This is a genomic window from Mesorhizobium sp. L-2-11 (assembly GCF_016756595.1).
Taxonomy (GTDB): Bacteria; Pseudomonadota; Alphaproteobacteria; order Rhizobiales; family Rhizobiaceae; genus Mesorhizobium.
The window spans coordinates 5,610,550-5,725,038 of the sequence record NZ_AP023257.1 but is presented as its reverse complement, the minus strand read 5'-3'; the positions used below and the strand labels follow the sequence as shown (position 1 = coordinate 5,725,038).

Genomic DNA, 114,489 nt, shown 5'->3' with positions numbered 1-114,489 from the left:
GCGCGTGTCGCGTTCGACCACCAGCCATTGGCGGCAACCGGTCACGTGCTGCCAGAATTCACGGTGCAGGCCGGCCTGGTTTGTCCTGATGTAAACGTAACGGTACCAGGCCTCCGGATCGGGATCGTGGTGGGCCGGACGCGTGACGGAAGCATCGCCACCGTAGCGGAATTCGTCATGGTCGCGCAGACCGCAGCAGGGGCATTCGATGCGCAGCATTGTCTTGCGCCTCCTATTGCAGCCAGGCTGAGGGGCCGGCGCCAGCCTCATCGAGCGTGTGGCCGGTGCGGAAACGTTCGAGCCCGTAGGCTGCGATCAACGGATGCGGCTTGCCGGTGGCGATCGTGTGGGCGAAGCACCAGCCGGAAGCCGGCGTCGCCTTGAAGCCGCCATAGCACCAGCCGCCGTTGAGATAGAGGCCCTCGATCGGCGTCGGGCAGATGACCGGGCTGGCATCGGGCGTCATGTCCATGACGCCGCCCCAATGGCGCAGCAGACGGACGCGCGAAATGCACGGCATCAGCGCAATCGCCGCCTCCGCCACTTCGCGCACGACGCCGAGGTTGCCGCGCTGGGCGTAGGAATTGTAGCCGTCGAGATTGCCGCCGAAGACCAGCCCGCCCTTGTCCGACTGGCTGACGTAGAAATGGTCGGCGCCATAGGCGACGACTTGGTCTACGAGCGGCTTCAGCGGTTCGGTGACGAAGGCCTGCAGGACGTGGCTTTCGATAGGCAGTTCCAGGCCGGCCTTGGCGCCGAGCACGGATGTATGACCGGCAACTGCGAGGCCGACCTTGGCGGCGCCGATCCGGCCTTTCGTCGTTTCGACGCCGACGATACCGTCGCCGTCGCGGAGGAAGCCTGTCACCTCGCAGTTCTGGATGATGTCGACGCCATGGCCGTCGGCGGCGCGCGCATAGCCCCAGGCGACGGCGTCGTGGCGCGCCGTGCCCGCCCGGCCCTGGAAAATGGCGCCATGGATCGGGAAGCGGGCGGTATCGGAAAAGTCGAGATAGGGCACGAGACGGCGTACCTCGTCGCGGTCGAGAATATCGGCATCGATGCCGTTCAGCCGCATGATGTTGGCGCGGTGGCTGAAGCCGTCGAGCTGATCGGCCGAATGCGCGGTGACCAGCTGGCCGCGTTGCGAGAACATGACGTTGAAGTTCAGCGCCCGCGACATGCCCTCCCAGAGTTTCATCGCGAATTCGTAGAACTGGGTGTTGCCGTCGAGCAGGTAGTTGGAGCGGATGACGGTGGTGTTGCGGCCGACATTGCCGCCGCCGATATAGGCTTTTTCGAGCACCGCGACATTGCGGATGCCGTGGTTCTCGGCGAGGTAGAACGCAGTAGCGAGGCCGTGTCCACCGCCGCCGATGACGATCACGTCGTAGGACGGTTTTGGCTCTGCTGCCCGCCAGGCGCGCTGCCAGTTCTTCTGGCCAGACAGCGCGTTGCGGAAAATTGAAAATGCCGAGTAGCGCGACATGCGTGCGGGCCTATCGAACGATCGGGCCGGCCGGCGTGCGGGTAAGCACTTCGGCGCCCGCGTCGGTCAGGAGCACGGTGTTGGAGACGAAGTCATCGCCGCGGCCGGTGCCCATCAGCCACGACAGGATGTGGAAGCTCATCCCGGTCTCGATCTCGAGGTCGGAATCGTGCCTCAAGCCGGTTACCGAATTGCCGCCGGTCCATGATGGCGGCTGTCCGGCGCCGACGAGGTAGCCGCAGTGATGGCGGCGATAGTGGGAGAGACCGGCATCGTCGGCGACGGCTTGCCAGGCGGCGTAGACGTCGCGCGCCTTGGCGCCGGGCCGCAGCGCCTCGACGACCGCATTGAACGCCCTGGCGGTCACTTCCGCCATCGCGGCGTCTTCGTCGCTGATGTGGCCGATGCGAACGAGCCGGCCGAGCGGCGCGTGATAGCGCGAGATGCAGCCGGACAGTTCGACGAAGACCGGCTCGCCCTTGCGGTAGATCCCGTCGCCCCAGGTCGTGTGCTCCTCACCCAGGCGCGCGGCCGGGCGGATGAAAGGTCCGAAGCCCGGAGCATGACCGCCGGCGCGGATCATCGCCGCAACGCATTGGGCCGCAACCTCCTGTTCGGAAGCGCCGTCCGAGATCGCGGCGATTGCAGCGCCGGCGGCGGCGTCGGTCACCTGTGCCGCCTGACGCATCAGCGCCTGTTCTTCGGCGCTCTTCACCCGCCGCATCTTGTCGACCAGGCCGGAAACATCGCTCCATCTGGCATCGGCCTGCGTCTGGAGTGCGAGGGCAAGCCCATGGCTGAGGCCGGCCGTCCAGTATTCGAGGCCGATCCGCTTGCCGCACAGGCTGAGTTCCGCAAGCACCCGCGCGGCGAGGTCGGCCGCCGTTTCGCTGTCGGAATGGCCGCGGAATTCCGCTGCCGTCACCTGTTTTTCGATCGTCACCTTTTCCATCGAGCGGGTGACCAGAACAGGTTTTCCCTCGAGCGGGACGATCAGCAGGTGAGGGGCGAAATATCCCCAGTGATCGAGCCCGGTGAGGTAGAAGACGTTCTCCGGCGACGCAAACACCGCCGCGTCCAGCTCGCGCTCAGCCAGCGCCGTGCGGACCCTGACAAGGCGGCCGGCGATTTCGGCTTGGGAAAACGGATTACGGTCCATCAGGCGTCCTCATGCTTATTGCCGGCTTCGTTGCCGGCATGATCTTTCGTCGGTGACCGGCTTCCCGTCCGTCATGGTCAGTCGATGACGATGAGTTCGCCTGCCACGTCGCAAAGGCGTTCGCCGCCGTGATCCGTGACGACGAAGGATTCCGAGATGGCGATGCCGAAATCGTCGAGCCAAACGCCGGCCATGAAATGGAAGCACATCCCCGACTGCATCTCGGTGGTGTCGCCGGGACGAAGGCTTGCGGTGCGTTCGCCCCAATCGGGCGGATAGGCGAGCCCGACCGGATAGCCGACGCGGCTTTCCTTCTTCAGCCCGTTCTTCCTCAACACCGCCTGCCAGGCGGCTTCCACCTCTTCGGCGGTGTAGCCGGGGCGCGCCATCTCAAGGCCGGCGTCGACGCCCTCGACGATCGCCTTGGCCATTTCGACGATGGTTTGCGGCGGCTTGCCGAAATGTACGGTCCGCGTCAGCGCCGCATGATAGCGCCGCCGCACCCCGGCGATCTCCAGAATGGCGAGGCCGCTGTCCGGCAGCGGCGCGTCGGACCAGGTCAGGTGCGGCGTGCTGGTGCCCGCGCCGACGGGCATCAGCGGACAGATCGCGGCATAGTCGCCGCCCGCTCCAGGCACGCCCATGATCTGTGCGTGATAGATTTCCGCGATGACATGGTTCTGGGGCACGCCGGGCCGCATTTTTTCGATGGCGCGGTTCATGGCGTGCGTGCAGATCGCACCGGCCTCGCGGATCAGCACCAGCTCGGCTTCGGATTTGACCAGCCGCGCCCAGTTGACGAGATCGTGGTTGTTGGCGAAGTGCGCGTCAGGCAGCCCGCTGACGAGATGGGAATGGCAGCGCGCGGTGTAATAATGCGCGTCCATCTCGACGCCGATGCGAGCCTTTCCCCAGCCACGCGACCGGATCAGCTGGGCGAGTTCGTCATAGGAATGTTCGACGGGCTGCTGCACCAGCCGTTCCGAGAACGGTACGATGTTCTTCTCCGGCAGGCCAGTGGTGAGCCGTGCGCTCCTGGCATCCTGCGCCCTGCCGAACCAGATCGGCCGGTCTTCCCTTAGATGGACGAGCACGCATTGCGGAACGTAGAACGACCATCCGTCATAGCCGGTCAGCCAGCACATATTGGCTGGATCCTGACAGATGATGAGGTCGAAGCCGGCCTTCCCCATGCGTGACTTCACGCCGGCCAGGCGCTGCGCATACTCCGCTTGCGTGCAAGTCCCGAAACCGCTCGCGCTCGCCACCGAAATCCTGCCTACCGGTACGCTGGTTTTTCTCAAATTGTGCACAACTAGGGCAACAATTTGTGGTTTGACCACGAATTATTACCGATTTTCCGTTGTTTTTATATCTTCGCTTGCACAATGTCTAGGGCAGTTGTATACGTCTGAACAAGCAGGTGTCGACCTCGAAGAAGGTCGCGCCCTGGGAATCGTCAGTCAGTTGTTCAATGGGAGAAAAGCATGTTCAAATCATCGATATCGCGCCGGATGGTCGTGAAAGCCGCTGCCTGCCTCGCGCTTGCCGCGACATCATTCACAGCGCTGCCCGCTTATGCGGAAACCACCCTCGAACGGGCCAAGAAGGACGGCTACATCCGCGTCGGCTTTGCCAACGAGGCGCCGTTCGGTTACGCCACGCCTGACGGCAAGCTGACCGGCGAAGCGCCGGAGGTTGCCAAGGCGGTGCTCGCCAAGATGGGCATCGCGCAGGTTGACGGCGTGCTGACCGAATTCGGTTCGCTTATCCCAGGTCTCAAGGCCGGCCGCTTCGATATTATCGCCGCCGGCATGTTCATCAATCCGAAGCGTTGTGCCGAGATCAATTTCTCCGAGCCGTCCTACGGCATCGGTCAGGCCATGCTGGTGGCAAAAGGCAATCCGAAGGGCGTGAAGGACTTTTCCAGCTTAAAGGAAAACCCGGATCTCAAGCTCGCCGTGATGGCTGGCGCCGTCGAGGGCGGCTATGCCAAGGACGCTGGCGTCGCCGAAGGGCAAATCGTTGCCTTGCCCGACCAGTCCAGCCTGGTCGCCGCCGTCCAGTCGGGCCGTGCGGACGCGGCCGCACTGACCGCTCTTTCGATCGCCGACATGGCCAAGAAGGCCGACGGCGTCGAATCGACCAAGCCGTTCGGCGAGGTTGCCGGCAAGTCGGTGAAAGGCCATGGCGGCTTCGGCTTCCGCAAGGAAGACACCGATCTGCTGGAGGCGTTCAACGCCGAGCTGAAGACGTTCCTCGGTTCGCCGGAGCACATCGCGCTGGTCGAGCCGCTCGGCTTCGGCAAGGACTACCTCCCCAACAAGACCACCGCGGAGCTTTGCGCGGGCAAATAGGTTCCCAACTGCTGGCGGCGCGAAAGCGCCGCCCTTTTTTCTAGGGGAATCGCATGGGAATCCGTACGCTCGTTGCCATGCTGGTCGTCGCGCTTGGCGTGATCGGTGCCTTGGCAACACAGGAATCTTACAAAGTGTTTATGCCGGGGCTGCTGCAAGGAGCGGTCCTGACGATCGAGATCGCCATTCTCGGCAGCCTGCTGGCAATTGTCATGGGCGTGCTCGCGGCTCTGGCGCGGATGTATGGCCCGGCGCCGCTCCGATGGCTGGCCACGGTCTATGTCGAGATCTTCCGCGGCACCTCGGCGCTGGTGCAATTGTTCTGGCTGTTTTTCGTGCTGCCGCAATTCGGTGTCACGCTAGACGCGTTCCTGGTTGCTGTCCTGGCGCTCGGCCTGAACGTTGGTGCTTACGGATCGGAGGTCGTGCGCGGCGCGATCCAGTCCGTTGCCCGCGGACAGTGGGAGGCGTGTACTGCATTGAACATGAGCCGTCCCCAGATGTTGCGCCGGATCATCCTGCCGCAGGCTTTCGTCGCCATGATTCCGCCTTGGGGCAATCTGTTCATCGAGCTTTTGAAATCCACAGCGCTGGTCTCGCTGATCACGCTCTCGGACCTCGCCTTCAAGGCGCAGCAAATGAACCAGAACACGTTCAAGACCATTCCGATCTTCACCCTCGTCCTGCTGATGTACCTGGCAATGTCGCTGGTTGTGACCATCGGCATGCGGCTTCTCGAAAGGCGGGCTTCGCTCGGCCTGGCGCGGGGGAAGGCAGCATGATCTGGGACTGGGCATTTGCTTTTGAAATCCTGCCGGTGCTCGCCCGCGCTGCCATCGTTTCCATCGAGGCGACGCTGATCGGGTTTGCGCTTGCCGCCTCGCTTGGCCTGGTGCTGGCGGTCGTCCGCATCGCCGTGCCGTGGACCGGCTGGACGATCTCGGTGCTGGTCGAACTGATCCGGTCGACCCCGCTGCTGATCCAGATATTCTTTCTCTATTTCGTCTTTCCGAAATTTGGCGTCGTGCTCGACGCCTTCACCGCCGGGGTGCTTGCCATCGGCATCCACTACGCAGCCTATTGTTCCGAGGTCTATCGCGCCGGTTTCGACAACATCCATCGTGGCCAGTGGGAAGCCTCGGTCGCACTCAATCTGTCAGCCTGGACGACGTTCCGCGACATCATCATTCCGCAGGCGATCCCGCCGATCGTTCCGGCGCTCGGCAACTATCTGGTTGCCTTGTTCAAGGAGACGCCATTGCTTTCCGCAATCGCCGTGCTGGAGCTGATGCAGACGGCCAAGATCATCGGCTCCGAAACCTTCCGCTACACTGAGCCGATGACGCTGGTCGGCCTGTTCTTCCTTGCTATGAGCCTGGTTTCTGCCGCGCTCATTCGCTCCCTCGAAGGCTTGCTCAACCGGAGGACCATGCGATGACGGAACAACCGATGGTTCGCTTCGACAATGTTTCGAAACGCTACGGCGCGCTGACCGTTCTCGACGGGCTCAATCTGGAAATAGCACGCGGCGAGAAGGTCTCCATCATCGGGCCGTCCGGCTCCGGCAAGACCACGGTGCTGCGTATGCTGATGACGCTGGAGACGATCAATGACGGCGTCATCTGGGTCGAAGGCGAGCCGCTCACCCACATGGAGAGGAACGGCAAGCTTGTTCCCGCCGATCTCGCACACATCCGCAAGATCCGTGCCAAGATCGGCATGGTGTTCCAGTCGTTCAACCTGTTCCCGCACATGACGGCGATGCAGAACTGCATTGAGGCCCCGATAACCGTGCTCGGCATGAAGCGGGCCGATGCCGAGGCGCGTGCGGCCGAACTGCTCAACATGGTCGGCTTGTCGGAGAAGAAGGACCACTATCCCTCGCAGCTTTCCGGCGGCCAGCAGCAGCGTGTCGCCATCGCCCGCGCTTGCGCCATGCGGCCCAAGATCATGCTGTTCGACGAAGTGACCTCGGCACTCGACCCCGAACTCGTCGGTGAAGTGCTTGAAGTCATCCGAAAACTCGGTAGGGAACATGACCTCACCATGCTGATGGTCACCCACCAGATGGGATTTGCCAAGGAATTCTCCGATCGCGTCTGCTTTTTCCATGCCGGCAAGATCTGCGAGCAGGGGCCGCCAAACGAGTTGTTCGGCGCCCCCAAGAACGAGCGGACGCGGCAGTTCCTGCACGCTGTCCTGGAGGCTGGATGACGCTTGAGACGGATGCCACGTCGTTGGCCGCGACCGCCGCGCCGCAGCGTCCGCTCTCGGCGCGGGAGCGGTTCGAGCGTATCTACCGGATACTGCGCGACCGCATCTGCCTGCTCGACTACGCCCCGGGCAGCCATCTCTCCGAGGAAGAACTTGCCCAGGAATTCCAGATCAGCCGCACGCCGGTTCGCCGTGTCCTGGCGCGCCTCGAATTCGAGGGTCTGGTTCAGTCCGTCCATGGCGTCGGCACGATCGTCACTGATGTCGACATCGAGGAATTGCAGCAGGTCTATCACTTGCGCCTGGAACTGGCGCTCCTCGTCGGCAAGCTTTCGCCGATCCCGCGCACGGCGGACGACCTCGACCGGATAAGGGCACTCATCGCGCGCTGCGATTCCGAAATGCTTAATCCCGACCAGCGCGCTTTCCTGCGCCTCAACATGGACTTTTTCTACGAGCTCACCGCGATGACCGGCAACCAGCCGCTGCGCGAGATCAGCGAGCGCCTGTATTTTCAGGTCGCGCGCGTCGTCCTGAAGATGATGCCGCAGTTGGGCCTTGTCGAGGAGTTCACTGCGTTCCGCCGCGAAATGGAGGAGGTGCTTGCCGCCGCCGAGATCGGCGACTGGGAGTCGATCGGGCACATAAGACGAGCTCACATCTCGATGAGCTTTCGCCGCATGATGCGTCATGCAGGCGAGGTCAACATCGCCACGTAGGGCTACGCGAGATCGCGCGCCGGTTGCCGTTTCGATCTGGCGAACGCCGGATCACGACCGGCGGGCAGCGCTTCATCGGCTGCCAACCAGCTTCAGCCAAGGCGCCAAATGGAAGGCGCTCATCAGCAAGTACATCATAACCATTCCGCTGAGCGGTGACGCATCTTGCGCCGCCGAGCAGATCATGTCCGCATCGCCGCTAACGGCCGTCAGCAGCGCCATGATTGCGAAGGTTGGCGCGGCCGCCAGGGATAACCAGTCGGCCGCGCCGCGGGCGGCGACATTGTCGCTCGGGAGACCGGCAGATCCGCTGCCTGCGGGCGGCATCTTCTGCGTGTGGTGCAGTGTCATCGAACGTCAGCCCTGGCCGTACTCGTCGTGGCGGCGCCACCAGACGCCAGCCTCGTTACGCCCTAGAGGCGCGCGGTCGAGCCACTGATACATGCCCCAGAGCCCGTCCAGTCCGCGCGCATAGGTGGAATAGGCGTGGTAGACGACGCCGTCCTCTAGCACGAATGCGCTCATGCCTGGCCTCTCGCGCGTGTAGGTGGCCATGTCCGTTCCGCTCATTGCAGCGAAGGTCTCGGAGCCGTCGGCGGTCGTACGCGAGGGGATCTTGGCGAGAGGCGCCTCGCGGACATAGTTGTATTCGATGCCTTGCTCGCGCTGCTGCTCCTCGGTGAACGAAACGTCGAAGTCGAAATTGAAGTCGCTGCCGTGTGAGGAGGCCCAGGGGAACGTCCATCCCATCCGCCGCTTGTACGCCTGCAGCTTCGCGAGCGGTGCCCGCGATACCGCCGAAAGCGTGACGTCGTGGTTGGCCAGGTGGACGACGAAGCCATCGAATCCATCCGCGATCGCTGAGCAGGCCGGACAGCCCGCCGTATAATCGGGCCCGAACATGAAGTGGTAGACGAGGAGTTGCGAGCGTCCCCTGAAAAGGTCTGCCAGAGAAGCGCTGCCTTCGTCGGTCTCGAATCGGTAATCCTTGTCGATCCGAACCCAAGGCAATTCTTGCCGCCGCCGCGCCACCCTCGTCGCTTTGTCGCGTGAGCTCCTTCTCTGCCTTGAGCAGATCAAGCCGCGCTGCCAGCCACTCCTCTCGTGTTCCGGTCCTGTGTGTCGGCATCGTTCTTCTCCTTTCTCGTTGTTCGCACCGTTTTCGATACGGCGCGTTTCGATACAGCGCGCTGGTTGTTGGTCCTGAGATAGATTAGGACCGGATTTCGAATGGTGAGAGTTACAAGTGTGACGGGATTCCGATGGACTCGCTGATCACCGCTGCGGCGCGCGCCCTCGCAACGGGTGATCCCCTCGGCGCATTGAAGCGGGTCGCCCTGCGTGACGATGCGCCTGCGCTTGCGCTGCGCGGCATCGCCATGGCGCAGCTCGGCGATCTCGTTCGGGCAAAGGCTCTCCTCAAAAGTGCTGCGCGCGCCTTCGGTCCGAGAGAGGCGGTGGCCCGCGCGAGATGCGTCGTCGCCGAAGCCGAGATCGCGCTGGTCTCGCGCGACCTCGGCTGGCCGGCGAAGGCACTCGACGCCGCGCGGGCGACGCTTGAAAAGCACGGCGACCACGTCAATGCCGCGCATGCGCGCAATCTCGAAGCGCGGCGCCTGCTCCTGATCGGACGCCTCGATGAGGCCGAGGGCAGGCTCGCTGGGTTCGACCCGATAACGCTCCCACCCGCGTCGAGGGCCGCCCACGAGCTGGTGGTTGCGGGGATCGCGATTCGCCGCCTCCGGACCGAGGCGGCGCGTGTTGCGCTCGCGCGGGCCGAGCACGCCGCGCGCCAGGCGGACATTCCCGCGCTGACGGCCGAGGTTGAAGGCGCATCCCTGGTGATGAACACGCCCGCGGCGCGCCTGATCGCCCGTGGTGAGGAGCGCCCGCTCCTGCTCGAGGAGGTCGAAGCGCTGCTGGCATCGGGGGCGCTCGTTGTCGATGCCTGCCGCAATGTCGTGCGGGACGCCGGCACGATCGTCTCGCTGGCGACGCGCCCGGTCCTGTTCGCGCTTGCGCGCACACTGGGCGAAGCCTGGCCCGCAGACGTGCCGAGGAGCACGCTCGTCGCCCGCGCCTTCGGCGGCAAGCACGCCGATGAATCACATCGTGCCCGGTTGCGGGTCGAAGTCGGCCGGCTTCGGGTGGAGTTGCGGTTACTGGCGGATGTGAGCGCGACCAAGCGAGGCTTCGCGCTTAAGCCGCGCCGCCCTCGCGATGTCGTGGTGCTGGCGCCGCCTGCTGACGAGCCGCATGCAGCGGTGCTCGCCTTCCTCGCCGACGGCGAGTCGTGGTCGAGCTCGGCGCTCGCAATCGCGCTCGGAACCAGCTCGCGCACCGTGCAGCGCTCGCTCGAGCAGCTTGCGGCAGCAGGCAAGGTGCAGTCGTTCGGCCGCGGGCGAGCGCGCCGATGGATGACCCCGCCGGTGCCGGGATTCCCGACAATCTTGTTACTCCCCGGCTCGCTGTCGGGCTATTAGGATAGAAGCATGAAACGATCTGCAGCCGTAGTCATCCGCGAATATGGACCCTTTCCGGGTGTCGACCAGGTGGCTGGGGTTACGTTCGACGGTCAGCACGTCTGGTTTGCGTCAGGAGACAAACTGAACGCCTTGGATCCTGCGAGCGGCAAGGTGGTGCGCGCGATCGATGTCGCCGCGCACGCTGGTACGGCCTTCGACGGCCAGCACCTGTTCCAGATCGCCGAAGATCGCATCCAGAAGATCGATCCGAAGACCGGCCAAGTGCTGGCCACGATCCCGGCGCCAGGTGGCGGCGGCGACTCCGGACTCGCCTGGGCCGAAGGCTCACTTTGGGTGGGGCAGAATCGTGGTCGCAAAATCCATCAGATCGACCCCCAGACAGGGGCAGTTCTTCGCACAATCGATTCCAACCGTATCGTCACAGGGGTCAGCTGGATCGACGGCGAACTCTGGCACGGCACCTGGGAAGGTGACGAGAGCGACGTCAGGCGGATAGATCCTGAAACCGGAAAGGTTTTGGAGAAGCTCGAGATGCCACCTGGAACAGGCGTGTCGGGGCTAGAGTCCGATGGTGGCGATCAGTTCTTCTGCGGCGGTGGAAACAGCGGCAAGGTGAGGGCTATCCGCCGACCGAGGCGAGGCAGCGAAACCTCGGTCGACTCCACGAGCTAGTAAAGCTGAGCCCACCGTTGCAAACAGTCAACGATGAAGCTGAGATCGTCCCCGCGGCAGCGCACGGGGCGCAACCATGTGGCGCGCCACTCGCGTCATCAATCTGCGCGCCTTAAGCAGGCGATGCGGGCAGTGGCGGGCTCGGTCGCCATCCTTGCGTCGGTCAACGCACCCAAGGCACCCGACATTACGAGGACGATAGAACTGTTGCTGGCTGCGACCGAAAAGCTGTCGCAACTGGCGGGAGCAGCAGTCAAGCAGGCGAAGTAAATTCTTGTTTGAATGCAGAATTTCTCCATGAGATCATTTTGAAACGCCGAGGAGGAGCGCGCCGCCATGATTTTCGATACCCATCTGCACCTGATTGACAAGTCGGCGATGCGCTATCCCTGGCTCTCCGGCGTACCGGCGCTAAACCGCGCTTTTTCCTACGACGAATATGCGATCCAGGCTCGCCGCGCCGGCATAGAGGGCGCATTGCATATGGAAGTCGATGTCGATTCAGCCGACATCGAGACCGAGACCAGTCACGTAAAGGCGCTGTCGCAACAGAAGGACAGTTTACTGCGCGGGGCGATTGCCTCCTGCCGTCCGGAAGAGCCGGGCTTTGCCGCCTATCTCGAGCGCCAGCGCGCCGATCCTTTCGTCAAGGGTTTTCGACGTGTGCTCCACGTCGTGCCGGACGATCTTTCGGAAGGCGCGCTGTTTCGCGAAAACATCAAGCGGCTTGCCGGTACCGGACTGACCTTCGACCTCGTCGTCCTGCCGCATCAGATTCCCAAGGCGATTGCGCTCGTTGACCTTGCCCCGGGTGTGCAGTTCGTGCTCGACCATTGCGGCGTACCCGACATCAAGGGTGGTGGCGAGCACCCTTGGCGCGAGCATATGGCGGAGATCGCGCGCCGCCCGAACGTCGTTGGCAAAATTTCCGGTGTGGTCGCCTATGCGGACGCTGGATCCTGGACTGTCGAAACGCTGCGTTCCTATGTGGAGCACACCATCCAATGCTTTGGCTGGGACCGGGTCGTGTGGGGCAGCGACTGGCCGGTCTGCACGCTTGGCGGCGGGCTTGCGACTTGGATTGCAGCAACGCACGCACTGCTTGGCGGTGCAAGTGCCGATGAACGGGAAAAGCTGCTGTTGAGCAACGCAAAGCGGCTGTGGAGGTTGTAGAGGAGTTAGCGGGCTCTACCTCACCTGCGCAGCGAGCGGATTTTCTGGCCGACGGGCCAGTCTCGTAGAACCGGTTTTCCAGACGGGGAGATCGGCCTGACAGCGAATTGCATGATTAATCCTCCCGAAATCGGCACGCTGATGTGCGTGTGCATTGAAAGCTCGATCTCGTTCCAGCAGCGAGGGCGTGCACGGTCCTGTGATTTCGGCTGAGCCATCAGCGTGGTAGCTTGCAGTCGTTCCGCCGCGGAGTCGTCATGCGTGCAAAGCTGCTAGAAATCACTCTCGCTATGCTGCTGCTGGCTGGCGGCCTTCCGGCCGGCCATGCGCAAGTGGCCGAGCGGCCGTCGCCTTCGGGTGGCGTTCTGTCGCTGCTCCCGCCGCCCCAGGTCTCAGATCATTCGATCGTGATCGCGGAACGCACGCTCAATTATCAGGCAAAGGCCGGCACGCTGTCGTTGCTATCCGGCAAGGGCGACGTCACAGCGGAAATCTTTCATGTCGCCTACACGCTGCGTCCCGAGCCAAGCCGGGAACCTGATCCCCGGCGCCCGATCACTTTCGTATTCAACGGTGGTCCCGGAGCAGCTTCCGCCTATCTGCATCTTGGCGCGCTCGGTCCACGCGTGATGGCGACAGCGGCCGATGGAAGTTTTCTCCCACCGCCGCAGCGGCTTTTGGACAACCCGAACACCTGGCTCGACATGACCGACCTGGTCTTTGTCGATCCTGTCGGAACGGGTTACAGCCGCGAAGCATCCGGCACCGAGGCACGCAGCTTCTGGGGCGTCAACCAGGACGCCGCCGCGATGGGCGCCTTCATCCGGCTCTATCTGGCACAGGCGGGCCGCACAGCGTCGCCGGTGTTTCTTGCCGGCGAAAGCTATGGTGGGTTTCGGGCGGCACTGCTTGCCAAGACGCTTCAGGATGACATCGGCATCAGTCCTCGCGGCATCGTGCTCATCTCGCCGGCGCTCGAATTCACGCTCGTGCGGCCCGACGAGTTCCAGCCGCTTCACTGGGCGCTTGAGCTTCCGTCGCTGGCGGCGGTGCGCCTGCGCAGCGAAAGCGTCACCGGTCCCGAACTGCAGGAGCGGTTGGCCGATGTCGAACGCTATGCGCTTGGCGACTATCTCGCAGCGCTTGCCAGCGGGCTCGAACAGGGCGGGCGTCTGGCGAGCCCGCGCGTTGCCGAAATCACCGGCCTGCCGCTCGAACTCGTCAAACGAAACTTTGCGCGCATTCCCACCTCGCTCTTCGCCAAGGAGTTTGCGCGGGCAAGGGGCAATGTTCTCAGCGTCTATGACGGCACGATCGAAACGGCAGACGTTGCCCCGGAAAGTCCAAGGCCCAGCGGTCCTGATCCGGTCCTCGACCGAAGCGTGCCGGCGCTCACTTCCGCCTTTGTCAGCTATATCAGGGAGGAATTGAAATTCCGCACCGATCTAAGCTATCGGCTTCTCAACCGTGAAATCAGCGGCAATTGGGATTACGGGACGAGCCCGACGCGTCAGGGCTATGCCGGCGTGATGGATGACCTTCAGCAGGCGCGCACATTGAATCCCGGCCTCCGTGTTTTGATCGTCAACGGCTACACCGACCTGGTGACACCCTATCTGGCGTCACGCTACCTTGTCGGCCAGGTGCCTTCGCTTCCCGGCGCAAAGCCTATCCGCGTCGAGCTTCTGGAAGGCGGCCACATGATGTATTTCAGGCCGGAGAGCCGGCGCGCGCTGAGAGAAGCCGCGACCGAGCTTTACCAAGCGCCGAAATGAAGCGGCTGAAGCCGGGTACAAGAGACAAATCCGCCTCGTCGCACGAGCGGCGGATGACGCAATACGAACCGGCGAGACGAGCAAGTCGATGACATCTCAGCATGCAGAACTGACCTGGCTCAACCCGCCACCGCATCATGCTTTCGGCGACAGCACCGTGCATGTGCGGACCGGCAAGGAGACCGATTTCTGGCGCGAGACGTTTTATGGCTTCTGGCGCGACAATGGCCACTTCCTCTACCGGCAGGTCGAGGGCGATTTCAGCGCCGAGGTCACCGTCAAGGGGAATTATAAGGCGCTCTACGACCAGGCCGGTTTGATGGTCCGGCTGAGCGAGACGCACTGGGTCAAGGCCGGCATCGAGTTCACCGACGGGCTCGCCTATTTTTCCGTCGTCGTCACCAATGATGCCTCCGACTGGTCACTGGTCAGCATCCCGGCCGGTCCGGACGGCGTCAGGATCCGGCTGACCCGCCATGCCGAGACCATTCGCGTTCAGTATCTCGATGCCTCCGACCATCACTGGAAGCCGGTGCGGCTCGCCTACTTCCCGCCTTCGAAAAACATCGATATCGGCATGATGTGCTGCTCGCCGCAACGCGAGGGTTTCGAAGTCACATTCAGCGATTTTTCAGTCGGCCCGGCGATCTCGAGGGACCTCCATGACTGATGCGTGCTGTCAGCGGATCTGGGCGCCGCTTTCACAAAAGCAACGTTCCGACGGGCGAATTGCGCGGCCAACATCCAGAGACTGCGCGATGCCGATCTTAGCCGGCTGATCCACAGCATCCGTCAGCCCGGATGCCTGAAAATTTCGCCAAACCAGTTCCGCCACTTGGGCTCGCCCTCGGCGGCGCGCTGCTCGGCGTCGTTGCCATAAAGATACATTGCCATGCTGGCGTTTGCGCTGCCATCGGCAGCATAGGTTCCGATCAGGGCAATGCCGGGAGCAGGCGCAGTCAGGCGCAGCACGATGAAGCGCTGCTTGTCGTTCTGCCGCACGCGTTCGACTATGCCGGATAGTCTCTCCGGCTGCTGCGGGCCATTTCGCTGCTCGCCGACATTAGCGCCGGCCAGACCGAGCGTCTCGGTAAGCCGTCTCCAAATCGAGAGCTGGTCGGCCTTCGTGCTGGCCATGACGCTGAAGCTGGCGGCGTTTTCGCCGGCGAAATGCGACAGATAAACGCGCAGCACCTCGAAAAAGCCGGGCCAGCCGCTCTCGAACCCTTCCAACTGATCGTCCCAATCGTCGGTCGAGGCAAACAGCGAATGGACCATGCGAACAACGCAGCGATCACCCGACCGGCTGGTCACGGTGATCTCCGTTGCGACCGGCGGCGCGCCTTCGCTCCACTCGCGTTCGACATAGCCGAAACGGAACGGCGGCTCCCAAATCGTCACTTCGCCGGTGGAGGCGCCATTGGGACCGAAGTCGAAATGCAGCCTGCCGCCGACATGCTCGTCGATCGTGGTCTTTGTGAACCAGGCAGTGTTGCCGGGACCCGTCGCAATTGCCCGCCACACCTGCTCGGGTGTCCCAGGCGTGATGAACTCCATCTCGACCCAACGCTTTCCGGTTTCGTCTTTCTTGATTGGCATGGGGGGACTCCTTACAGGTTTGGGCGTCGCAGGGTCGGGGCCAGGGCGAACGCCACTAAAGCCGATGCGGCCGCCCGCCAAAGCTCAAGCATACCTCATTTTCGTCTTGACAAAACATTTTGTCAAGATAGCCGTTGATGGCTGGAAAGCGGCTTTGGCGCGTCATGCCGTGTCGTGTGATCTAAGCGTCGCCTGCGCCCGCATCCCGACGTGGCGCGCCGGCACTATGCCGATCTGCTTGAGACGAGGGCGTCACCCGGCTGAAGAGGTCAGAGCAAACAGAACAGGAATTTTCGTCATCCCGCCGGCTTTTGGAATTTTGTTCGTCGCCAACCCGCCCAGACAAGCGCAAACAGGCAACACCGTTCGACGGTTTCCTCCCATTCCGCCGAACGGCGTTCCCCTCTGAAGGTTGAAACCTTCTTTTTGGCCGGGCCGTCTTCGAGCCCGGCCATTTTTTTCGCGCTCCCCTGGCGAAGGCGTGAGGGCCGATTCTTAACCTTAAAGCGCGTCGCGTTCGACCGCCCTTCAGGTGTTGTTTTATGCGTGTCGTTATCGCAAAACCGCTGAACACCCCGGTCCGCGCCCGGGGGCATGCTGTTGCGCGACATGCGTCAGCTTCCCGCCAACGACAATCCGCGGGCGCGTTCGCACAGCAGGGCAAGCAATTCGCTGCGCCGCGCTTCCGGTGTGTCGACTGGCAATACCAAGCAAAGGGTCTTGTTGATGGCGCCGTGGCCATCGCGGATGGGCGCGGCCATACACCACGTGAAGCGGTCGGCGAGGGCGGTGGTCTCGCTGAAACCTTGCTGGCGGGCCAGAGCGACATCGCTGAAGAATTCGGCCGGCGCAATGACGCGGCCGTCTGGAAGCTTGTAGTCGCCAGGCGGGATGAAGTCCTTCACCTCTTCCTCGCTCATATGGCCGAGCAGGAGCCGCCCAGACGCCGTCCATGGGATCGGCACCTCGACCCCGACATCGCTTGAAATCCGGAACGGGCCGGAAGAATCGCGGCAATCGAGAACGATGTATTTGTTCCCGCGCAGGCCGCACAGTTGCACGGTCTCGCCTGTCTCCGCAGCCATCCTGTCCAGCGTCTCTATGATGCGCCGATAGTGGGCGTTGTGATGCGAATAGGCCCAGCCAAACAGATGCATAGCCCGACCGAAATAGACGTAGCCCTCCGTCCCGACGTTTTCGAGCATTTCGGCTTCGAGCAGGCTGTTGACGATCTCGTAGGTGGTCGAACGCGGTGCGCCGATCATCTTGGCGATGTCGCCGACGCGCATCGGAGCGCGGTGCCGCAAAAGCGCTTCCAGCAGCATGATGACCCGGTCGATGCCGCGGCGTCGTTCGCCATGACGGGGCCCGGCGCCGGCTTCCGTTTCGATCAGACCAGTAGCGCCATCGCTCATATCAGCCGCATCCGCGCAAAAAATCATTTCGGCCCTCGTCTCAAGACGCTTGAAAGATGTCAAGGCTCAGTCTAGCATCCCATTTGTCCGATATACAGACATACTGTCCGAAATATCAGACAATAATGAGCCAGGCGCAGACAGTTCTGACGAGAAAACGGGCGGTTTCCGGATGCGGCAACCCTGCGGGTTTTCTCGTCCCGATCCCGCACGTCCGGCATAACCTCAGAAGGGAACAATCATGACGAAATCATCGCTTTTCGCATCCGCCAGTGCCCTTTGCCTCGGTCTCCTGCTGAGCTTCGGCGCCGGTTCGCAGGCCAGTGCGGCCGCCAAATGCATCAAGGGCGACCGCAAGGCGCCATACACGATCGGCTGGGCCAACATCTATTCCGTGCCGACCTGGATGAAGCAGACCCAGGGCACGATCGAAGCCGAAATCGAGACCCTGAAGAAGCAGGGGCTGGTCGACAAGCTTGTCGTGACCGACGCCCAGGGCGACGCCAACGTCCAGATCCAGCAGATCCAGTCGATGATCGATTCCGACGTCGACGCCATCATCCTGATTGCCGGCTCGTCGACCGCTCCGGCGCGTGTGCTGGCGGATGCCTGCGACAAGGGCATCGCCATCATCAACTTCGACAGCCTCGTCGACACCGACCAGGTCACAGCCAAGGTCAACACCGATTCCGCTCAGTGGGGCGATCAGGCGGCCAAGTTCCTGATCGACGCCATCGGCGGCAAGGGCAAGATTCTCGTCCTCAACGGCCCGGCCGGCGTTTCGGTCAGCGACGATCGGCGCAAAGGCGCTGACGCGGCGCTCAAGGCCCATCCCGAGGTGACGGTCATTGCCGAGACCAACACACCCTACAATGTCGCGCCTGCACAGGAGGCTGTCACCAGCCTGCTGTTCGCCAATTCCGAGATCGACGGAATTCTGTCGCTCGGCGGCGCCTTGTCTGCGGGCGCGGTACTCGCCCTAGACAAGCAGGGCCGCGAACAAGTGCCGATCACCGGCGAGAACGCCCGCCAATTCCTCGAGCTCTGGAAGGAAAAGGGCCTCAAGAGCTGGGCGACCATGCAGCCGAACTGGCTCGGCGCCTTTGCCGCCTACACCGCCGTCCAGGCGCTGGAGGGCATTGATGTGCCGGCTTTCGTCAAGATCCCGCTGCCGGTGATCGACAATTCCAACATCGATCAGTACCTCGCCCGGGCGGCCGATTTTCCGGCTGACGGCTACATCTATTCGCCCTACGACGAGGAAATGTTCAAGAAGCTGCTGGCCGAGCAATAAGCCTGAAAGGTCGCAGAAATTGGTGGCCACGGCTCCGCTTCTTGCCGCGCGGGGGGTGTCAAAGTCCTTCTTCGGCAACCCCGTCCTGCGCGACGTTTCCATCGCTCTCCAGCCCGGCCGCGTGCATGCGCTGCTCGGCGAGAACGGTGCCGGAAAGTCGACGCTGATCGACCTTTTGTCCGGTGCCTTGCGCCCGGACGGCGGGGCGATCGAGGTCGATGGGCGCCCGGTGTCGCGCATGACCCCTGCCTATGCGCAACAGGCGGGCATCGCCGTCGTCCAGCAGGAACTCAGCCTGACGGCCAGCCTCTCAATCGCCGAGAACATCGGGCTTGGCGCCTATCCGCGCCGGTTCGGTTTGCTCGACTATCCCGAACTCGCCGTGCGGGCCAGGGCAGCATGCGATCTTGTAGGGCTTCGCGAACCGCTCTCGATGCCGGTCGGACATTTGTCGCTTGGCCGCCGGCAGATGGTGGAGATAGCCAAGGCGCTTTACCGCCGGCCGCGCGTGCTCATTCTCGACGAACCCACTTCGTCGCTTTCGGCAACCGAAACGAAGGTCCTGACGGACCTGTTGGAGCGGCTGCGCGGCGAGGGCATCGCTATTCTCTACATTTCGCACCGGCTGAACGAAGTCATGGCGCTGTGCCAGCATGTCACCGTCCTGAAGGACGGCGCCTGCACGGCGGACCGCAGCCTCGAAGGAACCGATGCCGCCGGGCTGGTACGGCTGATGGTCGGCCGCGACCCCGGCGACCTCTTTCCGCGTTGGCAGCCTTCGGCATCGGCTGCCAACGCCATCTCGGTTCGCAATTTTTCGGCCGGCTTGATGCGCGACGTCGATCTCGACATCAGGACGGGCGAGGTGCTCGGCATCGGAGGCCTGGTCGGGCAAGGGCAGGAAGATCTGCTGCTCGGCCTCTACGGTGCCATTCCGGCCAGGACGGCATCCGCGACCGTCAATGGTGGTTCGGGTTTGCCCAGCGGTGTGCCGAAAGCCAACGCGCTTGGCCTCGCCTATGTCCCGGCCGACCGCAAGCGCGAAGGCCTGCACCTGATCCATTCCATCATCACCAACATGATGCTGCCCGCTTTCGCAAGACTGCCGGCGCTGAAGCTGCGCAGCCGCCGTGCCGAGCGCGAGACGGCAAGAGGTCTCGCTGCCCAGCTTGGCATCAAGGGCGACCTCGACCGGCCGGCGCAGGCCCTCTCGGGCGGTAACCAGCAGAAGGTGGCGCTGGCGAAATGGATGCCGCACCACCCGCTTGCGCTTCTCCTCAACGACCCGACACGCGGAGTCGATGTCGAGACCAAGCGCGAAATCTACATGATGCTTCGCAACTTCGCCGCCGCCGGCAAGGCGGTCGTGCTGCTCAGCTCCGATACACCCGAACTGGTGCACCTTTGCGACCGCGTCGCGGTGGTCCGGGAGGGCCACATCGTTGCCGTGCTCGAGCGCGGCGCATTGAGCGAGGAAGCGATCGTTTCCGCCGCGATGGGCGCCGAACAGCGGAAGGTGACGGCATGAGCACGGTGGCCTCGCCAAGGCAAGGCGGCGCTCTCTACTGGCCGGTCCAACTGCGCCGCAATGTGGGCGTGCGTGGCCTGTTCGCCGTGGTCATGGCGTTCCTCGTCGCCTACGGCTTCCTCTTTCCCGGCCTCTTGACCGCTGCCGGCTTCGCCAAATTCACTCAGAGCTGGTTTCCGCTGGCGCTGGTCGCCATGGCCCAGGCGATCCTGATGCTTACCGGCGGCATCAGCCTGGCCATCGGCGCAATGGTCAGCCTGGGCGCGGTGATCGCCGCGACGACGATGACAGGGCCGCTTGGCGTAGCCGGCGGTGCCGCTGCGGTGGCGGTGACCGGTATCGGCATCGGTGCCGCGACCGGGTTCATCGTGGTAAAACTTCGGTTGCCGGCGATCGTAGTGACGCTCGCCGGCTCCTTCATCATCGGCGGTGCTGCGCTGCTCATCCTGCCGAGACCCGGCGGCGCCATTCCGGAGTGGCTGTCGGACCTGCTTGCCGGCAACACGCCCGCGGCCTTCGTGCTGCTGATGCTCATCGTCCTTCTGTGGAAGCTCTATCTCGCCACGCCACTTGGTTTGAGCCTTTATGCCGCCGGCGAGAATCCGGTCGGCGCCTATCGCTCCGGCGTGCCGGTCGATGGCGCACGGGTAGCGGCTTACGCGATCAGCGGCCTGCTTTGCACAGGTGCCGGCCTGTTCGTTGCCGCGCAAACGGGTTCGGGCGATCCGGTCATCGGCACGGCCTTCACGCTGAATTCCATCGCCGCCGCCGTGCTCGGCGGCATCGGCTTCCTCGGCGGTCAAGGCACGATGCGCGGCGCGCTTGCCGGTAGCCTGCTGCTGAGCCTGATGATCAGTGTGATGTTCTTCCTCGGCTTCACCCCGGTCGCCCAATATGTCGCCCAGGGCCTCATCATCATCGGGGCGGTCGCCATCCCGCAATTCCGCAAGGTGCAGCAATGACAGCATGGAAAGAGTCCGTGAGCGGCAGGCGCGCCCTGACGATCCTGCGCAGCCGGCCGTTTCTCACCCTTGCCATCGTCGCCGCGGTGTGGATCGCGGCGAGCTTCGCTTCGCGTGGCTTCGGCGCCTATGGCCATTTGCGCTATCTGGTCGAACTGGCCGCGGTCATCGGCCTGGTCGCAGCGGGGCAGACCTTTGTGGTCATCGCCGGCGGCATCGACCTTTCCGTCGCGGCGATCGTCACGGTGAGCGCCGTCAGCCTGCCGCTGCTGTCTTGGCAGGCGGACCCGACCGGGCTCACCGCCGTCCTTGCCGTCCTCGCGCTAACGACGACAATCGGTCTGGTGAACGGGCTGGGCGTGGCGCTGCTGCGCGTTCATCCGATGATCATGACCCTGGCCATGGCGACATTCCTGCAGGGCCTGCTCATCATCATCGCCGGCGGCAGTGCCGTGACCGCCGAAAACCCGGTAGTTCGATGGCTCGGCAATGCGCGGCCGGGCGGTATACCCGCAGGCGTGCTTTTGTGGGTGGCCGTCTCCGTGATCGTTCTGGCCGCAATGCATGCCACATCCTTCGGCGCTCGGCTCTTCGCCATGGGCGCCAACCCTCTCGCCGCGACACTCTCCGGCGTTCCTGTCGCCTCGACCACCCTGGCGGTCTACGGCATCAGCGGCTTCACTTCAGGGCTTGCGGGCGTGCTGGTGCTCGGCATGAACGGACAAGGCTATGTCGGGATCGGCGATCCCTATCTGCTCGCCTCGATTGCGGCCGTGGTGCTCGGCGGCACCTCGATCCTCGGCGGGCTCGGCACCTATGCCGGCACCATCCCCGGCGCCATCCTGCTGGTCACGATCACGGCTTTGATCACCGTCGTCAACGCATCGCCCGGCTGGCGCAGCATTCTGTTCGGTTCGCTGATCCTGGGGCTGCTGCTTCTCTCAGGCAGGGAGCAGGCCCGCCGATGACATATCGTCCAGCCGGTAGATACGCCTTGCATTGCCGAAGAACAGCGCCGTCTGCTCCTCCGTGGAAAGCTCCCCGGCAATGGCCTTGAAGCTGTCATATACCGCATCGAACGACGCGTGCAGACCGGCCACCGGGAAGTCACTGGCGAACATCGCGCGCTGCGTGCCGAAACAGTCGATGCAATGCATGACAACCGGCTTCAGGCTGTCGAGCGTCCAGTCATGATCGTAGGCGACCAGATCCGATATTTTGATGGCGACGTTGTCACACTGGGACAAACGCCTGAGCCCTTCGCGCCACGCCCGCATTCCGTCCGCGTCGCGATCGATCGGGCTGCCGCAGTGGTTAAGGACAAAAAACTGGTCCGGATGGGCCGCTGCGAGGCGCGCCGCACCGGCGAATTGGCGCGGAAACACCATCAGATCGAAAACCAGCCGATGGCCGGCAAGCAGAGACAGCCCAGCCCGCCAGGCCGGGTCATCCATGATGCCGTCACGGGCAGCGAAACGGCGGGCAGGATCTGGATCCCAGCTCAGTATGTCGCGCACGCCGACGACACGGTTGAATGCCGCCTGCGCCTCGACCAGCGCCGGCGCTTGGCGGTTCGCCAGCGGGACGTGAACGACGTAGCGGGCGGCCACGCCCCGCGTCTTGCCGAGCGTTTCAAGCCACCGCGTTTCGCCGACGCAGTCATCCCCGGCCCAACCGGCCTCGACATGGACGGCGGCGACGACATTGTGCCGGCTGGCGTCGCGCAAATAATCCTCAGGAAGATAGTTTCGTCGCAAGGGGCCAAGCTCGCCCAGGCCGCCGCGTTCGCCAGCCGTTGTGGCGAGCCAGGGGTGCCGGCCGAGGCCGAGATCCCAAAGATGATGGTGGGCATCGATGATCGGTCCGGAGTAAGGCTTTGGCACGCATCTCTCTCATGCTGTGGCCGGCATCGGAAATCGAACCGGACTTCATCCTGCGAAGGCGAAAGGACTAGCATCGGATGACCGAAAACTCACCCGTACTGTCGCTCGCGACCCGTGAAAATTTCCTGCTCGACGATCGCATCCGCGGTGTGCCGCCCGGCACCTTCGGGCTGGACAGCAGCCTTGTCGCATCTGAGCGCTGGCATCCGGCTGACGGGCGCATGTCGTTGCCGGTGTTGACCCTCGACGAGGAGGCCTTCATCGCCAATAGTGATCTATTTCTGCGCTATGCGCGCGAACAGGGCGCGATGATCGCGCCGCATGTCAAAACCCCGATGGCGCCAGACCTTGCTCGATCGTTGGTAGAAGCCGGAGCATGGGGCACGACCGTCGCGGATATCAGGCAGGCCGCGGTGATGCTCAGAGCCGGGCTCTCTCGGCTGATCATCGCCAACGAGGTTGGTGGATCAGGTGGCGCGAACCGGCTTGTAGCCCTTGCCGGCGCATGGCCAAGCGCCGAGCTCTTCGTCTTCGACGACTCGATCGCCGCCGTGAATGCGCTCGCCGAAGCCTGGCGGGCCAATGCGAAGCTGCCGCCATTGCGCGTGCTCGTCGAACTCGGTGCTGGGAGGGCAGGCGCGCGGACTGCTGGCGAGGCCGAGGCGATCGCCGATGCAGTTGATGCCGCCGGCGGACGGCTGCTGATTGCCGGCGTTGCGACCTACGAAGGTGCCGCGGCGCAACCCGACCCCGGCCGCACCGAGGAGGCGATCTCGGCGCTGCTGGCGATGACCGCCGACATGTTCCTGCGGCTGCGCACCCGCGTCGGCGGCGACGTGCCGCTGATCGTCACGGCCGGCGGCTCGGTGTTCTTCGACAAAGTGGTCGCCGCGCTTTCGCCCGCCGTTTCCAGGGACGGCAATGCGACGCTGGTGTTGCGCAGCGGCGCCATCTTCTTCCACGACCATGGTGTCTATGATCGCTCGCTTGGCGCACTGGACGCCCGCAACGGCTTTGCGGTCGGCGGCGCCAGCGTTTCCGCACGAAATTCGTTTCGTCCAGCTTTGCGCCTGTGGGCCGAGGTGCTGTCGCGGCCGGAGCCGGGCCTGGTGATCTGCGGCATGGGCATGCGCGACGTCTCGTTCGATCAGGGCTTTCCGATGGTGCTCGCGGTCTTCCGCGCCGGCAAGCCGCTGTCTGTCCCGCCGACACGAGCCGAGGTCTTCAAGCTCAACGACCAGCACGCCTTCCTGACAATCGCGCCGGGCGACGACATTGCCGTTGGCGACATCATTGAATTCGGCATCTCGCATCCCTGCACCTGCCTCGATCGCCATCGCGTGATCTTCGGCGTCGACCCGGCCGGCCATGTCCGCCACGCCTTTCCCACCTATTTCGGCTGACCGGATCTTGCGGCGGCCGCAAGCGAACCTCGAAAGGATCCAACATGATCAAGTATTTCCAGTCCGGCTCCCGCATGTCGCAGGCGGTCGTCTATGGCGGCCTCGTCCACATCGCGGGCCAGGTGGCCGACAATCGCAAGGCCGGCATCGAAGGCCAGACCAGCGATGTGCTCTCAAAGATCGAGGCGCTTTTGGTCGAGGCCGGCAGCAGCAAGTCGAAGCTTGTGGCGGTCAATATCTTCCTGCCGCAGATCGGCGACTTCGACGCCATGAACAGCATCTACGATGCCTGGGTGGATCCTCAACGCCTGCCGGCGCGGGTCTGCGTCGAGGCGCGTCTTGCCGATCCCGACCTCCGCATCGAGGTCACAGCGATTGCCGCCATCTGAGTTTCCGCCATGCACACCGGCCTTACCCATACGCTCGACTTCGACCGGGACGGCAAGACATCAGGCCATCTCAGTATTCCCTTCTCGATAGACCGTTCGCCCTATTTCCAGGTCAAGGTCCCGATCTGCCTCATACGCAACGGTGAAGGGCCGTCGCTGCTTCTGATGGCCGGCAATCACGGTGACGAATATGAGGGCGAACTGTCGCTGGCCAAGCTGATCCGCCGGCTCGATGCCGAGCGGATCAAGGGCCGCGTCACTATACTGCCGATGGCGAACGCACCGGCGGTCATGGCCGCCAAACGCTGTTCGCCGCTCGATGGCGGCAATCTCAACCGAGCCTTCCCGGGCGATCCGTTGGGCGCACCGACCTGCCGGCTTGCCAGCTTCCTCGAGACGGAACTGTTCCCTCGCCACGAAATCGTCTTTGACATTCACTCGGGCGGCACCTCGATGGAACATCTGCCTACAGCCCTCGTCGAGCGCGATACCGATCCCGACCGCCACAGGCGCGGGGTGGAACTGATGCGGACGCTCGGCATGCCGTATGGGTTCGTGGCCGACAATGGTCAGGCCTCGCCGACCTCGATGGGCGCAGCCCGCCGGGCCGGCGCCATTGGCGTCAGCGGCGAGTTCGGCGGCGGCGGCACCGCCACAGTCGATACGATGGCGATGACCGCTCGCGCGATCGACAATCTGATGGTCGCCGTTGGCGTGGTCGAGGCGCCGGTTCTTTCGCCGGAGTCAAAGCCTTCGGCGCCAACGCGATTGCTCTCGCTTTCCCGGCACGGTCAGGGCCTCTACGCCACTCGCCGCGGCTGGTTCGAACCCGCCGTCAGGCTCGGCGACGGCGTGAGCGCTGGACAATTGGCTGGCTGGTATCACGACCTCGAACGGCTCGATCTTGCCGAGGAAGCTCTGCATTTCGCCGAAGGCGGCATCGTACTTTCGCGCCGGCTGCACACGATGTGCGAGGCAGGAGATTGCCTTTTGCAAGTCGCCGAACCAGTGGAAGGCTGACAGGAAACCAACCGGCGCTTGCTCACGGCGTCATTGCAGAAAACTGAGGAGATTTCATGCAGCTTTCGATGTGGACCTACCCTTGGGATGTCCAGGATCTGGGCTTGGAAGCCGTCGAACGCGATCTCGTCGAGCGCGCCGGGCTCAACATGATCAGTCTCGCGACCTCCTATCACGCCGGTCGCTTCCTGCAGCCGCGCAGCCCGCGCCGCAAAGCCTATTTCCCGGAGGACGGCACGATCTACTTCAAGCCAACTGCCGCCCGATGGGCCGATCTCGTGATCCAGCCGAAGGTGGCCGAAATGATCACGGAAGGCGGCGACGTTCTGGCCGATCTTATCGAACGGCGCGAGGCAGGCGGCCTGCAGGTGTCGTGCTGGACGGTCTGTCTGCACAATACCCGCCTCGGCATGCTTTATCCGCAGGCCGTCACCCGCAACGCCTTTGGCGATCCCAATTATTACAATCTGTGCCCGTCGCATCCGGATGCGCGCGCTTATGTTCGCGCGCTCGTTGCCGACGTTACGCATACTTACAAGCCGGACAGAATCGAACTTGAAAGCCCTTCCTTCATGGGCTTCGCCCATGAATACCACCACGAGAAGGATGGGGTCGGGCTGACGCCGGAAGACGACTTTCTTCTGTCGCTGTGCTTCTGTCCGTCCTGCCTCGCCCGCGCCGCTCGTGCCGGCATCGAAGGCCAGGCGGCGCGCGCGCTCGTCAAGCAGTGGATTGCCGAGGCGTGTGAGCGCGCGGTGCCTGAACGGCGCTTTCCAGAATTTCCCGCAAGTGGCCTGGACACTTTTCTGCCCTGGCCGCAACTCCACGCCTATCTGTTGTGGCGGTTCGAGCCGGTGACCAGCCTTGTCGCCGAACTGCGCGAGGTTGCCGATCCGGGGACAAATGTCCTCGTCATCGACCTGAAAGACGGTTGGCTCGGCGGCTGCGATCTGGCAGCGCTCGGCAAGGTCTGCGACGGGGCGATCCTTTGTGCCTACGACATGCAGGCCGGCGACGTCACGGGCCTGATTGCGGCTGGCCGCACCGCGCTCGAAGCAGGGAAATTCCTGGGCGCCGGCTACCGGCTCTTCTATCCGGAAATGGCAGGCCCTGAAATCCTCGCCGCCAAGGTGAAGCCGGCGCTGGCGCCGGACGTCGACGGTATCAATTTTTACAATTACGGCCTTGTCCCCGCCGCACGACTCGATTGGGTGCGTGCAGCACGATCTGTTTGAGCAGATCGAACCTCGCCCGGCCTGAAATTCTGGCGCCGAGAGCCTGGAAACGGGACTGGCGGCTTTGTCCCGTAAGTGACCCGTATGTGCCTGCCTTCCACACTGCGACGCATGGGAGGCAGCAGATGCACAGGAATGCGCGATCGAAAAAGCCGGATGACGTTGCATGACAGCCGACGCCCTGTTGTCACCGGCGGCAGTGTCCGGCTTCGTGTTCGGCCTTGGGCTCATCTTTTCCCTTGGTCCGCAGAACCTCATGCTTATCCGGGCGGGATTGACACGCAGCCATCCCTTTGCGGTCGCTTCTACCGGCTACGTCTCGGAAATCGCCTTGGTGATCATGGGAATTGGCGGGTCTGGAACGCTGCTGACACACAATCCCGCAATCTCCGGAATCCTGCAGGCGGCATGCGCCGGATTTCTCGCCTGGTGGGGCGCGCGCACCCTACTCGCAGTTAACCGGACAAACAGGTCGGAGACTGCAGTGGCAGGCTGCAAGTCCAGGTCTCGGGCGATCGGTTCGATGCTTGCAGTCACCTGGCTCAATCCTCTGGTCTGGCTCGAGGCGATGTTTCTCGTCGGCGTTCTCTCGTTCAGCTACGGCAGCGAGGAACAGGCGGGCTTCGCAGTCGGCTTCCTCGCGGCTTCCGCGATCAAATTCTATGGCTGGAGCCTGGCCGGGTTGAGCCTGTCACGCCGCTTCGACCGCCCGATCTACCGCAAGGGGATGGACGCTATCGCTGGCCTCGTTCTGATGCTGGCGGCCTTTCTCTTGACCGCAAACATCCTGAAAGGACCTTGAGTGACGACCGCCAGGCTCCCGATAGCCCGGGGTTTCGCGAGACAGCAAGACACCGTCTTCAGCGCGTGTGCCGCACGAGATAGGGTTCGACCAAGGCGCGTATTTCCGCAGCGGGCGCGGCTTCGCCGGCGGCGCGCAGCGCCCGTTCGTAGCGTGCATAGTCGTCGACAGCGCCTTCGAAATCGCGGTGCGACAGCCGCTCCCTGATCAGCGCCTTGCAGACGGGCCCGGCATTCGGATAGAGGTCCAACGCCCTCAGATAGACCGAGCGCGCTTCCTGGACATTGCCGGTTGTCTCCAGCCGCTGGCCGATCCGCAAGGCGAGATCGATCAGATCGCGACGCACTTTTTCAGCGGCGGCGAGCGACCAGAAGCTGGCTCGCTCGTGCAGAAACAGCGGACCGGGGAATGCAAGGAAGAGCGCTTCCGCTTCCGGTCGCAGTCCAGCGGCCGCGCCATTGGTCGTCGTCACGGATTTGAGCCGTGCATCCCAGTCGGCGAGGTCGACCCAGACCTTGTCCGACGCGAGGCGAAGCTTGCCTTCGCGCTGAACGATGAGGTCGGTCCGCCCGAGCAGCTTGCGCAGCCGATGCAGCGCCTGCTCGCATGCCGCCCGCGCCTGGTCGCCGTCGAGGTCGGGCCATAGCCAGTCCTGAAGGGTCTCCAGCGAACAGGTCTTGTCTTTCGAGATCGCCAGTACCCGCAGGATGTCGAGAGCCTTCGTCGGTGGCTTGGCGCCGAGATTAAGAGGGTTTCCATCGAGTTCCAGCCGAAAGCCTCCAAGGACGTGGACCTTGAGCGGCCATGGCCACGCCGTGGGCCGCCGTTGCGGCGCGTCCAATCGGCGTTCCCGGATAAGCGACCGGCAAAGCTTGGGCTCGATGCCCCGCTCAAGCGCATCGCCAAGCAGTTCGGCGAGCAATTCCGGAACGTTGAGGAGCACCATTGGCCAGCTGACGTCGCGCAGCGCCTCCATGAAGAGCTTCAGCCGATCGCCGTAGCCTGGACCCTGGTCCCACCGGCTCTCCAGCGCGGCCGCTGCAAGAATGCATATCTCGGTTCGCTTGCGGGCGCCGCCGTCCAGCCGCGGCAGCAAGTCGCTGAGTAGCGCGGCGGCTTCGCGCGGCTTGCTGTCGGCGAGCAGCACCTGGAACTTGGTGATGCAGTGCGCCCAGCGCTCGACCATCGGCTCGTTGGCGGCCTCGCTCGCCGCCATGAAGCGCTCGCAATCCTCATAGGCGGCCGCGAAATCGCCTTGCCTGGCATGAATCGCGGCATAGCAATTGGCGACGATGGCGACCTGTGTGCTGAAACGGCTGTCGGCGATCTCGGCCAGGCGCTCGACCACCTGGTCGAGCTCGGCAAAGTCGTTGCGGAATTTCATCTGCATCTGAAGATGATACAGGCCACCGAACTCCACACCCCTTAGCGACTCGCGCTCACCGATGGCGATCGCCTCCCGCAACGCCGCTTCGGCCGAAGGATATGGAAAGCCCCGTCTCTTGTAGGGAAAATAACGGCCACTCTTGGCGCCAAACTCGACCAGCCACATGCCGAGGACCCAAGGCAGCACTTCCTTGTCGGTCAAATCCTCGACAATGCTGTCGACGGCTTTGGTGAACAGATCGGCCCGCATGACCGATACCGAATGCTCGATCAGCGTTTCGCTGGCAAGCAGCCGCAAGCCGCTTGGGTCGTGCTCGGGATTCCGGGTCAGCCGCTCCAGCAATTCCGATTCCAGCGCTTGCCCGGCCGGGCTGTTGCGGTAGTAGTCGTCGCCGAAGTTCAGCGCCCGCACCATGCCGATGCGCACCAGCATCGCTTCCTCGGAAGGCAGTTCCGGCAGGCCGTGCTCGATGATCTCGAAGGCCCGGCGGGTCCAGGCCGAAAGACCCTCATAGGTGCGCCAACTGTCCGTCTTGACCAGAACCGCGCGCGACACCGTAAGACAAAGCCCGCGCTGATCGTCGGCCTCGCCAAAGGCATGCCATGCCTTCGACAGCCAGTGCTCTGCCGCGGCGTCGTTCGGCATGTGGGCCACGCCCAGCCAATAGAAATGCCAGCCGTTCATGAACGCTTCCGGCAACCGGCCGACCCATTCGATGAAGGTCGTTCGATGTCCCTGCGCCAGCACGGCCTCCGCTCGGCTCAGCATGAGCCCGCTCGCCTGCTCCCAGTCCTCTGCCTGCAAGGCGAGGTGTATGGCTTCGTCAAGACGACCGGCGTCGGCGAGCACCTTTGCCGCCCTTTGTTTGAGCGACTTCTGCTCTTCTGCCGTCACACGCTGTGCGAAGCGTCGGTCGAGGAAGTCCCGCAAGAGGTCGTGCAGGTGGAAAACGTCGCGGCTGTTTTCCGTTCGCGTGACGAGCAATTGCCGCTGGTAGAGCCTGTCGAGCAGCTTGCCCGCTTCGGTCGATCCGATCATCACGTCCGCCAGTTCGGCGCTGATCTCGGGCAGCAGATTGAGTTTCAGCAGCATGTCCTGGTCGGCGGCGGGAAGGGAAAGGAAGAAATGACGACCGAGAACGTCCGACAGCGCGTTCTGCCCGCCGGGTGCTGTCCCGGTCGTGTCGTCAGGGCCGACCGCCGAGCCGTGATCGGCGAGGAGAACCAGCCCGATCGCCCAGCCGCGCGCCGCTTCGACATCGACTGGAACGGTGCCGTTCCTCGACCGCAGCTTGACGAAATCGCGCGCTTCCGATGTCGAGAATTCGAGCGCCCACCGGTCGACGACGGCCACTTGGCCCTTGAGAACGAGGTCGCCCAGTTCGTCGTGGGGCAGCGTGCGCGAGACGCAGATGCAGCGGACCGTGTCAGGAAGTTCACGGAACATCACGGAAAGCACCGCCCGGAATTCGGGCGTGTCGGCGTCCTGCAAATCGTCGAGGACCAGAATAGTGCCGGGCTTCAACCGCGCGAAATAGGCTCTGAAGAAGCGCCTGGCGAACTCCTTCGGCTGCTCGGCATACTCGACGCCGAAGACCGGCAGGTTTCCAACCGCTGATGAGGCGAGTGACTGCGCCAGATATTGAAAGAAGCGCGCGATATCCTGGTCGCCCTCATCGATGCGGAACCACACATGCGGTGCCGCGACGCTTTCGAGGTAGTCGATGACCGCCGTCGTCTTGCCGTAGCCGGCCGGCGCGGCCACCCAGCACACGCTTGAACGCGATTTTTGACCGATCGCTTCGAGAACGCGGTTCCGCCTCAATATCCTGGCGCTGCGCGGCGCCGCCAGCTTGGCGATCCGGCCTGTGCCCGAGAGCGGGCGCCTCGCATCGGCGTCAATGGCGTCTAGGGCGGTCATCGGGGCTCCCGCTCGACCAATCATCGAGCGTCGGGTCGTGCCGTGATGACCGCCCCGCAGCCCAGATTGACCTTAGGGTAGCGCAATCGTGCGACAATTCGTAGGGGCTTCGCGGATCAAGCTGCAATGGCCGAGTGCAGGCGTCGACGGGATGCCTGCGCGACCTCGAAATCAGGCAGCGGACGCGGCCGAATTATGAGAGGGATTGGGCGACCGGTCGATCCCGCGCTCCGTCTTCGACCATATACGGGAGAATATCAGATCATTGCAATTCCCACCGATTGGCGAGCTCATGGGCTGCTTGGCAGTCCTTTCTAAACTCACGAGCTCACCCTGTGTGCGGTGGCATCCGCCCACATCGGTACGGTCACCTAGTTTCCCGGCAGCTGATCTCCTAGTTTTCGCGAGCTTGCCTAGTTTTCAATCATGCGACCTTCTACGCCTTCCTTCTGGACAGCCATACGACAACCGGTGACGCGCAACAGACATTAGGAACGTGAGAGACGCGCTATCGGTGGCGCACGCTTGGGCGCGGATATCGTTCGAGAAAAGTTAAGTCTCGTAGTAGTGAAGCTCGAGCAGCAGGCACCCGGTATGCGACCGGAAGGGACCGTGATAGACGCCAGGCGGCCGGCAGGCGTAGGTGTTCGAGGCAAAACTCAGCGACGGCTCTTCGGCTGAAGGTCCGCCGACGATGAGGTCTCCCGATAGGAGATAGACCTCTTCCCAGTATTCATGCACGAACGGCACCGTCGTATAGGCGCCCGGCGCAAACCGCAGCAGCCGCGTGCGGTGCCCGGTCTTGCCTGCCTCGTCGAGCCGGCCGGCAAGAATCTTCTGCTCGATGCCGCGAGGGTAACCAGGCGGCGTATGCCAGCCCTCCCCGGTCATGTCGATCGTGTGAAATTCCTTGTGTTCCTTGCGGATCGGCATGGCAAACCTCAGGCGGCAGCCAGAGCGGCGCGGTCGACCTCGTCTTCCAGAGAATAGCTGTCCAGCATGTGGTCGACGAGCTGCGTGCAGCGGTCCCAGTCGAAGGTGCGGAAGCTGTGCCCTTTAGTCACGAAGGTGGCGCCGGCATAGAACATCTCGTATTGCGTGTGGCGCGAGGCGAATTCCGAGCCGACCGCATCCCAGGCCAGCTTGAAGAATTTTACCCGGCCCTCCGACGAGGCAACCGGCGACTGCTGCGTCTTTTCAATCAGATTGTGCAGCTCCGGATCGGCGAAATCCTGGACGGAGGACGGCAGCATGATCAGTCCGCCGCCCGCCAACTCGCGCAAGGCCAGGATCACCTCGGCATAGAGCTGCTGTGTGAGCACCTGAGCCGAATAGAGTGTATGCGCATCGGGCACGAAATAGGCGCCCTGCATGCGACCCTTCACCTCCATGGCGTGCACCAGCGCGTCGACCATGGTGTTCTGCGCCGCAAGCCCTCCCAGCGTCTCGCGCACCTGCGGAAAGTTGATGACGCCATTGGTCTCGGCGATGCGCCGAGCGATGCCGACAAGGAAGCGCATCTTCACCATCAGGCGGATCTGTGCCTGATAATTCTGGAAGACATGCGCCGGGGTGGCATGGAACTGCCGCTGACACATGGCGATGTCCTGGTTGATGAAGACGCGGTCCCAGGGAACTTTCACGTCGTCGAAGTAAAGCACAGCGTCGTTCTCGTCGAAGCGGCTGGCAAGCGGATTGTCGAAGACGCTGACGGCGCCTTCCTCGTAGGATTTGCGCGACAGGATCTTCAGTCCGCCGGCATTCATCGGCACGGCGAAGGACACCGCATAGGGCTCATCGCCATCGCGCAGCGGCTGGATGCAGGTGACGAGCACCTCGTTTGCCATGATGCCGCCGGTTGCCAGCATCTTGGCGCCGCGGATCGTCAGGCCTGCAGCGTCGTGGTCGACGACGCCGGCGGTGAGGAAGCGGTCCTGCTGCTCACCCGCGGACTTCGAGCGGTCGGCCTGCGGATTGATGATGACATAGGTGAGATAGAGCTCATTGTCCCGGGCGTATCGGTAATAGTCGGCAAGTGCCGCGGCGCGCGCCTTGTCGTAAGCCTCGAAGACCTCGATCCCCATGAACATGCCGGAAATGCAGGAGGCGACATGATCCGGCGCGCGGCCAAGAAACCCACAATGAAGCTCCGTCCAAGCTTCCAGCGCTTTGCGCCGCTCGACGAGGTCGGCGTGGCTGCGCGGCAACTGCCAAATGCGGTTGGCCCGCTGCCCGCCGCTTTCGGGGACCTCGAAGGTCATCAGTTCCCGGTTGTCCGACCGCGCCTGAAAATCATACAGCGCGCCGACCGAGCGGATGGTCTGGCGGAAGGCGGGATGAGTGGTGACATCGCCAGCCGTCTGGCCATTGATATAAACTACCCTGCTATCTCTCAGCATCTCGATATGCTGCGCCCCGGTCTTGATCATCTTACCCTCCGCGATCAGTAGTGGATGTCGAGCGGCCAAAGCGGCGCCGTGAACTCCGTTGGCTGCAGTGATGCGTAGCGCCCCTTGCTGAAAACCAGCGCCTGCCGGTCGGCAAAGGACCGGAAATGCTTCACCCTGGCGATGAACAGCACGTGGTCGCCCGTTTGGTGCGTGGCCCACGGCTCGCAATCGAACAGCGCCGCCACGCCGGGCAGCACCGGGGCGCCAGAGTGGCCCCGCTCGAACCGCACTCCTTCCCACTTGTTGGAACGCGGCTTGGAAAAGCGGTTGGAAACTTCCTTCTGGTTCTCGGAAAGAACATTGACCGCGTAAGCGGCGGCCTTCTGCCAGAGCGGCAGGCTCGCTGCACGACGGTCGATGCTGAACAGCACGAGCGGCGGGTCGAGAGACAGCGAGTTGAACGAGCTCATCGTCATGCCAAGCTGCTCGTCATCGGCCACACAGGTGACGACGCAAACGCCAGTCGGAAACTGTCCCAGCGCCTGACGGAACGCGCGCACGTCGAAAGCCGTTTCCCTTTCAATGATCATGCTCCGGCCCTTTCGGAACCGATCTGTTAAGTCACCATAATCAATTCACGAATTCCGTTGACCAACTGCCCGCCGTCACTGTGTGTTTCGAACGTTCGGCCGCATCGCTGATGCGAACGCCGCGGCCCCTTTTTCACTGCGCCGCCACAGCCGGCATACGCGCCGTTGCAACCGAGCCCCAGCCTGCCGCCGTCGGCAGCCGCAGGGCGACCAGCGTCCGCGCCAGATGCTGGGCAACGGCTGCGGCCGCCTGTTCGGGCTGTCCGCGGCGTATACCCTCGACGATCGCTGCATGTTCGGCAAGCACGCTGTCGCCGCGCCCACCAGAGATTGTGATTGCGTGCACGCCCATCCGCAACTGGCGGTCGCGCAGGCCCTCATAGAAGTCGGCGAGCACCGGATTGCCGGCGGCGCGCACGATCGTGCGATGAAATTCCCGATCGCGTTCAATAAACGCAACAGGGTCGTGCTGCACCTCCACCTGGAGGGCGACCTGCCTGTCGAGTTCCACGGCAAGCATGTTGCCGAAGCCGGCGGCCTGCCGCGCGCACCACTCCTCCACCAGGCTCCGGGCCTGCATGACCGCTTCGATCTCCGTCTCGGTGATCGGCGGTACATAAGCGCCCTTTTTCGGCACGATCTGCAGGAGGCCGTCTGCTTCGAGCCTCAACAGCGCCTCGCGCACCGGCGTCCGCGACGTTCCCGTCTCGCGGCAAACCTCCGCCTCGGTAAGGAACGTGCCCTCGCGGCTAGGCAAGGTCAGCACATGCTGCTTCAGCCAGCGGTAGACGACGTCCTGCGCAGCATCGGCGCGTTGGCCTATGGCAGGGCGTTGTGATTGATAGCGTTTACTCATAGACAGAATGTATACATGTTGTCGATAAGGTCAAGCTAATTTTCGACCTGGCTGCGCCGAGTGTAAACGTCAAGAAATGGCGTTAGCTTCGCATTCCGGTGTCAGCTCAGACAGCAAGATTCCATCCCGGGGCGCCTGTTGCGTCCGGGTAACAAGTGTCGGCTTTTCACCCCTAGTTTCCGGCAGCTGATCTCCTAGTTTTCGCGAGCTTGCCTAGTTTTCAATTCATTACGACAATTGGTACTGCCTTCGCAGATGAAGCGGCAATGGCCGATGCCCTGGGGTGCGGACCTCGACGTCAGCGCAACCGGAAATCAGGCAGCAGACGCGGCCGAATTGCGAGCGGCAATGGGCGACCGGTGAATCCCGCACTCCATCTTCGACAGTCCGCTCCAGCGGCCCGCGCGCGGATTGTCCGCGCTGCCGCACGCGACCGTGCACGGCGCGCAGCCGATCGAGAGGTAGCCTTTTTCGAGGAGCGGATGCCGGGGAAGATCATAGCGATCGAGATAGGCCTCGATCTGTTGGCGGGTGAAGCGGGCAAGCGGATCGACCTTCAGGCGTCCGTCAGTTTCCTCGAGCGTCGGAACATCCGCGCGAAGCCCGCCATGATATCGCTTGCGACCGGAAATCCAGGCCTTGAAGCCGGTCAGCGTATTTTCGAGCGGCACGACCTTGCGGATCTGGCAGCACCGGTCTGGATCGCGGCGGTGCAGCGATCCAGCGCCGTCGAGCGCCCGCAAGACAGCCGTTTGAGGCGTGACGACGCGCAGATCGGTGAGGCCGAGCAGAGCCGTCAGCTGCGCGCGATAGGCGATCGTTTCCGAAAACAACTTTCCTGTGTCGAGCGTAATGACGGGGAGCGAACGGTCGATTGCGGCCGCCATATGCAGCAGCACCGCGGATTCCGCGCCAAACGAGGACACGAGCGCTATGTTTCCGCAAAACACGTCGCTGACGAGCGGCGCCAGCAGGTCGGGTCCGTCGAGATGGTTCAGCTCTGCGATAACGGCTTCATACATGGCGGTTTGGCCGATCAAAAACGGGGGTGGCGTGATGAAGCCGCATCATAGCTTCGCCACGAAATCGAGGAGTGCCTGGCGGTCTGTCTCGTCCAGGTCGAAGAAGCGGTCGCGCACGATCTGCGCCGTGCCGCCATGGGCGAAGACGGCATCGCGCAGCGTTGTCGCACGGCCGTCGTGCAGGTAACGGTGGCGCAGGCGGATGCCGACGAGTGGTGCGGTCCGCCATTCGGCGCCGATGGCATCGCCCTGGACGATCTTGTCGTCGAGCGCTGGCCCCATGTCGTGCAGCAAAAGGTCGGAGTACAGCTCAACTTCGCCGTTGCTGCCCTCCAGCGCCGGCACATGGCATTTGGCGCAGCCGATCGAGGCGAAAAGCCGTCCGCCATGGCTGCCAAGCATCGCGCCTAGGCTCGATGAGGGTGATGCGGCCCGGAAGGTCGCCGAGAACGGGATCAGCGCAGCATAGGCCAGGGCCGCCGACAGAGCCACCCCGACGAAACCGACGCCGATCAGGCGCCAGGCGCCGCCGGCCTCTCCGAGCCGTCCGACCCGGGTGGTGATGCCGAGCGCGATCATCACCATCAGGAACAGGAACTGGTCGACATCGAGGATGGCGCGGCGCAGTTGCGGATTGAGGGTGATCTCCGAATTGAGCATCACCACGCAGATGAACGCGACGATGAACCACGGGAACGGGATTGGCGCGGCCTCGTGCGCCTTGTTGCGGCTGCGAAACACCAGGCTGGCGGCCAGCAGAAGCGGGACGAGCATCAGCACTTTGCTGAGCTTGACCAGTGTGGCGGTGTTCAGCGCGTCGTCGGAAATGGCGAAGGAGGCGCCGTAGACCTGCGCCAGCTCGAAAATGCTCGCCCCGACGAACACGCCATAGAGGCGGTCGTCGAGATGCGGCAGCCAATCGCCCAGGAACATGACCGGATAGGCGAGCAACGCCACGGTGCCGCTCAGCGTGATCAAGGCGATGGCGATGCCGGCGCTCTGGTCGCGTGCACGCACGAGCGCGGCCATCGAGAGGATCGCCGCGGCGCCGCAGACGGAGCTGCCGACCGCGACCAGCAGCGCGATCTCGGCGTCGAGCCTGAACAGCTTGCGCGCGATGGCGTAGAGCAGCGTCAGCATCAGGATCAGCTCGATGGCCGCCACTGCGAGCGGCATGAGCCCCAGATCCAGGAACAGCCGCGTCGTGATACGGAAGCCGACCAGCACCACGGCGAGCCGCAACAGATAGCGCTTGGTGAAGTCGAGCCCCGGGCGCAAGGCGTCCGGACAGGCGAAACTGCTGCCGATCAGCAGCCCGAAGAGCATGGCGACCAGGACCGGGTTGCGCGACAGCGGCTCGCCCAGCCCACCGGCGATCCAGCCGGCCGCAAGGGCGAGTGCCGCAGCAACGATGACACCAGGCAATACCGGGCGCATTTTTTCCGGCGCATGGGAGAGCGTCAGGGCGAGGCTCATGGCTTTGCCCCATCGGGCAGGCGCAGGGTTCGCAGATAGGAGGCGACCGCCTCGATCTCTGCGGAACTCTGCTCGATTGGCTGCGCGCCCGCCTCGCGGCTGGCCGTCGCGCTGGTGATACCGAGTTCGTTTGCGAACGCGTTCGCCACCATATCTTTGAGGGTGGCGATATCAGCCTTCCAGCCGTATCGGCCGATCCGCGATGCGCCTTGGGAGTCGACGACATGATGGGCGCGGCCTTTGATGCCGTCGCCCTTGCTGATCGCCTGCGCTTCGATGACGCTGTCGTGTATCTCGTCGATCCCGGCGATACCGTAGAGAGCGAGCGGCATACGCAGCGAAACCACGTTGGCCTGGCTTGGCATTGCCGCCGGCACGATCGCCACGCCATCACGCAAGGCATGGCGTCTGGCGACCGGACTGTTGGGATGTTCGATCGGCACCGTGCGCCCAGAGCCCGGATCCATGTGGGCTATCCTGCGTGCAAAATGACTTTCATCAATGCTCGCGCCGCCAGGGCCGGGATGGCAGGCCACGCAGGACGTTGCATTGAACAATGGGCCGAGGCCCATCCGCGGCGTGAAATCGGTCTGGAACGACTTTTTTCCGCGCGCCGCAAGATTGGCGTCGGCGGCAGCGCTCTGCGTCTCCTGCGTCGCTGCCGCCGCGCCGTGCTCATCGAAGGCCCCAACCTCGACCAGCGCCCCTTCGTGGCCCGGAAATCCCGGAACCTCGCCGCCAATCGTTATCCAGATATGCTGTGCGTCCGCCGACGTCGCGATCGCGCGAAGGCGATCGGCTCCCAAGGGGCCGAGCCCTGGAACCTCGATCGTCGCGCGTGCGAGAAGCTGGCCGTCCTGGCTCAACCGCAGCAAGGAGCCGTCGCCGCGATTGGCGACGAACAGATCGGACCCGCCGGCGAGCGTCGTATGGCTCGAGAATTGCGGATTGGCGATTTCGGGAATGGCGGCGGCGACATCGACCGGACGGTCGAATTGCGGCAGCGAGATCGTGCGGGTCCCGGCGACCGTGAAATGCCGCCGGTCGTCCTCTAGGTCAAGCAGCACCAGTCGGTCACGCCCCGGGTCGGCGATGTAGAGAGCGCGGTCGGGGTTCCACTTGAAGGCGAGGCCGATGACGCCGGGATCGTCGCCGATGCGCTTGCTCACCGTGCCTTGGCCGGCGCTGACCGTGCCGAGGCCGGTGCTTACCGTGCCCGGCCCGGCCAAGCCGTCGACACCATCCTGGACGTGGATTTGAACCACGCCACCATCCGCGGCGAACGCGGCAAAGCCGCTGCCGTCGGGCGAGGGGCCGAGAAACGCCGTTCCGAGCGCGCCCGTCTGCATTCCGCCCGATGTCAGCTGGCCGCTTGCCTGATAATTCAGCAGCTTGCCAAGCCAGCCGCTGGGCTGCGCTTTCGGCGCCTGCTCGCGATCGGTATGCCGGCCGGCGAACACGCCGCCGGCCTCGCGGCTTGGCGCATTGGCGAGCGGCGCACCGTCGGGGTCGACCACGGTGACGCTGCCCTCGCCAGCCAATCCGTTCGGCGCGTTTGCGATCCAGGGTCTTCCGAAGGCGTTGTTGATCGAAATATATCGCGGTCCGGACGCAGCTGCGAGGCGTGCGGTTCGAGCTCCGGCATTGTATCGCCGGTTGAGGAACCGTTCGCTCTGCGCCGTGTAGAGCTGAACCCTCGCATCTCCGTCGTTGCCGGTGAGGTCTTGCGGAACGACAATGGTGCCACCAGACTTGCCGGCGCGCGGATCGATGGACAGGATTGCCCCGACCTCAAATGCTGGATCGCCTGGCGGTGCGCCGAAATTGCTGCCTACCGCCACCAGGACCCTGAGCGGATCGAGCATCCGCCCTTCGCGCGTCGCCATAAGGAATTCCGGATTTCCCGGTATCGGCCCGCCGACATGAAAGCGCCCCACCTCGCGCACGCCGGCCACGTCGGGCAGCCCGACGGCAACGATTCGAGCGTTCAGGCGCCAATCGGGAGTCTGATCTCCCGCGAACGCCCAGCTTGGCAACAGGCTGAGAAGTATCGCCGCGGCCTTCGACAGCATCCGGCATCTCCGGGCCTGATAGGTCCCGACGGAATCTGTTGGGGCAACTGCACGGCCTTTTCGCATTGCGACGTCTCCGGCGGTCGCAAGCGCGTGGCGACGCCTGCCAAACCACAGTGCAATTTTAGAGCACGCGCACATACGGATCGCTTACGGCATTCGGCGAGCTGGCTCGCCGAGCATGCTGCTATGATTTGAGGTCAGCTGCCGGCGCGAACGGCCGGTCGTTCAATCGGCCGGAACGCTTTCCACTCGCTCCGCCGGCCTTGCAACGAAGCTGCGCCAACCGCCATAGGCCGAAATGTCGATCGCTCGTGACAACCCGGCGGTTTCGACCAGGAAGCCCTTGGCCGATGTCCCGTCATCGAGCTCGATCGTGCCGATGCCGAGCGGCGGCGGGATCGCGGCCACGAAGCGTCCGAACGCGTCTGGTGAAAGCCGCCAAACCTCGACATCGATCGACTTCCCGTTGCCATCGGCAACACGTACGAGCCCCGGCTTCGGCACGGATTGGCCGGCGAGTGCGTAGAGCTGATAGGAAGCAACCGTCCTGGCGGATCTGCTCAACCGCGCGCCAAGCGCGCAGAGTTGGCCGTTGAGCGGCATTCCCGACAAATGCGCGCCGACAACCACGAGCTCGATCAGGTCGTCAGCAGGGTCGAAGCTTTTGGCGGCGAAGGCAGGCATCGCCCAGCCTGTCGCGCCAAGGCCGAGACCGCTCGCCGCATGCAATTCGCTGGCCAGCGTCGCCGTCAGTGCGTCCTTGCCGGCAGCGGCAAGCAAGGTAACGCTCATCGGCAGATCGTCGTCGCGCTTGCCGGTCGGCACGGCGATGCCGCACATGTCGAGCAGATTGACGAAATTGGTGTAGGTGCCGAGCCGGCTGTTGGTGACGATCGGATCGGCCAAGACGGCGCCGATGGTGTAATGCGTCGGCGCCGTCGGCACGCAGAAAAGGTCGACCGAGGCGATGACCGGCGCGAGCCTGGCCTTGTAGGCCTGCAGCGCATAGAGGCCCTTGAAAGCATCCGCTGCGGAAAGTTTTCGTGCGCCGCCGATGATTTTGCGCGTCACCGGGTGCATGGCTGCCTCGTTCACGTCCATGAAATCCGCGATCGCCGCATAGCGCTCGGCCACCCAGGCGCCTTCGTAGAGTAGGTTGGCGGTAGCGTAGAAATCGCCGAAGGGAATTTCGATCAGTCGGCAGCCGAGCTGTTCCAGCGTCCGCAGCGCCGTTTCGAATCCCGCCTGCATCGCCGCGTCGCCAAAAAATTCCCGGTCCGCTTTTGCGGGAACCCCAACGGTCAACGCGGGTGGACGCGGACCAAGCGGCGGCGCCGCGATAGCGCGCGAATAAGGATCGACGTCATCTTTGGCCGCCGCCGCCCTGAAGACGCTGTAGGCGTCATCGACGGTTAGCGCGAAGACGGAGACGCAGTCGAGCGTGCGGCAGGCCGGCACCACGCCGGTGGCCGACAGCGCGCCGACCGTCGGCTTCAGCCCGACGATGTTGTTGAGGCCGGCGGGAATGCGGCCGGATCCTGCGGTGTCGGTGCCGAGCGCGAAAGAAACAATGCCGTGCGCCGTCGCCACGGCCGAGCCGCAGGAGGAACCGCCCGGCACCAGTTTCGGATCGATCGCGTTTCGGGGGACCGGATAAGGTGTGCGCACCCCGACGAGGCCGGTGGCGAATTGGTCGAGATTGGTTTTTCCGACGACCAGCGCCCCGGCCGCCCTCAGACGCGCGACCACGGTGGCGTCTTTCGCCGGCAAGTAGGCATATTCGGCGCAGGCGGCCGTGGTCGGCATGCCGGCAACATCGATGTTGTCCTTGACCGCGAACGGCACGCCCCACAGCGGCTTTGCCACGGGATCGACTCGGCCGAGTGCCTCGGCTTCGGCGAGCAGGTCCGCCTTGCTCGCCAGATGGATGAAGATGCCGGGATCGTCCGCTTCCGCTATGCGCTGAAACACGGTTTCAACGACGGCCGTAACCGACATGCCGGAGGCATAGGCCGCGTGCAGGCTGCCGATATCGAAGCGGATGTCGTTCATTTCGTCTCGTCCAGAATGACCACCGGCAGATTCCACTGGATCAGCACGACGCAGCCGTGTTTCGTCCACACCGAATGCTCGGTCCCGACCGGGTTCAGGATCACGCTTCCGGGAAGATAGTCGCCATTCTCGTCGCTTTGGGAGCCTTCCAACACAACGATGGTTTCCAGTGCGACATGGCGATGGCGCGGCACGCCGGCGCCGGGCCGATAGTTCAGGATCGCGACGGAGGGTTCGGCCGGTCCGCCCTTGAGCAGCCAATGCACCGTGATGCCTTCGCGAAAATGCTCGAATGCCAGATCACGCCAGCCCCCATCGATGAGAGCCGGGTATGCAATGTTAGGCATCGGCAATTCCTTTGAGCACCTGGTCCGTCATCGCCGTCCAGCCGACGATCGCGCCCTGTGCCCTGATCATGGCCAGCGCGGCCGCCTTGAATTCGGGAAAGTAGCTTTCCGTCGCATCCTCGGCCAGCAGGCATTCATAGCCGCGGTCGTTGGCCTCGCGCATCGTCGTCTGCACGCAGACTTCCGTCGTGACCCCGGCGAAGACGAGCTGCTGCACGCCGAGCCGCTTCAGGTCCTCGCCGAAGCTGGTGGCGTAGAACGCGCCCTTGCCGGGTTTTTCGATGACGATTTCGCCAGGCAGCGGGGCCACCTCGTCGAGGATCGCCGTTCCCGGCTCGCCGATGACCAGCACGCGGCCCATCGGGCCGGCATCGCCAATGCGTATCGACGGATTGCCGCGATTGCGCTTGGCCGGCGGCAGGTCCGAAAGGTCTGATCTGTGGCATTCCATCGTGTGGATCACCGGCAGGCCGGCGGCGCGAAATCCCTCGATCAGCCTTTTCACCGTCGGCACGATCGCCACCACCCGGCCGACGTCATTGCCGAGGCTGGCGCCGAAGCCGCCCGGCTCGGCGAAATCGCGCTGCATGTCGATGACGACGAGCGCCATCGCCTCATGCTTGAAGGCAAACGGAAACGGCAGCGCGTCTATCTCCGCCATCAGTGATGTCCCGCCATATATTCGCCGATCGTCTGGACGCTCGCCTGCGCGATCGGCGTCTCATAGACCAGCGCGCCGTCGGACATGACGAAGATGCGGTCCGAAAGTTCAAGCAGCTCATCGAGATCTTCCGACATCAGCAGCACCGCCGCGCCGGCGTTGCGCGCCTTCATGATGCGCGCGCGGATTTCGGCGACGGCGGAGAAGTCGAGGCCGAAGCAGGGGTTCGACACGATGAGAAGATCGACCTCGCCGGTCAGTTCGCGGGCGAGCACAGCGCGCTGGACGTTGCCGCCGGAGAGCGACGAAATCGGCGAGGCGAGCGAGGCTGTCTTGACCTTGAACTGCTCGACCAGGCGCGTCGCATAGTCCCTGATGGCACTCATCCTGATCCAGGCGATCGGTTTGCCGGCCTCGTTCAGGTCGAAGGTCCGGAAAGCCATGTTTTCGGCCACCGTCATCCTCGGCGCGCAGGCATTGCGCAACGGTTCCTCCGGGATGAAGCGCACATTGAGCGTGCGGGCCTCGGCGCGGCTGGCGCCGTAGGGCGATCCCTTCACCAGGACGTCGCCGGCATCACGCGTACGCTGCCCGGCCAGGACTTCTAAAAATTCCTTCTGGCCGTTGCCGGAAATACCGGCGACACCGACGATCTCGCCGGACTTCACATCGAGCTCGCCGATGTCGATGGTTTTCAGGCCGGTGCGGTCGGGCGCCTTCAGTGCTTTCACCGTCAGGATTTGCCTGGCTTCGGCCGGAACTGGAGCGCGGCTGTCGAGCGCGGCGATCGGCTGGTCACCGATCATCATCGCCGCCATCTGCTTGTGAGACAGCTCCGATACTTTGCCCGTTCCTGTCAGTCTGCCCTTGCGCAAGACAGTGATGTCGTCGGCAAACGCCGTCACCTCGTGGAACTTGTGCGAGATCATCAGCACAGTGAGATCGCCCGCCTTGGTCATGCCGCGCACGAGCCCCAGCACTTCCTGCGCCTCGCCGGGGGTTAGCACCGACGTCGGCTCGTCCAGCACCAGAAAACTGCGGCCGAGATAAAGCTGCTTGATGATTTCGAGCTTCTGTTTCTCGCCGGCGGCGAGTTCGGCCACCTTGACGTCGAGCGGCAGCTTGAACGGCATCCGCTCCATGAATTGGGCAAGTGCGGCGCGCTCCTTGCGCCAGCCGATAATCCCCGGCACCTTCTCGCGGGAAATGACCAGGTTTTCCGCACCCGTGAGCGACGGGACCAGGGTAAAATGCTGGTAGACCATGCCGAGGCCGAGCGCCGAGGCGTCCTTCGGACTGGCGATCCCGACCTCGCGGCCGTCGACCAGGATGTCGCCGGCGGTCGGGTGATAAAAGCCCATGATGCATTTGACCAGCGTCGACTTGCCCGCGCCGTTTTCGCCAAGCAACGCATGAAACGATCCCGCCGGCACCTTGATTGAGACGTCGTCGATCGCGATGAAGGCACCGAAGCGCATGCTCATGCCGATCGTTTCGACGCCGACGGCCTTCTTGCCGCTTTCACGCATCACAACACCCTCATGGCAACTGGGCGACGAAGGACGCCGAATGGGACACCGCGCCGAACACGCCGCCTTGCATCTTGATCATCTTGATCGCGGCGAGATGGTTGCCGTAGTCGGTCGCCCCGCAGCAATCCTCCAGCATCACGCATTCGAAGCCGCGGTCGTTGGCTTCGCGCATCGTCGTGTGCACGCAGACGTCGGTGGTGATGCCGGTCAGCACGATGTTTTCGATGCCGCGCTGGTTGAGGATCAATTCGAGGTCGGTGGCGCAGAACGAGCCCTTTCCCGGCTTGTCGATGATCGGCTCGCCTTCGGCCGGATAGAGGTCGGGGATGATGTCCCAGCCCGGCTCGCCGCGCACCAGGATGCGCCCGCAAGGTCCGGGGTCGCCGATGCCGGCATTGATGCGTCGCGAGCGCCAGCGCTTGTTGGCCGGCAGGTCGGCGAGATCGGGCCGGTGGCCCTCGCGCGTGTGGATGATGGTGTAGCCCTTCACCCGCATGGCCGACAGCACCGATCTGATCGGCTCGATCGGCGCCCGCACCAGCGACAGGTCGTAGCCCATATGGTCGACATAGCCGCCCGGCCCGCAGAAATCGGTCTGCATGTCGATGATGATCAGCGCCGTGTTGTCGGGCCGAAGCTCGCCATTGTAGGGCCATGGATAGGGATCGGCGTCGATGTAGCGCTGCGTGATCTCGGCTCTGGCGTTCATTGAGCAAAACTCCAGTCTGGAAACGTCATTTGGTGATCGACAGTTCGCCCGGCGCGCCGGCCAGCGAACGGCTCGGCGACGAGGTGGCGATCATGATGACGAGGGTGAGAATGTAGGGTGCGGCGTAGAACAGATAGTAGCCTTGCGTGATGCCGACCGATTGCAGCGCCGGCCCCAGCGCCCCGGCGCCGCCGAACAGCAGCGCGGCGGCAAAGCAGCCGAGCGGGTTCCAGCGCGCGAAGATGACCAGCGCCACCGCCATCAGCCCCTGTCCCGACGAAATGCCCTCGGTCCAACTGCCGGGATAGTAGAGCGACAGATAAGCGCCGCCGATGCCGGCCAGCGCGCCGCCGATACCGGTGGCGATGAGGCGCACGGCGTTCGGGTTGAGGCCCATGGCGCGCGCGGCATCGGAACTGTCGCCGACCACGCGCATGATCAGGCCGGCGCGGGTGTTGCGGAAAGCCCACCACAGGAACACGGCAAGTGCTGCGCCGATCAGGAACAGCACATTGACATTGAGCGCCGCCTGCACCTGCGGAATATCGGACCAGCCGCCAAACGGGATGGCCGGCAGGTCGGGCGCCGAGGGCTGGATGAACGGTTTGCCGAAGAAGAAGGCGAGACCCGAGCCGAACAGCATCAGCGCAATGCCGATGGCGATGTCGTTGACCCCGCGGAATTTGCAGATCCAGCCGTGGAACAGGCCGAAACAAAGACCGGCAGCGGCGGCAGCCAGCAGACCGAGCCATGGTGAGCCGGTCATCACCGCGACGGCATAGGCGGTCATCGCGCCGAACACCAGCGTGCCTTCGAGACCGAGATTGATGCGCCCCGAACGCTCGGTGATGGCTTCGCCCAGCGACACGAAGATGAAGGGCGTCGACACGCGGATGGCGCCGCCGAGCATGGCGAGCGGAACGCCCCAGAGGCCGATCTCGGTTGCGTCCATCAGGCAGTTCCCTTCAGGAGATCGGGCCTCTTCAACAGATCGCCCCTCTGCCAGAGGTCGGGATTGAAGGCCTTGAAGCGGCCGTAGAAGGTTTCGCTGAACAGGATGACGACGAAGAGCATGCCCTGCAGCACCAGCACGGTGGCGTCGGGCAGGTCCATGCGGCGCTGGATCAGCCCGCCGGAGGCGTCGATGCCGCCAAGCAGGAACGCGACCGGGATGATGGCGAGCGGATTGTGGCGGGCGAGGAAGGCGACCAGGATACCAGTATACCCGTAGCCGGCGGCGAGCGAGGCGTTGGCGCTGCCTTGCACGGCGGCGACTTCCAGCATGCCGGCAAGGCCGGCGAAGCCGCCGGCCAGCGCGGTGAAACCGACGATCAGCGGTCCGACGGCAAGTCCCTGCACCTGGGCTGCCCTGACATTGCCGCCAGCGATGCGAGCGGCGAAGCCCCAGCGGGTCTTTTCGATCAGCAGCCAGGACAGAATGCAGGCGATGACGCCGACGACCAGGCCCCAGTGCACGTCCATGCCCGGAATGTTGCCGATGCGGTAGGCCTCAGCCAACGGCTCGGTCGAGGGTTTGTTGAGCGAGGCGGGATCGCGCAGCGGTCCTTCCACCAGATGGTTCATCAGGGCGATGGCGATATAGGCCATCAAAAGGCTCGATATGGTTTCGTTGACGGCACGGTAGTGGCGTAGCGCGCCGACGGCACCGATCCAGATGCCGCCGGCGGCCAGGCCCGCCACGCCCATGGCAAGAATAACGAAAAAGGCGGGGGCGCCGCTGGCGGCCACGCCCATGGCAGCCGCGGCAACGCCGCCCAGCACGATCGCGCCTTCGCCACCGATGACGACAAGGCCGAGCCGGGCCGGCAGTGCCACGCAGAGCGCCGCAAGCAGCAAGGGTGCAGCCCGCGACAGCGAGTTCTGGGCCGAGAACCACGAGCCGAAGCCGCCGCGCCACATCGTTTCATAGAGCTGTACCGGCGACTTGCCGACCAGCGCGATGAACAGGCTGAACAGGGCCATGCCGACGATCAGCGCCACGAGCGGGATGACGAAGGCTTCCGCCCGTCGGGCGATCCATTCGAGCGCCGTCGGATAGCTTTTGGCGCCGAGCATCACTGGCACGCTCGCACTGCTCACCGTGTCTGCCATGGCCCTCGTCTCCGATCCATGCTCAAGCGGTCGAGCCGACGACACCCTCGACGAGATAGTCCATGCTTTCCAGCTCGATCGCGGCTTCAACGAAGGTCTGGCCCTCGGTTGCGACGACGTCGCCCTTGTTGTTCTTCAAGGGCCCCTTGATCACGGAAAAGCCGCCCTTCATCATTTCGGCGAGCGTGCCGTCGAACTGTGTGCGCGCCGCCTCGCTGACGGCGGGGCCGAGCGGGCTCATCTTGACGAAGCCGTCGGCCAGTCCGCCGCGCGTGAAATTGGGCAGCGGCTTGCCGGCCACGAGGTCGTCGACGAACATCTTGTAGACCTTCGCCCAGTTCCATTCCGCGCCGGTCAGGTATTTTTCGGGCGCCAGCGGGCTCTGATTGGCATGGTAGCCGCAGATTAAGGCGCCGCGTCCCGCCGCGGTTTCGACCACCACTTTCGGGCTGTCGACATGGCAGGTGATGACGTCGGCACCCTGATCGACCAGTGCATTGGTGGCCTCCGCCTCCTTGACCGCCAGCGACCATTCGCCGGTGAAGATCACCTGGCAGGTGATGGCGGGGTCGACCGAGCGTGCGCCGAGCAGGAAGGAGTTGATGTTGAGCAGGACCTGCGGAATCGGCTTTGCCGCGACGAAGCCGATCTTCTTGGTCTTGGTGGCGTGGCCGGCGGCGACGCCGTTGAGATACTGGCCCATGCCGATATAGCCGAAATAGGAACCGGCATTCATCGGATGCTTGTCCTTGTTCCACATGCCGCCGCAATGGCGGAACTGCATGTCGGGGAATTTCGCGCACATGGCCAGCATGTGCGGATCGAAATAGCCGAAGGAGGTCGGGAAGATCAGCGAGGCGCCGTCGAGGTTGATCATCGATTCCATCGACTTCTGGACATCGACCGTTTCGGGGACGTTCTCCTCCTCGACCACGGAGATGCCCTCGATGGCCTTCAATGTGGCGGCACCCTCGGCATGCGCCTGGTTATAGCCGTAGTCGTCCTTCGGTCCGACATAGATGAAGCCGACAGTGACGGCAGCGGCGAACGCCCTGCTGATCGGGAATGACGCCGAGGCCAGACCCAGCGCCGCTCCGGCGGAGGTCTTGAGCAGTTCGCGACTAGTTCCCTTCTCATGAAAGTGCACGCAATCGCCGTGCCAGTTCAAAAGCTGGAATTTATCCAGTTAAATCAGTTGGCGGACCGATTATCCGTGCTCAAGCGAAAGGCAATTGCATACACTTTTTGCCTTTCAATTAGCCAGTTTGACATCTAGATTAAAATAAAGGCATAGAGGGCGCGCCCGAGTCGAAACTTCCGGCGAGCCACTTGCCGCATGGCCGCGAAAAAGACTGGACGGAGGAGAATTGTCGGGGAAGCGCAGCTTGATCAGGTCGGGCACGACCGTCGATCAGATGGTCAGGGCGATCGGTGACCGGATCGTCACCGGGTTCCTGCGCCCCGGCGAAAAGCTCGACGAGACCTCGCTCGCTGCCCGTTTCGACGTGTCGCGCACCCCCGTCAGGGAGGCGCTTGGCCGGCTGAGCGCCATGGGGCTGGTCGAAAGGCGGCCCAACCGCGGCGCCACCGTCGCCGTGGTGACGCAGGAGCATCTTGCCTCGATGTTCGAGAGCATGGCCGAGCTTGAAGCGATTTGCGCGCGGTTCTCAGCCGAGCGCATGACTGCCGGCGAACGCCGCGCGCTCGAGATCGAGCACCAGGCATCGGCGCGCCTTGTGCAACTGGGTGCGGAGGAGGACTACGAGTATTTTAACACCGAGTTCCACACCCGGCTTTATCGCGGCGCGCACAGCAAGCACATCTATGAACTGACCGTCATGACCCGCAGCCGGCTGGCGCCGTTCCGGCGCGCGCAATTCATGCTGCCGGGCCGCCTGGCCAAATCCTGGCAGGAGCATGACGTCATCGTTACCGCGATCATGCGCGGCGACAGCGCTGCCGCAGGACAAGCAGCCAAGGATCACGTCTCCATCGTCAGCGAGGCGAGCGCCGTCTTTGCCGCGGCCGACCCGATGAAACCGGCGGCGGTTTCGATCGGGATGCCTTCCTAGTGGACAAAACCTGACGCTTGGTACCCGAAACTGAATACCGTTTTGACCTCGAAGCGACCTATGTCTTGCGTTTAACGAAAGGCCGCTTCGCGCCTAATTTTCGGTCGTTCACACCGCTCGTTGAAGCTCCTAAAAGCCGCCCTTCCGTGTGTTGAAGAGAATGTCCGATAAAATCGGACGGCAATCATAGAGCGAGACAATCAGTAAAGGAAAACACAACAAGGACTGAAGTTGCGCGATTGGAATCTGCTATCCTTTCGAGCAGAGGAAACAACGATGAATCGATTCCCCACACCGTCTGAAATGATGCGGGTCAGACGCCCGTATCTTTACTCGGACAGCGAATGCACTGACGCCTATAGGCTGAGCGAATCCGAGTTGAGCCACCATCTGGACACGCTCACCGATCGCAACCAGCATAAGGATTTCGAAGTCTTTTGCCGCAAATTGAGCGAGCGGGAACTTTGCCCCAACTTGCGCCCCCAAACAGGGCCGGAAGGCGGAGGCGACGGCAAGGTGGACACCGAGACCTACCCGGTTGATGAGCGAATTTCAGAGCGTTGGTATGTTGGCGACGGGAAAAGTGGCGCGGAACGATGGGGATTTGCATTCAGCGCAAAGAAAGCCTGGTCCGATAAGGTGCGATCCGATGTCAAAGGGATTGTTGGAACAACACGTGGCTATGACCGGATCATCTTCTTTACAAACCGCCCGGCACGGCAGCGTGATCGTCTTCGCATAGAAGACGAATTACAGCAGGAACATGGCGTCAAGGTCACAATTCTCGACCGGGAGTGGATTATTGATCGTGTATTTTCCCATGGTCATAAAGACCTTGCTTATAAATATCTAAAGGTTGGGCAACACGAACCCGACAAAATCATGCTTGGACCGAGAGATTTCAAGCGCCAGCAGGCACTGGATGCGCTGGAAGCCGGGCTGAAAAAATTGGGCTCAACCGCTCAAGAGCAAACGCAGGCGGTCTCCGACACATTTGAAGCTGCACGGCTCTCAAGAGAACTCGAAAGGCCTCGCTTCGAAACGGAAGGCCGCTTTAAGCGGGCAATTGACCACGCAAAGAAATACGGCGCGAGCTATCAGCATCTACGCGCCGTATATGAATTTGCTTGGACGGCGTTTTGGTGGTTCGATGATATCGAGACCATGCAGGATCAATACGAACGGGTCGAGGCCATTGCCTTCAAGAGCGGGCACGCCGTCCATATCAGCAAAGTTAGCAATCTCCATCAGCTTTTGGTGGGCCGGGTGTTCCAAGGTCACGAGACTCCCGACGAATTATTCTTTGCAGACAGGTCAAAACGGCTGAAGGAAAAGCTCTTAGAACTGGCTGCCGACAAATCCCGGCCCAACAATGCCTTGCATGCAGAGACGCTGCTTGTCTTTCACCGTATGAGTGAAATATCGCTTTCCGGAGAGCGGGAAAATCTGGACGAAATTTGGCAGGCCCTCTGCGGGATTATCGATAGAGCGGCGGGCCTGGCGGAGTTTCCGGCTGATATGCTGGAAACCATGGTCGAGGCAATCGGCGAAAGCGCGCCCGATAGCCAAGCTTTCGATACCCTGGTCGAAAAACTTGCGGAATTCATGGCCGAGCGCAGCAAAGAGATAAAGGCCGGAAGCCTTTATTTGCAGCAAGGTGAACGCAAGCTCGATGCTGAAAAGCCTACCGACGGCATAAAATGGCTTGGCCGTGCCGTCATACATCTTTCGAAAGATGAAAGCCGCGAGGATCAGGCCAAGGCGCTTTACTACCTGGCCGTGGGCTATCGCGGTGCCGGTCTTCGCTGGGCGGCCCGTTCTACTGCTCTGGCATCAATCATCCAGTATCTGGCGCTGTCAGAAACTGAAGGCGATTTGCGGGTCGAAACGATCCCGGCGCTGAATCTGTTCGCAATGCTGTCTTTGCAGCTAGGCCATATCGTGGATGTCCTTAGCGCCATTCAATTTTTACACGCTATCGGAAGCAATGCTCCGCTGGATGATGAAAGCGGGGAGAGGCTGAAGAACCAGATCACCCAGTTTGATCAGTTGCTCGCTTGCCTGCTCATAGTTCAGCCGCCCGAAGAGATCCGCAGGCTGGAAAGCTTGCCGGACGTTCTGGACAGGCTGGCACTGTTTTCAGCGCGTTTGGCACTGCTTTATCGCCTCGGACACATTGATAAGCTGAAGGCTGACGGTTCAGTCCCCGAAGGGACGGACGATCGCGAAATCCATGAAATGATGACGTTCCTGGCTTCTCAGCCCGCATGCGGTAGCCTCCCGAATAAAGTCGTACTCTTTGATGAGGCGTTCAGTGGCGTTCGAACCAGAATATTGGGCGTGGAGATTGAAATCGAGGCGTCGAACACGCTTGAAGGGGTCCTACAGGCTGAAACATATGCTGCAGCATTTGAGGGATTTGCTGCTACGCTGCTCAATGCCGGGGCATTTCCGCATACAGAAAAGTTCACGGTTCGAATTCGCCAACTCGACAACCTTCAGGAAGCATCGGTCGCCGAAGACGATGATTCCATGATGGAGGTTTGTGTCCCGGCAGATTGGCAGCTTGCTAAAGTGAACAATATCGGGAAGTACAACGAACACCTCATTTTCTCCTGCATTCATGCTTTGGCAAGCGTGGCTATGCTTCCCAATGCCGCCGAGACTATCGAAGAATTGGTCAGAACCGAGAACGTGTTCGAGCGAGCCACGTTGTTTTGCCGAGCCGGTATTTCCAGAAACAGGGTGTTCGGCACCCATGCGGGCCGTATTTCCGATTGGGATGACTGCATCAATCGGAACTTTCCAATGGCACCGAATGCACCTGCGAGGCCAGCGGCAATAGAACTACCGCCGCTCGCAGGCGACGATGATGAAGAGATGCCGCAGGTTTTCGGTGAAGTTCGCAGCCACGATGATGTTCTCGTTCGAGCAATCATCAACCCACGGCTTTGGCACGCTGCCGAGTGGAAAGGTATGATGTACGGCGTGACAATGCCGGGCCAGCCTCCGTTTCTGGGCTTGATGTTCGCAAATGCATCAAAGGGCGAAGCGGTTTTCAAGGAATGGCTCGCCCGCTTCGGCAGAGATGACAGCCAAGATGAAATTTATATTTCTGCCATCAAAGGCATAGATCGCCAAAACCCGTTTCATTATCGAGGGCACATTACACAGGACTTCGGCACGCTGTCAGCAGAACCCGGAAAGATATTTGTCAATACCTCTCGCACGAACACAATGACGGTGGGCAATCATCGGAACCTTGAAATGTTCTGCGAACACGTGAGGGCCTGTGGAGCTTATTTCCTCGTTCCAGCCTTTTTTGATACGTCCGGAATGCCTGAACTCCGTATGGAACTTGCGATCCTCAAGCGGAAATTCCACGTACGGGAAGCCTGGCAGATCGGTCCGCATGATGTCGATGCCATGGCTATAAGGCCGGACGACGACGTTATCATACCGGAAGGGGAAGCCGCTCCACCTGTCCATGAACTCGCCAGAATCCGTGAGAAACGGCGTCAAAATGGGTGAGATTAAAGCTTCGCTTCGTTGCCTTCGGGGAAAGTTGAATGACAGCTATCTACCGCACTCTGCCAACTAGCGGCCATTCAGCTCCCGGCCCCACACAGGTCGTTCCATAATAGTGGCTTGAACGACCGCTCCTGGCGCACACGCGCCGTCGGAGAGCTGGTGAGTTAGGTCTCCTTCCCACCCTGAGCGGGCTAACGGCCCCGGAACCAAGCGTCAGATTTTGACCACTAGCAATCCGGCAAACTGCCCAATCCGTCGGCGATGCGATGATTTTCGCGTCACTCGTGCGCACGCTCGAAGCCGCACAGTCCGCAAATGCTGGCCTTTTTGGCCTATTCGGCTTTGGCATGCTCCTTGCTTCGTTGATGGTGTGCAGAGCGTCTAGGGTTCCGGCCGCAACACGGCGGTGCTGGTCCAAGAGATGCGACCGCCAGGGATGCACTGAGGCATCCGGCGGAACACGGCGGGCCAAAATCCCGGGAGAACCCTGCACGGGTTTGCTGGCGCGAACCTCTCCCGGATGCGCGCCCGTAAACCCCAACATAAAATCCGGGCGCAATCCGGATCGCGAACAGGGGTACGCAATGCTTCGCAAGCTGGCCGCAATCATCCTAGCCGCATCATTCAGCCTTCCCGTCGTTTCCGCCGCCGACGCGGCGCCCAAGAAAGACTTCAAGATATGCTGGTCGATCTATGTCGGCTGGATGCCGTGGGGCTATCTCTCCGACAGCGGCATCATGAAGAAATGGGCAGACAAAAACGGCATCAATGTCGAGATCACCCGCATCAACGACTATGTCGAAAGCATCAACCAGTACACGGCCGGCGGTTTCGACGGCTGCTCGATGACAAACATGGATGCGCTGTCGATCCCCGCCGGCGGCGGCGTCGACACCACCGCCTTGATCATCGGCGACTTCTCCAACGGCAATGACGCGGTGATCCTCAAGGACAAGGCAGCGCTTGCCGACATTGCCGGCCAGAAGGTCAATCTCGTCGAGCTCTCCGTCTCGCATTACCTGCTGGCGCGGGCGCTGGACACGGTCAAGCTTGCCGAGAAGGACATCACCGTCGTCAACACCTCCGACGCCGACATGGTCGCCGCCTACGGCACCAGCGATGTCACCTCGGTCGTCACCTGGAACCCGCTGGTCTCCGAGATCGTCACCATGCCGGGTGCGCACAAAGTGTTCGATTCCGCCCAGATTCCCGGCGAGATCATCGACTTGATGGTCGTCAACACCGAGACGCTGAAGGACAATCCGGCATTGGGCAAGGCGCTTGTCGGCGCATGGTACGAGGTGATGGAATTGATGAACTCCGACACGCCGGAAGGCAAGGCAGCCAAGGAGGAAATGGCCAAGGCGTCCGGCACCGACCTCGCCGGCTTCGACGCGCAGCTTGCCTCGACGGCAATGTTCTACGATCCCGCCAAGGCGGTCGAGTTCACCAAAGGCGCCGAATTGCCGAAGACCATGGATCTGGTCCGTAACTTCCTGTTCAGCCACGGCATTCTCGGCACCAATGCGACGAGTGTCGACGTGGTCGGCATGAGCTTTGCCGACGGATCGACGCTGGGCGATGCCAACAATGTCAAGCTGCGCTTCGATCCAGCCTTCATGGCCGAGGCCGCAACCGCAATGCCCTAACCCGACATGCTGGCCAAGGGAAAGAGTGCCAGGGATGAAGTCGCCGAGACGGGCGGCGAGGGCACCACGCGCCCTTCCCGGCCACGGCCGAGGGTGCGTCTTCGCATGATCAATGCGAAGGTCTCGCGCGGCAGCGCCTTGTTCCTCGGCGGCTTGCCGTTCCTGTTCGTGGCAATCGCCTATCTCATCGCCTCGGCGCAACGACTGGCGGTCAACCCCAGCGACAAGCTGCTGCCTTCGCCGGCACAGATGTGGTCGGCCTTTCTTGACCTGGCGACGGTTCCGGACAAACGCTCCGGCGACCTCATCCTGTGGGTCGACACCTATGCCAGTCTCCTCAGGCTGCTCGCGGGCGTCGGCGTGGCCACGTTCGTCGCGCTTTCGCTCGGCATCGCCATCGGCTTCATCCCGCGGGTGCGGGCCTTCCTGCTGCCCTTCGTCACCGTCGTCTGCGTCATCCCACCGCTGGCGCTGCTGCCGATCCTGTTCATTGCACTTGGCCTCGGCGAAACGGCCAAGATCACGCTGATCGCCATCGGCGTCGCGCCGGTGATGGTGCGCGACATCGCCAACCGGGTGCGGGAATTTCCGCCCGAACTGGTGGCCAAGGCACAGACGCTTGGCGGCAACAGCTGGACCATGGTCTTGCGGTTGGTGCTGCCGCAAGTCATGCCGCGCCTCGTCACTTGCGTGCGGCTGGCACTCGGGCCGGCCTGGCTTTTCCTGATCGCCGCCGAAGCCATCGCCTCGACCGAAGGGCTGGGTTACCGCATCTTCCTCGTCCGCCGCTATCTCTCGATGGACGTCATCCTGCCCTATGTCGCCTGGATCACGCTGCTTGCGGTCATCACCGACTGGCTGCTGATGCGGCTTTCCCAAGCGGTGTCCCCTTGGGCGCACCCGGTGGAGGCCGGATGAGCCGCATCGTCGTTCACGGGCTGGAAAAGAGTTATGGCGATGCCCGCGTGCTCGAGCGGGTCAACGTCACCGCCGAGGCCGGCGAATTCCTGTCGCTGGTCGGCGCCAGCGGCTGCGGAAAATCGACGTTTCTACGCATCCTGCTCGGCCAGGAGCAGCAGAGCAGCGGTGTCGTCATCGTCGGCGATGGCCCGATCGTGCCCGAGCCGACGCCGCAGCGCGGCATCGTCTTTCAACGCTATTCGGTGTTTCCGCATCTGACCGCCATCCAGAACCTGCTGCTGGTCGAAGACTTTCGCTCGGGCGGGCCATTTGGCCGCGTCTTCGGCGCCAGGCGCAGAAACGCCAGGCAGGAGGCCGAAGCCATGCTGGCGCGGGTTGGCCTTGCCCATGCGCGTGACCTCTATCCGGCATCGCTCTCCGGCGGCATGCAGCAGCGGCTGGCGATTGCGCAGACCTTGCTCGGCCGCCCGAAAATCCTGCTTCTCGACGAGCCGTTCGGGGCGCTCGATCCCGGCATCCGCGTCGAGATGCACGATCTGCTGACCGAGCTGTGGACCGAGCACGGCATGACGGTGGTGATGGTCACCCACGATATCTCCGAGGCCTTCAAGCTCGGCACCCGTGTGCTGGTTTTCGACAAGGTGCGCCACGATCCGCAGTTCCCGTCCGCTTACGGCGCGACGATCACTTACGATTTGAAGCTCGATCGCAAGACCCGGGCTTCCTCTCATCACTTGGCCAAGGTGGCCGCGATGGTCGGGACGACCCGGCCGGATCCAGCAATGGCGACGACGGCGTCGTAACGGAGAGTTGAATGTCCAGAAATATCCCCGAACGCAGCCACCGCCGGGCAGGGCTCGTCGCCCGGGCGGCCCGGGAGCGTTTTCACCACCCCGATTTCGACGCCCGCGGCACGCAGGGATGGAAGTCGATCGAGGCCGAGGGCAAGCTGCCAGAAAGCGGCTGGCGCAAGGAGCAGCAATGGGCGCTCGACATGGGCCTGCCGGGATCGGAGTCGATCGTCGACAAGTCGATCCCGACATTCGCGCGCGGCGAGCTGCCGCATTTCGCCGGCATCAATACCTTTCTCAAGGCGCCCTATGTCGAGAACGTCCGCGATGTCGGCAAATATGATGCTGCCGTCATCGGCATTCCGTTCGACAGCGGCACCACCTACCGGCCGGGAACCCGCTTCGGCCCGCAAGGCATTCGCCGCATCTCGGCGCTCTACACGCCTTACAATTACGAGCTCGGCGTCGATTTGCGCGAGCAGATGACGCTGTGCGACGCCGGCGACGTCTTCACCATTCCCGCCAACCTCGAAAAGAGTTTTGACCAGATCACCAAAGGGGTCAGCCATGTCGCCTCGTCCGGCGCGCTGCCAATCATGCTGGGCGGCGACCATTCGATCGGCTTTCCTTGCGTGCGCGGCATCGCCGACGTGACCTCGAAGCGCATCGGCATCATCCATTTCGACCGCCATATCGATATCCAGGAAAAGGATCTCGACGAGCGCATGCACACCACGCCCTGGTACTGGGCGACCAACCTGCCGAACGTCTCGGCGACCAATCTCGTGCAACTCGGCATCGGCGGCTGGCAGGTTCCGCGCTACGGCGTCGCCGAGGCGAGGAAGCGCGGCACCAACGTGCTGACCATTGCCGACATCGAGCAGATGGGCCTTGAGAAGGCGGCGGAAATCGCGCTCGAACTCGCATGGAAAGACACCGACGCCGTCTACATCTCTTTCGACGTCGACAGCCTCGATTGCGGTTTCGTGCCCGGCACGGGCTGGCCTGAGCCGGGCGGCTTCCTGCCGCGCGAGGCGCTCAAACTTCTGGGATTGGTGACAGCGCCTGGCATTTGCGGGCTGGAAGTGGTCGAGGTCTCGCCGCCTTACGATACGTCGGACATCACGGCGCTGTTCGGTGTGCGGGTCGTCGTCGAGGCGCTTGGCTCGATGGTCGCCCACGGCAATCTCGGCAAGCACAAATCCATCATCGACAAACCGGTGAGTTTTTGACCATGCACGACGATCATCACCACCACAATCATGGCCATGACGACGGCCACCACGGGCCGAACGGTCATCATGACCATCCGCACGCTCCCGGCCACAATGGGCCCGCTGGCAAGCCGCTGCAATGGCAGACGCCGCATCTGCCGGACCAGGTTCACGAGCCGCCGGCCGATCCCGCATCGGTCGACCTCGACCTTGTCGAAACCGCCTTCCTCGAGGGCTTTGCGCGGGCGCCGGACCCGTCCAGCTTTCTGCGCCTGGCCGGCATACCCTTTGTCGGCGAGAGGGCCGACGGTGTGCGGCTTCATCTCTTGCGCGTCGAAACCGAGGATCTGGTCGACGTCGGCGCGGTCATGCCGCTCGTCGGCGGCAGCGGCGTCGCCTATCACCCGCTGCCGGCGCGCCTGACATCGCACCGCCGCCGGCTCGCTTTCATCTATCACGATGGCGCGGAGCAAAAGCCGCTCGGCTTCGCCGCGGCGCGCGCCCTTGCAGATCGTTCCGCCGCTTCGCAATTCGCCGTTCCCAGACACTGAAACCAGAACCCGTCACTCTCATCGAACAGGTACAGCCATGAAAACATTTACAAGACTCGGCATCCTTTCAGCTCTCGCCGTCCTCACACCGTCGCTGGCGTTTGCCCATAGCGGCGGCGCTCACGTCCACGGCTTTTCTGCCGGCCTCGAACATCCGCTGTTCGGCATGGACCATCTGCTTGCCATGATCGCGGTCGGCATGATCGGCGCTCGCGCCGGCGGGCGCAGTATTGTCCTTGTCCCGCTGGCCTTTGTCTCGGCGATGGTCGCCGGAGCCTTGCCCGGCATGGCCGGCATCGGCCTGCCTTCGCTTGAATCCGGCATCTCGCTGTCGCTTGTGGTCTTCGGCGCCATGGTCGCCCTGGCCAGGCCGCTGCCGCTGGCCGCCGCAGCAGCACTGACGGCCCTCTTCGGCCTCTTTCACGGCAACGCCCACGGCCTCGAGAGTCCCGAGAACGCCGGCGGCATTGCGTACGCCGCTGGTTTCATGCTCGCCACGTCGATGCTGCATGCGATCGGCATTCTGTCCGCTGTCAAGCTGGCTCGTTGGCCGACGACTGTCCGCACCGCGGGTGTCGCCACCTCGCTGGTTGGAATGGCCATCGCGGCGCAAGCTTTTTGAGATGTACGCAGTCGGCAAACAGAACTGGAATGCAGATGAACCAGAAATGGTCGATGAGGCTGCGGCGCATTCGCGATTTGCTGTACCAGATCCTGAAGATCCGGGCTGCGCGGCTTTGAGGGGCGGGGTTTTCGCGTCCCTCCGGTCGAAATGAGAGTCAGAACTCGAGCGCCTGCCTGAGCGCCGGACCGCTCCTGATGCGCAGATCGAGGTCGGCCTCGATATGGTCTATGTGATGCAGCATCAGCGCGCTGGCGCGTTCGGAATTGCCATTTTCCAGCGCCTCCAGGATATTCATGTGCTCACTATGACCACAGCTTGAGACGCCCGAGCGGCCATAAAGCGCGATCACCAGCGATGACCGCGCCACCAGCTCTTCCATGAAACGCTGGAGGATGGTGTTTCCGGCAACCGAAGCCAGCAGCAGGTGAAAATCGCCCGAAGCCTTGATTTCCGAGCGTCTTGCATTTGGTCCGCGTTCGGCAATGAAGCGGCCCTCTTCATCGAGCTGCGCCTTGAAGGCAGCGACATGCGCCGGCGTCATCCGCCCGGCTGCGGCAATCGCTATGCCGGGCTCGATCAGCCGGCGCGAAGCGAAGACCTGACGCGCTTCCTCCGGCGACGGGTTGGCGACGAAGGCGCCGCGATTGCGCTCGGTCCGCACCAGGCCTTCGAAGGAGAGCATCTGCAGCGCCGCGCGCGCCACGGTGCGGCTGATATCGAATAGAGTGCCGACCTCGCCTTCGGACAGCTTGGTTCCGGGCGCCAGCCGACGATCGACGATCGCGTCGCGCAACTGATCGCGAATCGCCTGGGCGCGATCCTCGTTGGCACTGTCGACAGCAGGGAAAGTCTGGTCGGCTATATTCATGATGGTGGTCCCTGCACCTTTCTACCCTGAATCGGGTCGCTTGCAGAGAGCCAAAGTGAATACGATGCCAGAAAAGATTGCATACGATTTTTGCGAGAATCGCCGGCGATCGCCTATAATTTGTGCAGATCTATGGCGCAACGACTGCCGTCGAAGACATCAGCCTGAAAATCCCCGCGGGAACCTATTGCTGCCTGCTCGGGCCGTCCGGCTGCGGCAAAACCTCGACGCTGCGCATGATTGCTGGGCACGAAAGCATATCGAGCGGCGACGTGCGTCTCGGCAACATTGTGGTTACCGACCTGCCGCCGGCCAGGCGCGGCACCGCCATGATGTTCCAGTCCTATGCGCTGTTTCCGCATCTCGACCTGATCGACAATGTTGCGTTCAGCCTCAAGATGAAGGGCGTCGGCAAGGAAGAGCGCCGCGCCAGGGCGCTCGATATGCTGAAGCTGATGCAGATGGAGGGCTACGCCAACCGCCGCCCGGCGCAGCTTTCGGGCGGACAGCAGCAGCGCGTCGCTCTGGCCCGCGCGCTGATCACCGACCCCGAAGCGCTGCTCCTCGACGAGCCGCTATCGGCACTCGATCCATTCTTGAAGATCCGCATGCGGGCGGAATTGAAGAAGCTGCAGACCTCGCTCGGCATCACTTTCGTCCACGTCACCCACAGCCAGGAGGAGGCGATGGCGCTCGCCGACCTGATCGTGGTCATGAATGACGGCCGCATCGAGCAGGCGGCGCATCCGCGCATCGTCTTCGAGCGGCCGGCCACCGCGTTCGTCGCCCGTTTCATGGGCGATCACAACGTCGTCTCCGGCCGCGTCAGCGGCAGCCGCGACGGCATGGTTGTCTTCGATGTGCCGGGTGGCGCCTCGCTAGCGGCCAGCGGGCAGGGCAGGGCGATCGGCGAGCCGATCGATATCGCTATTCGCACCGACCATGTGCGGATCGGCGACCCGCCAGCCGCGGGGCTCGGCTTCACCGGCATCGCCTCCAATATCGAGTATCGCGGCTCGACCGTAAAACTCTCGGTCAATGGCGCCGGCATCGAGGATTTTACCGTCATCGTCGACGACACCAGCTTCTTCGCCAAGCCGGTCGCCGTCGGCGACGCGGTGCCGATCGCTTGGGACGCGGAGGACGCAATCGTCCTTGGCCGTCTCGATTCCTGAACCAGAACCACCAATCAAAACAGGGGAACTGCATGACCAACACCACCGACAAGAAGACAGGAATTTCCCGCCGCTCGCTGCTCAAGACCGGTGCTGCCGCCGTCGGTCTTGCCGCCGGTTCGGGTGCCATAACAGGGTTCCCGACGATCTGGGCGCAGAACCCGATCACGCTCCGCCAGTTCGGCACCGGCGTGTCGAACCTCAACGCCATTGCCGACAAGTGCAAAGCCGACCTCGGCATCACGCTGGAGATGACGGCGACCGATTCCGACGCCGCCGCCCAGCGCGCTGTAACCCAGCCGGACAGCTACGACATCGCCGACATCGAATATTGGATCGCCAAGAAGGTCTATCCGTCCGGCGTAATGCAGCCGATGGATGTCAAGAAGCTGAAATATTACGACAAGATCGTGCCGCTGTTCATCACCGGCAAGCTGACGCCCGACAGCGTCATCGCGCAGGGCACCGCGCCGCATACCGTGGGTTTCGTCGAGGCGCAGGACGCCAAGACCTTCGCCACGCAACCGACGCAGTGGATGACGATGGTTCCGACCATCTACAACGCCGATACGCTCGGCATCCGCCCCGACCTTGTCGGCCGCGACATCACCACCTGGGCCGACATCATGGATCCGGCCTTCAAGGGCAAGGCCGCCATTCTCAACATCCCGTCGATCGGCATCATGGATGCGGCGATGATCATGGAAGCCATGGGCAACATCAAATATGCCGACAAGGGCAACATGACCAAGGAGGAGATCGACAAGACGATCGACTTCCTGATCAAAGCCAAGCAGGACGGCCAGTTCCGGGCGTTCTGGAAATCGTTCGACGAGAGCGTCAACCTGATGGCTTCAGGCGAAGTGGTCATCCAGTCGATGTGGTCGCCGGCCGTCGCTGCGGTGCGCTCCAAGGGCATCGCCTGCAAATACCAGCCGCTCAAGGAAGGCTATCGCTCGTGGGGCGGCGGCCTTGGCCTGGCGGCGCACCTCAAGGGCGCCGAGCTCGACGCCGCCTACGAGTACATCAACTGGTACCTGTCAGGCTGGGTCGGCGCCTACCTCAACCGTCAGGGCTATTACTCGGCCGCCATGGACACGGCCAAGCAGTTCATGTCCGAGGACGAATGGGGCTACTGGGTCGATGGCAAGCCAGCCAAGGGCGATATCATGGCGCCGGATGGCAAGGTCATGGAGAAGGCGGGCGCCGTGCGCGACGGCGGCTCCTTCGTCGAGCGCATGGGCAAGGTCGCCTGCTGGAACTCGGTGATGGACGAGGATCGCTACATGGTGAGGCGCTGGAACGAATTCATCGCGGCGTAAACGCCCTCTTGCCTTCTCCCCTTGTGGGAGAAGGTGGCCGAGCGAAGCTCGGTCGGATGAGGGTGCTCCAGCTTGGCATCGCCGCATTCCGTCCAACACCCCTCATCCGGCTCGGCGCTGCGCGCCGATCCACCTTCTCCCACAAGGGGAGAAGGGACGCAGCTCCAGCCGCCTCGCAGCCTACCGAGATGTTGATGACAGCAGTGCTCGAACGTCCTGGAATGATCGAAGCCAAACCCAGGCGCCGCCGCGTCTCGGTCGCCCGCTTCGTCCCCTACCTGCAGGCGGCGCCGCTGGCCTTGATCCTCGGCGCATTCCTTTTGCTGCCGATCCTGATGATCGCCGTGGTCTCCTTCTGGGATTACGATTTCGCGGCGATGTACCCGGATGTCCTGACCACCAACTATTCCGACACGCTCGGCTCCTGGGTCACCTGGAAAACCTACCTGAACACGCTGAAATACGCCGCCATCGTCTGGGCGCTGACGCTGTTCATCGGCTTCTGGGTCGCCTATTTCCTCGCCTTCCATATCAGGACCACCGCCATGCAGATGGTGCTGTTCCTTGTCTGCACGGTGCCGTTCCTGACCTCCAACATCATCCGCATGATCTCGTGGATTCCGGTGCTTGGCCGCAACGGCCTGGTCAACTCGACGCTGGTCGAGATCGGGCTGATCCCGAAGCCGATCGAATGGCTGCTCTATTCCGAATTCGCCGTGGTGCTCGCCATGGTGCATCTCTATACGCTGTTCATGGTGACGCCGATCTTCAACACGCTGATGCGCATCGACAAGTCGCTGATCGAGGCCGCGCGTGATGCCGGTGCTTCCGGCTGGCAGGTGCTGTGGAACGTCGTCATCCCGCTCGCCAAGCCCGGCATGGCGATCGGCACCATCTTCGTCGTCACGCTGGTGATGGCCGATTTTTCGACGGTGCAGGTGATGTCGGGCGGACAGAGCGCCTCCGTCGCGCTGATGATGAAGAACCAGATGTCGCTGCTGCAATATCCGGCGGCCGCCGCCAATGCGGTCGTGCTGCTGGTGCTGGTGCTGCTGATGGTCGCCGGCATCCTGCGCATCGTCGACATCCGCAAGGAGCTGTGAGGCGATGAGCCGGGACAAGCGCACCTTCGAATTCTACGTGCTGGCGGCCTTTTTCGCCCTTTTCGTGCTGTTCCTCTACGGCCCGCTTTCGGCGATCCTGATCCTCTCCTTCCAGGGCGAGAATGGTGGCCTGACATTCCCGCTGAACGGCGTTTCGCTGCACTGGTTCGCCAATCTGTTCGAGCGCCAGGCGGTCGGCGATTTCGGCGGCAGTTTCAAACGCTCCTTTATCCTCGGTTTGATGGTGATGTTCGTCACTGTTGTCGTGTCGCTGCTTGCCGGTCTGGCCTTCCGGCAAAAATTTCGCGGCGCCACCGCATTGTTCTATCTGGCCGTCGCCAGCCTGGTCGTGCCGTCGATCATCATCTCGCTCGGCATCGGTGTCGTCTTCCAGCAGATCGGCTTTCGTCCCGCCTGGTACACGTCTGCCTTCGGCGCCCATCTGACCTGGACCTTGCCTTTCGGCGTGCTGATCATGTTCGCCGTCTTCAACCGGTTCTCGCCGGCCTATGAGGAGGCCGCGCGTGATCTCGGAGCGTCGTCTTGGCAGACCTTCGCGCATGTCGTCCTGCCGATGATCGCGCCCAGCCTGATCGGTGTCGGCCTGTTCGGCTTCACCCTGTCCTATGACGAGTTCGCCCGCACGCTGATGACTTCGGGCACGTTCAACACGCTGCCGCTCGAAATCTACGGCATGACGACGAATGTGACGACGCCGGTGCTCTATGCGCTGGGCACCGTGACGACGGTATTTTCCTTCCTGGTGATTTTGGCGACGCTCGGCGCAATCGCCTATGTCGGCGGCCGTCGGCCGCGAGATTGAGAGAACCGCAGTGCAGATCCTCGTCGTCAATCCGAACACCACCGCCAGCATGACCGAAACCATTGCGGCGGCGGCGCGGCTCGTGGCCGCCGCCGGAACGGAGATCGTCGCCGTCACCTCATCGATGGGACCTGTGTCGATCGAAGGCTATTACGACGAGGCGCTTGCCGTACCTGGCTTGCTGGTCGAGATCGCCGCCGGCGAGCGCTCGGGCGCGCAGGCCGCGATCATCGCTTGTTTCGACGATACCGGCCTCGATGCCGCGCGCGCCATGGCCAACATTCCGGTCATCGGCATCTGCGAGGCATCGCTCGCCGTCGGCTCGTTCATCGCCCAGCGCTTCACCGTCGTCACCACGACCGAGCGCTCGCGCGTGCCGGTAGAAGGGCTGGTGCAGCGCTATGGCATGGTGGGACGGGCACGCGTGCGCGCTGCCGATATTCCGGTTCTCGCCCTCGAAGACCCGGCATCGGACGCGATCCTGAAACTGCGGGGCGAGATCGCGCGCGCGCTCGACGAGGATCGCGCCGAGGCCATCGTGCTCGGCTGCGCCGGCATGGCCGATCTCGCAGCCGAGCTGCAGCGGGAATTCGGCGTTCCGGTTATCGACGGCGTCGGCGCAGCGGTCAAGCAGGCCGAGGCCTTGATCGCGCTTGGCCTGTCGACCTCCAAGCGTGGCGCCTATGCAAATCCGCTGGCAAAGCCCTATCTTGGTGCCTTGAAATCCTTCGCCCCGGTACTGTTGCCGCCGAGTGATCGCAATGCCACGAACGATCAGAACGCTCGCACTTGAAGACGTAAGAATCCTTGTCGACTGGGCGGCAGCGGAGGACTGGAATCCCGGCCTTGGCGATGCCGCAGCGTTCCAGGCGGCGGATCCCGAGGGCTTCATCGGCGCCTTTATCGATGGCGAGATGGTGGCTGGCATTTCGGCCGTGACCTACGGCGACGACTTCGGCTTCATCGGTCTCTACATCTGTCGACCGGACAGGCGTGGCGAGGGCCATGGCAAGGCGGTTTGGGACGCCGGCATGGCGCGGCTCGGCGACCGCACCATCGGCCTCGATGGTGTCGTCGAACAGCAGGCCAACTATCGCAGCATGGGTTTTGCGCCGGTCTACCGGACGATCCGCTTCGTCGGATCGCCGGATGTTCCGGCAGAAGCCAACAGCGACATCCATGCCATAGGCCGGGAACTCATGCCCGATGTCCTGGACTACGACAGCCGCTTCTTTCCCGCTCCGCGGCGATCCTTCCTAAAACACTGGCTGCGCCCGCCGCACATGGCGCTTGCGATCGTCAAGGACGGCGCAATCGAAGGGTACGGCGTCGCGCGCCGATGCCGGGAGGGCTGCAAGATCGGGCCGCTCTTTTCCAACAGCCTGGACGCGGCAAGCCGTCTCTTCGCCGCCCTTGCCAACGCCTCGGGAAATGTCCATCTCGACGTGCCCGAGACCAGCGGGCAATTTGCAGCTCGGCTGACGTCCGCCGGCCTCGAGCCGGGCTTTGAAACGGCTCGAATGTACAGGGGAAAAGCGCCGCAGATAGCGCAATCCGGGGTCTTTGCGATAACGACCTTGGAGCTTGGTTGATTGGCCCAGGGTGGCCCTAATACAGCGGCTTGGCCATGTGCCGGGGCGCCGGCCATTCCGTCGTGATCCCGGGCTGCACCGGCCGCTCGAGATAGGTCGACAGAACCACATAGCTACGCGTCGAGGTCACGCCAGGCGTTTCGTAAAGCCGCGACAGCAGGCCTTCGAGCGCCCTTGTGTCCTCGGTGCGGACCTTGATCAGCATGCATGTGTCGCCGGCGACCGAATGAATCTCCTCGACTTCGGGGTGCTCGGAAATCGCCATCAGTTCGGGGGTCTTTCCCCAACCCTTGGTGTCGATGTGCACGAAAGCCAGCAACGGCTTGCGCACCGCCTTGGGATCGATGATGGCCGCGGTGTTGCGGATGGCGCCGCTTCGCCGAAGCCGCTTCACCCGTTCATGCGCTGCCGGCGGCGACAGGCCGACACGATCGCCGAGCTCGGTATAGCTGATCGTGGCGTCGTCGACCAGAACGCCTAATATCTTTCGGTCGGTCGCGTCGACGTCCCGGGCAGCAGGCCTGTTCTGCGGAATGCCATCTGTTTCTTCATCCATGGTGAAATTCCTTATTGATACAGAATTTAATACGGCGATTATCGTCGTATGACGAACAGTGATCAAGTCGCAACATTGACGGCAAGGCCGCCTATCCCGGCGCTCGCCTATCTCTTGACCGGATGCATCGCGGTGATCGGCTCGAACTCGCTGGTTCTCGGTCCGATAGCGCCGGCGGTGGCCGCATCGTTTGCGACGAGCGTGCCGGCCGTCATGATCGCATCCGCCGCCTTCGGCCTCGGCACGTCGGCAAGCGCCTTGTTCCTGGCCCGCTATATCGATCGGCTCGGCGCTCGCCGCATGCTGCAAGGGGCGTTGCTGCTGCTGGCGGTCGCGCTTCTCGCCAGCGCCGCCGCGCCGACAGTGACGGCGCTGGTTGCGGCCCAGCTTCTCGCCGGCATCGCTGCCGGCGTCGCGATGCCGGCAATCTATGCCAGCGCCGCTGCGATCGCGCCGCCTGGCCGCGAAAGCGGGACGATCGGCGTCGTACTGACCGGATGGACCCTGAGCATGGTGGCCGGCGTCTCCCTATCGGCGGTGCTTGCCGATCTGCTGCATTGGCGCGCCGTTTTCGCGGCGGTCGCGGTCCTTGCGGCGCTTGCGCTGACCGGCCTTACGCTGACGTCGCTGAGCGATGTCAGGAAAGGCGGCCCGGCGCCGACGCCGCTCGGCGCCTTGGCCGTGCCCGGCATAGTGCCGCTTCTGGTCGCCTGCGGCGCCTTCATGACCGCCTTCTACGGTGTCTATGGCTATCTCGGCGATCACCTTCACAACGGCTTGGGACGGCCGGTCAGCGCCAACGGGTTGGCCGCGCTCGCCTATGGCGCCGGCTTCGGCATGGCGGCACTGCTTGACGGCGTGATCGATCGGCTTGGCGCACGACGCGTCATGCCATTCGCCTATCTCCTGGTCGCGGTCGTCTATGTCGCGCTTGCCGCGACAAGCAGTAGTTTCCATCTGACCATCGCGATGGTGGCGGCCTGGGGCCTTGCCAATCATTTTGGACTGAACGTCCTGGTGATGCGCCTCTCGGCGCTCGATCCGGCGCGGCGCGGCACGATCATGGGTTTGAACAGCGCGGTGACCTATCTCGCGGTGTTTGTCGGCACCACAGCCTTCGGACCGCTTTACTCCAGCTTTGGTTTTGCGGCATCGGCCATGGTCGCAGCGTTGCTCATGCTGGTTGCCGCTGCGGCGGCGGCGTGGCATTCGCCGCGGTAGCCGCGGACCATCGCTAGCCGCCGGTTCGTGCCCCGCGGCGGCAAAGCTTGCGCCGCCTTCGCGCAGCCGCGTTTTCCCTTAGAAGAAGTTGTCGACTTGATCAGCCGGCAAGGCGCCCGCCGCGCATCGGTTCTGGCACACCGGTGGTAGTCGGGAAGCTGATCGGCAGGCCACGGAGGACGCGAACCGCAAGGAAAGCAAAGCACTCCGCCTCCACCGCGTCGCCCTTCCAGCCGAGCGCCTCCGCCGGCACCGCTTCGACGCCGGCGCGGCTGGTGAGCATGGCCATGATCGTTGGGTTGTGGCGGCCGCCGCCGCTGACCACCAGCCGCTTCGGCCGATGCGGCAGGAGGTCGAGCGCCTTGCCGACGGCCGCAGTGGCGAAGGCCGTCAGCAGTGCGGCGCCATCCTCAGCGTTCATCCCGTCCGCCATGGCCGCGCCGAAATCGAACCGGTCAAGCGATTTTGGATAGGGCTTGGCCAGGTAGGGATGCTGCAGGAGCTGGGCCAGCCGGGCCTCATCGACGGTGCCGGCGCGGGCCAGAGCGCCGTCGCGGTCCATCTCACCCAAACCCTTCGCCTTGATGAAATCGTTAAGCGGCGCATTGGCCGGTCCGGTGTCGAAAGCGACGACATTGTCCTTGCCGTCCCACCAGGTGATGTTGGCGACGCCGCCGAGATTGAGCACCGCTGTGTCGCCGCTGATATCGGCATCGCGCAGCAGCGCGGCGTGATAGGCGGCCGACAGCGGCGCCCCTTGCCCGCCGGCGCGCATGTCGGCCGAACGGAAATCATAGGCGACTTTGGTTTCCAGAATGGAATGCATCAACTCGCCATCGCCGAGCTGGCGGGTCTGGCCGAGCCGGCCGGGTTGCGGGGCGCGATGCAGCACGGTTTGGCCATGGAAGCCGACGACGCCGATATCGGCCATTGTCAGCCGGTAGCTTTCGACCAGATCCTTGACCGCTGCCGACTGGGCGCGCGTCAGCGCTTCTTCGGCCTCGCGAAAGATCGCCGGTTCCGGTCCGGCAAAATTCCACGCCCTGGCCTGATCCAGCGTCTCCTCCAGCAGCGTCCGGATTGAGCTGGGGTAGGGTGCCAGCGTGTAGGTGCCGAAATCCGCGATCCGCTCGCCATCGGTCTTGATCAGCGCGACGTCGACATTGCCGTCGAGGACGGTGCCGGTCATCAGGCCGACGGCCCAGATTGGTTCCCCACTGTTGGCAATCATCACTTGTTAGGCTCCGTTGACGAGATCGCCGACCGATTGGCGAATCTCGATACTCCCGCTGTCGAAATGATGTGTCGGATGGATCCGTCTGGTGAGCAAGGTCCCATGCCCTGCCTTTGTCGAAGTGATCCATGCTGTATACCGGTATCCTGGCGGCTTCACAGCGTCTTTTCGCCGATCGCCTTTCGCAAAAACCCGCCCGCATTGTCGAGCGCCTTGCGCGCCTCTTCGATCCCCATCCCGGTGATCGTCACCAGGATCGCCAGCTTGACGTCTTTGCCGGTCTGGTCGAGCGCCCGTCGTGCCTGCTGCGCTGTGCAGCCGGTGGTCTGCATCACCATCCCGACCGCCCTGGAGACGAGCTTCTTGTTGCTGGGATTAAGGTCGACCATCAGGTTCTGATAGCTCTTGCCGATCCGGATCATGCTGGCTGTCGTCAGCATGTTGAGGACCAGCTTTTGCGCGGTTCCCGACTTCAACCGGGTCGAGCCGGCGAGAACCTCGGGGCCGACAAGCGGAGAGATGGCAATGTCGGCGATGCCGGCAATGACTGACCTGGGGTTGCAGGAAAGCGCCACGGTCGTTGCCCCTACCTGCCTTGCATAGGTCAAGCCGCCGATGACGTAGGGTGTGCGGCCGCTGACCGCGATGCCGACCACCACATCGTCGGCGGTCAACTTGATTCCCTGCAGTGCCTTGATGCCTTGTTGCGGATCATCCTCGGCGCCTTCCACGGCCCGCACCAGCGCTTTGGGGCCGCCCGCGATCAGGCCGAGCACCATGTCCTCGGGCACGCCAAATGTCGGCGGACACTCCGAGGCATCGAGAACCCCCAGCCGGCCGCTCGTGCCAGCGCCCATATAGACAAGCCGCGCGCCTCTTTGAAACGCACTGACGATCTGGTCTACCGCAGCAGCAATTTGCGGGATGACCTTCTCGACGGCGGCCGGAACGTCGCTGTCCTCATCATTGATCATGCGCAGGATATCGATGGTCGGCAGCAAGTCGATATCCATCGTCCTCGGGTTCCGCTCCTCGGAAACCAACCGCTCCAGCTCCGCCATCAACTGCTGTTCATTCATCCCCTTGCTTTCAAACTTCTTGCCATCGGCAACAAGTAATGTGATGCGTCGCCGGGCGTTGACCAGTACCAGCGGCTGGCGTCGATAAGCCCGCCAAACAAATGTTGACAACATCATCTGTTGTTGATAAAAGTCCAGCCATGAATTGCGCGAGCCGGGTGAGGCGATGGACGATCTTGGAGCACAGGAACAGGCAGTGCTGGATCTCATCGCGGCGAACCCTTTCGCCGGCCAGCAGGACATAGCGACCGCGCTCGGCATTGCCCGTTCGACCGTCGCGGCCCACATCGTGCAGCTCGTCAACAAGGGCTACATTCTCGGCCGTGGCTATGTGTTGCCGGCCTCCAAGCGCATGATCTGCATCGGCGGCGCGGTTTTGGACCGCAAGTACCACGCCAAGAAGGATCTGATCTTCGGGACGTCGAACCCGGTCGACGGCTATCGCAGCTTCGGCGGCGTCGCCCGCAACGTCGTCGAAAACCTTGTCCGCCTCGGCGTCGACACAAGCTTCGTCTCGATCGTCGGCGACGATGAAACCGGCCGCTCGCTGGTGCGGCATCTGCGCGATCTCGGCGCCGATGTCAGCCAGGTCATCACCACAACGGAGCGGCCGACGGCGGAATATGCGGCGATCCTCGACCTCAATAACGATCTCGTGCTCGGCATCGCCGACATGGAGATCTTCGATCTGTTTTCACCAGCCTATCTCGACCGTTTCTGGCCGCATCTGGCTTCGGCGACGTGGGTGTTCATCGACTGCAACCTGCCGGCCGCGACGATCGCAACGCTGATGTCACGCAAGCAGGGCGCGCGCTTCAAGCTCGCCGTCGACACGGTGTCGTCGCCGAAATCGGCGCGCCTGCCAAAGGACCTGACCGGCATCGATCTTTTGTTCACCAACCGTGACGAGGCCAATACGATGCTTGGCATCGCCGATGCCGACAAGCGGCTGGGGCCGGAAGAGGCTGCGGCGGCACTGCGCGCGGCCGGCGCCAGCGAGGTGATCGTGACCATGGGCGCGCATGGATTTGCGGTCGCGACCGAAATCGGCGTGACGACGATGCGTTCCGTCCCGGCCCGCGCCGTCGATATCACCGGTGCCGGCGACGCAATGATTGCCGGCACCATGTACAGGGTGCTTTCGGGCGAGCCCGTGCTCGACGCGGCGCGCACCGGGGCGCTGCTCGCCACGCTGACCACCGAGAGTGAATCCAGCGTCCATCCCGACCTGTCGCCGCGCTTCCTCACCGCCGGCATGTACCGCATTCCCGCCTGAACGCGAGCCGAACCCTGAAAGCGAGACGACGATGAACACTTCCCTTCTCCACCTGAACGACGAAGTCGCGGCAGCACTCCGGGACGGCGGCGCGGTGGTGGCGCTGGAATCGACGATCATCACCCATGGCATGCCATATCCGGCCAATCTTGAGACTGCGCGCGGCGTCGAGACCGTGGTGCGCGAGAATGGCGCCGTGCCCGCCACGATCGCGGTGGTCGCCGGCAAGATCAAGGTCGGGCTTGGTGACCGGGAGCTCGAGCAGCTGGCAGCGGCAAAAGACGTGGTCAAGGCCTCCGGGCGCGACCTCGCCGCCATCATGGTGGGCGGCGGGTCGGGCGGAACCACGGTTTCGGCGACGATGCGGATCGCTGCATTGGCCGGCATCGGCATTTTCGCGACCGGCGGCGTCGGCGGCGTGCATCGTGGCGCCGAGGCCACTTTCGATATCTCGGCCGACCTGACCGAACTCGGCCAGACCGGCACGACCGTCGTCTGCGCCGGCGTGAAATCGATCCTCGATATTGCAAAAACGCTGGAATATCTGGAGACCCAACGCGTGCCGGTGATTGCCTATCAGAGCGACGATTTTCCGGCCTTCTATACGCGCTCCAGCGGACTGCAAGCCGATCACCGCCTCGATACGCCCGAGGACATTGCGCAGGCCATGCTGCTGCACGAGCAGATCGGCTCGGGCACCGGCATTCTCGTCGCCAATCCAATTCCGCAAGTGGATACGCTCGATCCGGCCTTCATCGACGGCACCATCACGGCAGCCGTGGCAGAGGCCGAGAAACGCGGCATCGGGCGCAAGGAGCTGACGCCGTTCCTGCTCGCCCGCATCAACGAGCTCTCGCAGGGCCGCAGCCTGAAGGCCAACATCGCGCTGGTCCGCAACAACGCCGCGCTTGCCGCCCGCATTGCGGTGGCGCATGCGCGGTTGAAGCGCATGGCCAAATAGGCTCAGCACCCGGCCGGCGCTACCGGCCTTCGATTTCAGGCGGGCCCGGGATCGAAAACCCGCCCGGCATTGAGGATATTGTTCGGATCGAAAGCCGCTTTCAAGCGCCGCATGGCGGCGATCTCGGCATCGCCGCGCACGAGGTGCAACCATTTCTTCTTGTCGAGGCCGATGCCATGCTCGGCCGAGACGCCGCCGCCGGCCGCAGCCACGCTGCGATAGACGATGTCATATGCCGCCGCCGGATCCACCGTGCGGACCTGATAGTGCAGATTGCCATCGCCGAGATGACCGAAGACGTAGATGTCGGCGTTGCGGTCAACGGCCCGGACCGCGGCTTCCGTTTCCCGCAGGAAAGTGCCCATCCTCGCCAGCGGGATGCTGACATCGACGCCGACCAGGCCTTTTATCGAAAACAGGAAGCGATTGGCGTCCTCTCGCACCGCCCACAGCGCGCGGAATTCGCGCGGCGACTGCGAGACCACCACGTCGTCGATCACGCCGTCCTCGACCGCCTGCATCAGCACAGCGGCAAAACGTTCGCCGTCGTGGTCGGGCTCGCTGCCCTGTATCTCGGCGAGCACATAGACGGGCGAGCCGACGGGCAGCGGCGCCGGCGCATCCATGCCGGCGACCATGGCGCCATAGAGCGGCGCGAAATTCACTTCATAGGCCGAGAGCAGGGGTCCAAGTCTCTGTCTGAGCAGACCGAGCAGCGCGATCGCCGCGTCGACCGAAGCAAGCGCGCAGAAGGCGTTGACCTCGGTGGCCGGCTTCGGGTGCAGGCGCAGGCAGGCGCGCGTGACGACACCCAGCGTGCCTTCGCTGCCAATGAATAGCTGGTTGAGATCATAGCCGGAATTGTCCTTGGACAAGCCCTTGAGCGACGTCAGGATGCTGCCATCGGCAAGTACTGCTTCCAGGCCGAGCACCTGCGCGCGGTACATGCCGTAGCGCAGCACCCGGATACCGCCGGCATTGGTGGCGACATTGCCGCCGACCGTGGCCGTGCCGCGCGCGCCGATGTCGACGCCGAACAGCAAGCCGGCCGTATCGGCCGCGTCCTGCACCATCTGCAGTGGTGCGCCGGCCTCGGCGACGATCTTTGCCGCCTCGCGGTCGGGAGTCTCGATCGCCGTCATGCGCTCCAGCGACAGCACCGCTTCGCCGGGCTGGATGCGAGCCGCACCGGCAAGCCCGGTTCGGCCACCCTGGACGACAAGCCTTTGCCCCGCCTCGTTGCACAGGCGCAGTATGTCCGAAACCTCGCCGGTCTTGCGCGGACGCAGCACGAACTCCGGCAGTGCGCCGGTCTTGCCGTCGGGATCTTCCCTGTAACGCGGTCCGGCCTCGTCGGCCGAAACGATCGCTGACCTGTCCAGCCGTTTTTCCAGCCGCGACAGGAGCTCGGCAACCTTCTGCGACATGGGGCTCACTCGTTCGCCCTGGGCGCTTCGGCCTCGGCGCGAACCAACTTGATGTCGGCTCCCGCCGCCCAAGCGCCGATATCTTCCCGGCGCAATGCCGCCGCCATCATGTCCGGAAACAAATCCGGCGTGCAGGCGAAGACCGGGATGCCAAGTGCGGCGACCGAACCTGCCATTGCCGGATCATAGCCGGGCCGGCCTTGGTCCGTCAGCGCCAGAAGCACGACGACATTGACGCCGGATCGAACCAGCGCCGCCAGCCGCCGCAGCAACTCCTGGCCATTGCCGCCCTCGTAGAGGTCGGTGATCAGCACCAGATGCGACTTGGTTGGCCGCTCGATACGGTCGGCGCAATAGGCGACGGCCTGGTTGATATCGGTGCCGCCGCCAAGCTGCACGCCGAACAGCACTTCGACGGGATCGCTGAGTTCTTCGGTAAGGTCGACGATGGCCGTATCGAAACAGACGAGCTTGGTGCGCACGATCGGCAGCGAGGCCAACACCGCCGCGAAGATCGAGGCGTAGACCACCGAGCTCGCCATCGAGCCGGACTGGTCGACGCAGAGAACGACTTCGTCAAGATCGACCAGCCGGCGCTGCTTGCGCATGAAACCAACCAGCTTCTCCGGCACGATGGTTTTGTGCTCGTGCTGGTAGTGGCGAAGGTTCGCCGAGATGGTGCGCTGCCAGTCGATATCGCGCGCACGCGGACGGTTGGTGCGCTTCGATCGGTCGAGCGCGCCGCGTATCGCCTCGGCGGTCTTCTGCTCCAGCTTCTGCATCAGCTTGGCGACGATGTCGGCGATGATCGTGCGGGCGATGTCCTTGGACTTGGCCGGCATGACCGAGCGGAGCGAAATCAGGTCGGCGACCAGGTTGACGTCCGCCTCGATCGCCTTGAGGAACTCCGGCTCCATCAGCATCTGCTTCAGGTCCAGCCGTTCGAAAGCGTCCTTCTGGACAATCTGAACGACCTGCGCGGGAAAGAAGGAGCGAATGTCGCCCATCCATTGCGCAACGCGCGGTGCCGAGCGGCCAAGCCCGCCACGCCGCTTGCGCGGGTCACTGGCCGCCGCGCTGGCACCATCGCCGTAGAGAGCATCGAGTGCCGCCGAAAGTCGTTTGTCGTCGCTGGAAAGTGCCGCCGACGCCTCGTCATCGGCGCCGATCGCCAGGCGCCAGCGGCGCTCCCCTCCGGCATCTACAGTGAATGGGCCGGGCTCGTTCATTTCGCCCTCGTCATCCATTGCCGTTTCCTCCCATGAGCAATGGTCCAAGCCGTTCCAGGTGTCGGCGCCATGCCTCGCCGCCATCCGGCGTCGGCGTCAAGCCAGCCGGCAAGCGCGCGGCGCGGCCGAGAACCGCTTCGATTAGCCGCCGGCGCTCCATGCTGTCCAGATTGGAAAAGACGCGGCGCAGCAATGGCAGGTGCGCTATGAAAGCATCTTCGTCGAGAGATTTGAGCCAGGAATCGACCGCGCCGCGCAGACCTTCGTCATAGATCAGCCGTTGACCGGCTGTGCTGAAGAAGCCCTCGAAGAACCCCGCCGCCTCGGCGACCGGCGTGCCCGGCGACAGGCGTCGCCCGAGCAGCCCGGCTGCGGCTTCGGCGGACAGGCGGCCGGCTTCGTAGAGCAGGTGCGCGGCGCATCCGGCCAGCAGCGCCGTCGCCTGCGACCCCTCCAGCACGGCAGCCAGCCCGTTGCGCCATCCATTCAGCACGTCTTCCCCGGGCTCGACCAGCCTGATCGCCTCATCGGCCTTGCGCATCGCGCTAGCCAGCGTCGCGGCGGCCTGCTCATCCAGGTCGCGTGCCGCATAGGGAAGCGCGATCGCACCTTCGACGATCAGCCGCTCCATGAGGCCGGAAAGCCGGTTCGTCTCCGTTTTGCGGGCCTCGCCATAGCGGATGATATCGGCGAGCGGCGGCACCGAGGCCAGAATCTCCAGGCATTCGCTGCTGCGCGCCGCGCGCGCCTCCAGGGCCGCGAGACCGGCCGTCGATGCTTCCGACAGGCCTGCCGTGATGGCGCCCTGGACCAGTGCCGCAAGCGTATCGAGGGTTGCTGCGGCTTCGATCATCTGGATCAGGCGGCCGTTGGCAGCCTTTTCGATGGTCGGCCCGTAGATCAGGTTCTCCACCAGGCGAACGGCATATTCCGGCTCCCAGGCCAGGGTCCACCGCTCGCGGAAAGTGCCACGGCTGCGACCGGCGTCCGTCAACTTGCCCCAATGCACGCCAAGCACGTTCAGCCGATGCAGCAATGTCGAACGAAACAGCCCGCTGTCGCTTCGCAGGTCGACGGATAGTTCCCGCTCCAGCGCTTCAGGTTTCAGCCGCGCCGCCTTCTGGTTGCGCTGCAGATCCTCGATCAACGGCGCCAACGGCGTGTCGGGTGGAATTTCGCCGACGTCCGCACCCAGAAGCAGCTCGGCCTCGACCAGGGCCCACAGCAACGCTTCGCCATTGAACAGAGCCGCAATGGCGGCGTCGCGCAATTCCTCAAACCCAGGTTTCGGCCGCTCGCGAATTGCGGCGAGCGTGCGGGCGAGCCGCTCCGCTTCGATCAGCGAAGCGGTCGAGACCAAGTGACCCTTCACCCGCAGCACCGCTGCAATCATTGCAAGCCACAAGGTTGCTGTATCGCGCCGGCCGCGCGTGCGCCACAGATGCTTGCACCAGCCGGGTGCGACGACGCCCGCGCCATAGCCGTAGCCCAGCGCCAGACGCGGTCCCGTCCACGGCGCCCATGTCATCGTGCTCTTGCGCCTTGCAATCCCCTTAAGCAGGGCTTGGTCGTTTTTCTGCGTGTGTGTCGCCTGCAGTGCCGGCACATGCCACGCCCCGCAGACGACTGCGATAGGTCCGTCGAATTCCTTGCGCGCTGCAGCGATTTCGAGCCGCATATGCGCTTCGCGCTGGGCCTCGAACTGCGCGATCGAGCCTTCGCCATCCCTCAGCGTCATCATCGCGTCGGAGATGGCCGCGAATATGGGGCCTGGTTCCGGATTCTGCTCGATGATGTCCGACCACCAGCTTTCGCCATCCTCATAGCCGGCGGCGCGGGCCAGCGTGCCTATCGGATCACGCCGATGCGGAGCCACATCGTCACGCTCGCTTGCTTCCTTCGCTTCGTCAGCATCGACATTTTCCGCGCCGTCGACCGCCGGTTCCGAGAAGCGCGCCGACGACGGCAGGTCGATGAAGCGCAACGCCGCCTTGTTGTCCACGGACCAAAGGACCGCCTGATATTCCGGCGAGAACTCGGCGAATGGCCAGAAGCTTGTCGAAGCCGGATCCTCCTCCGGATAGCAAAGCAGTGCTACCGGCGGCTGCATCTCCGGGCGGGCCAGCAACGGCAGTAGCGCGGAGGCATCGATCGGCCCCTCGATCAGCACCGCGACCGGCTGCAAATCCAGCAATGCCTGCACAAGGCTGTCGGCGGAACCCGGCCCGTGATGGCGTATGCCGAAATAGACGACGTCGCTATGCCCCATGGCGCGTCAGATCGCTGCGTTCAAGGCCGCATAGTAGCCGGCATAGTCGGGCCGCTTCTTGAGCACTGTTTCCAGATATTCCTCAAGCACTGCCTTGTCCTGAACCGGGTCTTTCACGATCGCGCCGACAAGGCTGGCGGCGAGACCTTCGGCGCCGAGCTTGCCGCTGTCGAACCACGCCGCCTGGCTCAGCCCGCCAACCATCGTCGCGATCGCCTCGGCGGTCGACAGCGAGCCCGAGGGCGTCTTCAGCGTCACCTTGCCGTCGGCGGTCGCACCGGCCCGCAATTCACGGAAGATGGTCAATACCCGGGCTATCTCCTCGCCAACATTTTTCGGCACCGGCAGGTCGAGCCCGCCGGCCATCTCATCGACCCGCTTGGAGACGATCGCCACCTCTTCAGCCATGTCTTCCGGCAATGGCAGCACCACGACATTGAAACGACGCTTGAGTGCCGAGGAGAGTTCATTCACACCTTTGTCCCGGTTGTTTGCCGTGGCGATGATGTTGAAGCCGCGCTGGGCATAAATCGACGTGTTCAATTCCGGGATCGGCATCATCTTTTCGGAAAGTACGGTGATCAGCGTGTCTTGCACATCCGAGCCCATGCGCGTCAGTTCCTCGAGCCGGCAGAGCTTGCCGGTCTGCATAGCGCGGTAGAGCGGCGTCGGCACCAATGCTTCCTGGCTCGGGCCCTTTGCCAGAAGTTGTGCATAGTTCCAGCCATAGCGGATCTGGTTCTCGTCGGTGCCGGCCGTGCACTGCACGATCAGCGTCGAGTCGCCCATAATGGCGGCGGCCAGATGTTCCGACACCCAGGACTTGGCCGTTCCGGGAACGCCGAGCAGCAACAATGCGCGGTCGGTGGCGAGCGTTGCCACCGCGGTCTCCATCAGTTGGCGGCGACCGACATATTTTGGCGTTACCGGCGTGCCGTCACCGGCCTTCCCGCCCAGCAGATAAGTCAGCACAGCCTGTGGCGAGAGGCTCCAGCCGGCAGGCTTTTGCCTGTCGTCACCGCGCGCCAGCGCCTGCAATTCAGAGGCATAGGCCTGCTCGACCGGGAGACGGATGGCAGCGTTCATATGAATTCTCCGGATTGATCATGTGTCGGTTCTAGATTGATGTTCGGCCAGCGCCGCGTTGAGACCCAGGACACTGAGTGATGGGGCTGCGGGAGGCATGCCGGCTGCGACGACCTCGTCGATCAATTTTGCCGCTGTGGTCGCCGTGGCGAGGAAGCCGATCGTTTCCAGCATATCGTCGGCGCCCCGGCGCATGGCGTCGTCGTTTCCCGCAACGGCGGAACGCAGCGCCGCAAGAGCCGATCCATTCGAAAGATCGTCCCATTCCAGCCAGCCAGCATCAATGCCTTCCGCCAGATTGATCGCGTTGAGGTAATTCGCTTGCTTGAGGATCATCCGGACCAGGGCTCGTTTTCTGCGACTGTCCAGGCGCGGCGTGAGGTGCAGTACGAACAGCGCTGGCTTGCCGCCATCGGCGACAAGTGCGTCCGCCATATGCGTCACCGTGGCGTCGCTCCCCGAGGCGGCGACCATTCGTGCGATCAGGATGTCAGCGTTGTTGTCGGCGCCGAATTGCCAGGCTCCTATGAACTCAGGTTCGCTAGCACTGAACCGTGCGGCCAGGTCGACCAGATTGCAGGTCTCGAACAATTCAGCTCGACGCTTTTCCTGCGCCGGCGATTTCAATTTCGCCGGCGTGTAGATGCTGCGGCGGCGGATGAAGCCGGATTTGCCTTCGCTGATGAAAGCGGCGAGTTCAGCTGCGGCATCATCCGGTCCGCCATCGATTGAACGGCCGTGCTCCCCCAGCCTTGCCAGCAGCCGGCCAGCCAGTTCACGCACCTTGCCGGACCTGTCGGCGGAGAGGCTTTTAAGGAACGGCGCGTCCTCAGGATTCAGGCCGAAGCGCATGAGCTCGACGAGCGCAAGCCTGGCCTCGGCGGGCTCGCCCGATGCCTTGGCCTCAACCAGCAGTCGAGCCGAAGCCGGTTCACTGCGGCGCATCTCTGCCAGCGCGATGCGTCGCGCGGCGGGATAGAACTCATCCCAATTTTCCGCCGTCAGTTTCTCTTGCGGGGCATGTCTCTCCCCGTCCAGGCTTGCTTGCCAGTCGATCCAGGGAGCGTAGACGTCCGGACTGTTCTGATCCGACGCGACGGGCATCCAGTCCATCGGATGGAGGACAAAGCCGCGGCTGGCGATAAGCGTCACCACGCGCGTCTTGCGTCTCGCGTCGGCGGCGTGTTTCAGAGCGGCTCTCGACAGCGGCCGCAACCGCTCCGGCAGCATAGGGAGCGCAAGCCTGGGCAGCGGCGGCCGGCGCTTGAGCGTCTTCGGCGCCGCAGGCCGCAGGGCGACGTCCAGCGCCTGTGCTGCGATTGCCAGGAGCCGGCGCTCCTGCTCGTCGGCACTTGCATCGTCGGCGATTGTCTTCCAGGCGGTTGGAGCCAGATCGAAACTGGCTCCGCCGGTGATCCAGCAATCGCGCATTGTCGCCAGGCCTGTTTGCTCGCCCTCGTTCACGACAGGTCAAGTCTCCCGAATCCGCTTTGCGCCGCCAGAAGGTCAAGCCGGGCGCCATCCCAGAGCGCTGCCGTGGCCGCAAGGTCGAGGCCGAGCAATGTTTGATTGACAGCGCCTGCGATCGGCAAGGCTATCCCTTGCGGATCGTCCGCGGCCTGCCACCAGCCTGTGCCGCGGTCATCGACCAGGATCGCACCAGGCGGCAGCAAGAGAGGACAGTCGGTAATCCAAGGCGCTGCATCCTGATAGGAAGCATGCCCGGCGAGTGGGTCCTTTGTAGCGCCCAAGCTGAAATCAGGCCATGCACCGGACATCACTTCACCCATGCGTTCCGCCACCAGTGCGCGCAGCGGTTTGCGGGCTGGATAGAAGACCAGCTTGGCATCGAAACGATCGCCCGGTGCAAAAGCGTTGGACCGGCGTCCGGCAGAAGCCGGAAAATAGTCGAGCAGCACGGCAAATTGCGGGGTAGTGCTCTTCAGATCTAGAAGCCAGGTCGAATGGCTGACGAGACCGTCGCGGCGGCTCTCAATCTTCTCGCCCAGAACTTCCCAGAAGCTTTCGACCCGTCTTGCGTCGGGGTTGGCCAGAACCTGTTCGCGGGTTTCAGACGTCGATACGAGGCGCTTCAACTCGGGATCGTCGGGCGCCGCCCGCCACGCCTTGGCCAACAGCACAAGCTTGCCAAGCTCGCGGATCGCCGCATCCGGTTTTTCTTCGCTGCGCAGCGCCATCAGCCGCGCTGGGATCTCGTCAATGCGACCGGCAAGCGCGGTTGCCTTCATGTCGACCAGCCGCGCGGCAATCCGGCGGCAACGGTCGCTGCTGCCGTCGACAAAACCGGAAAGACCAAGCCGCAACTGATCGGCGATCCACTGGTCGAGTTCATCGAGCGCCGCCGACACTGCTTGTCGTGTGTCTTCGGCCCGCTTGCGCTGCGCTGCCTCACGACGCTCCACCGCCGCAACGTCTTCGACGGCGGCGCTCTCGTCCGTCCGTGCAGCCTCATCGATGCTCTTGGCTGCCACGCCGGATGGCAATTGCGCTGGCGGTGGCGTCGTCTTCCTGCGCCGGCCAAGCCAGTCACTCACCCATTCCGGCGTCGATTCAGCGGCTGCAAAACTGGCTGGCGCGGTGGCGGCAATCCACATCAGCGCCAGCGTGTGCTTGCACGGGAATTTTCGCGACGGGCAGGTGCATTTGTAGCCGTGATCGCCCGTGTCGACCACCACGCGATACGGATTGGAGCCGGAACCCTGGCATTCGCCCCAGATGAGCGCCTGCTGCTCATTCTTTTCGAGCCGCGGCCAGTTCGATCGTTTGGTCAGCTTGGAGGCAGCGCTCAGCGACGCCTGATCGGGAGCAAGCGCCTCAATGGTCTTCAAATCGAATTCCAAGCCGCGCCCCTCGTGACTCGAACCAAACCCCTGTCACCAGGATAGATAGCCGTTTGTGAAGAATTATTGTAGCTCTCGTGAAGCGAAGATCGATACGTCTCTGCGCCTGGCCTTATGTGCCCGAATCCGCCTGATCCGCAAGCGAGGCCCGCCGTTTCGGCAGGCAGCGGATTGTCAGCAAAACGGCGTCTGGCGTCGGCCAGCCCAGTTGTGCGCTCAGCGGACCGGAGCAGGCCTTAGCACCAATGCAACTGGTTTCGACTAGCGAGCCGTTCAGCCTTTGCCCTTCAGGTCGATAGGCATGGCGCTTCAAACGGGCGCTAACCTCACGATCGCTCTTCAGCGGGCCGAATTTTGGCCCTTGCCGTGATTTGAACCACGCGGCGCTTGACTCCGGCGGCGGCTTGTGAAAAATTTTGCACCAACTGATAAAAATATCTTAGGGCGGAAATGGTTGGTTTTGGAAACGGCCTCCTGCGTGACGATGAAACCAGTATGGCGACGCGTGCCGCCTGGCTTCATTATGCTGGTGGCCTGACCCAGTCGGAGGTCGCCAAGCGGCTTGGCCTGACCAGCCTCAAGGCGCATCGCCTTATCACCAAGGCCAATCAAGAGGGGCTGGTCAAAGTCTATATCGACGGCGAAGTGTCGGAATGCGTGGCGCTTGAAGACGATTTGTCCAGCCGCTACGGTCTCGACTATTGCGAGGTCGTTCCCGACTTCGATGGCGAAGACCTGCCGCTCAAGGCGCTTGGCATTGCCGGCGCGCAATTTCTCAAGCGTGAGATCGAACGCGGCGAGGATACGCTGATCGGCGTCGGTCACGGCCGCACACTGGCCGCCTGCGTGGAGTATCTGCCGCGCATTTCGGCCGAAAAGACCCGCTTCGTCTCACTGCTTGGCGGCCTGACGCGCAAGTTCTCGGCCAATCCGCACGACGTCATTCACCGCCTGGCCGAACGGACCGGCGCCGAAGCCTATGTGATGCCGGTGCCGATGTTCGCCAACACGGTCGAGGATCGAACCGTGCTGCTCGGGCAGAAGGGCATCAGCGAGGTCTTCGATCTCGGCAAGGCCGCCGACCTGCTCATTGCCGGCATCGGCACCGCAGAGCGCGAGGCGTCGCTGGTCGCCACCGGCATGATCGAGAAGGGCGAAATGGAGGAGATCCGCCGCAACGGCGGTGTCGGCGAACTGCTCGGCCATTTCTTCGATGACGCTGGAAGAGCGGTCGAGACGACGCTTTCCAACCGGGCGCTGGCGCTGGCGCGCGAAGACATCAGCAATCGCAGGATTGTCGCCGTTGCCGGCGGCAAGGTGAAGGTTCGTGCCATCAAATCGGTGTTGGAGGGCCGCTATCTCAAGGGCCTGGTCACCGATGAGAAGACGGCGCGATCACTCGTGGAGCAGACGCCGGTCGGGTAGCCGGCAGCCATTCGATTGAAACTACCCTGTGGAGGAGAAGACAAATGCATGAGAAAGAAAAAGACCTGATCGATGCGTTCCTGCGCGGACAAGTCGATCGTCGTGGGCTGATCAAGGGCCTTGGCGCGATGGGCCTTGCCGTCGGCACGGCCGGAACGCTGCTCAATCTGGGGCAGACCCAGGCGCTGGCGGCGGATTTCGACTGGCAGGCGCACAAGGGCAAGACCATCAAGCTCTTGCTCAACAAGCATCCTTACGCGGATGCGATGATCGCCAACCTTGAAAACTTCAAGAAGCTGACCGGCATGGAAGTCGTCTATGACGTGTTTCCGGAAGACGTCTATTTCGACAAGGTCACCGCTGCGCTGTCGGCCAGCTCGCCCGAATACGATGCCTTCATGACCGGCGCCTACATGACCTGGACTTACGGCCCGGCCGGCTGGATCACCGATCTCAACGAATGGATCAAGGATCCGACCAAGACCAATGTGAACTATGCCTGGGACGACTTCCTGCCCGGTGTCAGGAAGTCCTGCGCGTGGAACGGCCAGCCCGGCGGCGTGCTCGGTTCCGACGACGCCAAGCAGTGGTGCATTCCGTGGGGCTTCGAACAGAACAACATCACCTACAATAAGGGCATGTTCGACAAGGTCGGGGTCAGCGTTCCCGGCAATATGGACGAGATGGTCGCTACGGCGGCCAAGCTGACCAAGGATGTCGGTGGCGGCGTCTACGGCATCGGTGTGCGCGGCTCGCGTTCCTGGGCGACGATCCATCCCGGCTTCCTGTCGGCTTACGCCAACTTTGACCAGAAGGACCTGAACGTTTCAGCCGACGGCAAATTGTCGGCCGCGATGAACACCGCCGAATCCAAGGCCTTCCACAAGCAGTGGGTCCAGATGATCCAGGAGAGCGGCCCCAAGGACTGGTCGACCTACACCTGGTATCAGGTCGGCACCGATCTTGGCGCCGGCGCCTCTGCAATGATCTACGACGCCGACATCCTCGGCTACTTCATGAATGGCGGCGACAACAAGATGGCCGGCAAGCTCGCCTTTTCCGCCTTCAAGGCCAATCCCGCCGCCAAGGCGCCGACGCCAAATATCTGGATCTGGTCGCTGTCGATGTCCAACTTCTCCAAGGACAAGGACGCCACCTGGTACTTCATGCAATGGGCATCCGGGCCCGAGCATGCACTGTTCGGTGCAACCAAGATGGACTTCGTCAATCCGGTCCGTCAGTCGGTCTGGAACGACCAGATGTTCCGCGAGAGGCTGAACAAGAGCTATCCGGGCTATGTCGAGATGTTCGACGTCTCGGCACCCGGCGCCAGCATCAAGTTCACCCCGCAGCCGCTGTTCTTCGATCTGACCACCGAATGGGCGGCGACGCTGCAGAAGATGGTGGCCAAGGAAGTGCCGGTCGACGAAGGCCTCGACATGCTGGCCACCAGCGTCGACGGTCAGCTTAGGGAAGCCGGGCTAGGCTAAAGTCCTGGCGGCCGGCTGGCCCGCTGCTGCGGGCCAGCCGGCGATTCCACTGCGAAGCGGCGCCTGGAGCATCAGGCCCCAAACCGGTTTTGGGAAGATCCGATGCTCAAACACTGGCGGTGCCGCCACTCGCCCAACCGGCCGCCTGGCTCCCTGGGCGGCCGGCAGGGCGAAGCAACAGAGATGACGGGTGAGCCACGATGACTGCGGTGACAATGCAAAGAAACAAGCCTTCCGGCTTCAGGATCAGCAAGAGAGTGCTGCCCTATGTGCTCAGCCTGCCGGCCCTGCTCGTCTGCATCGGCATACTGATCCCGTTCTTCACATCGGTCGTCTATTCGTTCCAGCGCTACCGGCTGAGCCAGCCCTGGGCGCGGCAGTTCAACTGGGGCGACAACTATATCTCGTTTTTCACGGACCCGAGGTTCTGGAACACGCTGGAGATATCGCTGCTCTATGCCGGCATCACCGTGCTGCTCGAACTGCTTCTCGGCCTCGGCATCGCCATGCTGCTGCAGAAGCGCTCGACGCTAAACAACTTCATCTCGATCATGCTGTTGATGCCGCTGATGACGGCGCCGGCGCTTGCCGCGCTGATGTGGAAGCTGATGACCAATCCCGGCTTTGGCGTGCTGAGCTATCTCGCCAGCCTGATCGGATTGCAGGATTTCCGCTGGGCCTCGTCGCCGTCGACCGCGCTTTTCACGGTGGTCCTTGTCGATATCTGGGTCTACACGCCCTTCATCATGATCCTGCTGCTGGCCGGCTTGCGCAGCCTGCCGACGCAGCCCTTCGAGGCAGCAGCACTGGACGGCGTGCCGCGGAGTTTCGTGTTCTTCCGCATCACCTTGCCGATGCTCACGCCCTACATCCTGACGGCGACGCTGTTTCGCCTGCTGGATTCCATCCAGCAGTTCGACATCATCTATGCCATGACCCAGGGCGGCCCGGGCGACACGCTGACCGTCTTCCAGGTCGAGGCCTATCTCAACTTCTTCCAGTCGACCAATGTCGGCCGCTCAGCGGCGCTGATGATCATCCTGTGGGCGATCACCTATTTCCTGTCGAACATCTTCATCAAGAACTGGCTGCGGCTGCGCGAACGCGCCCGCGGCCTGGCATAGGAGGCCGAGATGGAACACACCTCGCTTCTCGAACGCATCCTGCGCGGCATAGCGCTGGCGCTGGTCGTGATCTTCTTCATGTTCCCGATCGTCTGGATCCTCATGATGTCGTTCCAGACCAACGAGACCATCCTGCGGATTCCGCCGCAGCTCGTCTTCAAGCCGACGCTGGCCAACTACACCGCGCTGATCACCGGAAAGCTGACCACGGCGGCCGGCACGCTCGACATCGCCTTCATGCGCAATCTGTGGAATTCGGTGTTCCTGTCGGTCACCTCCGTCGCCGTCGCGCTGCTGCTCGGCGTCCCCGCCGCTTATGCCTTTGCCCGGCACAAGTTCCGCGGCTCGGAGGACATCGCCTTCACGCTGCTGTCGTTCCGGTTCGCGCCGGCGCTGCTGGTGCTGCTGCCGCTGACCCTCTATTTCCAGAAGCTTGGACTGGCCAACACCTATATCGGGCTGATCTGGGTCTATCAGCTGATCTGCCTGCCGCTGATCCTGTGGATCGTGCGCGGCTATTTCGAGGATATCCCGGCCGATATCGAATATGCCTATCGCATAGCCGGCCATTCCTGGTTCGCCACCTTCCGCAAGATCGCGCTGCCGCTTGCCGGCCCCGGCATCGCGGCTGCGGGCCTGCTCGCCTTCATCTTCGCCTGGAACAATTTCGTCTTCGCGCTCGTGCTCGCTTCGGCCGACAAGCAGCCGGTGACGGTCGGCGCGCTCGCCTTCATCACCTCCTCCGGCATCCAGTACGGCCAGATCTCGGCAGCGATCGTGCTGTCGATCACCCCGACGCTGGCGCTCGCCCTTTACGCGCAGCGCTATCTCGTCGAAGGCCTGTCGCTCGGCGCGGTGAAAGGATAGCTCCGATGGCCAGCCTCGAATTGCGAAATGTCGTCAAGCGCTACAAGAGCCAGACTGTGCTCGACAATCTGTCGCTGAGCGTCGCCGACGGCGAAACCCTGGTCCTGTTCGGACCGTCCGGTGCCGGCAAGACGGTGCTGCTGCGGCTCGTCGCCGGCGTCATCGACCCCGATGAAGGAAAGATACTTATCGGCGGCGAGGACATGACCGACCTTGACGCCGAGTTCCGCGGCGTCGGCATGGCGTTCCAGAATTTCGCGCTGTTTCCGCACATGACCGCCTTCGACAACATCGCCACGCCGCTGCAGGCCAAGCGATCGCCGCAAGGTGCGATGAAGGCGGGTGTCGAGAGCGTCGCCAAGCTGCTGAAGATCGGCCACGTGCTCAGCCACAAGCCACGGGCGCTGTCCAACGGCCAGAAGCAGCGCACCGCGCTCGCCCGCGCGCTGGTCGGCTCGCCGCCGGTGCTCCTGCTCGATGACCCGCTGCGCAACGTCGATGCCAAACTGCGCTTCGAGATGCGGCTCGAACTGCCGAGGCTGCTGGCCGACCGTGGCGCGACCGTCGTCTACGTCACCCAGGACTACAAGGAGGCCATGGCGCTCGGCGACCGCATCGCGGTGATGTCGCAAGGTGTCATCAAGCAGCTCGGCACGCCCGAGCAGATCTATCGCGAGCCGGCCAACATCGAGATCGCGCGGCTGTTCGGCGATCCGACGATCAACCTGCTCGACGTCAAGCCGTCGCGCGATGCCAAGGGCATCTATGTCGGCCTGTCGAATGTCCAGGTCCATCTGACGGGCGCCTATGACGCGACGGTCGGCCGCGATTGCGTGATCGGCTTGCGGCCCGAAGCGCTGCGCTTCGTAGACGAAGGCACGCCCGCTGCAATACCGGTGACCGTCGAGGCGGAGACGCCGCTCAATGAAAAGATCGTCACGCTGGTGCGCACCGTGCGCGGCCGCGAAATCCTGGTCTCCCGGCCGGCCGGAACACCGGGTCAAACCGAGGGCAGGGCCCACATCGCCGTCGACGACAAAAGTGCGCTGCTGTTCGATCATGCCAGCGGCGACCGCATCGGCGCCAGCAATGTGGTCAATCTGCGCAGCGGAGAAGCGGCATGAGCCAGAGCGCACTCACCATTTCCGGCGTCGACAAATTCTACGGCCCGATCGATCGGGGCGTGCACGCCGTCCAGAACCTGACGATGGAAATCGCCAGGGGCGAGATCGTCGCACTGCTCGGCTCGTCCGGCTGCGGCAAGACTTCGACATTGCGCATGATCGCCGGTTTCGAGGAGGTCTCGCGCGGCACCATCTCGGTTGCCGGCCGCAAGGTGCACACGCTGCCGCCGGTCAGGCGCAATGTGGCGATGGCGTTCGAGGGCTATTCGCTGTATCCGCCGCTGACCGTGCGCGAGAACATGGCGTTTGCGCTGAAGGCGGCCAGGCTGCCGAAAAGTCAGGTCGACGCGAAAGTTGCCAGCATCGCCAAGCTGCTCGAGATCGAGGACATTCTTGAGCGCTATCCGAGTTCCATCTCCGGCGGCCAGCAGCAGCGCGCCAGCCTCGGCCGGGCGCTGATCCGCGAGGCCGACCTGCATCTGCTGGACGAACCGATGGGCCAGCTCGAGCCGCAGCTTCGCGCCGTGCTGCGCGGCCGCATCAAGCACTTCATCAAGGAGCGCGGCCTGACCGCGATCCTGGTCACTCACGACCAGACCGAGGCCAATGCATTGGCCGACCGGATCGCGGTGATGGAAGGCGGCGTGCTGCAGCAGTTCGATACGCCCGATATGCTCAAGCAGCGGCCGGCCAACCTGTTCACCGGCACCTTCGTCGGGGAGCCGCCGATGAATGTCTTCGAGGCCTATGTCGGCACGGCTGCCGACAAGATCAATCTGCGGCTGCCCGACGGGCTATCACTGGACTATGACAAGGACGCATTCAGCGGCTCGGTTCGCGACGAATTGCTCAAACGCGAGCGGGTCGTCATCGGTGTCAGGCCCTATGCGGTTCGCCGCTCGAAGGACGGCGTGCCGGCCACAGTTTCGGCCAACCAATGGCTCGGCGACCAGACCCATATCGCGGCGGATTTCGCCGGCGGCTCGCTGGTCCTGGTCGAACATGACCGGACCCGGCTTGAGCTTGGCGCTCCGATCAACATCAGCATCGATCCGAAAAACCTGCACGTCTTCGATCAATCCAGCGGCATGGCCATTTCGCACGGCATGGAGCTTGCCTGATGCGGGATGTGCTGATCGGCGTCGACGCCGGCACGTCTGTCATCAAATCTGTCGCCTTCGACACGGCGGGCCGGCAGCTCGCCGCCGCGGCGGTGCCGAACCGGTACGAGACCTTGCCCGGCGGCGGCGCCGAGCAGGATCTGGCGCGCACCTGGGCTGATACCGCGACCACCCTGCGCCAGCTTGCCGACAAGGTCCCGGACCTTGCCAGCCGCGCCATTGCGGTCGCCGTGACCGGGCAGGGCGACGGCACCTGGCTGATCGACAAGCACGGTGAGCCGGTCGCCAAAGGCTGGCTGTGGCTCGACGCGCGCGCTGCCGCGATCGTCGAGGAGATCCGCGCGCGGCCCGATGACCGGCTTCGTTTCGAAAAGACCGGCAGCGGGCTCGCCGCCTGCCAGCAGGGACCGCAGCTTGCCTTCATGAAGCGCAGCGCGCCTGACAGGCTTGCCGGCGCCGCGACGGCATTCCATTGCAAGGACTGGCTCTATTTCAACCTGACCGGCGAACGCGCCACCGATCCGTCCGAAGGCACCTTCACCTTCGGCGACTTCCGCACCCGTGGCTATTGCGACGAGGTGCTTGAGGTGCTCGGCGTCGCCGATCTCAGGCATCTGCTGCCGCCGATCGTCGACGGCACCAGGCATAGCGCCGGCCTGTCGGCGGCGGCTGCCGAAGCGACCGGTCTGCTTTCCGGAACACCGGTGGTGCTGGCCTATGTCGACGTGGCCTGCACCGCGCTCGGCGCCGGCCTGCTCGACCGCGAGCGCAAGCCCGGCTGCTCCATCATCGGCTCCACCGGCATGCATATGCGGCTGGCGCAGACGCCGGACGAAGTGCTGCTCAACGAGGCCAGGACCGGCTACACGATGACGATGCCGGCGCCCGGCGTCTTCGCGCAGATGCAGTCGAACATGGCAGCGACGCTCAACATCGATTGGATCCTCAGCCTCGCCTCCGGCATTCTCGCCTCGCAAGGCATCACCCGCAGCAATGGCGAGATGATCGCGCTGGTCGACGAATGGATATCGTCATCTGAACCGGCTTCGCTGCTCTATCAGCCCTATGTGTCGGAGGCCGGCGAGCGCGGGCCGTTCGTCGATGCCAACGCCAGGGCCGGTTTCGTCGGCATTTCGTCGCGGCACGGTTATGCCGATATGGTCCGCGCCGTATTTGAGGGGCTGGCATTTGCGTCGCGCGATTGCTACGCCGCCATGGGGCCGCTGCCGAGCGAAGTTCGGCTGACCGGCGGCGCCGCCAAAAGCCCGGCTCTGCGCAAGATCCTGGGCGCTGTCGTCGGCGCCGACATTCGCACCAGCCAGCGCGAGGAAGCCGGTGCGGCGGGCGCCGCGATGATCGCCGCGGTCTGTGTCGGCCAATACAGATCGATGGACGAATGCGTCGGCGAATGGGTCACGCCGCTGCTGGGTGCGGCGGAGCCGAGCGACCCAAAACTTGCCGCGATCTATGAGCGGGCGGTTCCGTCCTACACATTGGCGCACGAGGCGCTGCGGCCGGTCTGGCGGTCGATGGCCGCATCCAGGGCAAACTGAGAAGTCGAGCATGCGTAAGAAGATTGCAATCATTGGCGACCGCTTCATGCTTCCCGATGCCTTTCGCGAGAAAATCGAGAAGGCCTGTGGCGACAATCTTGACATTCGCACGCTTGAGGCGGCCTGGCCCGACGAGCCGATGGAATTCGGCAATGCGGCGCTCGGCCTCGACAAGGTGAAGGAGTATTTTGGCGATCCGGACGAGGTGGTCGATTTCATTGGCGACGCCGAAATCTTCGTCACCCAGCTTGCGCCGCTCTCCGAGACCATGATGCGGCGTCTGCCGGCGCTGAAGCTTGTCGCGGTCTCGCGCGGCGGCCCGATCAACATCGACATGGTTGCCGCCAGGGCCTACGGCATCACCGTCGTCAATGTGCCCGGCCGCAATGCAAGTGCTGTGGCCGAATTCACCATCGGTGCGATCCTTGCAGAGACGCGGCTGATCCGGGTCGGGCACGAAGCATTGCGCAAGGGGCAATGGCGCGGCGATCTCTACCGCGCCGACCGTACCGGCCGCGAGCTCAACGAAATGACCGTTGGCGTCATCGGCTACGGCAATATCGGTACCAAGGTCGTCCGCCTGCTGCGCGCCTTCGGCTGCCGCATCCTGGTCACCGATCCCTATGTGCAATTGAGCGCTGAAGACCGCAATGCCGGCGTCGAACTGGTCGCGCTGGACGAACTCCTGTCCCGCTCCGATGTGGTCACGCTTCATCCCCGGGTGACCGAGGAAACCCGCGGCCTGATCGGCAAGGACACCATCGCCCGGATGAAGCCGGGGGTGATTTTCGTCAACACCGCGCGCGGGCCGCTGGTCGACTACGACGCGCTCTACGATGCGCTTGTCTCTGGCCATATCGGCAGCGCCATGCTGGAGACCTTTGCGGTCGAGCCGGTGCCTGCCGACTGGCCGCTGCTACAGCTTCCGAATGTCACCTTGACGCCGCATATCGCCGGCGCTTCGGTGCGCACGGTGACCTATGCGGCCGAGCAGGCGGCCGAAGAGGTGCGCCGCTTCATCGTCGGGCTCCCGCCGGTCAACCCGTGCTGAAGGTCGCGGCAGCCATGAAACGCAATCCAGGCATAGAGGATCCGGCGAGATGAGCGGCGCCACTGAAATCGTCGATCTGTTCGTCATCGGCGGTGGCGTCAATGGGGCGGGCGTCGCGCGCGACGCAGCCGGCCGCGGCCTTTCCGTCATCCTGTGCGAAAAAGACGATCTCGCCGAAGGCACCAGTTCGCGATCGGGAAAGCTCGTCCATGGCGGCCTGCGCTATCTCGAATATTACGAATTCCGGCTGGTGCGCGAGGCGCTGATCGAACGCGAAGTGCTGCTTGAATCGGCGCCGCACATCATCTGGCCGATGCGCTTCGTGCTGCCGCACAGCCCGGACGACCGGCCGGCCTGGCTGGTCCGGCTCGGCCTGTTCCTCTACGATCATCTCGGCGGCCGCAAGCGGCTGCCGGGCACCCGCACGCTTGACCTGCGCACCGCGCCCGAAGGCGCGCCGATCAAGGATGCGTTCAAGCGCGGTTTCGAATATTCCGATTGCTGGGTCGACGACGCCCGTCTCGTCATCATCAACGCGCTCGACGCTGCGGAACGGGGAGCCAGGATCTTCACCCGGACCGCCTGCACCGCCGCCCGCCGTGAAAACGGCCTGTGGTCGGTCGAGATGCGCGACGGCCGAACCGGCGTCAGGACCACGGTTCGGGCGCGTGCATTGATCAACGCCGCCGGTCCCTGGGTCAACGACATCATCAACCGCGTGGCCGGCCAGAACTCCAAGCGGAACGTCCGCCTTGTCAAGGGCAGCCACATCGTCGTGCCGAAATTCTGGGAAGGGCGGCAGGCTTATCTCGTCCAGAACAGCGACAAGCGCGTGATCTTCATCAATCCCTACCAGAACGATCTGGCCCTGATCGGCACCACCGACATCCCCTATGAGGGACGGCCGGAAGACGTAGCGGCGGATGCCAGCGAGGTCGACTACCTGATCAAGGTGGTCAACCGCTACTTCAAGCGCGAACTTGCCCGCGATGATGTCATCTACTCGTTCTCGGGCGTCAGGCCGCTCTATGACGACAACGCCGACAATCCGAGCGCGGTGACGCGCGACTATATTTTCCAACTCGACGCAGCGTCCGGGCAGGCGCCGCTGCTCTCCGTCTTCGGCGGCAAGATCACCACCTTCCGCAAGCTGGCCGAGCACGCGCTGGACCGGATCGCGCCTTTCTTTCCGAAAATGGGCAAGCCATGGACGTCGAAAGGCTACCTGCCGGGTGGCGATATCGCCAACGCCGATTTCGAACAGTTTCTCGGCGATCTCGGCCGCGAATATCCCTGGATGCCGACGTCGCTGGTCAAGCATTATGGCCGGCTCTACGGCACCAGGACGCGCGTTCTGGTCGGGGCAGCCAGGTCGCTCGCCGATCTGGGGCGGTGCTTCGGCAAGGATTTTTTCGAACGCGAAGCCAATTATCTGTTCGAGCATGAATGGGCGCTGACCGCTGCCGATTTTCTCGAACGGCGCACCAAGCATGGGCTGCATCTGTCCGCCGCGGAAAGAGCAGCCTTCGAGGACTGGTGCGCGGGTCGGCTGGTGAAAGCAAGCTGATGGTCTTTACGCTTTCCCTCAACACCAATCCGCTGGTCAATCGTTTCGCCGAACCGGACGATCTGATCGATGCAATCGCCTACGACATCGGCATCCGGGACGTGCAGCTCACGCATGAATTCGTCAATCCCGGCTGGCCGGCGGCGACGATCTCGAAATTCGTCCGCCTGTTCCGCACCGCGCTCGACCGCACCGGCGTGCGCGTGACGTCGGGGATGACCGGCCCTTACGGGCGGCTCAACCATTTTGGCCATCCCGACGCCGACGTTCGCCGCTACTACGTCGATTGGTTCAAGACCTTTGCCGACATTTCGGCCGAGCTCGGCGCCGGCGGCATGGGCACCCAGTTCGCGATCTTCACGCACAGGGATTTTGACGATCCCGAGCGTCGTGAGCGGCTTTTCGACATCGCGCTGGAATGCTGGCGCGAGGTCGCCGAGCACGCCAGGGCGGCCGGATTAACCTATCTGTTTTGGGAGCCGATGTCGGTCGGCCGCGAATTCGGCCATACGATCGAGAGTTGCTGGGCACTGCACAACCAGATCGAAGCAGCCGGCATGGCCATTCCGTTGAAGATGATGGTCGATATCGACCATGGCGACGTGACTTCGAGCAATCCGGCCGACATCGATCCCTATGCCTGGGCCGAAGCCTTTCCCAAGGTTTCGCCGATCATCCACATCAAACAGTCGTCGATGAACAAAGGCGGTCATTGGCCGTTCATCGCAGCCTACAACAGGGGCGGCCGCATCACGCCGGAAAAGCTTCTGGAGACGGTTCGCCGCGGCGGCGGCGTCGACAACGAGATCTGCCTCGAACTGTCGTTTCGCGAACGCGAACCGGTCGACCACCAGGTCGTCGCCATGATCCGCGAATCGGTAGACTATTGGGCACCGTTTATCGAAACCGGCAGGGCGGCGATTTTGCCGCGAGCAGGATAAAAAAAACAAAGTTTTAAGCGCCTCGATTGAAACGATTTCAACGCGACGCTTAATTCTACTGCGTCATGATTTTTGGCCGAACACAATCCTTACCGTTTGCGCTGCCCCTCACCTGCCTGCCGGTGTCCAGCCGATAGATAGGTAACAGTTTGAACCGGATACATAGGTTACAGTTTTCCCCCCTTCTCCTGCGCAGTGGTGTCCGCCGCAGCGCCGGCTGGTCGGGGTTGCAAGGCGCTGCGGCGGACCAGGCGCATTCGCTTGAGATCGATGTGGCCGAGCGGGTGGGCGTAGAAGCGTAAGGCCCATTCGCCGGTTTCGGTTTCTTCGACGGCGACCGGCTCGCCGGCAAGCGAGGCCGAGACATAGATCTCGCCGCCCTGCCACTTGATCGCGCCATTGTTGCGCACGCGCCTGACTGCGGCCTCGGCCGGATAGTCGGGCTCGGGCACGTTGGCCGGCATTTGCCGCTCGCTACCGCGGTAGTATTCGGCCGGCGTGTCCATGCCGAGCGCCTCATGCGGACGCTCCTCATTGTACTCGCGACGGAAGGCGTCGAAAGCCTGGCTCTGCGCCTGTCTGTCGATCTCAGGCGCCTTGGCCAGCGGCAACATGGTCAGGTGAAAGCGCTCGTGGCAGCCGTTCTGCTGAGGCTTGCCGGGCGCGATCCGCTCCAGCGCGATGCCGAGCTTGATGAAGCGCACCGCAAGCGGCGTCAGCCCGGTGACGCCGGCCGACGCGAAGGGTGAACCATTGTCGCTTCTGAACCGATCCGGCAGACCATGCTCCTCAAACAGCCGTTCGAACACCGGCCAGGCCTCCTCATCTGCCGTCGAACCCGTCGCTTCGAGCGCCAACAGGTAGCGGCTCCACGCATCCAGCACTGTCAACGGTTCGCAGCGCCACCCGTCACGGGTCCGGAACCAGCCCTTGTGGTCGCCCGTCCACACCGCATTCGGCCTTTGCGCATCTGGCCAGGGGCCGTTGCCCACAGCTCTCCAGCGCCCCCGCCGCCGGCCGACAAGGCCGTGGCGCTTCAGAATCTCGCCGGCCGTCGAGATCGCCGGCCACGGGTGCGACGGCGCCTCACGCTTGAGCCGCCCGATGATCTTCTTGGGCCCCCATGCCGGATGCGCCTCCTTCAGCGCAACGATCCGCTCAACCAGATCGGCAGCGGTCGCGCGGCCGTGATTGAGCGGCGCTCGCGGCAGATCATGCAAACCTTCCGGGCCGAACTCCCGGTAACGACCAAGCCACTTGTAGCCGATCTTGCGCGATATCCCGTACCGCTCGCAAACAGCCGTCATCGTCTCCTCTCCCGAAAGGCAATCCACTATAAACCTCAACCGCTCGTCCATGATGTCAGTCTCTCGCCAAACCATCGCCGGTACCTCCCGGCGGACAAGAAAACTGTCACCTATGCAATCGGTCTACTCTGTTACCTATCTATCCGGTTCGGACACCGGCATCCTCTCCCCGTATAGTGACGGGGAGAGGGGCGCCATTGTCGATGATTTCGCCAATTGTCAGCGTTGGAGGAAGGAAGCGGGCGTTGAGGCCAGCCACTCTCTCCCCGTCACTATACGGGGAGAGATGTCCGGCAGGACAGTGAGGGGCAGCGCCGACGGCGACAGTTATGATAGTGGGCTATGACGCTGTAGAATTAGGCCCGAATCCGTCAGCCGAATTTCGGATCGAGACTGCCCGACTTGTAGCGCTTGGCCATTTCCGAGACCGGCAGCGGCTTGATCTTCTGCGCGTTGCCGGCGGTTCCGAACTGCTCGAAGCGCTCCTTGCACAGCTTCCTCATGGCGGCCATTGCCGGCGTCAGATATTTGCGTGGATCGAATTCGCTCGGGTTTTCGGTCAAGACCTTGCGGATCGCGCCGGTCAGCGCCATGCGGTTGTCTGTGTCGATGTTGATCTTGCGCACGCCGTGCTTGATGCCGCGCTGGATCTCCTCGACCGGCACGCCCCATGTCGGCTTCATCTGGCCGCCATATTTGTTGATGATCTCCTGCAGCTCTTCCGGCACCGAGGACGAGCCGTGCATGACCAGGTGCATGTTCGGCAGGCGGCGGTGGATCTCCTCGATCACGTTCATGGCCAGCACCGCGCCGTCCGGCTTGCGCGAGAACTTGTAGGCGCCATGGCTGGTGCCCATGGCGACGGCCAGCGCGTCGACATGCGTGTCCTTGACGAATTGCACCGCCTGCTCGGGATTGGTCAGCAGCTGATCGTGGCTGACGGCGCCCTCGACGCCGTGGCCGTCTTCCTGTTCGCCGCCGCCCATCTCCAGGGAGCCGAGAACGCCGATCTCGCCTTCCACCGACACGCCGCCCCAATGCGCCATGTCGACGACCCGCCGCGTGATGCCGGAATTATAGTCGTAATCGGCTGGCGTCTTGCCGTCTTCCTTCAGCGATCCGTCCATCATCACCGAGGTGAAGCCATACTGGATCGCGGTCACGCATGTGGCTTCGTTGTTGCCGTGGTCGAGATGCATGCAGACCGGGATATCGGGATGGATTTCGACCAGCGCGTCGATCAGCTTGGCCAGCACGACGTCGTTGGCATAGGCGCGGGCGCCGCGGCTCGCCTGCAGGATAACAGGCGATTTGGTCTCCTCGGCGGCCTCCATGATGGCGAGGCCCTGTTCCATATTGTTCATGTTGAACGCAGGCACGCCATAGCCGTGTTCGGCGGCATGGTCGAGCAATTGTCTCAATGTGATGCGAGCCACCCAATAGTCTCCCGTATTTGTTTCAAGCCTATGGTTGCGAGCCGTTCGATCGTCGTTCAGCCCATTGATGCTTCTGGCCGGATTTCCAAAGGACCGCAACCTTTGGCCGTGTCGCCGGGAGCAATTCTTGTTACAGGACAGCAATCAGAAGCGAGCAATATCCCAAGAAAATGCAACACAATCACAAAAAGTTTGGCATATATGCGATTTACTCTGTTATAATGCCTTAGCTTCCGCTCCCCCACGGCGGTTCGCAGCGGACGCGATCAGAAAACAGGCTGGACAATGAAGAGCGACGGCCGGCGGCAAGGCATCATGGATTTTCTGATGGACACCGGCACGGCAAGTGTCGACGATCTTGCCTCGCGCTTCGGCGTGTCGAAGATGACCGTCCATCGCGACCTCGATGAGCTTGAGGAAAGCGGCTTCCTGCGCAAGGTGCGCGGCGGCGCCTCGATCCAGCCGAGCGGTCTGTTCGAGAGTGATTTCCGCTACCGTCAGAAGCAGGCCGCCGAGGAGAAGCAGCGCTTGGCGGTTGCCGCCGTGGCTGTCATCGAACCGGGCCAGACGGTGATCATCGACGACGGCTCGACGGCGGGCGGCATTGCGCGCCACCTTGCGGATCTGCGCCCGCTGACGGTGATCTCCAACAATCTGGCCGTCATCCAGGAACTGGCAGGCGTTGCCGGTATCACGCTGATTGTCCTCGGTGGCCAGTACAGCAAGAAGTTTCACGGTTTCTTCGGCCTGCTTGCCGAGGACACGTTGCGATCGCTGCGCGCCGATGTCGCCTTCCTGTCGTCGTCTGCAATCCACGGCGCTTCCGCCTTCCACCAGGACCAGGAAGTGGTCCACACCAAGCGGCTGATGATGGCCGCCGCCGCGCGTAAATATCTGCTGGTCGATCACGGCAAGTTCGGCCGCACGGCCCTGCATTTCCTGACCGATCTCAAGGCGTTCGACGCCGTCTTCACCGGGCGCGAACTGGGACCGCAGATGCGCGAGGCGTTGGATGGCGCCGGTGTTTCGCTAACACTGGTCGAGAAGGTCTAGACCATGATCCCGAAAGGTGGGAACCGGTTTTCGGAAAAGATCATGGTCAAAGAAGGAGATAGAGCCCCATCCCGCTTCGCGGGATGGAACAGGCTCTAGAAGGAGGACGCGTGGCTTACTGGGTCGGCACAAGCTGGAAAATGAACAAGACGCTTGCAGAAGCGACTGATTTTGCCAGGGCGCTGGCGGGGTTCGTCCCTGGTTTCGACGACCGTATCCAGCCCTTCGTCATCCCACCCTTCACGGCGGTTCGCGAGGTCAAGAAGGCACTGGCGATGACGCGGGTCAAGGTCGGTGCCCAGAACATGCACTGGGCCGACGCCGGAGCCTGGACCGGGGAGATCTCGCCGGTGATGCTGACGGATTGCGGGCTCGACCTCGTCGAGCTCGGCCATAGCGAACGGCGCGAGCATTTCGGTGAGACCGACAATACGATCGGTCTCAAGACCGCAGCGGCGGTGAAGCACGGGCTTGTGGCGCTCATCTGCGTCGGCGAGACATTAGCGCAACGCAACAGCGGCCAGGCCGATTCGGTACTGGCCTTGCAGGTGCACGGCGCGCTGCAATATCTCGAAGGCCAGGCCAAGGCGGCGACGATCCTGTTTGCTTACGAACCGGTCTGGGCGATCGGCGACAAGGGCATTCCGGCAAGTGCGGACTATGCCGACAGGCAGCAGGCGCTGATCAAGAAGATCGCCGGCGATCTTCTGCCGTCCATACCGCCGGTGCTTTATGGCGGCAGCGTCAATCCACAAAATGCCGCTGAGCTGATCGGCCAGCCTCATATCGACGGGCTGTTCATCGGCCGCTCCGCCTGGCAGGCGGAAGGCTATATCGACATCCTCGAATGCGCCTCGGCGGCGATCTGAATTAATAGCAATAGAAAAGGACAGAAAAAATGAAAATAGCCATTGGAGCCGACAGCGCCGGCAAGCCGCTGCTCGACGTCATTGCCGCTCACCTGGCCAGCAAACCCGGCCTCACCGTCAGCGACCTCAGCCAGGCCGGCTACTATGCCGACCTGTCGCAGAAGCTCGCCCAGACCATTCTTGACGGCGAGAACGATCGCGGCATCCTGTTTTGCGGCACCGGCATCGGCGTCTCGATCTCGGCCAACAAGGTGCCCGGCATTCGCGCCGCACTCACCCATGACACCTATTCGGCGGAGCGCGCGGCGAAATCCAACAATGCCCAGATCATCACGATGGGCGCCCGCGTCATCGGCCCGGAACTGGCCAAGTCGATCGTCGACGCCTGGCTCGCATCGGAGTTCGACGAAAAGGGACCGTCGGCCGGCAATGTCCAGGCGATCGACAGGCTCGACGCGGCGAAGCTGGGCTAACCCAGGCTTTTTCGCATCGCGCCGATAACGGTGACCGCCGACGCGGCGCCGGGGTCGATGTGCCCGAGCGACCGCTCGCCGAGCCGCGAGGAGCGGCCCTTCGCGGCGATCATGTCCTTGGTCGCCTCGGCGCCCCGTTCGGCTGCTTCAAGGGCGGCTGCCAGGCTTTCGGACAGTGGCTTGCCGGCGGCATGAGCAGCGGCCGCGGCTTGCGCCGCCGGCAGCCAGGCGTCAACCATCGTCTTCTCGCCGATCTCCGCCTTGCCGCGATCCTGGATGCCTTGCGCCATTGCCTGGAACAGGGCGACGACGTCGGCATCTGTCAGGGTCGTCTTGCCCTTGACGGCCGCCGCACCACGCATGAAGGCCGTTGCGTAGAGCGGACCCGACGAGGCGCCGACGGCGTTGAGGAACGACTTCGCCGCAGTGTTGAGGAGAGCTGTCGGCTCGGTCGCCGTGAGCTCCAGCGGCGCCAGCGCGTCGCGCGCAGCATTGAAACCGAGCGCCATGGCGATGCCATGGTCGGCGTCGCCGATGACGCCGTCGAGCTGACAGAGCCGGTCCTTGTCGGCTTCGATCGCCTCCGCGATCGCATCGAACATTCTTTTCAGATCGGCTGCATCGATGGATGTCATGGATGCACCTTCAGCCGGCGCGGAACATGGCGCAGTCGCAAGGATGATCGAGCATCGCCTGCAATTCGCCGTCGAGATGCATCAGGGTCACCGAGGCGCCGGCCATTTCGAGCGAGGTGCAGTAATTGCCGACCCAGGTCGCGTGAACTGACACGCCGATGTCATCGAGCCGCTGCTTCACACGCCGGTTCATGATGTAAAGCTCCATCAGCGGCGTCGAGCCGAGCGAATTCACGAGCACGGCGACCTTGTCGCCACGCGCCGGCGCCATCTCGGCGAAGATCTTGTCCAGCATCTCGTCGGTGATCTCGTCGGCGGTTTTCAGTTTTCCGCGGGCAATGCCCGGCTCGCCATGGATGCCCATGCCGATCTCCATCTCGTCGGGCCCGATTTCGAAGTTCGGCCGGCGGGTCTGCGGCAGCGAACAGGGTGACAGCGCCACTCCCATGGTGAAGGTGTGATCATTGGCCTTCCTGGCGATGCGCTCGCATTCGTCGAATGACAGCATCCGGTCGCAGGCGCCACCAGCGGCCTTGAAGATGAAGAAATTGCCGGCAACACCACGCCGCTTTCGCCGCTGGTCACGCGGCGCCGATGCCACGTCGTCGGTGGTCAGCACGGTGCGCACCTCGATGTCATCCATCGCCGCCATCTCTGCGGCCATGTCGAAATTCATCACGTCGCCGGCATAGTTGCCATACATGAACAGCACGCCGGCGCCGCCGCTGGCCGCCTTGGCGCATTCGAGGATCGGGTCCGGCGGCGGCGAGGCAAAGACATTGCCGATCGCCGCCGCGTCGGCCAGCCCCTTGCCGACGAAACCGAGGAATGTCGGCTCGTGACCGGAGCCGCCGCCGATGACGAGGCCGACCTTGCCCTGGCGAGGCCCATTGCGGGCGATAATCGAGCGTGGACTGCCCTCCGCGCTTTTGAGATGGCGCGGATGCGCGGCCAGAATACCTTCCAGCATCTCATCGACGGTGCGGTTACCGTCGTTGATGATCTTTTTCGTCTGCACCGGCAGCCTCCCCGAGTTCCGTATTTTCGCAGATAGTACAGGCTGTTACCGGAATTTCCACCCGGGGACGGACATTTCACGCGGCAATATGTTCCCGCGCGGCCATGACCCGCACTCAGGGATTGGCTGCCTCTCTGTCCTTGAGTTTGAAATGCTCGAAGAAGGCTTGCCGCATCAAATGGCGATCACCGGCAAGGCAGGCAGCAGCTTGTCCAGGGTGATGGGAAATTCACGCACCCGCACGCCGGTCGCGTTGTAGATGGCGTTGGCAACAGCTGCCCCCGCACCGCAGACTCCAAGCTCGCCGATCCCCTTCGCGCCGAATGGATTGGCCTTGTCGTCATGTTCCTCGAGGAAGACGACCTCCATCTCGGGGACGTCGCCGTTGATCGGGACGTGATACTCGGCAAGATCGTGATTGACGAAGTGGCCGTAGCGCCGGTCGAGCACCGTCTGCTCCATCAGCGCCGCACCGATCCCCCAGGTCATGCCGCCGATGATTTGCGAGCGCGCGGTCTTGGGGTTGAGGATACGGCCGGCGCCCATCACCGCCAGCATGCGGCGCATGCGGATCTCACCGGTGTCGCAATCGACGGCGACCTCGGCGAAATGCGCGCCATAGGAATGCTGCGAGTAAGCCTTGTATGACTGAGTGGCAGCGCCGGTGGCCACGGAACCCTCGGCTTCGAACCCGTCGGGTGCGATCCGTCGGACGAGGTCGGCCAGGCTTGCCGACCGCTGGCCGACCCTGACCTCGCCGTCGGCAAAGCTTGCCTCGGTGGCGTTCGCGCCGCGTAACGGTGAGGCTTCGCTCGACTGCGCCGCGTCCAATATCCGTTGCTTGAGGGCATTGCAGGCATTGTGCAGCGCCGACCCTGCACTCGCCGCGCCCCAGGACCCGCCGGAGCCGGCGGTGCGCGGGAAGCGGCTGTCGCCAAGCTCCACTTTGATCGACGAGATCGGCACGCCGAGGCTCTCCGCAGCGATCTGGGTCAGGATCGTATAGGTGCCGGTCCCGATATCGGTCATGTCGAGCCGCGCCGTCACCCGACCGTCCCGGTCGACTGCAACCCGCGCCGTCGCCGCGCCGATGTAGTTTGGACGGATCGCCGCCGCCATTCCGTAGCCGATGAGCTTGCGGCCCTCTCGAGTGCTGCCCGGCGTCGGGTTTCTCCGCTGCCAACCGAAACGGCGGGCGCCTTCCTCCATGCAGGCGACGAGATTGCGGGTGGAGAACGGCACGCCGCGCTCGGGATCCTGTGCCGGTTCATTGCGGATCCTGAGCTCGATCGGGTCCAGTCCGAGCCGCTCGGCGAGTTCATCCATGGCGCATTCGAAGGCCAGCATGCCGGGCGCTTCGCCGGGCGAGCGCATCCATTCGCCGCGGTTGATATCCAGCGGGACCAGGCGATGCCGGGTGACACGGTTCGGCGCCGAATAGAGCGAGCGGGCAAAAACTGCCGTTTGCTCGCAGTACTCCTCGAAGCTGGACGTTGCCGACCAAACGTCGTGCGCGATCCCGGTGAGCCGCCCGTCAGTGTCCGTACTGAGACGCACCTGCTGGATCATCTCTGCGCGATGACCGGCATTGGCGAACATCTGTTGTCGCGTCAGCGCGATCTTGACGGGACGCTGCAGGACCCGCGCGGCAAGCGCGGCCAGGATCGTATCGGCATGGGCGATCAGCTTGGAGCCGAAGCCGCCACCGATGAACGGGCTGACGATCCGCACGCGCTCGGGCGGGATGCGAAGCGTGCTGGCGACCCCCGCCCGGAAATTCGCCAGGGTCTGCGCCGATGTATGGATCGTCAGCTCGTTGCCTGACCAGGCGGCGAGCGTCGCATGGGGCTCCATCGGATTGTGATGTTCGAAGGGCGTCCGGTAAGTGGCATCGACCTTGACCGGAGCCGCGGCAAAGGCGCTCTCGAAGTCGCCGATCACGCTGTCGGTCTCGAAGCCGGCATTGGTCCGCTTTGGTGCGTAGGCGTCAGCCACATTTCCCGGCAGATCGTAGCGGCCCGGCTCCTCGTCGTAGCGCACTTTGATGAGGCCGGCGGCAGCGCGTGCCGCCTCGAACGTCTCCGCAACGACCAGCGCGACGGGCTCGTCGTAGTAGCGCACCCGCTCGCTGTTGAGCGCGGGCCGGGCGCGGGTGAAGACCTCCGGCACCGTCGGCGTGACCGCCGGGCCGAAATCCGGCTGGGACGGCGCATTACGGTGCGTCATGACCAGCAGCACTGCCGGCGCCCGTTCGGCTTCCGCCGTGTCGATCTCGGCAATGCGCCCCTTGGCGACGGCGGCGCCGAGAATATAGCCAAAGGCGGTACCCTCCAGCGTATTCTCGTAGGCGTAGGCGGCATCGCCTCTCACCTTGAGCGGACCATCGATGCGATCGAATGGACGCCCGATGATGCCGCTGCGTGTTTCGCGAGGACGGTTCGAGGTCTTCGTCTCTGTCATCATGTCACCTCACGCACTCTCGGCGGCAGCGGCGAGCGTATGCCGCATCGTCCGTTTCGCCAGCGGGATCTTGAAATCATTGCCGCCATATCCGACGGCTCCAGCGAGCGCGGCTTCGGCCGCATCGGTAAAGGCGCCGTCGGACGCCTTCGCTCCTGCGAGCGTGCGCTCCGCCTCCGACGCGCGCCAGGGCTTCGCTGCCACGCCGCCCATGGCGATCCGAGCTCTTCGGATACGATCGCCGCTTTTCTCGACGATTGCTGCCACCGATACCAGCGCGAAGGCGTAGGAGGCACGGTCGCGCACCTTGCGGTAAACCTGCCGGCCGGGCGGCGGCGGCGGCAGGGTGACCGCGGTGATCATCTCGCCGTGGCCGAGCACGGTCTCGACATGCGGCGTCGCCTCGGGCAATCGATGGAGATCGCCGATCGGGATCGTGCGGGTCTCGCCGCCGGGCGATATGGTCTCGATCCTGGCGTCGAGCCCGGCCATGGCGACCGCCATGTCGGAGGGATGAACCGCGATGCAGGCTTGGCTGGCGCCGAGCACGGCATGCATGCGGTTGAAGCCCTGTAGCGCCGCGCAGCCCGAACCCGGGTCGCGCTTGTTGCAAGGCATGTTGCGGTCGTAGAAATAGGGGCAGCGCGTGCGCTGCAGGAGATTGCCGCTGGTCGAGGCCTTGTTGCGTATCTGGCCGGATGCTCCCGCCAGCAGCGCTTGCGTGAGCATCGGATAGTGCGATCTCACCCGCGGATCGGCGGCAAGATCGCTGTTGCGGACCTGGGCGCCGACCCGAAGCCCGCCTGCCGCCGTCTCCTCGATCCGATCGAGTGGCAGCCGGCTGATGTCGACGAGATGCGCTGGGCGTTCGATCTCGAGCTTCATCAGGTCGAGCAGGTTGGTGCCGCCGCTGATGAACTTGGCGTCCGGCCGGGCCGCAACCGCGGCTGCTGCCTGCTCGGCGCTTGCCGCACGTTCATAAGTGAAGGACTGCATTGCTCACGCCCCCTCTGCCGCGTCGCGGATGGCAGCGACAATGTTCGGATAAGCGGCACAACGGCAGATGTTGCCGCTCATCCGCTCGCGGATCTCTGCATCGGTGAGGGCGACAGAAGCCGCTGCCACGTCGGCGCTCGCATGGCTCGGCCAGCCGGCCCTGGCTTCGTCAAGCATGCCGACCGCGGAGCAGATCTGGCCCGGCGTGCAGTAACCGCACTGGAAGCCGTCGCGGGCAACGAAGGCGGCCTGCACCGGATGCAGCCGGTCGCCCTCGGCCAGGCCCTCGATCGTGGTGATCTCGTCGCCTTGATGCATTACCGCAAGCGTCAAGCAGGAATTGATCCGGCGCCCATCGACCAGCACCGTGCATGCGCCGCACTGGCCATGGTGGCAGCCTTTCTTCGAGCCGGTGAGGCCGAGATGGTTGCGCAGCGCGTCAAGCAGCGTCGTCCGCGGGTCGAGCTCGACGGCAAAATCCTTCGCGTTGATCCGCAGCGACATCGGCTTCGTCGGCGCCGGCGTCGGCGGTGCGGCCGCCGCAACGGCGCCGGCCGGCTCCGCATATACCGGTAGACCGGTAGCCAGGAGCACGCCGGTCGCCACCCCGCCCTCCAGCACCGTTCGACGCGTCGGCCCGTTTCTGTTGTCAGTTTCGGTCATGCATGGTCTCCCAGTCGCAATGACAAGAACGGAAGACGGCGCCATGGCGTACCGTCGGGTTCTGTCACTCATCGACCTTGGAGGTGGGGAGGCGCGCGGCGGCTTTCTTTCAAGAAACCGGCGGCAATATCAGGATTCCGGAGAAGAATTCACCCGATAGGCCCGAGGCGTCATGCCCCTGAGACGCCGGAAGGTCGTGGTGAAGTGGCTCTGGCTTGAAAAGCCAAGACGAAAGGCAATGCTACCGATCGACAAACCTGTTTCGCGCAGCAGTATCTCGGCTCGCCGCACGCGTTCCTCGATCACATAAGCATAGGGTGCAAGTCCGGTCGTCGCCTTGAAGCGTCGTGCAAAACTGTCGACGGCCATATCAGCGACGGCCGCCAGCTCGCTTAGCGAAATGTCGGCATTCATATGGGCATCGATGTAAGCCCGAACTCGACCAAGCGCGCGACGGCTGAGACGGCCGTGACGCACTGACGGGCGTTGCTCCCGGTTCAGGGTGGCCACGCGGAGGCTGACCAGGGCGACCAGATGCTCGATATAGGCAGTGTCCGGCTTGTGGCCGAGCGCCATTTCGTCGCGAAGCGAACTCAGCAGCGTGGCGATCACCATGTCTTTCCTGTTCACCAGGATCGGCAGGTCTCTCAAGCGTTCGCAGCCGGGAAGCCTGATATCGGGATCGATCCACAAGGCTGAGTAGGAGAGGTTTACATCGCGATAGAAGCCCTGCCGCTCGGCGCCGGCGGGGACGAAGGTGAGGGCTCCGGGCCGGTCCATTCCGTCGTAGAGCGATCTCGCCTCGTGCCGGATGGACGTATGGGAGGTTCCGCCTTCTTCGGTCAGCACGATCAGATGATGAGGGGCTGTCCAGCGGAGTTCCGCTTCGCGGCACGCCCACCGCCGATTGTCGAAAACGATCGACGAGTCGGCCCATGACGCGGCTTGCCGGGGCTCCGACCTCTCCTCCTGGCTCCGAACCCGTCCTTCGCCAAGCAACGGTCTGAATGACATCGCGGCATCCCACTGGTTCATTTGCGGAGCCGTGACCCAGCCCCGCTTGAGCGTTTACGCCGCCCCGCCGCTGCGCGTACGGCGCCTTATGTGGGGCAGGCATCGTGCGTTGGTAACCGCGCCGTGTTCAAGAAGTCGTGAGATCAGGCAAATCCAGCGCGCCTGCTGTCAGCCGCCGAGCCCATCGCGGATGGCGCAGAAATAGCGATCGGTTCCGACTTGCCCGCCCTTGAGGGCAATCTCCAGTCCGTTGATCGCCTTGACGCGCGAGTGGGCGACGCAAAGCGGAGAGCCCGGCGACGCGGGCAGCGGCATCCTGACCGTCAGCGCATCGACGCCCATCTGGCCGAGCGCATGGCTCGAAGTGTCGCCGCCGGCGATGACCACACGCTGCAATTTCTGCTCGATCGTCAGCTCGCGAAGAAGTTCGCCGAGGCCGCGGCCAAGCTTGTGGCGGGCGCCTTCCTGCCGGTCGATTTCGGCGCCCCGGTCGGCTGTGGGGCCGAGGGCGGTGTAAAGGACGACGCTGCGACCGGCTTCCAGGCTGGCACGCCCGCTTGCCGCCGCGCGCGCAATCGCATCGCTGGAGGCTTCGGAAACCAGTTCGACAGGGTCCACTTCGATCCCGTCGAAACCGTCCGTCAAAGCATGGCGGATCTGTCGTTCCGTCGTCGGCGAGCAACTGCCCGAGACCACTGCGATCCGCTCTGCCGCACCCGGCGGCGAAAAGCTGGGCTCGACCCGGACGGTCCCGTTAGAAGCCCATTCGGCCAATAACGCATATTCGATGCCCGAAGAGCCGACGACGAGAGTGCCGCCCGGCCGGCGAACGCGCCATATCTCCTTGCTGGCAAGTGCCTGACTTTCCAGGCTGGCGATATCCAAAAGCACGATGTTGGTGCCATCGGCCAGCAAGCGATCGAACGCTTCCGATCGGGACGCCGACTGCAGCGTCGCCAGGTCGACCAGCCCTGAGGCGAGGTCCGTCTGGCGCGACAGATGGATCAGCAGGTCGGATTCATCCATCGGTGTGGTCGGGTGTCGGCTCATCACGGGATGGCGGTCGATGCGGTAGTATTTGTCGCGGTAGGCCGCGAATAGATGGCCGAAGGCGGTGTAGCGCTTGAGCTGCGGCGCGCCGACCACCAGCGGCACGCTGTCCTGGCTAAAAACCGAGCGGCCGATCTCGATCGCCCGGCCGATGCTGCCGATCGCCGGGCTGGAATCGAAGGTCGAGCAGACCTTGTAGTGGCAGATCTCGGCGTTCAGGGTCTTCAGCCAGGCAAAGGCGTCCCGCAGATATGTGTCCATCCATTGCGGCGTCTCGCTGCGGCTGGTGCCGGCCAGACCGATGGCACGGCAATGCCCGAACTGCGAAAGCAGGGCCTCGTCCGGCTGGCGCATGAACAGCACGGTCGGCACGCCGCCGAGCTCGAGCGCCTCCATGACGTCGGTCGAACCGGTGAGGTCGTCGCCATAATAGCTCAGGAGCAGGCTTTGCATGGCGTCAGGCCGCTTTGCCGTCGCCGAATTTCTCGATCGACCGCGCCAGTTCCGGGTGGCTCAGGGCGAAGTCCGCCAACGGTATGTCATCGACCGCCGCCTGCCAGGCTTGCTGCACGGCGCGCACGCCGGCGCCCGGCCCGTCAGGATGGCTGACGATGCCGCCGCCGCAGAGATAGAGAAGATCGACCGTTCGGCCGGTTCGCCGGTAGGTTTCGGGGGCTTGTCCACCCCATTGGCCGGAGCCGGCGACCGGCAGCGCGCAATCATCCGGCGAAAAGATCGGCGTGGTCACCGCCTCGAAGGAACTGATGAAAGACCAGTCCGGCTCCCAATATTTCGAGGCGATGCCGTTGATCTGGAACTGATCGACGCCGAGCAGCCGCCAGAACTGCTGCCAGACCTTGAAGTCCATGCCGAGGCCGGGGTGACGGGTGAGAATGTCCCAGCCGTTGCGGTGCGCGTGCAGCACCAGGCTGGAGCGCTTCCGCAGGAACGCCATGCCGCCGAAGCCGACGGAATTGATGTTGACCACCGCGCAATTACCGCCGGCCTTTGCCACCATATCGTGGTTGCGCATCATCTCGTCCGGGTCGGCGTGCGAGATCCCAAAGGCATACATCACCTTTTTGCCAGTCTTCTGCTCATGGTCGAGGACGAGCGGCATGATCGCTTTCACCCGTTCCGACAGCGGCGAATAGGCCGGGCTCATCAGCTTCTCGTCGTCCTTGATGAAATCGACGCCGGCATCGATCAACTCACCGACCATCTCCGCCGTCTCGTGTGGCCGCAGCCCCAGCGCCGGCTTGACGATCGTTCCGATGATCGGGCGGCCCTCGACGCCGGTCAGCCGGCGGCTGCCGGCGACGCCGAATTGCGGGCCCGGATGCGCACCCCGGTATTCCTCCGGCAGCTTCATGTCGACGACGCGAATGCCGGACAGACCCTTGATCGAAAAGGCGCCACCAATGGCGATCGTCATCAATGCCGAAAGATCGGTGCCGATGGCATCAATCGGAAATGCGATGTCGACATCTGCGCGCTTGAAAGGTCCGTCGCCGGCTTCGGGAAGCGACGGGCGATCGGCGTCTGGCAGATGCCTAATCGCAAGAACACGCGCCGCCACCCGGGCCTTGAGCTCTTCGGTCTCGCCGGCCAACGCGACGAAGGTTCCGGTCGACTGGTCGCTTGCGATCTTGGCCGCCAGCGCCTCGATGCTCGACGATGTCTCGATGCGATAGGTGAGGGTGATCATAGCTCGAAAAAAGTTCCCTGATCTTCGAAATCTGGTATAATGAGTACATGAGTATTGCAAGCGATATCCTGCTCGGGCGGGCATTCTGGGATTCGTGATGGCAATGCTAAACAGAGACCGGTCAAGGGAGTGATTCGCGACGATGAACCGTTCGGAGCCGATCGTCCGGCGCAAACTTTCCGACGAAGTGTTTTTGCGACTGAAGCGCCTGATCACCAGCGGCGAATTGCAGCCGGGCGACGACATGCCGTCGGAGCGCGAGCTGATGGAGCGCTTCGAGGTCGGCAGACCGGCGATCCGCGAGGCGATGCAGGCATTGAGCAATATGGGCCTTGTCGCGATCTCGCATGGCGAGCGGGCTAAAGTGCTGCAGTTGACCGCCAAGTCGATCATCAAACAGGTCGACGGCGCGGCCAAGATCATCCTGTCGTCATCGAAGGACACGCTGGAGCACCTCAAGAACGCCCGCATCTTCTTCGAGCGCGGCATGGTCAGGGAAGCCGCCGAAAAGGCAACCGCCGAGGACGTGCAGCGGTTGCGGGCAACAATTGCCGAACAGCGGAGCTTTCGCGGCGATTCCGAAGCCTTCATATCCGCGGATATGAAGTTTCATACCCAGATCGCGGCGATATCCGGCAACCCGATCTATGTCGCGGTCAGCGAAGCGATGCTTGGCTGGCTGAAGGAATATCACACCGAGATGCTGATCTGGACCGGCAAGGAAAATTTCACACTGACCGAGCATGAAGAGATCATCGGCCGCATCGAGCAGAAGGATGCGGACGGCGCCGAGAAGGCAATGATCAAGCACCTCGAGCGCTCACGCGCGCTCTATGTGATGAATTCCGGGTGATGAATTCCGGGTGACGAACTCCGCCAGCTGATTCACCCGATCCGGGTGATCGCGTAAGGCGTCATCACAAGGCGGCGTCGTTCGATGCCGCCATGGCGGATGGTGCGCAGATTGCCGTTACCAAATCCGCGTTGAGCGCGCCGGCGCGCAGGCTGACTGGCTCGGCCTCGACCGCGTGTGTGCATAGAGGAGGAAGCCGTCGGCGGTCATCTCAGCAAAGCGTCGAGCTGCACCGGTTCACCGCTTGCAGCACCGGCATAGGCGGCCTCGACCAGCGCCAGGGTCCTGAGATTGTCGGCGCCCGAGGTTGCCGGCTCGGTCCCGTTCGCCAGGCAGTCGACCCAGTGCCTTTGAATGGCGACGACGCTTTCCTGGATGTTGTGCCATGGCCGCGACGCCCAGGGCAGCAGCGGCGGCGAGACGTCGCTGACCGCCGTTCCGTTCCTGCCCGTGACGGTGAGCCGGTAATTCTGCTCGAGCCGTATCGTGCCGTCACTGCCGTCGATCTCGACCAGCGTCTGCGGAAACGGTTCTGTCGCAAGCTTGGTCGCATAGCTGCAGTCGACCACGGACGTTGCGCCGCTCTTGTGGTCCATCAGCATAGTGGCGACGTCCTCGCCGGCAATCTTGGGATTGATGCGAGCGGTTCGTGTCGTGATCGTCGAAACGTCGCCCAGCAGGAAGCGGGCTATGTCGAGGCAGTGGATGCCGAGGTCTTCGATGATGAAGCGCTTTCCCGTCGCCAGATAGGGCTGCCCGGAAAACACGTCATAGGCCGAGCGGAACGAGACGCGGCCGAAGAAGGGCGTGCCGATGTCGCCGCTGTCGAGCACGGCGCGCACCGCCTGGATCGGCGACTGCCAGCGAAAATTTTCATGCACCATCAACGCCACGCCGGCATCTCTGCATGCCTTCACCATGGCCTTGGCATCGGCAAGCGACGGCGCAAACGGCTTTTGGCAGATCGCCGGAATGTGGTTTTGCGCCGCCATCTCGACAAGCGGACGATGGCTGGGCGCGGTGGTGGCGATATCGACGAAATCCAGGCTTTCGCCGGCAAAAAGTGCGGTCGCGTCGACATAGCGCCGCTCGATGCCGAACTGGTCGCCGACTACTTTGAGCCGTTCCGGGTCGCGGTCGCAGATGGCGACGATCGAGGCGCCCTCGATGTTGCGCCAGGCATGCATCTGGTTGACGGCAAAGAAGCCGCAGCCGATCAGTGCTCCACTTAAGTCCGCCACGGGTCAGCCCGCCTTTGCCATCTGCATCAGCGTCACCCGGCTCTGCAGCCGGCGCTGCGCCTGGTCGACGACGACGGCGACGATGATCACCAGGCCCTTGATCACCATCTGCCAGAACGAGCTCACCCCCATCATCACCAGCCCATCGGAAAGGATACCGATGACGAAGGCGCCGACGATGGTGCCGCCGATCGTGCCGCGGCCGCCCGACATCGAGGTGCCGCCGAGCACCGCCGCGGCGATGGCGTTGAGCTCGAAGCTTTCGCCGGTCGCCGGATGCGAGGCCATCAGTTCGGAGGAGATGATCAGCCCGACGACCGCCGCGCAGAAGCCGGAGAACATGTAGACGAACATCTTCACCATGTTGACCCTGACGCCCGAAATCCGCGCCGCCCGTTCGTTGCCGCCGACGGCGAAGATGTGGCGGCCGAGCGGGGTGTATTTGGCCAGATAGGCCGCCCCAACTGCTACGACGACAAGAATCCATATCGAGACCGGCAGGCCGAGCAGACGGCCGGCGCCGAGGAAGCCGAACCCGGTCGTGCCCAGATCGGGCTTGCCGACGAGGTTCGGAAAGGTGCGGCCATCCGACGACAGCAGCGCCAGGCCGCGTGCGACATAGAGCACGCCGAGCGTGGCGATGAACGGTGCGACATTCAGCCTGGTGATCAGCAATCCGTTGACGGCGCCGATCAATATGCCGACCGCCAGCGTGATCAGTGCTATCTCGAAGACGTTGAAATAGATCGTGTAGCCGACCTGCAGGTCGATGCCGTTGAGCACGAGATAGCCGGCGACCATGCCGCACAGGCCGACGATCGAGCCGACCGAGAGGTCGATGCCGCCGGTGATGATGACGAAGGTCATGCCCATGGCCAGGAAGGCGTTCAGCGCCACGTGCTTCGACATCAGGATCAGGTTGGCGGCCGACAGGAAATTCGGCGCCGCGATCGAGAAGAAGATCAGGACGGCGATCAGCGCGATGAACGTCCTCGCCTTCATCAGCGTCAGTAGCACGGAGCCGTTCGAGGCTGAGGCAACCGAAGCCTTGGCCGGGATGTCAGTCATGGGCATGGCTCTCCATGTGCGGGACCGGTCCGTGGCCAAGCGCCGATGCGGCGACAAGTGCCGCCTCCGTCGCCTCGGCGCGATCGAACATGCCGGTCAGCTTTCCATTGCTCATCACCGCAATGCGGTCCGACAGCGCCATCACCTCGTCGAGATCGGAGGTGGCGAACAGAATGCCGAGCCCGTCGCGGGACAGCTTGCGCATGGTGCGGAAGACGTCGGCCTTGGCGCCGACATCGATGCCGCGGCTCGGCTCGTCCATCAGCAGCACCTTCGGCCCGGTGAGCAGCGCCTTGCCGATCACCACCTTCTGCTGGTTGCCGCCCGACAGCGACGAGACCTCCTGTGCAGGGTCGGCGACCTTGATCGCCAGTTCCCGCACCATCTGCGTCACAGCCTGGTTTTCCTTGGCGCCGCTAATATGGAACAGGCGCACAAACCGCGACAGGCTGGCCAGCGTCAGATTGCTGGCGACCGAGAGGATCGACACCAGACCCTCGCGCTGGCGGTCCTCGGGGATCAGCGCGAGCCCGCGCCGGATGCGCCGCGTGGTGTCGCGTTCTCTGACCTTCTTGCCGGCGATGAAGATCGCTCCGGTGGCATGCACATGGCGCCCCATGATGCAGTCGAACAGCTCGCTGCGTCCGGCGCCCATCAGGCCGTAGATGCCGAGGATCTCGCCGGCACGCAGCGACAGCGAGACATGATCGACCGCAAGCCCCCCGGTCACGCGCGGCAGGCAGATGTCCTCGGCGCGGAAGATCTCTTCGCCCGGAACATGGCCGTCGGCCTTGGCGAAGTCCTTGGCGTCAGAGCCGATCATCTGCCGCACGATCCATTGCGCGTCGACGTTTTTCATCCTCTCCTGGCCGGTGATGCGGCCGTCGCGCAGCACGGTGATGTAGTCGCCGATGCGGATCAGTTCCTCGAGCCGGTGCGAGATGTAGACGATCGCCACGCCGCGCGCCTTGAGGTCGGCAATGACCTTGAACAGGATCTCGACCTCCGCCGCACTCAGCGCCGAGGTCGGTTCGTCCATGATCAGGATCCGCGCATCGAGCGAAACCGCCTTGGCGATCTCGACCAGCTGCTGCTGGCCGATGCGCAGGTCCTCGACCAGCATGTCGGGCCGGATGCCGGCTTGCAGGCGCTCGAGAAATTCGGCCGCGCGGCGCTCCTGTTCCCGGCCGTCGATCTTGCGGAACCGGTTGGTGATCTCGCGGGTGGCAAAAATGTTTTCGGCGACGCTCAAATTGCCGAACAGGTTCAGCTCCTGGAACACCATGCCGATGCCGCGGTTCACCGCGTCCCCGGATGAGGAGAAGGAAACCTCCTCGCCCTCCAGCAGGATGCGGCCGAGCGTCGGCTGCTCGACGCCGGCGATGATCTTCATCAGCGTCGATTTGCCGGCGCCGTTTTCGCCGACCAGCACGTTGACCGCGCCCTTGCGCACTTCGAAATTCGCGCGCTTGACCGCGACTGTGCCCGAATAGACCTTGGAGACGTCTTCCAGCTTCAGGATGACATCATGCTTGCCGGCGGCAGTCATGGCTTCGGCCCCACCTCTGCCTCCGCCGGGGTCACCAGCGGCAAGTCCTGGCCGCTGCCCATCACATAAGCGCCGACAACCCTGGCGCTGCGGCCCTCCAGCGCTTCGCGCGGCAGCTTGGAGAGCACCGTCTTGTCGGCATGGTTGTTGAACGCCTTGCCGAACTGGGCGAAGTCGATCTGGTTGGTGAAATCGTTGAACTGGATGAAGTCGAGGCTGTCGCGCAGCGCGGTGCCACGCATCGCCGGTCCGATCTGCACCCGCGCATCCGCCTTGCCGTCGCCGTCGGCATCGACGTCCATGGTCGCCGCGCGTGACTGTGTGTTCGCCGCAACAATCTTGCCTTCGAGGCGAACCGCGAAGGTCCACGGCGAATTCGCCTGCTTCTTCGGATTGCCAAATTTGGCGCCGGCAGCCGCAGGATCGGCTTTCGCCAGGGCGTGAACCTCGGGAAACGATCCGGCCTTCTGCCTGACATAGGGCACCACCTTCGCAGCCCAGATATCGCCGACCATCTTGTCCGCATTGAAGGCCGGGGCATTGCCGCCATCTTCCGCGGACGGCGTCGGCAGGATCTTGCAGGCAGTCACGCTGATGCCAAATATCACGGCAAGGGTCGGCCAAGCGAGGGTCGGCCAGGCAACGGTCGGCCAAGTCAGCTTGTTCAACATGTCGGCTTCTTCGGCATGGCGGTCAGGGCACCCAGGAAATGGAAGCAAGGGACGAGCCGGAAGCCCGTCCCCTGCGATTGAGGTCACGCCGGCTCAGTTGGTCAGCGCGAAAGTTTCCAGCTTGGCGGCATTGTCGCCATTGATCAGGACGCAGTCCATCAGCTGCTTTTCCTCGGCCGGAGACTTCTTGTTCTTGATGAAGTCGTTGGCCTGCTCGACTGCCATCTGGGCCTGCGCATAGGCCGGCTGCAGGACCGTGGCCTTGATGCCGCCTGAGGCGATCGAGTCGCGGACGTCATTCGATCCGTCGAAGCCGACGACGATGACGTCCTTGCGGCCGGCGGCGGCAAGTGCGGCATGGGCCCCCATCGCCATCGTATCGTTGCCGGAGATCACGCCCTTGATGTCCGGATTGGCCTGGAGGATCGATTCCATCTTGGCATAGGCCTCGGTCTGGCTCCAGTTGGCCGATTGCTGCGCCACCATCTTCAGGTCCGGATAGTCGTCGATGACATCGTGGTAGCCCTTGGAGCGGATGCCGGCATTGGTGTCGGATTCCTTGCCGACCAGCTCGACGTAATTGCCTTTCTCGCCCATCAGCTTGACGAACTCCTGCGCGCCGAGCTGGGCGCCCTGGTAGTTGTTGGAGACGATCTGCGCGACGGCGACGCCGGTGGCGTTGATCTCGCGATCGATCAGGAACGACGGAACGCCCGCGTCCTTGGCCTTCTGCACGGCGGCGACCGAGGCATCGGCGCCGGCATTGTCGAGAATGATCGCCTTGGCGCCGCGGCCGATCGCCGTGTCGATCAGCTCGGACTGCTTGTTGGCGTCGTCGTCATGGACCAGAACCAGCGTTTCATAGCCGAGTTCCTCGGCCTTGGCCTCCGCGCCGACGGCTTCGGCCTTGAAGAATGGGTTGTCGTGCGAGGGCGTGATGATGGCAATGAGATCCGCCGCATAGGCGGGTGCGGCGGTGCCCAGCGCCAGCATGCCGGCAAAAGCCGCAAGTGTCATTCTGCGAGTGAGTTTCATGAGTTCCTCCCATTTGAAAAGCCTGCGCTTCCGCAGCCAGGCTGAAATGCATTCCAGTTTGTCAGGCGGATCGCGTCCGGCGAATCGGGTCCTTTGCCGGCCCACTTAGGCGGATCATCCGGTCCGGTGCCGTCCTCAGGTTGCCCTCCACCTAACCGTTTTCAGCCCGGCCTCGGCTGGCCAAAGCCATTTCAACAGCTAAGGTAACTGGTATAATGAGTCAATCACAAATTCAGATGATATGTATCTGATGAGCGGCGAGCGGCTCATGCATCAGCCACGGGCCACCGACTTCGTTCCCTACGATGCGCCGGCAGCTGGCCAAGCCGGAGAACCACCACCTTAAGGGGTATGATGCGCGGGTGAGGGCGTACACTGCTAAGCCTTATTCGGTGCTGAGCGGTACGCGCAGGCTTTGCTAGTATCGCGCTTTGGTTGTGGAATTTCTCCGCGGCCCCAGCCTGCGCGCGGGTTTCCAAAAAAATCCGTTCGCGGCAAGGGTCGCATTGCCGGTGAGGTTCAGCTATGACTTTTGTGCAGAGTTCCAGGCCGCCATCCTCCAGTCCCGCGTCAAGCGTTGCTGACCGACGCCATCTGGCTTCATCACGTGGCGGCAGCGCCATGCTGTGCCTCGTTTCGTTCTGTATCATCCTGCTGCTGGGATCTGCGGCACACGGTCGGCCGCAGGCTGACGACAGACTTGCTCCGCGAGACACGATCGAACTGCACGTTTGGCAATGGACTGCCTTGCGCGATGGCGTTCTGGAGGCGTTGCAGCTCAACCATAGTTTCACCATCGACTCGACTGGCACGCTTGACCTTCCATTGATCGGTAGCATTGCCGCCGCAGGTCTACGTGAGGAGGAGCTGGCAGAGCTGATTTCAGATCGCTTGCAAGCCAGGAGCGGCCGTCAGGAACGGGCAGACATAACCGTCAAATTGATACAAAGTTCGCCTTCTGACCTCACAGCTTCGGTGGAGGTCAAAC

General features: G+C 63.4%; 101 protein-coding genes, 3 pseudogenes and 1 riboswitch (1 of these 105 only partly in view). Of the genes and pseudogenes, 52 read left to right on the top strand and 52 right to left on the bottom strand.

Features of this window, described 5'->3' with window-relative positions; all coding sequences use genetic code 11:
- From JG739_RS27295 to JG739_RS27280, 4 genes are all read right to left on the bottom strand, one after another.
- Positions 1–219 carry the 5' portion of a sarcosine oxidase subunit delta gene (locus JG739_RS27295; protein WP_202364230.1) on the bottom strand. Its footprint begins 78 nt before the window's first position, so only the first 219 of its 297 coding nucleotides appear in the window; it begins with the start codon at positions 217–219; the stop codon falls past the left edge of the window.
- 13 nt (positions 220–232) lie between these two features.
- Positions 233–1,489, bottom strand: coding sequence for a sarcosine oxidase subunit beta family protein (locus tag JG739_RS27290; protein ID WP_202364229.1), 1,257 nt, complete (start codon positions 1,487–1,489; stop codon positions 233–235).
- 10 nt (positions 1,490–1,499) lie between these two features.
- Positions 1,500–2,648, bottom strand: a complete 1,149-nt coding sequence (locus tag JG739_RS27285; protein WP_202364228.1) for a M24 family metallopeptidase — start codon at positions 2,646–2,648, stop codon at positions 1,500–1,502.
- 77 nt (positions 2,649–2,725) lie between these two features.
- Positions 2,726–3,841: a M24 family metallopeptidase gene (locus JG739_RS27280; RefSeq protein ID WP_202364227.1), complete on the bottom strand. Its 1,116-nt coding sequence runs from the start codon at positions 3,839–3,841 to the stop codon at positions 2,726–2,728.
- Positions 3,842–4,135: 294 nt separating this feature from the next.
- Between JG739_RS27280 and ehuB the strand changes: the two genes are divergently transcribed.
- The 5 genes from ehuB to JG739_RS27255 are packed head-to-tail and all read left to right on the top strand — an operon-like array spanning position 4,136 to position 7,938.
- Positions 4,136–5,005 (top strand): ectoine/hydroxyectoine ABC transporter substrate-binding protein EhuB, encoded by an 870-nt coding sequence (gene ehuB / locus JG739_RS27275; RefSeq protein WP_202364226.1) that lies wholly within the window; start codon positions 4,136–4,138, stop codon positions 5,003–5,005.
- Positions 5,006–5,058: 53 nt separating this feature from the next.
- Complete coding sequence (gene ehuC, locus JG739_RS27270) at positions 5,059–5,787, top strand: ectoine/hydroxyectoine ABC transporter permease subunit EhuC (RefSeq protein ID WP_202364225.1); 729 nt, start codon at positions 5,059–5,061, stop codon at positions 5,785–5,787.
- On the top strand, positions 5,784–6,443 hold the full coding sequence (gene ehuD, locus JG739_RS27265; protein WP_095495147.1) for an ectoine/hydroxyectoine ABC transporter permease subunit EhuD: 660 nt from the start codon (positions 5,784–5,786) through the stop codon (positions 6,441–6,443). Before ehuC ends, ehuD begins: the two co-directional genes overlap by 4 nt.
- Positions 6,440–7,219: an ectoine/hydroxyectoine ABC transporter ATP-binding protein EhuA gene (gene ehuA, locus JG739_RS27260; protein WP_274609406.1), complete on the top strand. Its 780-nt coding sequence runs from the start codon at positions 6,440–6,442 to the stop codon at positions 7,217–7,219. Before ehuD ends, ehuA begins: the two co-directional genes overlap by 4 nt.
- Positions 7,216–7,938, top strand: coding sequence for a GntR family transcriptional regulator (locus JG739_RS27255; RefSeq protein WP_202364224.1), 723 nt, complete (start codon positions 7,216–7,218; stop codon positions 7,936–7,938). Before ehuA ends, JG739_RS27255 begins: the two co-directional genes overlap by 4 nt.
- A 72-nt stretch (positions 7,939–8,010) precedes the next feature.
- On the opposite strand, the gene JG739_RS27250 is transcribed toward JG739_RS27255, so the two are convergent.
- Together JG739_RS27250 and JG739_RS27245 are read right to left on the bottom strand one after the other, a co-directional pair.
- Complete coding sequence (locus JG739_RS27250; RefSeq protein ID WP_244749593.1) at positions 8,011–8,289, bottom strand: hypothetical protein; 279 nt, start codon at positions 8,287–8,289, stop codon at positions 8,011–8,013.
- A gap of 6 nt (positions 8,290–8,295) precedes the next feature.
- A pseudogene (locus tag JG739_RS27245) lies at positions 8,296–9,067 on the bottom strand (DUF899 domain-containing protein).
- 133 nt (positions 9,068–9,200) lie between these two features.
- Between JG739_RS27245 and JG739_RS27240 the strand changes: the two are divergent.
- From JG739_RS27240 to JG739_RS27215, 6 genes are all read left to right on the top strand, one after another.
- Positions 9,201–10,421: a helix-turn-helix domain-containing protein gene (locus JG739_RS27240; RefSeq protein WP_202364223.1), complete on the top strand. Its 1,221-nt coding sequence runs from the start codon at positions 9,201–9,203 to the stop codon at positions 10,419–10,421.
- A 9-nt stretch (positions 10,422–10,430) separates the two neighbouring features.
- Positions 10,431–11,096, top strand: a complete 666-nt coding sequence (locus JG739_RS27235; protein WP_202364222.1) for a Vgb family protein — start codon at positions 10,431–10,433, stop codon at positions 11,094–11,096.
- 132 nt (positions 11,097–11,228) lie between these two features.
- Entirely contained in the window at positions 11,229–11,366 is a 138-nt protein-coding gene (locus JG739_RS27230) for a hypothetical protein (protein WP_244750006.1), read from the top strand.
- A gap of 66 nt (positions 11,367–11,432) precedes the next feature.
- The gene (locus tag JG739_RS27225) at positions 11,433–12,269 is read left to right on the top strand and encodes an amidohydrolase family protein (protein ID WP_202364221.1); all 837 of its coding nucleotides are present in this window, start codon (positions 11,433–11,435) and stop codon (positions 12,267–12,269) included.
- Between the two features lie 257 nt (positions 12,270–12,526).
- Positions 12,527–14,044, top strand: a complete 1,518-nt coding sequence (locus tag JG739_RS27220) for a S10 family peptidase (protein WP_202364220.1) — start codon at positions 12,527–12,529, stop codon at positions 14,042–14,044.
- A gap of 88 nt (positions 14,045–14,132) precedes the next feature.
- Entirely contained in the window at positions 14,133–14,714 is a 582-nt protein-coding gene (locus JG739_RS27215) for a DUF1349 domain-containing protein (protein ID WP_202364219.1), read from the top strand.
- Positions 14,715–14,836: 122 nt separating this feature from the next.
- On the opposite strand, the gene JG739_RS27210 is transcribed toward JG739_RS27215, so the two are convergent.
- The 3 genes from JG739_RS27210 to JG739_RS27200 form a co-directional block, all read right to left on the bottom strand.
- The gene (locus JG739_RS27210; protein WP_202364218.1) at positions 14,837–15,643 is read right to left on the bottom strand and encodes an SRPBCC family protein; all 807 of its coding nucleotides are present in this window, start codon (positions 15,641–15,643) and stop codon (positions 14,837–14,839) included.
- Between the two features lie 296 nt (positions 15,644–15,939).
- Positions 15,940–16,254 (bottom strand): hypothetical protein, encoded by a 315-nt coding sequence (locus JG739_RS27205; protein WP_202364217.1) that lies wholly within the window; start codon positions 16,252–16,254, stop codon positions 15,940–15,942.
- A gap of 3 nt (positions 16,255–16,257) precedes the next feature.
- Positions 16,258–17,058 carry an IclR family transcriptional regulator gene (locus JG739_RS27200; protein ID WP_202364216.1) on the bottom strand — a complete coding sequence of 267 codons (801 nt, stop codon included), beginning with the start codon at positions 17,056–17,058 and terminating at the stop codon, positions 16,258–16,260.
- A 241-nt stretch (positions 17,059–17,299) separates the two neighbouring features.
- On the opposite strand from JG739_RS27200, the gene JG739_RS27195 reads away from it, so the two are divergent.
- Genes JG739_RS27195 through JG739_RS27180 form a run of 4 tightly spaced genes read left to right on the top strand, consistent with a single transcriptional unit; the run spans position 17,300 to position 21,810 of the window.
- Entirely contained in the window at positions 17,300–18,352 is a 1,053-nt protein-coding gene (locus JG739_RS27195; protein ID WP_202364215.1) for a substrate-binding domain-containing protein, read from the top strand.
- Between the two features lie 19 nt (positions 18,353–18,371).
- A complete protein-coding gene (locus JG739_RS27190) occupies positions 18,372–19,880 on the top strand; it encodes a sugar ABC transporter ATP-binding protein (RefSeq protein WP_202364214.1) in 1,509 nt (502 codons plus the stop codon).
- Positions 19,877–20,842, top strand: coding sequence for an ABC transporter permease (locus JG739_RS27185; protein WP_202364213.1), 966 nt, complete (start codon positions 19,877–19,879; stop codon positions 20,840–20,842). The genes JG739_RS27190 and JG739_RS27185 overlap by 4 nt, the downstream gene beginning before the upstream one ends.
- Positions 20,839–21,810: an ABC transporter permease gene (locus JG739_RS27180; protein ID WP_202364212.1), complete on the top strand. Its 972-nt coding sequence runs from the start codon at positions 20,839–20,841 to the stop codon at positions 21,808–21,810. The genes JG739_RS27185 and JG739_RS27180 overlap by 4 nt, the downstream gene beginning before the upstream one ends.
- Here the strand turns inward: JG739_RS27180 and JG739_RS27175 are convergent.
- Positions 21,784–22,725, bottom strand: coding sequence for an amidohydrolase family protein (locus JG739_RS27175; protein ID WP_202364211.1), 942 nt, complete (start codon positions 22,723–22,725; stop codon positions 21,784–21,786). The two genes, JG739_RS27180 and JG739_RS27175, sit on opposite strands and share 27 nt — an antisense overlap.
- A 77-nt stretch (positions 22,726–22,802) precedes the next feature.
- Here JG739_RS27175 and JG739_RS27170 point away from each other — a divergent pair, with 77 nt between their 5' ends.
- From JG739_RS27170 to JG739_RS27150, 5 genes are all read left to right on the top strand, one after another.
- Positions 22,803–24,128, top strand: a complete 1,326-nt coding sequence (locus tag JG739_RS27170; RefSeq protein WP_202364210.1) for an alanine racemase — start codon at positions 22,803–22,805, stop codon at positions 24,126–24,128.
- Positions 24,129–24,172: 44 nt separating this feature from the next.
- Positions 24,173–24,517, top strand: coding sequence for a RidA family protein (locus JG739_RS27165; RefSeq protein ID WP_202364209.1), 345 nt, complete (start codon positions 24,173–24,175; stop codon positions 24,515–24,517).
- A gap of 9 nt (positions 24,518–24,526) precedes the next feature.
- Positions 24,527–25,537: a succinylglutamate desuccinylase/aspartoacylase family protein gene (locus JG739_RS27160; RefSeq protein WP_202364208.1), complete on the top strand. Its 1,011-nt coding sequence runs from the start codon at positions 24,527–24,529 to the stop codon at positions 25,535–25,537.
- A gap of 56 nt (positions 25,538–25,593) precedes the next feature.
- Positions 25,594–26,772, top strand: coding sequence for a hypothetical protein (locus JG739_RS27155; RefSeq protein ID WP_202364207.1), 1,179 nt, complete (start codon positions 25,594–25,596; stop codon positions 26,770–26,772).
- Positions 26,773–26,938: 166 nt separating this feature from the next.
- Entirely contained in the window at positions 26,939–27,574 is a 636-nt protein-coding gene (locus JG739_RS27150) for a LysE/ArgO family amino acid transporter (RefSeq protein ID WP_202364206.1), read from the top strand.
- Between the two features lie 58 nt (positions 27,575–27,632).
- On the opposite strand, the gene JG739_RS27145 is transcribed toward JG739_RS27150, so the two are convergent.
- The 16 genes from JG739_RS27145 to JG739_RS27070 form a co-directional block, all read right to left on the bottom strand.
- Positions 27,633–30,881 (bottom strand): hypothetical protein, encoded by a 3,249-nt coding sequence (locus tag JG739_RS27145; protein WP_202364205.1) that lies wholly within the window; start codon positions 30,879–30,881, stop codon positions 27,633–27,635.
- A 552-nt stretch (positions 30,882–31,433) separates the two neighbouring features.
- Positions 31,434–31,814, bottom strand: a complete 381-nt coding sequence (locus JG739_RS27140) for a cupin (RefSeq protein WP_202364204.1) — start codon at positions 31,812–31,814, stop codon at positions 31,434–31,436.
- An 8-nt stretch (positions 31,815–31,822) separates the two neighbouring features.
- The gene (locus JG739_RS27135) at positions 31,823–33,310 is read right to left on the bottom strand and encodes a 4-hydroxyphenylacetate 3-hydroxylase family protein (RefSeq protein ID WP_202364203.1); all 1,488 of its coding nucleotides are present in this window, start codon (positions 33,308–33,310) and stop codon (positions 31,823–31,825) included.
- A 14-nt stretch (positions 33,311–33,324) separates the two neighbouring features.
- Complete coding sequence (locus JG739_RS27130) at positions 33,325–33,861, bottom strand: flavin reductase family protein (RefSeq protein ID WP_202364202.1); 537 nt, start codon at positions 33,859–33,861, stop codon at positions 33,325–33,327.
- 133 nt (positions 33,862–33,994) lie between these two features.
- Entirely contained in the window at positions 33,995–34,717 is a 723-nt protein-coding gene (locus JG739_RS27125) for a GntR family transcriptional regulator (RefSeq protein WP_202364201.1), read from the bottom strand.
- Between the two features lie 314 nt (positions 34,718–35,031).
- Positions 35,032–35,739, bottom strand: coding sequence for a phosphoadenylyl-sulfate reductase (locus JG739_RS27120; protein WP_202364200.1), 708 nt, complete (start codon positions 35,737–35,739; stop codon positions 35,032–35,034).
- Positions 35,740–35,784: 45 nt separating this feature from the next.
- Positions 35,785–37,215 (bottom strand): putative sulfate exporter family transporter, encoded by a 1,431-nt coding sequence (locus tag JG739_RS27115; protein ID WP_202364199.1) that lies wholly within the window; start codon positions 37,213–37,215, stop codon positions 35,785–35,787.
- Positions 37,212–39,287 carry a di-heme oxidoredictase family protein gene (locus JG739_RS27110; RefSeq protein WP_202364198.1) on the bottom strand — a complete coding sequence of 692 codons (2,076 nt, stop codon included), beginning with the start codon at positions 39,285–39,287 and terminating at the stop codon, positions 37,212–37,214. The genes JG739_RS27115 and JG739_RS27110 overlap by 4 nt, the downstream gene beginning before the upstream one ends.
- Before the next feature lie 228 nt (positions 39,288–39,515).
- Positions 39,516–41,342 carry an allophanate hydrolase gene (gene atzF / locus JG739_RS27105; RefSeq protein WP_202364197.1) on the bottom strand — a complete coding sequence of 609 codons (1,827 nt, stop codon included), beginning with the start codon at positions 41,340–41,342 and terminating at the stop codon, positions 39,516–39,518.
- Entirely contained in the window at positions 41,339–41,689 is a 351-nt protein-coding gene (locus JG739_RS27100) for a cupin domain-containing protein (protein WP_202364196.1), read from the bottom strand. Before JG739_RS27100 ends, atzF begins: the two co-directional genes overlap by 4 nt.
- Positions 41,682–42,350: a cysteine hydrolase family protein gene (locus tag JG739_RS27095; protein ID WP_202364195.1), complete on the bottom strand. Its 669-nt coding sequence runs from the start codon at positions 42,348–42,350 to the stop codon at positions 41,682–41,684. The genes JG739_RS27100 and JG739_RS27095 overlap by 8 nt, the downstream gene beginning before the upstream one ends.
- Positions 42,350–43,879, bottom strand: a complete 1,530-nt coding sequence (locus JG739_RS27090; RefSeq protein ID WP_202364194.1) for an ABC transporter ATP-binding protein — start codon at positions 43,877–43,879, stop codon at positions 42,350–42,352. The genes JG739_RS27095 and JG739_RS27090 overlap by 1 nt, the downstream gene beginning before the upstream one ends.
- Before the next feature lie 10 nt (positions 43,880–43,889).
- The gene (gene biuH / locus JG739_RS27085; protein ID WP_202364193.1) at positions 43,890–44,591 is read right to left on the bottom strand and encodes a biuret amidohydrolase; all 702 of its coding nucleotides are present in this window, start codon (positions 44,589–44,591) and stop codon (positions 43,890–43,892) included.
- 25 nt (positions 44,592–44,616) lie between these two features.
- Positions 44,617–45,543, bottom strand: a complete 927-nt coding sequence (locus JG739_RS27080; protein ID WP_202364192.1) for an ABC transporter permease — start codon at positions 45,541–45,543, stop codon at positions 44,617–44,619.
- On the bottom strand, positions 45,543–46,703 hold the full coding sequence (locus tag JG739_RS27075; protein ID WP_202364191.1) for an ABC transporter permease: 1,161 nt from the start codon (positions 46,701–46,703) through the stop codon (positions 45,543–45,545). Before JG739_RS27075 ends, JG739_RS27080 begins: the two co-directional genes overlap by 1 nt.
- Positions 46,704–46,725: 22 nt before the next feature.
- Positions 46,726–47,850 carry a BMP family ABC transporter substrate-binding protein gene (locus JG739_RS27070; RefSeq protein ID WP_202364190.1) on the bottom strand — a complete coding sequence of 375 codons (1,125 nt, stop codon included), beginning with the start codon at positions 47,848–47,850 and terminating at the stop codon, positions 46,726–46,728.
- A 238-nt stretch (positions 47,851–48,088) separates the two neighbouring features.
- Between JG739_RS27070 and JG739_RS27065 the strand changes: the two genes are divergently transcribed.
- The 8 genes from JG739_RS27065 to JG739_RS27030 all read left to right on the top strand — a co-directional run bounded on the left by JG739_RS27065 (position 48,089) and on the right by JG739_RS27030 (position 58,054).
- Positions 48,089–48,775 (top strand): GntR family transcriptional regulator, encoded by a 687-nt coding sequence (locus tag JG739_RS27065; RefSeq protein WP_202364189.1) that lies wholly within the window; start codon positions 48,089–48,091, stop codon positions 48,773–48,775.
- Positions 48,776–49,051: 276 nt separating this feature from the next.
- The gene (locus JG739_RS27060) at positions 49,052–52,306 is read left to right on the top strand and encodes a hypothetical protein (protein ID WP_202364188.1); all 3,255 of its coding nucleotides are present in this window, start codon (positions 49,052–49,054) and stop codon (positions 52,304–52,306) included.
- 370 nt (positions 52,307–52,676) lie between these two features.
- Positions 52,677–52,791, top strand: a riboswitch (guanidine-I (ykkC/yxkD leader).
- Positions 52,792–52,890: 99 nt separating this feature from the next.
- The gene (locus JG739_RS27055; RefSeq protein ID WP_202364187.1) at positions 52,891–53,955 is read left to right on the top strand and encodes a putative urea ABC transporter substrate-binding protein; all 1,065 of its coding nucleotides are present in this window, start codon (positions 52,891–52,893) and stop codon (positions 53,953–53,955) included.
- A gap of 105 nt (positions 53,956–54,060) precedes the next feature.
- Positions 54,061–54,873, top strand: a complete 813-nt coding sequence (locus tag JG739_RS27050; protein ID WP_202364186.1) for an ABC transporter permease — start codon at positions 54,061–54,063, stop codon at positions 54,871–54,873.
- Complete coding sequence (locus JG739_RS27045; protein ID WP_202364185.1) at positions 54,870–55,679, top strand: ABC transporter ATP-binding protein; 810 nt, start codon at positions 54,870–54,872, stop codon at positions 55,677–55,679. The genes JG739_RS27050 and JG739_RS27045 overlap by 4 nt, the downstream gene beginning before the upstream one ends.
- A gap of 11 nt (positions 55,680–55,690) precedes the next feature.
- On the top strand, positions 55,691–56,899 hold the full coding sequence (locus JG739_RS27040; RefSeq protein ID WP_077381532.1) for an agmatinase family protein: 1,209 nt from the start codon (positions 55,691–55,693) through the stop codon (positions 56,897–56,899).
- Between the two features lie 2 nt (positions 56,900–56,901).
- Positions 56,902–57,432 (top strand): hypothetical protein, encoded by a 531-nt coding sequence (locus JG739_RS27035; RefSeq protein ID WP_202364184.1) that lies wholly within the window; start codon positions 56,902–56,904, stop codon positions 57,430–57,432.
- 37 nt (positions 57,433–57,469) lie between these two features.
- Positions 57,470–58,054 (top strand): HupE/UreJ family protein, encoded by a 585-nt coding sequence (locus JG739_RS27030; RefSeq protein WP_202364183.1) that lies wholly within the window; start codon positions 57,470–57,472, stop codon positions 58,052–58,054.
- A 157-nt stretch (positions 58,055–58,211) separates the two neighbouring features.
- On the opposite strand, the gene JG739_RS27025 is transcribed toward JG739_RS27030, so the two are convergent.
- Complete coding sequence (locus JG739_RS27025) at positions 58,212–58,925, bottom strand: GntR family transcriptional regulator (RefSeq protein ID WP_202364182.1); 714 nt, start codon at positions 58,923–58,925, stop codon at positions 58,212–58,214.
- 122 nt (positions 58,926–59,047) lie between these two features.
- On the opposite strand from JG739_RS27025, the gene JG739_RS27020 reads away from it, so the two are divergent.
- The 6 genes from JG739_RS27020 (at position 59,048) to JG739_RS26995 (ending at position 64,940) form a co-directional block, all read left to right on the top strand.
- Positions 59,048–60,100, top strand: coding sequence for an ABC transporter ATP-binding protein (locus JG739_RS27020; protein ID WP_202364181.1), 1,053 nt, complete (start codon positions 59,048–59,050; stop codon positions 60,098–60,100).
- 32 nt (positions 60,101–60,132) lie between these two features.
- Positions 60,133–61,422: an ABC transporter substrate-binding protein gene (locus JG739_RS27015; RefSeq protein WP_202364180.1), complete on the top strand. Its 1,290-nt coding sequence runs from the start codon at positions 60,133–60,135 to the stop codon at positions 61,420–61,422.
- A gap of 221 nt (positions 61,423–61,643) precedes the next feature.
- The gene (locus JG739_RS27010) at positions 61,644–62,525 is read left to right on the top strand and encodes an ABC transporter permease (protein ID WP_244749987.1); all 882 of its coding nucleotides are present in this window, start codon (positions 61,644–61,646) and stop codon (positions 62,523–62,525) included.
- 4 nt (positions 62,526–62,529) lie between these two features.
- Positions 62,530–63,348: an ABC transporter permease gene (locus JG739_RS27005; RefSeq protein WP_202364178.1), complete on the top strand. Its 819-nt coding sequence runs from the start codon at positions 62,530–62,532 to the stop codon at positions 63,346–63,348.
- Positions 63,320–64,141, top strand: coding sequence for an aspartate/glutamate racemase family protein (locus JG739_RS27000; RefSeq protein ID WP_202364177.1), 822 nt, complete (start codon positions 63,320–63,322; stop codon positions 64,139–64,141). The genes JG739_RS27005 and JG739_RS27000 overlap by 29 nt, the downstream gene beginning before the upstream one ends.
- A complete protein-coding gene (locus JG739_RS26995; protein ID WP_202364176.1) occupies positions 64,110–64,940 on the top strand; it encodes a GNAT family N-acetyltransferase in 831 nt (276 codons plus the stop codon). The genes JG739_RS27000 and JG739_RS26995 overlap by 32 nt, the downstream gene beginning before the upstream one ends.
- A gap of 16 nt (positions 64,941–64,956) precedes the next feature.
- Here JG739_RS26995 and JG739_RS26990 read toward each other — a convergent pair whose 3' ends face one another.
- Entirely contained in the window at positions 64,957–65,496 is a 540-nt protein-coding gene (locus tag JG739_RS26990) for an Lrp/AsnC family transcriptional regulator (protein WP_202364175.1), read from the bottom strand.
- 48 nt (positions 65,497–65,544) lie between these two features.
- On the opposite strand from JG739_RS26990, the gene JG739_RS26985 reads away from it, so the two are divergent.
- Entirely contained in the window at positions 65,545–66,717 is a 1,173-nt protein-coding gene (locus tag JG739_RS26985; protein WP_202364174.1) for an MFS transporter, read from the top strand.
- Between the two features lie 100 nt (positions 66,718–66,817).
- On the opposite strand, the gene JG739_RS26980 is transcribed toward JG739_RS26985, so the two are convergent.
- The 3 genes and pseudogenes from JG739_RS26980 to murQ all read right to left on the bottom strand — a co-directional run bounded on the left by JG739_RS26980 (position 66,818) and on the right by murQ (position 69,030).
- Positions 66,818–67,948, bottom strand: a complete 1,131-nt coding sequence (locus tag JG739_RS26980) for an anhydro-N-acetylmuramic acid kinase (protein WP_202367665.1) — start codon at positions 67,946–67,948, stop codon at positions 66,818–66,820.
- 6 nt (positions 67,949–67,954) lie between these two features.
- Positions 67,955–68,072, bottom strand: a pseudogene (locus JG739_RS36455) (esterase); the annotation flags it as partial.
- Positions 68,073–68,106: 34 nt separating this feature from the next.
- A complete protein-coding gene (gene murQ / locus JG739_RS26975; RefSeq protein WP_202367664.1) occupies positions 68,107–69,030 on the bottom strand; it encodes an N-acetylmuramic acid 6-phosphate etherase in 924 nt (307 codons plus the stop codon).
- A gap of 196 nt (positions 69,031–69,226) precedes the next feature.
- Between murQ and JG739_RS26970 the strand changes: the two genes are divergently transcribed.
- Together JG739_RS26970 and JG739_RS26965 are read left to right on the top strand one after the other, a co-directional pair.
- Positions 69,227–70,306 carry a carbohydrate kinase gene (locus JG739_RS26970; protein ID WP_244749592.1) on the top strand — a complete coding sequence of 360 codons (1,080 nt, stop codon included), beginning with the start codon at positions 69,227–69,229 and terminating at the stop codon, positions 70,304–70,306.
- 31 nt (positions 70,307–70,337) lie between these two features.
- A complete protein-coding gene (locus tag JG739_RS26965; RefSeq protein ID WP_202364172.1) occupies positions 70,338–71,267 on the top strand; it encodes a pseudouridine-5'-phosphate glycosidase in 930 nt (309 codons plus the stop codon).
- 35 nt (positions 71,268–71,302) lie between these two features.
- Here the strand turns inward: JG739_RS26965 and JG739_RS26960 are convergent, their stop codons facing one another.
- The 6 genes from JG739_RS26960 to JG739_RS26935 are packed head-to-tail and all read right to left on the bottom strand — an operon-like array spanning position 71,303 to position 80,139.
- Positions 71,303–72,694: an FAD-binding oxidoreductase gene (locus JG739_RS26960; protein ID WP_202364171.1), complete on the bottom strand. Its 1,392-nt coding sequence runs from the start codon at positions 72,692–72,694 to the stop codon at positions 71,303–71,305.
- A gap of 5 nt (positions 72,695–72,699) precedes the next feature.
- Positions 72,700–73,941 carry a VWA domain-containing protein gene (locus JG739_RS26955; RefSeq protein WP_202364170.1) on the bottom strand — a complete coding sequence of 414 codons (1,242 nt, stop codon included), beginning with the start codon at positions 73,939–73,941 and terminating at the stop codon, positions 72,700–72,702.
- Positions 73,934–76,192, bottom strand: a complete 2,259-nt coding sequence (locus JG739_RS26950) for a DUF5682 family protein (RefSeq protein ID WP_202364169.1) — start codon at positions 76,190–76,192, stop codon at positions 73,934–73,936. Before JG739_RS26950 ends, JG739_RS26955 begins: the two co-directional genes overlap by 8 nt.
- A 6-nt stretch (positions 76,193–76,198) precedes the next feature.
- Positions 76,199–77,278, bottom strand: a complete 1,080-nt coding sequence (locus tag JG739_RS26945) for an AAA family ATPase (protein ID WP_202364168.1) — start codon at positions 77,276–77,278, stop codon at positions 76,199–76,201.
- 18 nt (positions 77,279–77,296) lie between these two features.
- A complete protein-coding gene (locus JG739_RS26940) occupies positions 77,297–78,742 on the bottom strand; it encodes a DUF5691 domain-containing protein (protein WP_202364167.1) in 1,446 nt (481 codons plus the stop codon).
- A complete protein-coding gene (locus JG739_RS26935) occupies positions 78,739–80,139 on the bottom strand; it encodes an SWIM zinc finger family protein (protein ID WP_202364166.1) in 1,401 nt (466 codons plus the stop codon). The genes JG739_RS26940 and JG739_RS26935 overlap by 4 nt, the downstream gene beginning before the upstream one ends.
- A 450-nt stretch (positions 80,140–80,589) precedes the next feature.
- On the opposite strand from JG739_RS26935, the gene JG739_RS26930 reads away from it, so the two are divergent.
- The 10 genes from JG739_RS26930 (at position 80,590) to JG739_RS26885 (ending at position 92,402) form a co-directional block, all read left to right on the top strand.
- On the top strand, positions 80,590–81,564 hold the full coding sequence (locus JG739_RS26930; RefSeq protein WP_202364165.1) for a sugar-binding transcriptional regulator: 975 nt from the start codon (positions 80,590–80,592) through the stop codon (positions 81,562–81,564).
- Between the two features lie 44 nt (positions 81,565–81,608).
- On the top strand, positions 81,609–83,054 hold the full coding sequence (locus JG739_RS26925; RefSeq protein WP_202364164.1) for an ABC transporter substrate-binding protein: 1,446 nt from the start codon (positions 81,609–81,611) through the stop codon (positions 83,052–83,054).
- Between the two features lie 200 nt (positions 83,055–83,254).
- Positions 83,255–84,178 carry a carbohydrate ABC transporter permease gene (locus tag JG739_RS26920; RefSeq protein WP_202364163.1) on the top strand — a complete coding sequence of 308 codons (924 nt, stop codon included), beginning with the start codon at positions 83,255–83,257 and terminating at the stop codon, positions 84,176–84,178.
- Between the two features lie 9 nt (positions 84,179–84,187).
- Positions 84,188–85,045: a carbohydrate ABC transporter permease gene (locus tag JG739_RS26915; protein WP_202364162.1), complete on the top strand. Its 858-nt coding sequence runs from the start codon at positions 84,188–84,190 to the stop codon at positions 85,043–85,045.
- Positions 85,046–85,050: 5 nt separating this feature from the next.
- Positions 85,051–86,169, top strand: a complete 1,119-nt coding sequence (locus tag JG739_RS26910; protein WP_202364161.1) for an ABC transporter ATP-binding protein — start codon at positions 85,051–85,053, stop codon at positions 86,167–86,169.
- On the top strand, positions 86,166–87,290 hold the full coding sequence (locus JG739_RS26905) for an ABC transporter ATP-binding protein (protein ID WP_202364160.1): 1,125 nt from the start codon (positions 86,166–86,168) through the stop codon (positions 87,288–87,290). Before JG739_RS26910 ends, JG739_RS26905 begins: the two co-directional genes overlap by 4 nt.
- Complete coding sequence (locus JG739_RS26900) at positions 87,290–88,843, top strand: FGGY-family carbohydrate kinase (protein WP_202364159.1); 1,554 nt, start codon at positions 87,290–87,292, stop codon at positions 88,841–88,843. Before JG739_RS26905 ends, JG739_RS26900 begins: the two co-directional genes overlap by 1 nt.
- Positions 88,844–88,853: 10 nt before the next feature.
- Positions 88,854–89,894, top strand: coding sequence for a 2-hydroxyacid dehydrogenase (locus JG739_RS26895; RefSeq protein WP_202364158.1), 1,041 nt, complete (start codon positions 88,854–88,856; stop codon positions 89,892–89,894).
- Positions 89,895–89,943: 49 nt separating this feature from the next.
- The gene (locus JG739_RS26890; RefSeq protein ID WP_202364157.1) at positions 89,944–91,461 is read left to right on the top strand and encodes a glycerol-3-phosphate dehydrogenase; all 1,518 of its coding nucleotides are present in this window, start codon (positions 89,944–89,946) and stop codon (positions 91,459–91,461) included.
- Entirely contained in the window at positions 91,461–92,402 is a 942-nt protein-coding gene (locus tag JG739_RS26885; protein ID WP_202364156.1) for a sugar phosphate isomerase/epimerase family protein, read from the top strand. Before JG739_RS26890 ends, JG739_RS26885 begins: the two co-directional genes overlap by 1 nt.
- Before the next feature lie 167 nt (positions 92,403–92,569).
- On the opposite strand, the gene JG739_RS26880 is transcribed toward JG739_RS26885, so the two are convergent.
- Positions 92,570–93,784, bottom strand: a complete 1,215-nt coding sequence (locus JG739_RS26880) for an integrase core domain-containing protein (protein WP_202362542.1) — start codon at positions 93,782–93,784, stop codon at positions 92,570–92,572.
- 296 nt (positions 93,785–94,080) lie between these two features.
- On the bottom strand, positions 94,081–95,145 hold the full coding sequence (fba, locus tag JG739_RS26875; protein ID WP_202364155.1) for a class II fructose-bisphosphate aldolase: 1,065 nt from the start codon (positions 95,143–95,145) through the stop codon (positions 94,081–94,083).
- Positions 95,146–95,430: 285 nt separating this feature from the next.
- Between fba and JG739_RS26870 the strand changes: the two genes are divergently transcribed.
- The 3 genes from JG739_RS26870 to derI all read left to right on the top strand — a co-directional run bounded on the left by JG739_RS26870 (position 95,431) and on the right by derI (position 97,540).
- A complete protein-coding gene (locus tag JG739_RS26870) occupies positions 95,431–96,198 on the top strand; it encodes a DeoR/GlpR family DNA-binding transcription regulator (RefSeq protein ID WP_202364154.1) in 768 nt (255 codons plus the stop codon).
- 83 nt (positions 96,199–96,281) lie between these two features.
- A complete protein-coding gene (locus JG739_RS26865) occupies positions 96,282–97,067 on the top strand; it encodes a triose-phosphate isomerase (protein WP_202364153.1) in 786 nt (261 codons plus the stop codon).
- A gap of 29 nt (positions 97,068–97,096) precedes the next feature.
- Positions 97,097–97,540: a D-erythrulose-4-phosphate isomerase gene (derI, locus tag JG739_RS26860; protein ID WP_202364152.1), complete on the top strand. Its 444-nt coding sequence runs from the start codon at positions 97,097–97,099 to the stop codon at positions 97,538–97,540.
- Here derI and dhaL read toward each other — a convergent pair.
- The 8 genes from dhaL to oiaX form a co-directional block, all read right to left on the bottom strand.
- Positions 97,537–98,175: a dihydroxyacetone kinase subunit DhaL gene (gene dhaL / locus JG739_RS26855; protein WP_202364151.1), complete on the bottom strand. Its 639-nt coding sequence runs from the start codon at positions 98,173–98,175 to the stop codon at positions 97,537–97,539. The two genes, derI and dhaL, sit on opposite strands and share 4 nt — an antisense overlap.
- A 10-nt stretch (positions 98,176–98,185) precedes the next feature.
- Positions 98,186–99,193 carry a dihydroxyacetone kinase subunit DhaK gene (locus JG739_RS26850; protein ID WP_202364150.1) on the bottom strand — a complete coding sequence of 336 codons (1,008 nt, stop codon included), beginning with the start codon at positions 99,191–99,193 and terminating at the stop codon, positions 98,186–98,188.
- A gap of 174 nt (positions 99,194–99,367) precedes the next feature.
- Entirely contained in the window at positions 99,368–101,653 is a 2,286-nt protein-coding gene (locus JG739_RS26845) for a xanthine dehydrogenase family protein molybdopterin-binding subunit (protein ID WP_202367663.1), read from the bottom strand.
- Between the two features lie 9 nt (positions 101,654–101,662).
- Positions 101,663–102,649: an FAD binding domain-containing protein gene (locus JG739_RS26840; protein WP_202364149.1), complete on the bottom strand. Its 987-nt coding sequence runs from the start codon at positions 102,647–102,649 to the stop codon at positions 101,663–101,665.
- Between the two features lie 3 nt (positions 102,650–102,652).
- Positions 102,653–103,312 carry a 2Fe-2S iron-sulfur cluster-binding protein gene (locus JG739_RS26835; protein WP_202364148.1) on the bottom strand — a complete coding sequence of 220 codons (660 nt, stop codon included), beginning with the start codon at positions 103,310–103,312 and terminating at the stop codon, positions 102,653–102,655.
- A gap of 129 nt (positions 103,313–103,441) precedes the next feature.
- Positions 103,442–104,326: a helix-turn-helix domain-containing protein gene (locus JG739_RS26830; protein WP_202364147.1), complete on the bottom strand. Its 885-nt coding sequence runs from the start codon at positions 104,324–104,326 to the stop codon at positions 103,442–103,444.
- A 168-nt stretch (positions 104,327–104,494) separates the two neighbouring features.
- Positions 104,495–105,829, bottom strand: coding sequence for a four-carbon acid sugar kinase family protein (locus JG739_RS26825; protein ID WP_202364146.1), 1,335 nt, complete (start codon positions 105,827–105,829; stop codon positions 104,495–104,497).
- Positions 105,830–105,833: 4 nt separating this feature from the next.
- On the bottom strand, positions 105,834–107,084 hold the full coding sequence (oiaX, locus tag JG739_RS26820; RefSeq protein ID WP_202364145.1) for a 3-oxo-isoapionate-4-phosphate decarboxylase OiaX: 1,251 nt from the start codon (positions 107,082–107,084) through the stop codon (positions 105,834–105,836).
- Between the two features lie 142 nt (positions 107,085–107,226).
- Here oiaX and JG739_RS26815 point away from each other — a divergent pair, with 142 nt between their 5' ends.
- Positions 107,227–107,937 carry a transcriptional regulator NanR gene (locus JG739_RS26815; protein ID WP_202364144.1) on the top strand — a complete coding sequence of 237 codons (711 nt, stop codon included), beginning with the start codon at positions 107,227–107,229 and terminating at the stop codon, positions 107,935–107,937.
- 206 nt (positions 107,938–108,143) lie between these two features.
- Here the strand turns inward: JG739_RS26815 and JG739_RS26810 are convergent, their stop codons facing one another.
- The 5 genes from JG739_RS26810 to JG739_RS26790 all read right to left on the bottom strand — a co-directional run bounded on the left by JG739_RS26810 (position 108,144) and on the right by JG739_RS26790 (position 113,501).
- Positions 108,144–109,178 (bottom strand): Gfo/Idh/MocA family protein, encoded by a 1,035-nt coding sequence (locus JG739_RS26810; RefSeq protein ID WP_202364143.1) that lies wholly within the window; start codon positions 109,176–109,178, stop codon positions 108,144–108,146.
- 3 nt (positions 109,179–109,181) lie between these two features.
- Positions 109,182–110,246, bottom strand: coding sequence for an ABC transporter permease (locus JG739_RS26805; protein WP_202364142.1), 1,065 nt, complete (start codon positions 110,244–110,246; stop codon positions 109,182–109,184).
- On the bottom strand, positions 110,239–111,795 hold the full coding sequence (locus JG739_RS26800) for a sugar ABC transporter ATP-binding protein (protein WP_202364141.1): 1,557 nt from the start codon (positions 111,793–111,795) through the stop codon (positions 110,239–110,241). Before JG739_RS26800 ends, JG739_RS26805 begins: the two co-directional genes overlap by 8 nt.
- Complete coding sequence (locus JG739_RS26795; RefSeq protein ID WP_202364140.1) at positions 111,792–112,466, bottom strand: DUF2291 family protein; 675 nt, start codon at positions 112,464–112,466, stop codon at positions 111,792–111,794. Before JG739_RS26795 ends, JG739_RS26800 begins: the two co-directional genes overlap by 4 nt.
- 93 nt (positions 112,467–112,559) lie before the next feature.
- Positions 112,560–113,501: a D-ribose ABC transporter substrate-binding protein gene (locus JG739_RS26790; protein WP_202364139.1), complete on the bottom strand. Its 942-nt coding sequence runs from the start codon at positions 113,499–113,501 to the stop codon at positions 112,560–112,562.
- Between the two features lie 525 nt (positions 113,502–114,026).
- Here JG739_RS26790 and JG739_RS36450 point away from each other — a divergent pair.
- Positions 114,027–114,377: pseudogene (locus JG739_RS36450) on the top strand (polysaccharide biosynthesis/export family protein); the annotation flags it as partial.
- Between the last annotated feature and the right edge of the window lie 112 nt (positions 114,378–114,489).

Excerpts from the sequence above, each read along its gene's own strand:
- JG739_RS27290 (WP_202364229.1), bottom strand. The coding sequence starts at position 1,489 with ATGTCGCGCTACTCGGCATTTTCAATTTTCCGCAACGCGCTGTCTGGC.
- JG739_RS27285 (WP_202364228.1), bottom strand. The coding sequence starts at position 2,648 with ATGGACCGTAATCCGTTTTCCCAAGCCGAAATCGCCGGCCGCCTTGTC.
- JG739_RS27280 (WP_202364227.1), bottom strand. The coding sequence starts at position 3,841 with ATGGGGAAGGCCGGCTTCGACCTCATCATCTGTCAGGATCCAGCCAAT.
- ehuB (WP_202364226.1), top strand. The coding sequence starts at position 4,136 with ATGTTCAAATCATCGATATCGCGCCGGATGGTCGTGAAAGCCGCTGCC.
- ehuC (WP_202364225.1), top strand. The coding sequence starts at position 5,059 with ATGGGAATCCGTACGCTCGTTGCCATGCTGGTCGTCGCGCTTGGCGTG.
- ehuD (WP_095495147.1), top strand. The coding sequence starts at position 5,784 with ATGATCTGGGACTGGGCATTTGCTTTTGAAATCCTGCCGGTGCTCGCC.
- ehuA (WP_274609406.1), top strand. The coding sequence starts at position 6,440 with ATGACGGAACAACCGATGGTTCGCTTCGACAATGTTTCGAAACGCTAC.
- JG739_RS27255 (WP_202364224.1), top strand. The coding sequence starts at position 7,216 with ATGACGCTTGAGACGGATGCCACGTCGTTGGCCGCGACCGCCGCGCCG.
- JG739_RS27250 (WP_244749593.1), bottom strand. The coding sequence starts at position 8,289 with ATGACACTGCACCACACGCAGAAGATGCCGCCCGCAGGCAGCGGATCT.
- JG739_RS27240 (WP_202364223.1), top strand. The coding sequence starts at position 9,201 with ATGGACTCGCTGATCACCGCTGCGGCGCGCGCCCTCGCAACGGGTGAT.
- JG739_RS27235 (WP_202364222.1), top strand. The coding sequence starts at position 10,431 with ATGAAACGATCTGCAGCCGTAGTCATCCGCGAATATGGACCCTTTCCG.
- JG739_RS27225 (WP_202364221.1), top strand. The coding sequence starts at position 11,433 with ATGATTTTCGATACCCATCTGCACCTGATTGACAAGTCGGCGATGCGC.
- JG739_RS27220 (WP_202364220.1), top strand. The coding sequence starts at position 12,527 with ATGCGTGCAAAGCTGCTAGAAATCACTCTCGCTATGCTGCTGCTGGCT.
- JG739_RS27215 (WP_202364219.1), top strand. The coding sequence starts at position 14,133 with ATGACATCTCAGCATGCAGAACTGACCTGGCTCAACCCGCCACCGCAT.
- JG739_RS27210 (WP_202364218.1), bottom strand. The coding sequence starts at position 15,643 with ATGCCAATCAAGAAAGACGAAACCGGAAAGCGTTGGGTCGAGATGGAG.
- JG739_RS27205 (WP_202364217.1), bottom strand. The coding sequence starts at position 16,254 with ATGTCGCGCAACAGCATGCCCCCGGGCGCGGACCGGGGTGTTCAGCGG.
- JG739_RS27200 (WP_202364216.1), bottom strand. The coding sequence starts at position 17,058 with ATGAGCGATGGCGCTACTGGTCTGATCGAAACGGAAGCCGGCGCCGGG.
- JG739_RS27195 (WP_202364215.1), top strand. The coding sequence starts at position 17,300 with ATGACGAAATCATCGCTTTTCGCATCCGCCAGTGCCCTTTGCCTCGGT.
- JG739_RS27185 (WP_202364213.1), top strand. The coding sequence starts at position 19,877 with ATGAGCACGGTGGCCTCGCCAAGGCAAGGCGGCGCTCTCTACTGGCCG.
- JG739_RS27180 (WP_202364212.1), top strand. The coding sequence starts at position 20,839 with ATGACAGCATGGAAAGAGTCCGTGAGCGGCAGGCGCGCCCTGACGATC.
- JG739_RS27170 (WP_202364210.1), top strand. The coding sequence starts at position 22,803 with ATGACCGAAAACTCACCCGTACTGTCGCTCGCGACCCGTGAAAATTTC.
- JG739_RS27165 (WP_202364209.1), top strand. The coding sequence starts at position 24,173 with ATGATCAAGTATTTCCAGTCCGGCTCCCGCATGTCGCAGGCGGTCGTC.
- JG739_RS27160 (WP_202364208.1), top strand. The coding sequence starts at position 24,527 with ATGCACACCGGCCTTACCCATACGCTCGACTTCGACCGGGACGGCAAG.
- JG739_RS27155 (WP_202364207.1), top strand. The coding sequence starts at position 25,594 with ATGCAGCTTTCGATGTGGACCTACCCTTGGGATGTCCAGGATCTGGGC.
- JG739_RS27150 (WP_202364206.1), top strand. The coding sequence starts at position 26,939 with ATGACAGCCGACGCCCTGTTGTCACCGGCGGCAGTGTCCGGCTTCGTG.
- JG739_RS27145 (WP_202364205.1), bottom strand. The coding sequence starts at position 30,881 with ATGACCGCCCTAGACGCCATTGACGCCGATGCGAGGCGCCCGCTCTCG.
- JG739_RS27140 (WP_202364204.1), bottom strand. The coding sequence starts at position 31,814 with ATGCCGATCCGCAAGGAACACAAGGAATTTCACACGATCGACATGACC.
- JG739_RS27135 (WP_202364203.1), bottom strand. The coding sequence starts at position 33,310 with ATGATCAAGACCGGGGCGCAGCATATCGAGATGCTGAGAGATAGCAGG.
- JG739_RS27130 (WP_202364202.1), bottom strand. The coding sequence starts at position 33,861 with ATGATCATTGAAAGGGAAACGGCTTTCGACGTGCGCGCGTTCCGTCAG.
- JG739_RS27125 (WP_202364201.1), bottom strand. The coding sequence starts at position 34,717 with ATGAGTAAACGCTATCAATCACAACGCCCTGCCATAGGCCAACGCGCC.
- JG739_RS27120 (WP_202364200.1), bottom strand. The coding sequence starts at position 35,739 with ATGTATGAAGCCGTTATCGCAGAGCTGAACCATCTCGACGGACCCGAC.
- JG739_RS27115 (WP_202364199.1), bottom strand. The coding sequence starts at position 37,215 with ATGAGCCTCGCCCTGACGCTCTCCCATGCGCCGGAAAAAATGCGCCCG.
- JG739_RS27110 (WP_202364198.1), bottom strand. The coding sequence starts at position 39,287 with ATGCTGTCGAAGGCCGCGGCGATACTTCTCAGCCTGTTGCCAAGCTGG.
- atzF (WP_202364197.1), bottom strand. The coding sequence starts at position 41,342 with ATGAACGACATCCGCTTCGATATCGGCAGCCTGCACGCGGCCTATGCC.
- JG739_RS27100 (WP_202364196.1), bottom strand. The coding sequence starts at position 41,689 with ATGCCTAACATTGCATACCCGGCTCTCATCGATGGGGGCTGGCGTGAT.
- JG739_RS27095 (WP_202364195.1), bottom strand. The coding sequence starts at position 42,350 with ATGGCGGAGATAGACGCGCTGCCGTTTCCGTTTGCCTTCAAGCATGAG.
- JG739_RS27090 (WP_202364194.1), bottom strand. The coding sequence starts at position 43,879 with ATGCGTGAAAGCGGCAAGAAGGCCGTCGGCGTCGAAACGATCGGCATG.
- biuH (WP_202364193.1), bottom strand. The coding sequence starts at position 44,591 with ATGAACGCCAGAGCCGAGATCACGCAGCGCTACATCGACGCCGATCCC.
- JG739_RS27080 (WP_202364192.1), bottom strand. The coding sequence starts at position 45,543 with ATGGACGCAACCGAGATCGGCCTCTGGGGCGTTCCGCTCGCCATGCTC.
- JG739_RS27075 (WP_202364191.1), bottom strand. The coding sequence starts at position 46,703 with ATGGCAGACACGGTGAGCAGTGCGAGCGTGCCAGTGATGCTCGGCGCC.
- JG739_RS27060 (WP_202364188.1), top strand. The coding sequence starts at position 49,052 with ATGAATCGATTCCCCACACCGTCTGAAATGATGCGGGTCAGACGCCCG.
- JG739_RS27055 (WP_202364187.1), top strand. The coding sequence starts at position 52,891 with ATGCTTCGCAAGCTGGCCGCAATCATCCTAGCCGCATCATTCAGCCTT.
- JG739_RS27050 (WP_202364186.1), top strand. The coding sequence starts at position 54,061 with ATGATCAATGCGAAGGTCTCGCGCGGCAGCGCCTTGTTCCTCGGCGGC.
- JG739_RS27045 (WP_202364185.1), top strand. The coding sequence starts at position 54,870 with ATGAGCCGCATCGTCGTTCACGGGCTGGAAAAGAGTTATGGCGATGCC.
- JG739_RS27040 (WP_077381532.1), top strand. The coding sequence starts at position 55,691 with ATGTCCAGAAATATCCCCGAACGCAGCCACCGCCGGGCAGGGCTCGTC.
- JG739_RS27035 (WP_202364184.1), top strand. The coding sequence starts at position 56,902 with ATGCACGACGATCATCACCACCACAATCATGGCCATGACGACGGCCAC.
- JG739_RS27030 (WP_202364183.1), top strand. The coding sequence starts at position 57,470 with ATGAAAACATTTACAAGACTCGGCATCCTTTCAGCTCTCGCCGTCCTC.
- JG739_RS27025 (WP_202364182.1), bottom strand. The coding sequence starts at position 58,925 with ATGAATATAGCCGACCAGACTTTCCCTGCTGTCGACAGTGCCAACGAG.
- JG739_RS27015 (WP_202364180.1), top strand. The coding sequence starts at position 60,133 with ATGACCAACACCACCGACAAGAAGACAGGAATTTCCCGCCGCTCGCTG.
- JG739_RS27010 (WP_244749987.1), top strand. The coding sequence starts at position 61,644 with ATGATCGAAGCCAAACCCAGGCGCCGCCGCGTCTCGGTCGCCCGCTTC.
- JG739_RS27005 (WP_202364178.1), top strand. The coding sequence starts at position 62,530 with ATGAGCCGGGACAAGCGCACCTTCGAATTCTACGTGCTGGCGGCCTTT.
- JG739_RS27000 (WP_202364177.1), top strand. The coding sequence starts at position 63,320 with ATGTCGGCGGCCGTCGGCCGCGAGATTGAGAGAACCGCAGTGCAGATC.
- JG739_RS26995 (WP_202364176.1), top strand. The coding sequence starts at position 64,110 with ATGCCACGAACGATCAGAACGCTCGCACTTGAAGACGTAAGAATCCTT.
- JG739_RS26990 (WP_202364175.1), bottom strand. The coding sequence starts at position 65,496 with ATGGATGAAGAAACAGATGGCATTCCGCAGAACAGGCCTGCTGCCCGG.
- JG739_RS26985 (WP_202364174.1), top strand. The coding sequence starts at position 65,545 with ATGACGAACAGTGATCAAGTCGCAACATTGACGGCAAGGCCGCCTATC.
- JG739_RS26980 (WP_202367665.1), bottom strand. The coding sequence starts at position 67,948 with ATGATTGCCAACAGTGGGGAACCAATCTGGGCCGTCGGCCTGATGACC.
- murQ (WP_202367664.1), bottom strand. The coding sequence starts at position 69,030 with ATGAATGAACAGCAGTTGATGGCGGAGCTGGAGCGGTTGGTTTCCGAG.
- JG739_RS26965 (WP_202364172.1), top strand. The coding sequence starts at position 70,338 with ATGAACACTTCCCTTCTCCACCTGAACGACGAAGTCGCGGCAGCACTC.
- JG739_RS26960 (WP_202364171.1), bottom strand. The coding sequence starts at position 72,694 with ATGTCGCAGAAGGTTGCCGAGCTCCTGTCGCGGCTGGAAAAACGGCTG.
- JG739_RS26955 (WP_202364170.1), bottom strand. The coding sequence starts at position 73,941 with ATGGATGACGAGGGCGAAATGAACGAGCCCGGCCCATTCACTGTAGAT.
- JG739_RS26950 (WP_202364169.1), bottom strand. The coding sequence starts at position 76,192 with ATGGGGCATAGCGACGTCGTCTATTTCGGCATACGCCATCACGGGCCG.
- JG739_RS26945 (WP_202364168.1), bottom strand. The coding sequence starts at position 77,278 with ATGAACGCTGCCATCCGTCTCCCGGTCGAGCAGGCCTATGCCTCTGAA.
- JG739_RS26930 (WP_202364165.1), top strand. The coding sequence starts at position 80,590 with ATGGTTGGTTTTGGAAACGGCCTCCTGCGTGACGATGAAACCAGTATG.
- JG739_RS26925 (WP_202364164.1), top strand. The coding sequence starts at position 81,609 with ATGCATGAGAAAGAAAAAGACCTGATCGATGCGTTCCTGCGCGGACAA.
- JG739_RS26920 (WP_202364163.1), top strand. The coding sequence starts at position 83,255 with ATGACTGCGGTGACAATGCAAAGAAACAAGCCTTCCGGCTTCAGGATC.
- JG739_RS26915 (WP_202364162.1), top strand. The coding sequence starts at position 84,188 with ATGGAACACACCTCGCTTCTCGAACGCATCCTGCGCGGCATAGCGCTG.
- JG739_RS26910 (WP_202364161.1), top strand. The coding sequence starts at position 85,051 with ATGGCCAGCCTCGAATTGCGAAATGTCGTCAAGCGCTACAAGAGCCAG.
- JG739_RS26905 (WP_202364160.1), top strand. The coding sequence starts at position 86,166 with ATGAGCCAGAGCGCACTCACCATTTCCGGCGTCGACAAATTCTACGGC.
- JG739_RS26900 (WP_202364159.1), top strand. The coding sequence starts at position 87,290 with ATGCGGGATGTGCTGATCGGCGTCGACGCCGGCACGTCTGTCATCAAA.
- JG739_RS26895 (WP_202364158.1), top strand. The coding sequence starts at position 88,854 with ATGCGTAAGAAGATTGCAATCATTGGCGACCGCTTCATGCTTCCCGAT.
- JG739_RS26890 (WP_202364157.1), top strand. The coding sequence starts at position 89,944 with ATGAGCGGCGCCACTGAAATCGTCGATCTGTTCGTCATCGGCGGTGGC.
- JG739_RS26885 (WP_202364156.1), top strand. The coding sequence starts at position 91,461 with ATGGTCTTTACGCTTTCCCTCAACACCAATCCGCTGGTCAATCGTTTC.
- JG739_RS26880 (WP_202362542.1), bottom strand. The coding sequence starts at position 93,784 with ATGGTTTGGCGAGAGACTGACATCATGGACGAGCGGTTGAGGTTTATA.
- JG739_RS26870 (WP_202364154.1), top strand. The coding sequence starts at position 95,431 with ATGAAGAGCGACGGCCGGCGGCAAGGCATCATGGATTTTCTGATGGAC.
- JG739_RS26865 (WP_202364153.1), top strand. The coding sequence starts at position 96,282 with ATGGAACAGGCTCTAGAAGGAGGACGCGTGGCTTACTGGGTCGGCACA.
- derI (WP_202364152.1), top strand. The coding sequence starts at position 97,097 with ATGAAAATAGCCATTGGAGCCGACAGCGCCGGCAAGCCGCTGCTCGAC.
- dhaL (WP_202364151.1), bottom strand. The coding sequence starts at position 98,175 with ATGACATCCATCGATGCAGCCGATCTGAAAAGAATGTTCGATGCGATC.
- JG739_RS26845 (WP_202367663.1), bottom strand. The coding sequence starts at position 101,653 with ATGACAGAGACGAAGACCTCGAACCGTCCTCGCGAAACACGCAGCGGC.
- JG739_RS26840 (WP_202364149.1), bottom strand. The coding sequence starts at position 102,649 with ATGCAGTCCTTCACTTATGAACGTGCGGCAAGCGCCGAGCAGGCAGCA.
- JG739_RS26835 (WP_202364148.1), bottom strand. The coding sequence starts at position 103,312 with ATGACCGAAACTGACAACAGAAACGGGCCGACGCGTCGAACGGTGCTG.
- JG739_RS26830 (WP_202364147.1), bottom strand. The coding sequence starts at position 104,326 with ATGTCATTCAGACCGTTGCTTGGCGAAGGACGGGTTCGGAGCCAGGAG.
- JG739_RS26825 (WP_202364146.1), bottom strand. The coding sequence starts at position 105,829 with ATGCAAAGCCTGCTCCTGAGCTATTATGGCGACGACCTCACCGGTTCG.
- oiaX (WP_202364145.1), bottom strand. The coding sequence starts at position 107,084 with ATGATCACCCTCACCTATCGCATCGAGACATCGTCGAGCATCGAGGCG.
- JG739_RS26815 (WP_202364144.1), top strand. The coding sequence starts at position 107,227 with ATGAACCGTTCGGAGCCGATCGTCCGGCGCAAACTTTCCGACGAAGTG.
- JG739_RS26805 (WP_202364142.1), bottom strand. The coding sequence starts at position 110,246 with ATGACTGACATCCCGGCCAAGGCTTCGGTTGCCTCAGCCTCGAACGGC.
- JG739_RS26800 (WP_202364141.1), bottom strand. The coding sequence starts at position 111,795 with ATGACTGCCGCCGGCAAGCATGATGTCATCCTGAAGCTGGAAGACGTC.
- JG739_RS26795 (WP_202364140.1), bottom strand. The coding sequence starts at position 112,466 with ATGTTGAACAAGCTGACTTGGCCGACCGTTGCCTGGCCGACCCTCGCT.
- JG739_RS26790 (WP_202364139.1), bottom strand. The coding sequence starts at position 113,501 with ATGAAACTCACTCGCAGAATGACACTTGCGGCTTTTGCCGGCATGCTG.